Raw genomic sequence first — 115,343 nt, 5'->3', positions numbered from 1 at the left:
CGCAAGGAACGGATTGGATTTCGGTTTAGTTGTAGCATTTTTTACAAGATTTTCGTTTTATGTTTAAAATCTAAACAAAATGAAAAATCATTTGCTTATCCTGATTATGCTATTCACATTTACTGCTGGTTGCAAAAAACCATCTAAAGATGCAATAATCAGTAATGGAAATTATTCTGGCATATTTAAAGTTAACGTTCCTGATGTATCTACACCAAAAACCTACCTCATTTTTATATCTTTTGAAAATGGTAAATTTAACATCGTCCCCGATCTCACCAGAAAACCAATCGGAGGCTCTGGAACTTATTCTATAAATGGAAATATTGCCAGTTTTGTCGATAAAAATTTCTGGACCGCTGACTTTGACTGGAATTTAATTCTATCTGGCGAATATACCATAGAAATAAATGGAGATAATTTAACATTAACCAAAAGGTTTGAACCAGATTTAGACCCCAAAGCTTCACAATCATTATATACAAGCAATAGTTATCAATATACCCTCCAAAGAGACAACTGAAATTTGCCACCTAAAATGATTCTCAACAAAAAACCTCTTCAAGTCTAAACTAGAAGAGGTTTTCGTATTTTCAAGTCCCCGTTAGGGGATTTAGGGATTAAGCATCAATCTTAGCATATTTTGCATTGCGTTCGATAAACTCTCTGCGTGGGGCAACTTCATCTCCCATCAACATAGAGAAAGTGTGATCGCACTCCGCAGCACTTTCAATGGTAGCTTGCAATAAAGTACGTGTGGCAGGATTTAAAGTAGTATCCCAAAGTTGTTCAGCGTTCATTTCACCTAAACCTTTATAACGTTGAATATGCACACTATCTTCTTTACCGGCACCTTTCAAACGTTGTACAGCAGCATCGCGTTGTACATCATTCCAGCAATATTCAAATTCTTTACCTTTTTTAACCTGGTAAAGCGGTGGCGATGCAATATAAACATAACCAGCCTCGATTAATGCCCTCATGTAACGGTAGAAAAATGTTAAAATCAAAGTGGTAATGTGCGAACCGTCGATATCAGCATCCGTCATGATTACGATTTTGTGATAACGCAATTTAGTTAAGTTCAAGGCCTTATCATCTTCTGGCGTACCAATGCTCACACCAATAGCCGTGAACATATTTTTAATCTCATCATTCTCGTAGATTTTGTGCTCCATCGCCTTTTCCACATTCAGAATCTTACCTTTTAAAGGTAAAATAGCTTGAATATTTCTATCGCGACCTTGTTTAGCGGTACCACCCGCCGAGTCACCCTCTACTAAGTAAATTTCACATCTTTCAGGATCGCTGTCAGAACAATCGGCAAGTTTACCTGGCAAACCAGAACCACCCATTACACTCTTACGTTGAACCATTTCGCGGGCTTTACGAGCCGCAGCACGAGCCGTGGCCGCTAAGATTACCTTGTTGATGATCATCTTAGCTTCTCTTGGATTTTCCTCGAGGTAAATACCTAAAGCTTCTCCTACTGCTACATCAACAGCACCCATTACCTCACTGTTACCCAGTTTGGTTTTTGTTTGTCCCTCAAATTGCGGCTCCTGTACTTTTACCGAAACAACTGCTGTTAAACCTTCTCTAAAGTCATCACCAGTGATTTCCATTTTAAGATTTTTCAACAAGCCTGATTTATCAGCATAAGCTTTTAAAGTACGTGTTAAACCTCTACGGAAACCAGCTATGTGTGTACCACCTTCATGGGTGTTAATGTTGTTTACGTATGAGTGAACGTTTTCCGAATAACTGTCGTTATACTGGAAAGCCAACTCAACAGGAATACCATTTTTGATGCCTTCAATATAAACTGGCTCAGGCAGGAAAGATGCTCTTGTTCCATCTAAAAACTTAACAAACTCTCTTAAACCTCCTTCAGAGTGGAACACTTCTGATAAGAATGAACCATCTTCTAAGGTTTCACGCTCATCAGTCAATGTTAAAGTAATCCCTTTATTCAGGAAAGCCAATTCGCGTAAACGACCAGCTAAAGTATCGTATTTGTATTCAGTTGTTTGTGTAAAAATTGTCGCATCAGGACTAAAAGTTACAATCGTACCACGTTTATCAGTTTCGCCAACTTCTTTAACATCGTACAAAGGTTTACCGATATTGTATTCCTGTATCCATATTTTACCTTCACGATGCACCTCAGCTTTTAAATGAGTAGATAATGCGTTAACACAACTTACCCCAACCCCGTGTAAACCACCAGAAACCTTATAGGTATCTTTATCGAATTTACCACCGGCGTGCAGAACCGTCATTACGATTTCAAGCGCCGATTTATTTTCTTTTTTATTAATCCCGGTCGGAATACCACGACCGTTATCTTCTACCCTAATCGAGTTTCCTTCTAAAATTCTAACGTCGATTGTATCAGCGTGACCTGCTAAAGCCTCATCTATGGAGTTATCTACAACCTCGTAAACCAAGTGGTGTAAACCTTTTACACCCGTATCACCTATATACATTGAAGGGCGCTTACGCACCGCTTCTAAACCTTCTAAAACCTGTATATTATCTGCCGAATAATTTGACTTTAAATCCTGTTCTTCGCTCATATTTTAATTAAAACAATAAGTATCAAAAATACGGAAATTTTGGCACTTAAACTAATATGTGGATAAGTTTTAGGTTGTTAAAAGATCAGTGATAAAACGCTTTCCTGCTAGTTTAAATAAGGATTTGAAAAGTAATTCTGCATTTATATTCGGTGTCAATTATGCTTTTATTGCAGATTTTAAAATCTTTTCATTTCTGCCGCATATAAATATCAATGATCAACAACTATTAACGCCTATAATCATCAACCTTTCCTATGGAACGTTACCGCCAAATTTACATTTTGGCTACCCAGGAAACGTCCTTACAGGACGTTTGATTTTCCATAAAACCATAAATTCAATGGCTACCCCAGGAAACGTCTTTACAGTTTGATTTTCCATAAAACCATAAAATTCAATGGCTACCCCAGGAAACGTCCTTACAGGACGGTTGATTTTCCATAAAACCATAAATTCAATGGCTACCCAGGAAACGTCCTTACAGACGGTTGATTTTCCATAAAACCTAAATTCAATGGCTACCCAGGAAACGTCCTTACAGGACGGTTGATTTTCCATAAAACCATAAATTCAATGGCTACCCAGGAAACGTACTTACAGCGTTTGATTTTCCATAAAACCATAAAATTCAATGGCTTTCTATCGGAGAACGATAAATAAAATCATCCAAACCACGCCTAAATCATTCTAAGCCACACCTTATCCTAACTATTGTACAAAAATTTTTCAGGTCGAGTTTTGTCGTTGTTTCCACCCAATGTCATTACTGGCGATAAAATCACCAATTTAATGTATCCTCGTTACAAACGAGGACGATAGATAAAATCATCCAAACCACGCCTAAATCATTCTAAGCCACACCTTATCTAACCTATTGTACAAAAATTTTTCAGGTCGAGTTTTGTTGCTGTTTCCACCCAATGTCATTACCGGCGATAAAATCACCAATTTAATGTATCTTCGTTACAAACGATGAAGATAGATAAAATCATCTAAATCATTCCAAGCCACACCTTATCCTAACCTATGTACAAAAATTTCTCAGGTCGAGTTGTGGTTGTTTCCGCCCAATGTCATTACTGGCGATAAAATCGCCAATTTCATGTATCCTCGTTACAAACGAGGACGATATGGATCAAAAGAAAAACCTTAACATCCATCTGTTAAAAACCAGGAAAAATCATTCCAAATCACGTCCCATCGGGACGTTTCCTGGGTAGAAAAAAGATGTTTTTCGTAACGTTCCGTAGGAACGTTTGATGTAATTTGCACCCTGCAACCGTAAATTTTAAGACAAGCCGAGCCACCTAAACCCGATAAAAGCGAACACGTAGCGGCAGCCCTTGTGGCTGATGAGCGAAGTAAAGCGATTAGCGGGAACAAACACAAAAATGAAATGCTGCAATTGCTTTCCAATCATTTCAATAGCAATCCATATTCATTAACTCGCTGTATGAACAACTCTTAATTGCATATAAAAACTAATTTATATAAGTTTGCTAAAATTTATTAAACAATAATGGAAAGAAGAACCTTTAAAACCTTTGGTTTATTTGCAACAGCTGCACTAATCACGGCTTTTTCTGCATGTCAAAACAAAGAAGCTAAAACAACTGAAACTAAAAAAACAGACAGCACTACAGCAGCAGTAGCTCCGAGTGAGAAAATTGTATATGTTAACTCTGATTCGTTACTAACAAAATACGAGTACTTCAAAGATCTTAAAGTTAAATTTGAAGGTAAAACCAAAAATGCTCAGGCTGATATGCAGGCTAAAGGCCAGGCTTTCCAAAGAGAATTGGCACAGTACCAACAAGCAGCACAAACACTATCTGCCGATCAACGTAAAACGACTGAAGAACGTTTACAACGCAAACAACAGGAGTTACAAGCCTATCAGCAAAATGCTGGCGCTGCTTTGCAAAATGAACAAGCTACTGAAAATGAAAAGCTGTATGATAAGGTGGCCAACTACTTAAAAGGCTATGCTAAAGAAAAAGGTTATAAAATGGTTTTAACTTATTCTAAAGGTAATAGTGCAATCTTATTTGCTGACGAGAGCTTAGATGTAACTTCAGAGGTAATTAAAGGATTAAACGCTGAATACAGCAAAAAATAATTTAATACAACAAAATAAATAAGAGATGCCTCGAGTAATCGGGGCATTTTTTTTGCTTGATTTTTATAAATGGATAATAACGAACAACATAAAGATTTTATGCGAATGGCCATTGAGCTATCTGTACAGAATGTTACCGAAAGCATTGGCGGGCCATTTGGTGCTGTAATTGTTAAAGATGGCAAACTCATTGCTAAATCGGCGAACAAGGTTACTTCAACCAACGATCCAACGGCACATGCTGAGGTTTCTGCGATTCGACTGGCTTGTCAGGAATTGAACACCTTCGATTTGAGTGGTTGTGTGGTTTATACCAGCTGCGAACCTTGCCCGATGTGTTTAGGTGCAATTTATTGGTCGCGTATTGAAACCATTTATTACGCCAACACAAAAGCAGATGCAGAGCATATAGGTTTTAGCGATAAGTTTATTTATGATGAGTTGGATAAACCTATGGATAAAAGAACGCTGCCCGTAGTTCAATTGATGAGAGATGAGGCCCTGGAAGCTTTTAAACTATGGGAAAAATCGGCCATGAGGATAGATTATTAACTGCTGATGAAACAAATCATGGCAAGTAAGCGTCTGAATACTAAATACGGCTTATGACTTACGAACAGAAAATTAAGAGCGAAATGGATTTTTGGAGGTTTAAGATCTTACAAAAACCATCGCTTTTGAGCAAAATGACGGATAAGGTTCAAAAGAAAATCAACAGCTATATTCCAGATAAAGTTCACAATGCTATTACGGTTGCTATTAAACAAATGGTTAAGGGCGTACTATTTGGTTCAACTTTTACCACATCGAAACCAGTTATCGATTTAACTTTAATGCATCGTGAAGCATTAATAAAGCAGAAGATAACGAATTATAAAAAAACTGGTGCCGCAGAAGGTGGAATAACTGGTGCTGGGGGATTTTTAATGAGTCTGGCCGATTTTCCATTATTACTGGGCATCAAAATGAAAATGCTTTTTGACATCGCAGCTGTTTATGGTTATGATGTCAAGGATTATCGGGAACGTTTATTTATTCTGCACATCTTCCAACTGGCTTTTTCCAGTAAAGAAGAAAGTAAAAATGTTTATTTGAAAATGCAGGATTGGGATAACAAAGCACATCAGCTTCCAACCAATATCGATGAATTTGACTGGCTTACTTTCCAGCAGCAATATCGGGATTATATTGACTTAGCCAAACTTGCTCAAATGCTGCCATTTGTTGGGGCAGCGGTTGGCGCAGTAGCAAATTACAAACTCATTGAAAAACTAGGAAAAACAGCCATGATGAGTTATCGGATGAGGTATTTTAGTCCTCAGTCCATAGTCTTGAGTCATGAGTCGACCAGCGATTTCCGATTGGAGAAAGGGAATTGATTTTTTTAGTCTCAATACTTTGTCATGAGTCGAACAGACTATAGACTTTGGGCTCAAAACTTAGGGCTAGCTACTCTTCATCATCAAACATTCCACTGATTAAATCATCAGTTTCTCTCCTGTCCTTTTTGGTAGGCCTGCCTGTACCCCGATCACGCTTTAAACTTGGCGCATGGAATACTGATTTAAAGGCATGTGTTTCTTCAACGGGTGTTAAATCTTTGTATTTGGTAAGTGCAGTTGGGGAATCTGTTCGGTTATAAGAAAACTCCACCACTTCAATAGTTTTCTTTTCAATACCTTTTGATACTTGATAAACATCGCCAATTTTTACAATTGCCGAAGGCTTAATGTTTTGACCATTCAGTTTCACACGGCCTGCCTTACAGGCGTCGGTAGCCAGACTTCGGGTTTTAAACAACCTGATAGCCCATAGGTATTTATCAATTCTGAGTTTTTCTGCTTCTGCCATAAAGTTCAAAAATAAGCAATTTGGTTAATTGTAACTACTGGTAACTACTGTTTAATTGTTTCAATTGGTTAATCGGTTAACTGTATGATGGTTCCAACTACGCAAAATCGTTTAATTGTTTCAACTGGTTAATCGGTTAACCGTACAATTAACCAGTTTAAACGATTTAAACAGTTAACCTTCTGCAAAAACGATTAACCTTCTCCATAAGCGATTTAAACAATTAACCCACTTCATACAAATTTTAAACAATTAACCCATTAATAAGCAAAAATTGATTTATTTTGCGTAAAATTTAAAAACATCATGTATTCAGATTTAAAGAAATTAATTGAAGCCGCTTGGGAAGACAGGACCCTTTTACAATACAGCAACTACTGCGAAGCCATTGAAACCGTTATTTTAGGATTAGATAAAGGAGAAATTCGTGTTGCTGAACCAGTTTTAAACTCTTGGGGCATTAATGAGTGGGTAAAGAAAGCCGTTATTTTATATTTCCCGATTCGCGATATGAAGGAAATTAAGAGTGGGCCGTTTGTTTATCACGATAAAATGGATTTAAAAACAGATTACAAAGCAACCGGTGTTCGTGTGGTACCAATGGCCAGTGCCCGCTACGGCTCATTCTTAGCTAAAGGGGTGATCATGATGCCATCTTATGTAAACATTGGCGCTTACGTTGATGAAGGTACCATGGTTGATACCTGGGCTACCGTAGGTTCTTGCGCACAAATCGGAAAACGTGTGCACTTAAGTGGTGGTGTTGGTATTGGAGGCGTTTTGGAACCCGTACAAGCTGCACCTGTAATCATTGAAGATGATGCATTTTTAGGTTCAAGAGCAATTGTTGTTGAAGGTGTTAAAGTTGAAAGAGAAGCTGTTCTTGGTGCTAATGTTGTATTAACGGCATCTACTAAAATTATCGATGTTACTGGTCCAACTCCTGTAGAATATAAAGGTGTTGTTCCTGCCCGTTCAGTAGTAATTCCTGGTAGTTATACCAAAAAATTCCCTGCTGGCGAATATCAGGTTCCGTGTGCTTTAATCATCGGTAAACGTAAAGAAAGTACAGATAAAAAAACTTCACTTAACGATGCGTTGAGAGAAAATAATGTAGCAGTATAATATGGCTTAAGGTATAAGGTTTAGGGTGTAAGGCAACATCCAAGCCTTAAACCTTTTACCTTAATTACACCACTATGAATATTGGATACGATGGCAAACGTGCAGCAAACAACTTAACTGGCTTAGGAAATTATAGCCGGTTTTTGATTGGGCATTTGGCTGATCAGTTCCCAGAAAATCAATATCTGGTTTATTCTCCGAAAATTAAATCGGCAAGACAGATTGATACTTTTTTTGAAAAGAAAAACATTGAGTTAAAACTGCCGCGAAACGGTAATTTTTTATGGCGGACTTTAAATATTCTTAAAGATTTAGCCCAGGATAATGTTCAGATTTTCCATGGTTTAAGCCATGAAATTCCTTTTGCCATTCAGCATACCCGAATAAAATCAATTGTAACCATTCATGATTTAATTTTTCTTCGTTTCCCTCAATATTATAAGTTTATTGACCGAAAATTATACGAATGGAAAAGTAAATCGGCTTGTAAAAGGGCAGATAAAATTATTGCCATTAGCGAAAAAACCAGGCAAGATATTATTGAACTTTATGGCGTAAATCCTGATAAAGTTGAAGTGATTTACCAAAGTTGCGATGATAGTTTTAAAACTCCACTGCCTGCAACAGCTTTAAAAAGAATCAGCCTTACTTATAAACTTCCTGAAAAATATATTTTGAATGTTGGAACAATTGAGGAACGTAAAAACCTCAAACTAATCGTTCAGGCACTTAAAAATGTAGATGAGGAATACAAATTGGTTGTGATTGGCAAACAAACATCGTATTTTAAGGAAGTTGAAAAAGAGATGGAGAAATTGGGATTAAGAAATCGTGTGATTTTCCTGAAAAACATTCCATTTGCTGATTTGCCAGGTATTTATCAAATGGCAAATTTATTTGTATACCCATCCTTTTATGAGGGTTTTGGCATTCCAGTTATCGAAGCTTTATATTGTAGAGTCCCAGTTATTGCCGCCACAGGTTCTTGCTTAGAGGAAGCTGGCGGAGCTAATAGTTTTTATATATCGCCTAATGATGCAAATGGCTTAGCTACAGCTATAAATAAAATTTTGTCTGATTCTTCTTTGCAAAAAGAGATGAAAGAAAAAGGGCTGGAATTTGTTCAAAAATTCAACAGCCCTTTAGTTACACAGCAATTAATGAATTGCTATCTGAATATTTTAAGTTAGCTATCTTGACGCAGTAACATTTGGAGGATATTGAGCCAGGATTTCTCTTACACCAGTATATAAACGTTCTTCCCGTTTGTTTAGGTTATCAAGATTAAAACCTGACCCTCTGCCATGCCAGAACAATATCTTTTTAGCAGGATCTAAGAAATCAATAATGATGGTACCTTCAATGTACTGGTTAACATAGCCTGGACCGCCACCCCAAAAAGGTGAACCCCAGCCGCCACGCCATCCCCAGCCAGCGCCCCAGCCCCAACCCCATCCACCATAGTAAGCGGGACCGTAAACATCAGTTTTTTCTCTGGCCACTACAACCAGGTTAACCAATAAATCGGGTTTATCAGATTTGGTAAAACCCTTGGCATTCATTTCAGCTTCAACGGCAGCCATGAGCCTTCGTTTATCTAAATTATTCAACCTTACCCTTGCGATACCTTTATCGTAAAAGTTATACGTTTTGTACCCGCTAAAATCTACGTTTTTATCGTAGTCGGATGCGGTCCGAAGACTCGAACATCCTGATAATGCTAATATTATCGTACATAGCATTAATAATGTTTTTACTGTTTTCATTTGTGTCGTTGTTTTTTATTTAAATAACCTGAAATAAATATAATGATTTTGTGCGTTAAAATATATCTTATGAATCAATTTTTACAATTGAATTGTTTAAATGAAAAACGAATCAGAAATGATTTAGTTTTGCCTTATAGCGCTTTGTTTTAGGATATTATGAAAATTTAACATTTCAGAGAAAAAACTAACTTTGCAATATGCTTAGAGATGAAATTAATAAGGCTTTGGAAGTAGTTAAAAGTGGTGGTGTAATCCTATATCCAACCGATACGATTTGGGGTTTAGGTTGTGATGCAACCAATGCCGATGCGGTAGAAAAATTGTTGAAAATAAAAAATCGCCCAGCTGAAAAAAGCCTTATTGTGTTGTTAGATGTGGATAGCAAACTTCAAAGTTATGTTAAAGAGATTCCTGAAGTAGCTTACGATTTAATTGAATATGCGGAGAATCCGCTGACGATCATTTTTTCAGATGCAAAAAACCTTGCCAGCAATGTAATCAATAGAGATGGAAGCGTAGGCATAAGAATAGTTAAACATGATTTCTGTACACCACTCATACAGCGTTTCAGAAAACCGATTGTTTCCACATCAGCCAACCTGAGTGGAAAACCATCTCCTAAATATTTTGATGATATTGATCCTGAAATACTTGACGGTGTAGACTATATTGTGGATTTTGAACAAGAAAATCGCAGCACAAAAAAGCCATCAACCATCATGAAACTCTCTCCAGGCGGTCAATTTGAATTTATTCGCAAGTAATTTTATTACTTTTGTAATTCCTGCTGTCATCCTGAGGCACGAAGGATCTGTTTCATAAGAGGCGGATGCTTCCTTCATCAGCATAATGGCTATAATAAAATCCATGCAACAACATCTACAAAATCCGATATTTAAAACCTTATCAACTATTGCCGATAAGAATAAGACCGAAGCCTATGTTATTGGCGGCTTTGTGAGGGATTTATTTCTGAATCGCCCATCAAAAGATATTGATGTGGTGGTGGTTGGTAGCGGAATCAACTATGCAGAAGCAGTAGGCAGAAAGCTGAATACCAGAGTAGCAATTTTCAAAAACTTTGGCACCGCTAATATCAAATACCAGGATTTAGAGGTAGAATTTGTGGGCGCCAGAAGAGAATCTTACCGTTCAGATTCCCGTAAACCCATTGTAGAAGATGGAACATTAGAAGACGATCAGCTACGCAGAGATTTTACCATTAATGCGCTGGCGATAAACTTAACAGCTAATCATTTTGGAGAGCTTTTAGATCCATTTGACGGAGTTAGGGATTTAGAAAATAAACTGATCCGTACGCCATTAGATCCCGAAATCACATTTTCTGACGATCCTTTACGAATGATGAGGGCAATACGTTTCGCTTCTCAATTGGATTTCAATATTGATCAGGCAGCAATAAAGGCAATAAAGACACAAAAGAAACGCATCAGCATTGTTTCTAAAGAAAGAATTACTGATGAAATGAACAAAATCATTTTGTCTCCAAAGCCTTCTGTTGGCTTTAAACATCTTTTTGATACAGGTTTATTAGAGATTATTTTCCCTCAAATGGCTCAGCTTTATGGTGTAGAAATCATTAAAGGGAAAGGCCATAAAGACAATTTCTATCATACACTTGAGGTTTTAGATAATATTTCTGCAGTTACTGATGATTTATGGTTACGGTGGGCTGCTATTTTACATGATATAGCTAAACCTGCCACGAAGCGTTTTGAAGAAGGGCACGGATGGACCTTTCATGGGCACGAAGATCGTGGTGCCCGGATGGTTCCAAAAATTTTTGCTCAACTGAAATTACCGCTCAATGAGAAAATGAAGTTTGTTCAAAAACTGGTGCAACTTCACTTACGCCCCATTGTTTTAGCTCAGGAAACCGTAACAGATTCGGCGGTACGCAGGCTTCTTTTTGATGCAGGCGAAGAAATTGAAAGCTTAATGTTGCTTTGCAATGCTGATGTAACCACCAAAAATGAATACAAAAAAACCAGGTATAGAAGAAATTTCGAGCTCGTAAAACAAAAGTTGAAAGATGTTGAAGAGCGTGATAAAATTCGCAACTGGCAACCACCAATTACCGGGAACGATATCATGGAGACTTTTGGTTTGGAAGCAGGCCGGGAAGTAGGCTTGATCAAAAATGCAATTCGTGAAGCTATACTTGAAGGAGAAATTAAGAACGATTACGATGAAGCCTATCATTTTATGCTAAATCAGGCAAAACAAATGGGATTAAATCCTGTTAATAAATAATTTAATTGCCAAATCAATCAAATAAAGCCAACCTTTTCTGGTATTTGATGTTTGTGGTAATATAAATTAACTTTATTTTTACGGTTCCAAAATACAATAATGGCTATTTATAAATTTAGAATTACTTTCGAAGATTTTGATGATGTTGTGAGAGAGATCGACATTAAATCAAACCAAACATTTGGAGACCTGCACAAGGCCATTCATAAATCTACTGGTTACAATGCCGAAAAATCTTCATCATTCTATGTAAGTACAGATAATTGGTTAAAAGGCGATGAAATTGCTTATTTGCCAAGTGAGCGGAAGAAAGACCGTGTGGTTTTGATGGAAAATTCTAAATTGAGTGGTTTTATTGAAGATCCGCATCAAAAATTTTATTACACTTACAATTTCGATCGTCCTTACGATTTTCATGTTGAACTGGTAAAAATTATTTTAGATGCCGATCCAAATATTGAATATCCATTCCTGGCAAAAAGTACAGGTGAAGCACCAAAAATCATGGAACAGAACAGTCCAACTGCTGTAGATCCCCGCGGTGCTATTGCCTCTGATAGTGAATTTGATTTCTTAAATGAAATGAATTTCGTACCGGAAGATACAGATGAGTTGGAAGCTATGGGCGAAATGGGCATTAATGAAGAAGAAAGAGATGAAGATGAGGAAAACGAAGATGAATTTGGCGATGAATTTTCTGATAGCGATGCCTATGATGATGACAGTCAAAAAGACGATTACTAATCACATCATTATCCAATGATAAACAGAATAAGAGCTGTCAAATATTTAAATTTGACAGCTCTTATTTTATAAATGAACTATGCCTGATAAAAAAATACTGATATCCATCGTAGGTCCTACTGCAATTGGCAAAACTGCTTTGGCTATTCAAGTGGCTCAACATTTTAATACAGAAATTATTTCTGCTGATTCACGGCAATTTTTCAGAGAAATGGAGATTGGAACCGCAAAGCCAAACACAAATGAACTCGCTGCTGCCAAACACCATTTCATAAATTCACATTCCATTACCCAATTATTTAGTACTGGCGATTTTGAAGTGCAAGGTTTGCAGAAATTGGCAGAGATTTTTGAAAATCATGATTTAGCGGTCATGGTAGGTGGTTCCGGCTTATATGTTAATGCTTTAATTAATGGCTTGGATGAAATGCCGGAAATTGATCTGGCAATCAGAGAAAAATTAAATAAACAATTCGAAACAGAGGGTATATCCAGTATTCAAAAGGATTTATCAGTTTTAGATCCGGAATATTTTGCAAAGGTTGATCAAAATAACCCTCAAAGAATGATCAGGGGGCTTGAAGTTGTATTATCTACAGGACAAAAACTCTCGTCAATGCTTTCTGCCACTAAAAAAGTCAGGCCATTCAAAATCATCAAAATCGGTTTAAACACCAATCGGGCAATATTGTACGACCGTATCAATAAAAGAGTTGATCAAATGGTTGCCGACGGGCTTTTAGAAGAGGTTAAATCTCTTCAGGAATATAAAAATTACAATGCTTTAAACACCGTTGGATACAGTGAAATATTTGACTTTTTGGATGATAAAACCACTTTCGTTGAAGCCATTTCATCTATAAAACAAAATACCCGTCGTTTTGCCAAAAGACAATTGACCTGGTTCAGGAGAGATGAAGAAATAGTATGGTTTGAGCCCGATCAAACAGAAGAAGTTATCCGTTATATTGAAAATAACTTATCTTAAAAAAAGGGTTCAAAAATGATGAGTTTACTTTTTGAACCCTCCGTTCTATTCTGAATATTATTTGTCAGGGAACTTTACGCCTCTGTATTGTGTAATATCTATAGTTGGTATTGTAGAACCGTACTTGCTATTAATGGCATCGATAAACACATTGGCAATTACTGCATTTCCCCGAGGTGTTAAGTGAACACCATCTAATGAGAATGCACCACCGGTAATAAAAGCAGAATTGATGTTGATTCCTTGAATGGCGATGCCCGTTTTAACTGTATTCAAATAGGTATAGGTATCTGCTACCGCCAACCCTTTACTACTTGCTAAAGATTTAATTGTACTGTTGTAACTATTCACATAATCCTTAACTCTTATAATTTCATCTTTATCCAATACCCAATTGTTTGCTATTGGATTTCTAGGATCCAAACCATAAGGGATTGTTCCCGTACCAAATAAACCAGCAGATTGGAAAGGCAAACGAATTAAATCCTCACTGGTTGCCGCCCTGACAGTACCAGATCCTGTTTGAATAAAAACTGCAACTGCCGCAGGATTAATCGCTTTTGCAGCAGCCAGAAGAGCAGAAACAGTTACGGTGTTAAAATAAGGTACAGCCGTTACATCCGGAATAGTTCCAACCACCCCTTTTTGTCCGTTGGCGGTTAATGCATTAACTAAATTGGAGTATAACAGAGAAAATGTAGATTTATCAGTTAATACGTTGGTTGCATCAGTGGTTACTCCACCGTTTGTTGCATAACCCAATGCATCATTATTTCCTAACCAAAGAGAAAAAAATGTATGATTTCTACCTTGAATAAACTGGAAATAGGTAGTTGTACCAACCTGGGCATCGGTTAATAATCGCTCCATATACATATTTGCGGCTCCATAAGGTGCGGCAAATGCTAAATCAACACGCATACCCGGAATACCTAAATTCTGAACTTCGCCTGTATATTTTGTTAAATGCGTTGCATCGCGATAAGCTAAATTATTTGTAGCGTTAGTTAATGTTGGCGCTCCGTTTACTAAAGCCGATAAAGTTAAATATCCTGATCCGTTAGCTTGTGCATCGGTAAAAAATGGGGACGTAAAACTCCCACCTCCTACTGTTGCCATTTTAGAAGCAATTAAATTCGGATAAGCCACTTTTTGGCCCTCCAGATATAATCCACCATCAGCAAAACCAGCTGTTAATGAATTTCCTACTGAAATGTATTTGCTAAAATTTGCCTGCCCAGCAGTTGTACCTGCAGGAGTTTCAATCTCCGGCTTACAAGAGGCTGCAAATAAAATGATGGCAGCGAAAACACAATTTAATATATATTTTTTCATTATAATTTCTCCTACCATTTATAAGTTAACGAAATCCCAGGTGCATAAACAAGTGTTTTAAATGTACCGTCTAAACCTGTTTCAATATTTTTTTGTTTACGCGATTTAACATCTTCGAAAAAGAACGATGCATTAACCTCAAAGCGGCTGGTAGGTGCATAACCAATTCCGGCACTTAATATATAACGATCTGCATCAGGTGCCTCCGGGGTAACGTATCCATCCTGAACTGGTGAAAATGCATAACCGATACCAGCCCTAAGTGCTAATTTTTCAGATGCCTGGTGGTTCACTCCTAATTTAAACGATGAACCATCACGATAATTGCGGGCTGATCTCGTATCTGCCAATACAGGGGTATTTATGGCATAATCAAATGCCAGTTCTTCATAAACCCTCCATTGAACCCAATTTGCATCAAAAGCTAAGCTTGTACTTTTCGATAAAGGTATACCAATGCCTAAGGTTGTGGTTGAAGGTAGCGGTAATTCTGCATTGAATGTATTACCGGCAGGAAATGATGATCTTAAGGATTCAGGAACATCAAACGTTGCTGATCCATCGTTAAGCTTGGTAACAACTTTTGATTTATGAACAATTGCAAATGTAATGTTGCTCAATGTTTTAACGTATAAACCTGCATTCCAACCGTAACCGCTTCCCGTTCCTTCTAAAGTAGCATGTCCAGATCTTCCGTCAGGATAATTCACTGGAAGTGCTCGCTGAAGATTCACATCGCCATGATTATAAACAAATCCGGCACCGATACCAATGCCATCGGTAATTTTCACACTCAGTGTTGGTTGGAAATAAATTGCCTTTAGGTTTAAAGAAGTTAAAGCGTATCTGCCCGACCACTCATCTCCCCAATCAACCAAACCACCAAAAGGAGTATACACACCTAAACCTAACTTCCATTTATTAGATTTTGGCCCCCAAACAGCGTATGCTTCAAATGGGGGAGCAATTTTATTTTTTACATGCTCTGTTATATTTGAACCGTTTTGTTTAAAAGCCGATTTAAAAAGTAGTGGATTAACTCCTGCAGAAATAGAGTTTTTCTCTAAAAAAGATACTGCACCAGGATTAAAAAACACCGATGCTTCATCTAAAGCCAGAGCTGAACCAGCACCCGCCATTCCAATTTGTTTTTGTCCTTGTAAATTAACCTGGAAACCTTGCCCAAATACCCAAAAAGGTGCAGAAAGTAGTACGCAAAATAAAAGTTTTTTCATCATTATATATGGTTATAGCACAAAATGCATACTATGCTAACATAGCAAACAAATATTTGTTTGTAAGATTATGATTGAAATTTAAAAATTAAGCCTGAGCAGTAGGCCCACCAAAACCCATTGGGAAAGGCGGTTCATCCTGAGTTTTTATCCGGCCGTTTACATTCTCAAATTTCTGAATATTATCATCCAGGGCTGTTAATAACCGCTTAGCATGTTCAGGAGTTAAAATGATTCGTGATTTCACTTTTGCCTTTGGAATTCCTGGCATTACACGAATAAAATCTAATACGAATTCCGTATTGGAGTGAGTTATAATTGCAAGGTTAGAAAAAATTCCTTCAGCAATTTCTTCTGACAGCTCTATATTTAATTGGTTTTCGTTTTGTTGTTCTTCCATAATGTGGTAAAAATTATTGCGCTGTTCTTAAATAGAGCTGTTAAAGGTAATATTTTATCAGGAAGAGTTGAAAAAATATTTAAACAAAAAGGGCTGCACCAATTAATGGAGCAGCCCTTTTTAAAAATATGATGGTTATTATGCCTCTACTTCTTCTTGTTTCGAAGCCAATAATTTATCGTACTCTTCTTGCGAACCAACAATGATTCTTTCGTAACCACGTACACCAGTACCTGAAGGAATTAAGTGACCAACGATCACATTTTCTTTCAAGCCTAACATATTATCGCGTTTACCTGCAATAGCAGCTTCGTTTAATACTTTCGTTGTTTCCTGGAATGAAGCCGCAGAAATGAACGATTTAGTACCTAACGATGCACGGGTAATACCCTGTAAGATAGAACTTGCAGTTGCTGGTCTTGCATCTCTTACCGTGATCTGTTTTAAATCTTTACGTTTCAATTGAGAGTTTTCATCTCTTAATCTACGTAATGAAACAATTTGACCTGGTTTGAATTCAGTTGAGTCACCTGCATCTTCAACAACCTTCTTGTCGTACATGGCATCGTTCTCTTCTGCAAAATCCCAACGATCTACAGCATTATTTTCTAAGAAAATAGTATCTCCCGGATCCTCGATATGAACTTTCTGCATCATCTGGTGTACAATTACTTCGAAATGTTTATCGTTAATTTTCACACCTTGCAAACGGTAAACCTCTTGAATACCATTTACCAGGTATTCCTGAACCGCTGCTGGTCCTTTAATTGATAAAATATCTGCCGGAGAAATTGAACCATCTGATAAAGGCATACCTGCTTTCACAAAGTCATTATCCTGTACAAGGATGTGTTTAGACAATGGAACAAGGTACTTTTTAACTTCACCATCTTTAGATTCGATTGTGATCTCACGATTACCACGTTTAACACCACCTAAAGTTACCACACCATCAATCTCAGTTACTACTGCCGGATTAGATGGATTACGAGCCTCAAATAACTCAGTTACGCGAGGTAAACCACCTGTAATATCTCGGGTTTTACCAGTTGCACGAGGAATTTTAGCGATAATCTGACCAGTCTGGATCGTTTCACCTTCATCAACTGAAACGTGAGCACCTACCGGAATGTTATAACCTTTGATCATTTCGCCTTTTTTATCAACGATTTGAACAGAAGGGTTTTTAGTTTTATCACGGGTATCGATAATTACTTTTTCACGGTGACCAGTTTGCTCATCTGATTCTTCACGGAAGGTTACCCCCTCAATAATGGCATCAAATTGTGCTTTACCGGCAAATTCTGAAAGAATAACCGCGTTGTATGGATCCCACGAACAGATTTTATCACCTTTTGATAACTTATCTCCTTCTTTAACGAATAAAAATGCTCCATAAGGAATATTGTTCGTAACGATCACTCTGCCAGTTCCTGGTTCAACAATTTTGAACTCCCCAGAACGGCCCAATACCACTTGTATAGTACCATCTTCTGTTTGAGTATCAACAGTACGGATATTTTCGAATTCGATAACACCATCAAATTTAGCTACGATGTTTGATTCTGCAGCAATGTTTGATGCAGTACCACCCACGTGGAAAGTACGAAGTGTTAACTGTGTACCCGGCTCTCCGATGGATTGTGCTGCGATTACACCAACAGCCTCACCTCTTTGAACGCGTTTACCAGATGCTAAGTTACGACCATAACATAATGCACAAACACCACGTTTAGATTCGCAGGTCAACACTGAACGAATTTCAATTCCTTCAAGAGGAGATTCTTCAATCGCTTTAGCAATATCTTCGTTAATATCTTCGCCTGCACCTACTAATAATGTATTATCTAAAGGATTATATACATCATGTAATGAAGTACGGCCTAAAATTCTGTCATATAATGGTTCAACAATATCCTCGTTATCTTTCAATGCTGTTGTGTACATACCTCTTAAAGTACCACAATCATCATCGTTAACGATCATATCCTGAGCAACATCATGTAAACGACGGGTTAAGTAACCCGCATCCGCTGTTTTCAACGCCGTATCCGCCAAACCTTTACGGGCACCGTGAGTAGAGATAAAATACTCTAATACCGATAAACCTTCTTTAAAGTTTGATAAGATCGGGTTTTCGATGATATCACCACCAGAACCTGATTTTTGAGGTTTCGCCATCAAACCACGCATACCGCAAAGCTGACGAATCTGCTCTTTAGATCCACGTGCACCTGAATCAAGCATCATGTAAACTGAGTTAAAACCTTGGTTATCTGATGATAACTGAGTCATAACGAAGGTAGTTAACCTGTTGTTGATACGGGTCCAGATATCGATAATCTGGTTGTAACGTTCGTTGTTGGTAATGAAACCCATGTTATAGTTGTTTCTTACCTCTTCTACCTCAGCTGCTGCTTGTTCTAATAAAGTATGTTTCTCTACCGGAATGTTTACGTCTTGTAAGTTGAACGATAAACCGCCCTGGAATGCCATTTTGAAACCTAATTCTTTGATATCATCCAAGAATTGAGAAGCACGGGCCATACCTGTCATTTTAACTACCTCACCGATAATATCTCTTAACGATTTTTTAGTTAACAATTCATTGATATAACCAACTTCTTCAGGAACCAACTGGTTGAATAATACTCTACCAACAGTAGTTTCAGTTAATTTATTAACGATAGAACCATCAGCTTGCTTAACATTTACCCTTACTTTGATAAATGCATGTAAGTCTAATTCTTTCTCGTTATAAGCAATAATAACCTCTTCAGGAGAATAAAAAGCAGAATCCTGTCCTTTTACAACCCTGGTTTCATCAGTTCTACGGCCTTTAGTAATATAATAAAGACCCAAAACCATATCCTGAGATGGTACTGTAATTGGCGTACCGTTTGCAGGGTTTAAGATGTTGTGTGCAGCAAGCATTAATACCTGAGCTTCCAAAATTGCTGCGTTACCTAATGGTAAGTGGACAGCCATCTGGTCACCGTCGAAATCGGCGTTGAATGCAGTACAAACCAATGGGTGTAACTGGATTGCCTTTCCTTCAATTAATTTTGGCTGGAAAGCCTGAATACCTAATCTGTGTAGTGTAGGTGCACGGTTTAATAATACCGGGTGACCTTTTAATACATTTTCTAAGATATCCCAAACCAATGGATCTTTTCTATCGACGATTTTCTTCGCAGATTTAACTGTTTTTACTACACCACGCTCAATCATCTTACGAATAATGAATGGTTTGTAAAGCTCAGCAGCCATATCTTTAGGAATACCGCACTCGTGTAATTTAAGGCTAGGCCCTACAACAATTACCGAACGAGCTGAATAATCCACACGTTTACCTAATAAGTTCTGACGGAAACGACCTTGTTTACCTTTCAAAATATCTGAAAGTGATTTCAAAGCACGGTTACCCTCAGTTTTTACCGCGTTAACTTTACGTGAGTTATCGAATAACGAATCTACAGCTTCCTGCAACATACGTTTCTCGTTACGTAAAATCACCTCTGGTGCTTTAATCTCGATCAAACGTTTTAAACGGTTGTTACGGATGATCACACGACGGTATAAATCATTTAAATCGGAAGTAGCAAAACGACCGCCTTCTAATGGAACTAAAGGACGTAATTCTGGTGGAATAACCGGAACGATTTTAACAATCATCCACTCAGGGCGATTCTCAATACGTGTATTAGCACCACGGAAAGCTTCAACAACCTGAAGACGTTTTAACGCCTCATTTTTACGTTGCTGAGAAGTTTCGTTAGCAGCCTGGTGACGTAAATCATAAGATAAAGTATCTAAATCAATACGTTTTAATAAATCTTCTAATGCTTCAGCACCCATTTTGGCGATGAATTTATTAGGATCTTTATCATCCAAATATTGATTTTCTTTAGGTAATTTATCTAAGATATCTAAATATTCTTCTTCGGTTAAGAAGTCCATATAGTTGATACCTTCCTCAGCCATTAAGCCTGATTGGATCACTACGTAACGCTCGTAATAGATGATTAAATCTAATTTTTTAGTAGGTAAACCTAATAAATAACCGATTTTGTTTGGTAAAGAGCGGAAGTACCAGATGTGTGCAACAGGAACCACTAAAGCGATGTGTCCCATACGCTCACGACGTACTTTCTTTTCTGTTACTTCAACACCACAACGATCACAAACAATACCTTTATAACGGATACGTTTGTATTTACCGCAATGACATTCATAATCTTTTACCGGGCCAAAAATACGCTCGCAGAACAAACCATCACGTTCAGGCTTGTAAGTACGGTAGTTAATGGTTTCCGGTTTCAACACCTCACCGCTTGAACGTTCCAAAATAATTTCCGGAGACGATAAGCTAATCGTGATTGATGTGAAATTGCTTTTTAATTTATTATCCTTTTTGTAAGACATACTTATGTAAGGTTAAAGGTGGAGGGTGGAAAGGCGGAAGGTTTGGGCGTCTAAACCCTCAACCTTCTACCTTTATACCTTCTACCTTAATTAATCTAATGTAATATCTAAACCTAAACCGCGTAACTCATGTACCAATACGTTGAACGATTCTGGCACACCTGGAGTTGGTAGGTTTTCACCTTTAACAATGGCTTCGTAAGTTTTAGCTCTTCCGATTACATCATCCGACTTAACGGTTAAGATCTCCTGAAGAATATTAGCAGCACCGAATGCCTCTAATGCCCAAACCTCCATCTCACCAAAACGCTGACCACCAAACTGAGCTTTACCACCCAATGGTTGTTGTGTAATCAATGAGTATGGTCCGATTGAACGGGCGTGCATCTTATCATCAACCATGTGACCTAATTTCAACATATAGATAATACCTACAGTTGTAGTCTGATCGAAACGCTCACCTGTTAAACCATTGTATAAGTAGGTTTTTCCTGAAGCAGGAACTCCTGCTTTAGCAATCCACTCTTCCACCTCATCATGTGTAGCGCCATCAAAAATCGGAGTTGCAAATTTAACACCCAATTCTTTACCTGCCCACGCCAATACGGTTTCGTAGATCTGACCAAGGTTCATACGTGAAGGTACACCCAGTGGGTTCAACACGATATCAACTGGTGTACCATCAGCTAAGAAAGGCATATCTTCATCACGTACAATACGTGCAACAATACCTTTGTTACCGTGGCGACCCGCCATTTTATCACCTACTTTTAACTTACGTTTTTTAGCAACATAAACTTTTGCCATTTGTACAATTCCCGATGGAAGCTCATCACCTACACTGATCGCAAATTTATCGCGTTTGTAGGCTCCAAGTTCTTCGTTAACACGGATACCGTAGTTATGAAGCAACATTTTAATCATCTCATTCTTATCATCATCAGTAGTCCATTTATTAGGGCTAATGTGATTATAATCAAGTTCTGCTAAAATTTTCTGAGTGAATTTAGCGCCTTTAGCCACCAATAATTCTTTGTAAATGTTAAATACACCTTGTGATGTTTTTCCATTTACGATAGTGAACAATTTGTCAACTAATTCTGCTTTTAACTTCTCAGTTATGTTGTTATAGCTTTTATCTAACTTCTCAATAGCCGATTTTTCTTCAGCTTTTGTAGTTTTCTTAGCACGGCTGAATAATTTGGTATCAATTACCACACCCTGGATGGAAGGAGGAGTTTTTAAAGATGCATCTTTAACATCACCTGCTTTATCACCAAAGATTGCACGTAGTAATTTCTCTTCTGGTGAAGGATCAGATTCTCCTTTTGGAGTGATCTTACCAATTAAAATATCACCTTCTTTTACATCAGCACCGATACGGATAATACCGTTTTCATCCAGGTCTTTAGTAGCCTCTTCAGAAACGTTCGGGATATCTGGTGTTAATTCCTCTTCTCCACGTTTAGTATCACGTACTTCTAATTCAAACTCTTCAATATGCAATGAAGTGAAAACGTCATCACGAACAATACGTTCGTTGATTACAATCGCATCCTCAAAGTTGAAACCTTGCCAAGGCATGAATGCCACTTTCAGGTTTCTACCTAATGCCAGCTCTCCGTTTTCAGTTGCATAACCTTCGCAAAGCACTTGTCCTTTAGTTACTTTCTGACCTTTCTTAACGATTGGTTTTAAGTTGATACAAGTATTCTGGTTGGTTTTTTTGAACTTAATTAAACGGTAAGTTTTGCTATCGCCTTCAAATGAAACTAAACGATCATCTTCGTTACGCTCATATTTAATAGTGATTTCGTTAGCATCTACATATTCAACAACACCATCACCTTCTGCATTGATCAAAGTTCTTGAGTCACGGGCAACGCGACCTTCCAAACCTGTACCAACGATTGGTGCTTCAGGACGTAACAATGGTACGGCCTGGCGTTGCATGTTCGATCCCATCAAAGCCCTGTTCGCATCATCATGTTCCAAGAACGGAATTAACGAAGCAGCGATTGAAGTAATCTGGTTAGGTGCAACATCCATTAAGTCTAATTTCTCAGGCTCAATAATCGGGAAGTCACCTTCATAACGTGCTTTAACGCGTGGTGTAATGAAATTACCCTGATCGTCATACTCTGCATTTGCCTGAGCAATGGTTTTACCATCCTCATCTTCTGCAGATAAGTAAATAACGTCTGAATCAACTACTACCTTACCATCTTCAACACGTTTGTACGGTGTTTCGATGAAACCTAAATTGTTGATTTTCGCATGCACACAAAGTGACGAAATCAAACCAATGTTTGGTCCCTCAGGCGTTTCAATAGTACATAAACGACCGTAGTGGGTATAGTGAACGTCACGTACCTCGAAACCAGCTCTTTCACGTGATAAACCACCCGGACCTAAAGCTGATAAACGGCGTTTGTGTGTGATCTCTGCTAATGGATTGGTTTGATCCATGAACTGAGATAACTGGTTAGTACCAAAGAAAGAATTGATCACTGATGATAACGTACGGGCATTAATCAAATCAGTTGGTGTAAACACCTCGTTATCGCGAATGTTCATACGCTCACGGATGGTTCTGGCCATACGGGCTAAACCAACACCGAATTGTGCGTACAATTGCTCACCTACCGTACGTACACGACGGTTTGATAAGTGATCGATATCATCCACTTCTTCTTTTGAATTGATCAGTTTGATCAAATATTTAACAATAGCAATAATATCTGCTTTTGTTAAAACTTTTACATCATCAGGAGTATCCATTTTCAATTTACGGTTGATGCGGTAACGACCAACATCTCCTAAATCGTAACGTTTATCTGAAAAGAATAAACGATCAATGATACCACGGGCAGTTTCCTCATCAGGTGGTTCTGCGTTACGCAAAGCACGATAGATGTTTTCAACAGCCTCTTTCTCTGAGTTTGATGTATCTTTTTGTAATGTATTATAAATAATGGTATAATCTGCCTGGCTTGCACCGTCTTCTTTAGAAAGAATGATGGTTTTAACACCAGCTTCGATAACCATATCAATGTGTTCGTCTTCTAAAACGGTTTCTCTTTCAAGAATCACTTCATTACGGTCGATGGAAACTACCTCACCTGTATCTTCATCTACAAAATCTTCAACCCATTTCTTTAAAACTCTTGCAGCCAGTTTACGACCGATGTATTTCTTTAAACCAGATTTACTAACTTTTACTTCGTCAGCAAGATCAAAAAGTTCTAAGATGTCTTTATCAGAATCGTAACCGATTGCACGTAATAAGGTGGTAACCGGGAATTTTTTCTTACGATCGATATAAGCATACATCACGTTATTAACGTCAGTAGCAAACTCGATCCATGAACCTTTGAAAGGAATAACACGTGCAGAATACAATTTGGTTCCGTTAGTGTGACGGCTTTGGCCGAAGAACACGCCCGGAGAACGGTGTAATTGCGAAACGATAACACGTTCAGCACCGTTGATAACAAATGTACCTTTTGGTGTCATATACGGGATTGTACCTAAGTACACATCCTGAATAATGGTTTCAAAATCTTCATGCTCAACATCATTACAAGAAAGCTTAAGCTTTGCTTTTAATGGAACATTGTAGGTTAATCCACGCTCAATACACTCGTGTATATCGTAACGTGGCGGATCAACAAAATAATCAAGAAACTCCAATACGAAGATATTTCTTGAATCTGTTATTGGAAAGTTTTCAGCAAACACTTTAAACAAACCCTCGCTTGAGCGGTCGTCTGATGTGGTATCTATCTGGAAAAATTCTCTGAATGATTGCAATTGCACATCCAGAAAATCCGGATAGTCTATAATGTGCTTACTAGTTGCAAAATTTACTCTTTGTTCGACTGTCTTTGCCAATGGACTAAAAGATTTTAGTTTAAGAATAAACTATTTGTTTGGTTCGGGTTTCAAACATGCTCATTAACCAAACAAAATGAGATGTTTATAAACAGGTAAAGACACCGACATTTTCAGTCGGTGTCTGATACATTTTTAGCTTAGCTAAATTAAGTGATTACTTAATTTCAACTACTGCTCCAGCTTCTTCTAATTGTTTTTTAAGAGCTTCTGCTTCGTCTTTAGCAACACCAGCTTTTAATTCTTTTGGTGCACCGTCAACTAAGTCTTTAGCTTCTTTCAAACCTAAACCAGTTAAGTCTTTAACAAGTTTTACAACTGCTAATTTCTGACCACCAGCTTCTTTTAAGATTACATCAAAAGATGTTTTTTCTGCAGCAGCAGCAGGTGCATCACCACCAGCAGCAGGACCAGCAACTACAGCAGCAGCTGCAGGCTCAATACCATACTCATCTTTTAAGATTTGAGCTAATTCATTAACTTCTTTTACTGTTAAGTTTACTAATTGCTCAGCAAACGCTTTTAAATCTGCCATTTTATTAAGATTTTAAAAATTTACGTGTAATAATTTTGTTTAATTTGCGAACTTAAGGTGTTCGTTAACCTTCTCTTTCTTGTAGAGTTTTAACAATTCCTGCAATTTTGCTACCGCCTGATTGAAGCGCAGATAGAACATTTTTAGCTGGTGATTGTAATAATCCAATGATATCGCCAATAAGCTCTTCTCTTGATTTTAAGCTTACTAAGTTATTCAATTGGTCATCGCCAACGTATACTGATGAATCTATGTATGCTGCTTTAAGCACAGGTTTATCAGATGATTTTCTCAAAGTTTTGATCAACTTAGCCGGAGCATTAGCTGTTTTTGAGAATAATAATGATGATGAACCTTTAAGGGCATCGTATATCTCAGAAGCATCGCCATCCAAACCTTCAATCGCTTTGCGGATTAAAGTGTTTTTAGCAACCTTCATTACGATATCACTTTCAAAACATTTGCGACGGATGTTATTAATCTGCTCAACAGAAAGGCTAGAAGTATCAGCAATATAGAAATTGCCAAACTCTTGCATTTGTTCTTGTAGTTCTAAAACTACTTCGTTTTTTTCTTCTCTGTTCATGATTAGATCCCCGCTACTGATTTTGTTTCAATTGCAATTCCAGGACTCATTGTAGAAGACACGTGAATGCTTTTAAAATAAGTTCCTTTTGCAGCAGATGGTTTTAATTTTGAAATTACTTGAATAATCTCAAGTGCGTTCTCATAAATTTTATCTGCTGGGAATGATACTTTTCCTATCGAGGCGTGTATGATACCCGTTTTGTCTACTTTAAAATCAATCTTACCTGCTTTAACCTCTGTTACAGCTTTACCAACTTCGTTGGTTACTGTACCAGATTTTGGGTTAGGCATTAAGTTCCTTGGACCTAAAACACGGCCCAATTTACCTACCTTAGCCATACAAGCTGGTGTAGTGATAATAATGTCTACATCGGTCCAACCACCTTCAATTTTAGCCACATATTCGTCTAAACCTACGAAGTCTGCGCCAGCTGCTTTTGCTTCTTCTTCCTTATCAGGAGTTACCAAAGCTAAAACACGTACAGTTTTACCTGTTCCGTGTGGTAAAGTAGCAATACCACGAACCATTTGATTGGCTTTACGTGGATCTACGCCTAAAGATACATCAATATCAACTGAAGCATCGAATTTAGTAGTAGTGATTTCTTTTACCAAAGCAGCAGCATCTTTCAAAGTATAAGCTTTGCCAGCTTCTATTTTAGCATGTGCCTTTTTTTGATTTTTAGTTAATTTCGCCACTGTTGTAAACTGTTTTTTAATTAATTTTTCCAGGGTGCGTCACCAGAAACGGTGATTCCCATACTGCGTGCTGTACCGGCAACCATACTCATTGCAGATTCGATTGTAAATGCATTTAAATCAGGCATTTTATCTTCAGCAATAACTTTAATCTGGTCCCAGGTCACCGATCCAACTTTCTTACGGTTAGGTTCAGCAGAACCACTCTGTAATTTAGTAGCATCTTTTAACTGGATAGCTACCGGAGGGGTTTTGATGATGAAATCGAATGACTTATCAGCATAAACAGTAATTACAACTGGCAATACTTTACCTGCTTTATCTTGGGTACGAGCGTTGTACTGTTTGCAAAACTCCATGATGTTCACCCCTTTAGCACCTAATGCAGGCCCTACCGGTGGCGATGGATTTGCCGCTCCGCCTTTGATCTGTAATTTGATCATTGCACTGACTTCTTTTGCCATTTTCTGTTTTTATTTATTTAAAACTCAATGTTAAATATTGGAAGCATGTAACATTTAATTCCTCTTAATTCCTATAAAAGTAAAAGGACTGCAAAGATATGGATAATCTTGCAGATGTACAATAGATTGAGAAATATATTTTTATAAAGGAAAGCGAATCTGATCACCAGTATAAAACTTTCTTAGTAACGCAAAATGAATCTGGTTATATTTTATCATTCTTATCAGCAAGAAAGTGTAGCGGCGTAGCAAATGCTAAGCTTATTGGTAAAAAATAAAAAAGATAATAAACATTTTTCCAATATGGGTAGATCCATACATTCATGAAAGTACCACACAAACAAAAAACGACGATAAGAACCAGTTCAAAATATAAAATCTTACTCCAAATTCTTTTTACATTCAGCCATAAAATAATTGAATTGTATGGAGTCAAGATGAAAATGAGAAATAAGGTTGGCAAAATAAATACTAGCATTAAAATGTTCGATTTAACATATTCAATAAATGTGCCTGCATATTTTGCCTGGTCATGCTGTAAATCTATTTGAATATAATCCCTAATCATGATTATGAAAGGGAGAATCATATAGGCCAAAATAATGTTAAGAAGGATACGTCTTTTCATTCTATTCGATTTCTAAAATAACAGGTGGGCACTTTTTTGACAGTGTGCTTAATGGTTTTTTACCATCTAAAACATCCTTAACAACATCCCAATTTGGTCTATATTTCTCTGGGGATACTATGTTAGAGTATCCCTCGTGTGTATTTACAAATTGCATAATACTATTTTGAAAGGAAGTCCAAAGACCGTCCGCCGAATTAAACGGGATATTACCCAAAAGCCGCATTAAGTCTCCATCCCATGTAGTCAACCTATCTACCCCTCTTGTATAAAAAGTATAAGATCCATTACCATTTTCTGTAAATCCAAAATCTCTGTTCCCACTAACAGGATGATCTCCGTACATGGGTTCATGAATGGTGGTAAATGTCCACCCAGATGATGAAGATTTCGATGTTATTACAGATGCATCATCAGGCCCTGCGATATCCAATGCTAATATTGAACCTATTGGATTAGTTGAGTTCCACTTTGCCCTATCGTCTACACCATAGTTGTTATACGCATTAAATGTTTTTGTACCATCAGTAAAACTATTCATATTTACCCTGATATAATGCATAAATTGTTCTGGAGAAAGCCTTTGTCCATTTACAATGGGCAATGTATTAACTTTTACCGAAAAATAATCCATGTTAACAACTGTACTGTAGGCATTATTAATATTTTGAATGTAGGCAATATCTTTATACAAGTCATTATTATAGGGGATATAATTTACAAGTGTATTAAGTTTATTAATAATTGACTGATCCGGAGTAAACTTTGCTGTTTCAAGCATTTTCTTATAATGTCGCATGGTACACCCTGTAAAAAGGCAAAAGGATTATTTTTTATTGCATCCTGAACCTGTTGCTGGGAAGGTGCATTATTTGAGCCCCCAGTTGTTCCTCCCCCGCTATGAGGGATATAAACGGGGCCTGCATTGCCTCCGCTGCCACCACTACATATCAAAACATCAAATGAACCAACATTTACCCAATTGCATGTTGTTGTGCCATTTACAGCCAATAATCTATCTTTCAGATTGCCTGTGGTAGCATTGGTTGTAGGATTTGCAGCAATGGTACTGCAAAACTCCTGATAGATGTCGAAGATCAAAACCACACAATTGTTATTGTTTGGCGCATTCATCAGCTTGTCCATTCCTTTGTTGCCTATTACCGGCTTCAGATCTCTCACGTCGTTTCACATCCCTTCAGGGGCAGGGCTTAAACCCTTTTTCACTGTTCCATTTTCCAGAACATATCCATTGTTAAACTCGTTTTGTAATGAATAATACATGATGGAACCACTGAAGTCATCAAAATCGTTATAGTGTAATTCGTTCAAAGGTTTATTTGCTGTTCCGTCACGTAACATCCGTAGGCCATGCCGTCTTTCCCTTTGAATAAAAGCAGTTTAATGTACGTTTTTTCTTCCTCGCTATCAAATGTGGTTTGAACGCTGTTCAGCTGATTGATGATGCTGTTGGGTTTGTCCACTTCAACCTCTAACACCACCGTTCCATTAATTTCAGTTTGATGGGTGCTTTGCCATTTTGGATTTAAAGAGGCGAACATTCCTGTAACACCATCGCCAAATCGTTTGTTTTCAAACCAATTTTCAAAGTTGTTTTGTGGTCCTCTTCAATGGGATTGTTTCTATCTTTTTTGCAAGAATGAACAATAAGTGATATTACGGTCAGTAAAGTTAAAGCCAAAGCGTACTGCTTCAACAGGGCATAAGTTTTCCTCATTTGTTAATTTAGATTTTAGATTTAATTCGGGATGAGATAAACAAATGTAAAAAACCAATAACGAAACCTAAACTTTATTACACAAAATTAGACTACAGTCTCAAAATCCATCCAAAAACATTTTATCCTTTCTTTTTTACACGAAGGTTAAATGAGTAGGGCTTAATTAGGCTTAGATATGTAAAACAAAAAGCCTCCGGAAATTAATCCGAAGGCTTGTATATTTTAACAATCGTAATCGTAAATCTAATTACTCTTTTTCTACCTGCATGTAGTTAAGCTCCAATGGGGTTTTACGACCGAAAATCTTAACCATTACTTTTAATTTTTTCTTCTCTTCGTTTACCTCTTCAATAATACCAGAGAAACCATTGAAAGGCCCATCCATAACTTTGATGCCTTCGCCTACATAATAAGGAACATTCATGGTTTCACCTTGTTCACTCATTTCATCAACCACCCCTAAAATGCGGTTAACTTCTGCCTGGCGCATTGGAATCGGATTGCCTGCTTTATCGCCTAAGAAACCAATAACACTATTAATTCCTTTGATGATATGCTCTAATTCACCATCCAATTGTGCTTCAATTAAAACATAACCAGGATAGAAATTACGTTCTTTAGCGATTTTTTTACCATCTTTCATTTGGTAATATTTTTCCATCGGAATTAAAACCTGCGGAACCAAATGAGAGAAACCCAAACGGCTGATCTCAGCATCAATGTACTGCTTTACCTTCTTTTCTTTACCGCTAACCGCCCTTACAACATACCACTTTAGATCGCTCATTAGTAAATATTAATTAGAAAGTGATTTATAAAAAGTATCTAACACAAATGTAGATCCTTTATCCATTGCAAAAATAACCAATGCAATAATTAAAGAAGCTACCAACACAAGAATCGCAGAGTTTTGCAACTCGCCCCAGGTAGGCCATGTAACCTTCTGGGTCATTTCATCGTATGATTCTTTTATAAACTCAACTACTTTAGCCATATTTATTATAATGATTAAATGATTGAGTTAGTGAGTGAGAGAATGTAAGCACATTCAATCATTAAAAACATTCACTAATTCAATCATTATTTTTAGCACGGGAACAAGGATTCGAACCCTGATCAAAGGTTTTGGAGACCTCTATTCTACCGTTGAACTATTCCCGTATTTTAAAAAGAGCTAGCCTAAACCAGCTCTTTTATATTATTATAGCTTAAAAATTAAGCTAAGATTTCAGTTACCTGACCAGCACCTACTGTTCTACCACCTTCACGGATAGCGAAACGTAGACCTTTTTCCATTGCAATCGCGTTAATTAATTTAACAGTGATTGTAACGTTATCACCTGGCATTACCATTTCAGTTCCTTCAGCTAGTGAGATCTCACCAGTTACGTCTGTAGTACGGAAATAGAATTGAGGACGATATTTGTTGAAGAATGGAGTGTGACGACCACCTTCTGCTTTTGATAATACATAGATCTCAGCTTTGAAATCAGTGTGAGGAGTTACTGAACCTGGTTTACAGATTACCATACCACGACGGATATCAGTTTTCTCAATACCACGTAACAATAAACCTACGTTATCACCAGCTTCACCGTAATCTAAAATTTTACGGAACATCTCAACACCAGTTACTGTAGATTTTAAGTTCTCAGCACCCATACCTAAGATCTCAACCGGATCTCCAGAGTTGATTACACCACGCTCAATACGACCAGTAGCAACAGTACCACGACCAGTGATTGAGAATACGTCTTCAACAGGCATTAAGAAAGGAAGATCAGTTAAACGTGGAGGAATTGGAATGTAGCTATCTACAGCATCCATTAATTCCATGATTTTACCAACCCATTTAGGGTCACCGTTTAATCCACCTAATGCAGAACCTTGGATTACTGGAATATCATCACCTGGGAATTCGTAGAATGATAATAATTCACGAACTTCCATTTCAACTAGTTCTAATAATTCTGGATCATCAACCATATCCACTTTGTTCATGAATACAACTAATGAAGGTACACCAACCTGACGAGCCAATAAGATGTGCTCGCGAGTTTGTGGCATTGGACCATCAGTAGCAGCAACAACGATAATTGCACCGTCCATTTGAGCAGCACCAGTAACCATGTTTTTCACGTAATCCGCGTGACCTGGACAGTCAACGTGTGCATAGTGACGGTTAGCTGTTGAATACTCAACGTGAGCTGTATTGATTGTAATACCTCTTTCTTTTTCCTCTGGAGCAGAGTCAATTGAATCGAATGAACGTGCCTCAGTTAAACCAGCATCAGCCAAAACTTTTGTAATAGCTGCTGTTAAAGTTGTTTTACCGTGATCGACGTGACCGATTGTACCGATGTTTAAGTGCGGTTTACTGCGGTCAAATTTTTCTTTTGCCATTTTATTTATAACTAATTAGTAGGTTAACTTTTTATTAATTTATTTTTTGTTATTTCAACACAAAAAACCTTGTCTCTTCTGTATATTTAACAGATTTAACAAAGCTTTATTATACCTGAGCCAAAGATGGGACTTGAACCCACGACCTCTTCCTTACCAAGGAAGTGCTCTACCGCTGAGCTACTTCGGCTTTTTAGTTTTCAGCTTTCAGTATTCAGTTTTCAGTAAAAACTGACAACTGAGAACTGTTAACTGCTCACTTATTTTGAGCGGAAGACGAGGTTCGAACTCGCGACCTATAGCTTGGAAGGCTATCGCTCTACCAACTGAGCTACTTCCGCTTTTAACAAAATGATCGAAGGATTGATTTCGAATGATCGAATGTTTACACTCATTCATTTAAATATTCACTCATTCATTCATTAGATTGGTGGGGAGAGAAGGATTCGAACCTTCGAAGTCTTACGACAACAGAGTTACAGTCTGTCCCATTTGGCCGCTCTGGTATCTCCCCAACTTTATCTTAAAATGTTAACACCTTAAAATAAAAAGAGCCTCCTATCGGAATCGAACCAATGACCTACTGATTACAAGTCAGTTGCTCTACCAGCTGAGCTAAGGAGGCTTTTAATTTTGTGCAATGATACGAAAAATCTTCATTTTTCATACTATCAACGTGTTTTTTAAAAACTTTAAACTTTTAAAAGAACTAACCTTTTCTTCCAGGCGTAATGCCCTTTCCGAAAGGGAATGCAAATATACACACTTATATTTCACTTCAAAATAAATTTGAAAAAAAAATAGCGAACTTGTGGGTTCGCTATCACGGTATTTATGTTTTAAAATAATATTCACTTAATAATCAGACGCTTCGCTTTCGCTTAAAATTGCTTTATGTTCACTTAATTTTGCACGCGTTTTTTCTTTATGCTTTGTGATTTGTTTTCTCAGCGACTCAATTGCCAGGTCAGTCGCCTCTTCAAATGATTTACATTGTTCTTTAGCGAATAGAGTTCCGCCCGGCACGATGAGTTTTATCTCACTTATTTTGTTGGCCTCATCCTCTACATTCTCTAATTTTAAATACACTTCGCCGCTAATGATCTGGTCAAAAAACTGATCTAGCTTATTTGCCTTTTTCTGTATAAAGTCTAACAACTTACTGTCTGCACTGAAGTGGATTGATTGAACTCCGATTTTCATTTTTCCTCCTTTTTTTACGCCTTTGGATGGGCTTGTTTATAAATTGTTTTTAATCTTTCGATTGAATTGTGTGTGTAAACCTGGGTGGCAGCTAAGCTTGCATGACCCAAAAGTTCTTTGATGGCATTTAAATCTGCACCTGCATTCAACAGGGTAGTTGCATAACTATGCCGCAATACGTGGGGGCTTTTCTTGTCATTGGTCGATATATGGTTTAGGTATGAGGTTACAATACGGTATACTAATTTCGGATATGCCGCTGCACCTGTATTGGTAACGATTAAGTTAGGCAAATTGTTATCAAAATTCTGCAACTTTTTTAATTCGATATAACTATTAACCTGATTAACAAGTGGTTTATTTATTGGAATAATCCTTTCCTTGTTTCTTTTGCCCAAAACTTTAATTGTGCCTGAGTAGACATCAATATCGGTATCCTTTAATTGAATAAGCTCTGCCAAACGCATTCCGGTCCCAAAAAGAAGCTCTATCACTAAATGATCGCGAACAGATTCAAAGCTTTCATTAAAATGATGCCCGGAATCCAATAGTTGATCCATTTTTTGCGAATCAATAAATACAGGAAGACGTTTGGGTATTTTAGGCGCCTTAATTAAAATGGTGGGGTTTTGACTAACTTTTTCTTCCTTTAATAAGAACTTATATAAACTTCTTATGGCGGATATCTTTCTGTTGATGCTATTTTCTGATTTTTTCTCTTCCATTAAATTTACCATATAGCTTCTGATATGTGTATGTTTAATTTCAGGAAAATTTAAATGGAAAGTATTCTTGATATACTCTTCAAACTGATCCAAATCCGTTTGATAAGACGTAATGGTATGCGGAGAATAGCGCTTCTCGTGGGTTAAATATGTGATAAAGCTTTTTAGCAACATTCAATATTTCCTGCTAGGTATTAATATGAAGTTACAAATAGTTTTGATATAAAGAAATCATTAATTAATTGTTTAATGTAAAGATTTAGATGGGGCCCTGAAAACAAAAAAGCCTTTAGCGAAAAACTAAAGGCTTTTAATGTATTTATATCGTGAACAACTAAGAAGTTGTGTCTTGATTCATATTCTGAATGTAAACAGCATGTTTAATTTCAGTACGACGGGCAACGGATTTTTTCTCGTATGCCTGGCGACTACGTAGTTCTCTCAATACACCAGTTTTTTCAAACTTTTTCTTGAAACGTTTAAGGGCTTTATCTAATGATTCGCCGTCTTTAATGTTGATAATGATCATAACGCTGAAATACCTCCTCTCGTGGTTTTTAAATTTCCCTTATTATAGGGGCTGCAAATGTAAGTAAATTATTGAAAATCAGAAAGAATTTTTCAAACAATTTTATCTTATTTCTATTGTACCTTTATTATTATCTTTCCATACATTTAAATCATTAATATATCAGCTCATGACGACAGGAAAAAAAGCTATTTCAATCACGGCCATTTTAGTGCTCCTGATTTTGGCAATAATTTGTTATTACCGTTATTTCTTTGTTTTTGGAGAAGGCGTTAAGGCTGGAGAACTTAACTATGTGGTTAAAAAAGGCTATGTTTTTAAAACTTATGAAGGAAAGCTCATTCAAAGTGGCATAAGATCAAAACAAACCGGAACTGTTCAAAGTAACGAATTTGAATTTTCCATTGCTAAAAAAGAAATTGCAGAAAAAATGATGGCAAATAGCGGCAAGTTTTATGAGCTGCACTATAAGGAATATAAAAATCCCTTGCCCTGGAGAGGATTCAGTGTTTATGTTGTAGATAGTATTTTGACTACTAAGGATGTTCAATAAGCTAAAAGTTTACCGGTCAGGGCAAAAACTAATTTCTATTATAGATATTTAAACTTTAAACCCTATCCCCTACCTAAACCTTAAACCCTACCCCCTAAACTTTATTGCTTCTTCTTCGGCACCTTTGCTCCTTCTTTTCTTGCTTCAGATAATCCTATAGCAATGGCTTGTTTTTTAGAGGTCACTTTTTTGCCTGAACCGCTTTTAAGTTTTCCTTCTTTCATTTCGTGCATGGTTTTTTCAACCTTTTCTCCTGCTTTTTCTGAATATTTTGCCATGTTTTTAAATTTTTAGTTCATTAGTTCATTAGTCATTAGTCATTAGTCATTAGTCATTAGTCATTAGTCATTAGTCATTAGTCATTAGTCAAAACATTGCCTGATAAAGATTGGTTTTAAAAAATTTAGCTAAAAAAAATCCGGAGGTAATTATACCGTCCGGATTACTCATAATATATTTGGTTTGTTTTTTCTTGCTTGCCCAGCTTCCTGTTTTGGTCTTTAAGCTTTCGGCTTAATTTAATACTTCTCTGGCAATTACGATCTTTTGTATTTCAGAAGTTCCCTCCCCTATGGTACATAATTTACTGTCGCGATAAAATTTTTCTGCCGGGAAGTCTTTGGTATAGCCATAACCTCCAAATATTTGCACAGCTTCTGTTGCTACTCTTACTGAAACTTCTGATGCAAAATATTTCGCCATTGCAGATTCCTTGGTCATTGGCAAATGTCTGTTCTTTAAATCAGCGGCCTGACGGATCAGCAATTCTGCAGCTTCAATTTCAGTCGCCATATCAGCCAACTTAAAGCTGATTGCCTGGAAGCTGGAAATAGGCTGTCCAAATTGCTGGCGTTGTTTTGAATAAGCAACCGCAGCATCAAAAGCACCTTTAGCTATCCCTAAAGCTAGCGCAGCTATTGAAATTCTACCACCATCTAAAACTTTCATAGCTTGTTTAAAGCCCTCGCCAACATTACCTAACAAATTGGCTTTTGGTACACGGCAGTTATCAAAAATCATTTCAGTGGTTTCTGATGCCCGCATACCTAATTTATTTTCTTTTTTGCCCGCTGAAAAACCGGGTGTTCCCCGTTCAACAACAATGGCAGAAATTCCTTTTGAACTCCCTTGCGCTCCTGTTCTTACCATTACAACCGCAATATCTCCGCTTTTGCCGTGTGTAATCCAGTTTTTAGCTCCATTTATAATGTAATCATCACCATCTTCAACAGCAGTGGTCATCATTCTTAATGCATCAGAACCAGTATTGGCCTCAGTTAAACCCCATGCGCCGATCCATTCTGCAGTTGCCAGTTTTGGCAACCATCTTTGTTTCTGCTCTTCATTTGCAAAAGCCAGAATATGACCGGTACAAAGTGAATTATGTGCTGCTAACGATAAACCGATTGAACCACAAACTCGCGCTACCTCAACAATTACATCAACATACTCCTGATATCCTAATCCCGAGCCACCATATTCTTCAGGAACCAAAACACCCATTAAACCTAAATCGCCCAATTGCTTAAATAATTCAATCGGGAAATGCTGTGCCTCATCCCACTCCATTATATTTGGACGAATGTTTCGCTCTGCAAAATCACGGACCATGGTTTTCACACTCTGCTGAGTTTCTGTTTCAGAAAAATTAAAGCTTAGGCTCATTATTTATTTTATAGTTAGTTGCGGCAATTATAAACAATTATTTCATAGTTACTTACCATTAAATATTTATGCAATTGCAGAATGAAATGGTATTTGGTTCAATTAGTGATTTGGCTATTTTGAAACATTGAAATTACTGAAGAAAGTTTTTTTATTTTTTTTATAAATTTTAATTGACAAATAATCCACTAATTTATAGAGTTGACAACTTTTAATAACAAACCGGAAAGAAAGTTGTCAACTCTACTAATAGATTGTGACTTCCAACGACATATTATTTAAGAGTTGACAACTTTTAATAACATACCGGAAAGAAAGTTGTCAACTCTACTAAAAGATTGTGACTTCAACGACATATTATTTAAGAGTTGACAACTTATAATAGCAAACTGAAAAGAAAGTTGTCAACTCTACTAAAAGATTGTGACTTCAACGACATATTATTTAAGAGTTGACAACTTTTAATAGCAAACTGAAAAGAAAGTTGTCAACTCTACTAAAAGATTGTGACTTCCAACGACATATCATTTAAGAGTTGACAACTTTTAATAACATACGGAAATAAAGTTGTCAACTCTACTAATAGATTGTGACTTCAACGACATATTATTTAAGAGTTGACAACTTTTAATAACAAACCGGAAAGAAAGTTGTCAACTCTACTAATAGATTGCGCCTTCAAACGACATATTATTTAAGAGTTGACAACTTTTAATAACAAACCGGAAAGAAAGTTGTCAACTCTATTAAAAGATTGTGACTTCCAGCGTCATATTATTTAAGAGTTGACAACTTTTAATAGCAAACTGGAAAGAAAGTTGTCAACTCTACTAAAAGATTGTGGCTTCCAACGACATATTATTTAAGCATTGACAACTTTTAATAGCAAACCGGAAAGAAAGTTGTCAACTCTACTAATAGATTGCGCCTTCCAATGTCATATCATCATTTAAGAGTTGACAACTTTTAATAGCAAACTGGAAAGAAAGTTGTCAACTCTACTAAAAGATTGTGGCTTCCAACGACATATTATTTAAGCATTGACAACTTTTAATAACAAACCGGAAAGAAAGTTGTCAACTCTATTAAAAGGAGATATAAGGTGTTATTTGATCAATGACCTGCTGATTCAGAATTACAATTTTCTTTAAATCGGCAGGACTTGAATAATTTCCATGCTGTTTCCTATATTGGATAATCGCATTGATCTGCTTGTAAGATAAATAGGGATTTGTTTTCAGATCATTGAATTCTGCTGTATTAACATTAATGATTTTTAAATTGGCCACACTTATCGAAACCTGATCCTTGATCTCATTATACTTCGCAGAATCCAGACCATAAACTTCCAAAAGCTGTTCTTTCTTATAAAAACCACCTAATCGTTCTCTGTATTTTAAAATTCGGTTGGCAAAAGTGCCGCCAATTCCTTTTATTTCATCCAATTGAGCTGAATCAGCTTTATTAATATCGATAATTACAGCTGCCCTTTTAATATATTCTTTCTTTTCATAAACATATTCTTTCTTAGGGTAATTGCCCGATTGATTTTCTATCCTTACATAAGGCGAAAGTTCCCTGTACATCTCCGGAGAAATGGTGTACATTTTTTGAAGATCTTCTGTTTTGTAAAACCTGCCGCCTTTGCTAGTATAATTTACTATGGATTGTGCTTGTTTTGGAGATAAACCTAAAGTTTGCCAACCCCCTGCATCTAAGCTATTGGGATCGAAATTAAATAGTTTTGCTGTTTTTTTATGGTTTGAATTTTCAATTATATCTCTGGTAGAATAAAAACTCTTCTCATCAGTTATTTCTACTTTTTTAATTTGAGCCAGTAAATTTGGATCATCCTTTTCAACCGGCTTATAATAATCATATAAAAATGGGATTGCCTTTAACAAAATAATAATGAATATAAGCACTAGCAATCCATTGAATTCGCCCTTATTAAAACCGAAATGCTTGTTGAGCCAAATTCTCATATATGATATGACATGTGTATTATAAATATAAATCTTATTTTTGGGATTGCAAAACCTGCACGTTTTGCCTATCAACAACCTAACAATTATTTATATGAAGATCATAACTACCTCTGAGTTTGCTAAAGCGACGAAGATAGATAAGCTTGGTGTGCCGGGTTTAGCAGGCTTATTGATGGAGATCATGAAACTGAATGATATCAACAATGTTTTTGCTCAAAACCAACACTTTAAAGGCCTGGAGTTTGTAGATAAGATATTGGAAACAATTGGTGTTTCCATCGAATTTGATGAGGATGATTTAAACAGCATTCCAAAAACAGGTCCTTTCATTGCAATTGCAAACCATCCTTATGGAGGTGTAGAAGGCCTGGCTTTAGTTAAGCTTTTGTGTACGGTTAGGCCTGACGCCAAAGTTATGGTTAACTTCATTCTGAAAAAGATTCCTAACCTTGATGAATTTTTCGTAGCCGTTAATCCTTTTGAAAATGTTCAGCATTCATCGAGCATCAGTGGTTTAAAAACCACCTTTGATTTATTAAGGAATGGCACGCCAATCGGAATTTTCCCTGCCGGCGAGGTTTCTACCTTTAAATTGGATGCCCAACAGGTTACCGATAGAATGTGGCACCCTGTAGTGGGCAAATTAATTGCGAAGGCAAAAGTTCCGGTTGTTCCAATTTATTTCCATGGCAACAATGGCGTTTTATTTAACATTTTAAGTTTTATACACCCTACGTTACGCACTGCCAAGTTACCATCAGAATTTCTGAATAAACAAGGCTTGACCATTAAAGTACGCATTGGTAAACCCATAGCACCATCCGAAGTTTCACATATGAACAGCAGTAATAAGTTGATGGACTTTTTACGTGCCCGTACCTATGCGCTTGGTGTTGGTTTAGATCAGGAAAAGAAACTTTTTAATCCGCTGAATTTATTTAAAATAAAGAAAAAACCTGTTGAAGTTATTGAAGAAACATCTAGACAACTCATTAAAGGTGAAGTAGCAACTTTAGATGATTTTAGGGTTTGGACAGAGAAAAACTACGAGGTTTATATTGTTCCCACACTAAAAATTCCAAATATTTTAAGAGAAATTGGCCGTTTACGTGAAATTACTTTCCGTGAGGTAGGCGAAGGAACAAATAAAAAGATCGACCTGGATAATTATGACATCTACTATAACCACTTATTCATCTGGGATAAGGATTTAGAAAATATTGTAGGTGCTTATCGCATAGGCAAGGGCGATGAGATTTTAGAGAGCATGGGCCGCAGGGGTTTTTACCTTTCTGAACTTTTTAAAATGAAAGATCAGTTCTACCCAATGCTGAGACAAGGAATTGAGTTAGGCAGATCGTGGATTAGAAAAGAGTATCAGGGCAAACCGCTTCCTTTATTTTTATTGTGGAAAGGAATTTTGAAATACCTGATTGATAATCCTCAATATCGTTATATGTTTGGTCCGGTAAGCATTAGCAACAGCTTTTCGAAATTTAGCAAGGCTTTAATTGTTGATTACATCACTAAAAACCATTTCGATTATGAAATGGCAAAATATGTAAAACCACGTAATAAATTCAAAGCCGATTTATTGCCAATTGCAACTGATACTTTGGTTGAGAGCAGTGAATCTTTTAAAGATTTGGATAGCATTATCGGAGATATAGAAAACTCGCACATTAAAATTCCTGTTTTACTAAGGCAGTATATGAACTTAAATGCGAAAATTATTTCATTCAATATCGATCCGAAATTTTCTGATTGCCTGGATGGTTTCTTGGTTGTTGATACACATAACATCCCACCAGAAATGCTGGAGAAACTTGGCAAAAACCTTTAGATTTAAAATAAATTTTCAGTAAAAACAGCAATATCTTCACGAAAAAACAATAAAAATCCCCGAAACGTCTTTCGATCGGGGATTACTTTTTTAAAAAGACCTTTTTAGATACCTATATTTCTCAAATCACAAACGAAGTTACCTGACAAATCATTCCATCCTTAAAATTCCAAACGTCGCAATAGGAACTTTTTTTTGACTCGCCGTTTTTTTCGAATACGATTTGACCAAGCTCAACTACGAAATCTTTTTCTTGGATGTTATTTTCTGTTGTGAATGTTATTCCATCATAAGCTGAGCTTATATAGCTAAGGAGTTCGGACTTTCCATTGAAGGTGCTTCCACCAACGTTTTCCCATTTGATACCTTCGGCACAGTAAGTGATAAATTCCACATAATTTCCTTCTGCCAAAGCTTTGTTCGCCTTTATAAAAACATCTTGATTGCTCATGTCTGATCTTTATTAATACTGTTTAATTGCCGATCTGTACACCGACCTTACCATAAAAATCTTTATCACTGTCTCTAAATTCAAGCAGGCTATGCGCCTTACCTATTTCCGACAATGGGAATACTTTGTTTAATACAGGTTTTAGTTTTCCGGACTCTATCAATTTTGTGAGTTCGTCCAATTTGTTTCTGCTCTGTCTGGTAAATACAAAATGGTAAGTGGCATTTTTTCCCCATGCGTGAATCAGATTCTGTGGTTTTTCAATATCCACTAATGTTACGACCTGTCCCATTTGATTTAAAATCTTACCGCTGTCCGAAAGTGTGGTGCCACCTATTGTATCGATTACAACGTCCACGCCTTTGTTATTGTTCAGTTCTAAAATTGCATCGATATAATTTTCCTTTTCATAATCAATGGTATAATCCGCTCCCAATCCTTTGAGAAACTCGTGGTGTATGGTTCTCGCTGTTGTATAAACGGTTGCACCCATCGCTTTTGCCAATTGAATAGTGGGTATTCCCACACCACCTGCACCACCGTGTATTAAAATCGTTTGATTGATCTTAAGTTGTGCCCGGGTATAAAGCATTTCCCAGGCAGTACCTGCTGCTAAAGGAAATGTCGCGGCTTCTAAATGGCTTACATTTTTCGGTTTGATGCCGATGATGGATTCCTTGGCAACATGATATTCTGCGTAGCTTCCATATCCATTAAAAATTTCCGGAGTGTAATATACCTCATCACCTACTTTAAAGTTTTTGATACCTGTTCCAATCTCTACAATCACACCAGACACATCATGCCCTGTGATGACCGGAAGCTGTAACTCATTTTTATAATCCCCTCTGCGAACTTGAAAATCCAGTGGATTCACTGATGTTGCCATTACTTTTACCAATACTTCGTCAACTCCCGGTTTTGGAGTTGGAACATCTAGTATTTCAAATTTTTCTACCGAGCCGAACTCGTTCAACACTGCTGCTTTCATAATGATTTTATTTATTTATGCATTTACCTAAATAGGTAAATCCTGAATTGATTTTTGTTCCTTTTATAACACGCTCATAGAATCTTTCTGGCTGCAATCACAATATTATTGATAACATGGTTGGTTCATGGTTGTTCAGAATCAAGATACTGTCCTTTTGTACGAAGTAAGTTTTGAAGACTTGTTATTGACAATTTCCGCATCTCTTTTGATTTTGTTTATTCAAAAATAAATCAACTTCTAAGAAATAAACGTAGACAAATGTCTATATGTTAAATTAACAAATGGTCTGTGGATGAGATGTTTAAATTCAGCAAACTTTTACAGCTCTCGTTTGCAAAAGTATTTTTGTTCTAATTATATCCAAAAGGCAATAAGATGAATATGACTTTAACTGATTTTTAAAGTTATGCCTTAAAAATTTCAGAAGTATAAAAGACATTATCATCAATTTCAAAAATTCTACAGAGCCGAATTTATTTAATATCGTTCATTCTATATCATTTAGATATTTAGGTAAATAACTAAATATTAGCATAAAAATTTTAAAGTTCTTCTTTTATAAGTCTTGCTAATTCCTGAATTGATTTTTCATTTCTTTTATAATATGTCCACTGCCCCTTTCTTGTACCGATAAGGATTTGAGCGGCCGACATTGTTTTTAAATAATCAGAAACAGTAGGAACCAACATTCCAGCTTTCTGTGCAATGTCAGATACACAGACACCTAATTCAGGCGTATAATTGTTTAATTCTTAGGAAAATGAGCAAAAGGATCTTTTAGCCATATAAGAATATTTAGACGCGTTTCGTTTGATAATGATTTAATTACTTCTAATAATTTCATTTGATAAAATGAGGTATTTCCCTAAATCCCTACAAGCTAATCTTAAAAATTTTAACGTTTGTAATCAAAAGGTCTGTAAATGAACGATTAATGGCAAATAATTTATCAAGTCAACTGTATCCTTATTATTGATTTTTGCCGTTTCCATTCCCCATTGGGAAATGAATTGGAGTAAAGGGATTAAGGTCTTGCCAAAATCGGTCAGCTGATAATCCACTTTCAACGGAGGTTTACTCATATGGACGGTTCGTGTGATCAAGCCGGTTGCCTCCATCTTTTCCATTGCAGGCTCAAAGTTCGTTCTGCTATAGAAAGACATCCTTTTCTCAATGTACTGTATCGCTTTTTAATCAAATGAATTAGGATTACCACTTTCCATTTACCGCACTTTTTTACTAGAAAAAAACATCATAGAAGATCTAAAAATCTTCTATGATGTTTTGGAAGTTGCTGTTTTAATCAAATTATTTTACAACCGTAGCTTCCAATTCAACTTTTAATGTTTCAAATAAAACGTTAACTTCCATGGCAGTCAGAGCCTGTTTAATATTGTGTCTGGCTATCCATTCCTGAAGAATAGGGAAATGCGGCCAAAGTTCCTCCATAGATGTAGTATAAACATTTAACCGTACAATACCTTCACATTCATAACCTGCCGAAGTGATTACTTCTTCTAAATTAGAAATTGACTGCTGAAGTTGTGATTTCATGTCCTCATTGCTTGATATACCATTGGAATCAATAGCTGCCTGACCGGAACAGTATAATGTACCCGTGTTATTTTTCACTTCAACTGCCTGAACATAACTGCGTTCGTCTTGCCATTTCCAAGGACTAAAAGTTTTTTTTTCCATTGTAAAAGTTTTTTAAGATGTTAAAACAAATTTTATTATTACAAAAGTAGGCTTCGCTTTCTAGTCCTTCTGTTGATGTAGATCACAATTATAGAGTGATGTATATCACACTTGGTTTTCGTTTACTGTCAGGCATTTAAAGGTATGATTGGTAAAATAATCTTTCTTTACAAGAATGAGGTTCTGGACAATCGGAAGATATATTATTACTTTTTATTAAATTTAGCGTGATAGTCTACTTAATGTTTCTCTTGAAACGCCTAAATAGGCTGCTAATTGGGATTTTGGAACCCTTTGTACTAAAGCTGGATATCGCTCAATCAGTTGGTAATAACGCTCTTTCGTATTGGAGGTAAGGGTTGAAAGAATCCGCTTTTGTGCGGCAATAAATCCAAAATAAGCTTTTTCCAGAAAAAAATGTTCTATTTTGGGCAAAGTGCCGCATAGTTTCTTATAATTTTCAAGGGTAATATATAATACATCGGTGTTTTCCAGGCATATTAGGGACATCGATGTTTTCTGTTGTGTATAAAACGCCTCAAAATCACTTTCCCACCAATCTTCCATTGCAAAACCAACAATATGTTCGCGTGCGTCCGAATCGGTATACACTAATTTTAATAATCCTTTACAGATAAAGTAATGTCTGGATAAGTGTTCTCCTTCCTGAAAAAGAAATTGCCCCTTTTTATAGGACTTTGCTGTAAACAAAGAAGCTACAAATCCAAATTCCTGATCTGTCAGAGGAACAATTTTTCCGATATGATTTTTTAGTATTTCAAGCATCTTAATGGAACGGTTTAATTATGAAAACAAGCTGAGAAACGCTTTAAGCACCGGCGATGATAAATTATCTTTTCGATAGATCAGAACAGTCTTTACGGTACCGATCTCTTTGGGCAGAGAAAATGTGCTAACTTTCCTTCCGCTGTAAAAGGTTGATACGATTTCGGCAGGCAGAAAACTAAAACCTATTCCTGATTCGATAAAGTTAACAACTCCTTCAATTGAATTTATTACCGTTTTGTGATAGTTCATAATGTTATTGCTAATCAGCCAGGCTTCCAGTCGTGCTCTGAAAAAACAGCCCTGGTCAAAAACAATAGCCTTAACTTGATGTTGTGCCAATACATCATCCAGGCTTTCGAAGCCTAAAGGTGTTACAGCGACAATACGTTCATCCAAGATATGTATCTGTTCCAATTCTTCATTATATAACGGTGCGGGGATAAATGCAACGTCCAATTTGTAATTCATAACATCATTAATTAGCACATCACGCATAGCAGAAGTTAAATCAAGATCTACCAACGGAAATTTCTCCGCCATTTCATTGACAATTCCAGGACCTTTAAGAGCCATAGTCGTTTCCAGAAATCCTATTTTTACCTGACCCCTAACCATGTCGTTTTTTCCGACAGATAATTTTGCTTCTTCAATCAGATTATTGATTTGTTTGGAGTAATGCAACAGCGTTTTTCCTGCTGATGTCAGCTCCACCTTTCTGGAAGTTCTTAAAAATAATGTCTCACTGAATTCTTCTTCCAGACTTTTAATTCTTGCTGTTACATTCGATTGTACTGTAAACATAGCTTCTGCTGCTTTGGTAAAGTTACCATGAAAAGCCACTGCCTCAAATAATTTCAGATCATTAATATTCATAAATCATAAATAATGATAGTTTTAATTAAAATAAATCGTTTTTAATAATTAAATATAACGCATAAATTTGTTCTATGAAGAATTATATCAAATAAAAATCATATTACCCGTTGCAATTATTGTATCGGCTTTGCTACCAACTTCTTATATTATGGCACAATCTAAAAACAAATCAGTAAGTCAAGCGGAAAACACCGCCAGTAAAGTTTATTACCGCAAAATAAATGCGGGTGGACACAATATTTTTTATCGTGAATCAGGATCTCAGGATGCTCCTGTAATTTTGCTTCTACATGGTTATCCAACTTCATCGCACATGTTTCGCAATCTTATTCCGATATTGAATGAAAAGTATCATGTGATTGCTCCTGACCTTCCCGGATTTGGCTATTCAGATGCACCCTGCAGAGATAAATTCGATTACACATTTGATAATCTTGCTAAAGTAATGCAAGCATTTATTGATGAACTGAAACTAAAAAGATTTGCCGTTTATGTGTTTGATTACGGTGCACCTACAGGGTACCGCCTTATGCTGACAAATCCTGAAAAGATCACTGGGTTTATCTCGCAGAATGGTAATGCCTACACAGAAGGGCTCGGCTCAGCCTGGGATGGTGTTAAAAAATATTGGGAAAACAATTCGGATGAGGATAGAGATGCCTTAAGAGGGTTTGTTAAGGAGGAAGAGCTTAGATTTCAATATTTTACGGGTGTTGGAGACCCCGAACTTGTTGCTCCTGAAACATATACTCTCGACCAATATTTCCTTGATCGTCCGGAATCGGATGAAAAACAACTCGATTTAATTGGGGATTATAAGAATAATGTAAGCCTATATCCGAAGTTTCACGAATATTTTAGAAAGTATCAGCCTAAAGCTCTTATTATCTGGGGAAATAAAGATCCGTATTTCTTGCCTGCAGGTGCTGAAGCCTATAAAAGAGATATTCCAAATGCAACGATCAAGTTTTATGATACGGGACATTTTGCACTGGAAACCCATGCAGAGGAAATCGGTAATGATATTTTAAATTTTATGGAAACACTGCCTGATTAATAAAATCAGAATATACACAGCTTAAATACAATCAAGTACAAAATTTCAAGCTACGGGTACAATTGATGCTTCCACAAAGTTTGCTAGCAATGATATCAGAACCCGTTTGCCTCAGTTTTCAGAAAAAAATCGAAAAAAGAATCAAGCTGTCTTTTCATTATTTTCTAAGTTTGCAATAACAAAAGAAGTGACTCCTGCGCAACTGTCTTTTGCTTGGATGATCAACAAGAACCTGGATCTTGTACCAATCCCAGGAACGACTAAACTTTCTCGGTTGGAAGAAAATATCAATGCTGTCCAGATTAAACTATCACAGGAAGATATCAATGAAATTGAGAAAATAGTGCGAGTTGAAAACGAATTAATTTAGATCAGTAACCCAATTTCTTAAGAACCGGGTTTGTCAGGTTGAGTAGAATTCTGAGTAGCAATTTAAGAATAAACATCAAAAATATATGAAATGAAAACGCTATTAAAATTAGAAGAAATTGCAATGTTTCTATTCTGCATTTTCTTATTTAGCAAATTAAATTTTGCCTGGTGGTGGTTTCCTGCATTATTGTTATTGCCTGATATTGGTATGATTGGGTATGTTGTAAATCAAAAAGTTGGAGCATTCACGTACAACTTTACACATCACCGTTTGATAGCGACAATAATCGCTTTCTATGCTATTACTTATGGTTACGATGGTTGGAAACTTATTGCTATTATACTTTTTGCACATATTTCTTTTGACAGAATGCTAGGGTATGGCTTAAAATATAATGACCATTTTCAGAATACGCATTTAGGTACTATTGAAAAAAAAGAGCAATAAATAGGTATCATACTATGAATGACAGATTGCGGTTTAGTTTTCAGTAATCTGCTTTCTATGATTCAATCCCCAATCGGCTATGGTAAGGGTAAGATGTTTCAGCGTTTCGCCATATTCCGTAAGTTGATATTGCACCGTGATGGGCTGCGTATTTAATACCTCCCGGATAATGAGCTGATTCAGTTCAAGTTCTTTAAGCTCACGACTAAGCATTTTTCCGGAAATCCCCTCTACTTCTCTCAATAGTTCCGAGTAACGCATGGGCTGAAACGTTAAGCAGGAAATAATAGATATTTTCCATCTGCCACCAATGACATCCAAAGCATCATGTATGGCCCTAATATTATGTTTACACACTTTATTCACTCCTTTTGTTGTTATATTTTTCTTTTCCATGTGTTGAATTTATTAATGGTTACCCAAATGTCACTATTACTTTTTGTCACAAAGGTACAAATTGTCACTTGCGTGATATAACTTTGCAGCATAAAATTTTTAAGAAATGGATTTAATACAAGATTTAAACTGGAGATATGCTACAAAAAGCTATAGCAACAAAAAAATAAGTAAAGAAAAATTAGACTTTATTTTAGAAGCTACTAATCTATCAGCTTCTTCTGTTGGATTGCAGCCATACCGCATATTCGCTATTGATAATGCAGGACTGAAGACCAAACTGGGAGCTAATTCTTTTAACAAACAAATAGCTCAATCATCCCACCTTCTGGTATTTGCAACCTATAACAAAGTAACAACCCAACACGTGCGAGACCTTGTGAATTTAACGGCAGAAAAACAAGGTGTTACTGTAGAATCATTGAACGAGCTATTCACTGCTGCAAATACATATTTTACTGGTAGAAGTGATGAAGAGAATAAGCTTTGGGCAGAAAGACAAACCTATATTGCATTGGGTACAGCATTAATAGCTGCAGCAAATGCCAAAGTTGATGCCACACCAATGGAAGGCTTTGATGCGCAGTTGTTTGATGAATTATTAGGACTGAAGGAAAAAGATTTGCACAGTGTTGTAATACTTTCTTTAGGATATCGCGATGAAATTAATGATTACTTAGCCAATCTTCCTAAAGTAAGAATATCTGTGGGGGAAATGGTAACAAAGATCAGTTAAACTTACCGATAGCAGAACCTTCCCAAAAAGCTTCTGCTATCTATATAGTACCCTTAAAACATATTAATATGATAATAGATAATGATTGAGATATGTTAAGTTGGTAAGACCTTATCAAGAGAAGAAAATAAAAAACATTACCTTTGAACATCTCATTTAGTTTTATATGCATCCGCTTTTCAACTATATTAATGAATACGCTATAATCTCTGAAGAAGATTTTAAGGTTTTCTTAAGCCATTTTACTCAGAAAAAGATAACAAAAAAACAATATCTGTTAAAAGAAGGAGAAATATGTAAACATATGGCCTTTATCATAAAAGGTTCTATGCGTAAATATTATATAGATGAAAAAGGCATTGAGCATATTGTTAATTTATATATGGAAAATTGGTGGGCAGGCGACCGTGAAAGCTTTGTCAGGTCTACTCCCAGTGTGTATAATATAGAAGCCTGTGGAAACTGTGAACTACTTCTTATTTCAAGAGAAAATACATTAAAATTGCGTGATCAGTGTCGTCCTTTCAATGAATTGTTATTGAAACTTGACGAACAAAATACTATTGCTACACAAAAAAGAATTACTTCTACTATCAGTTACACAGCTGAAAAACGCTATGCAGACTTTGTTGAATGTTACCCTCACTTTATCCAACGCTTTCCTCAACACCTTATCGCTTCTTACCTTGGTATTACAAAAGACACATTAAGCCGGGTGCGTAAGAAAATGCTGGGAAAGTAGTTGCTTTTTCAGTTGATCTTATATTCTTAGATATTAGTCTACGTTATCTTCTCTGCATTTGATATAGTTTTGTTTTATCAAATCAAAAAATTCACATTGGATATCAGTTCATTCATATGCATCCACTATTTCATTATATTAACAAATATGCTATAATTTCCGAAGAAGATTTTAAAGTTTTCTTAAGTCATTTTACGCACAAAAAGATAAGAAAAAAGCAATTTCTGTTAGAGGAAGGAGAAATCTCTAAACACATGGCCTTTATTATGAAAGGAGCTATGCGCCAATACTATATAGATGAAAAAGGTGTTGAACATATAGTTAATTTATATATTGAAAATTGGTGGGCTGGTGATCGGGAGAGCTTTGTTATGTGTACCCCCAGTATTTATACCATAGATGCTTGGGAAGATTGTGAAGTACTTCTCGTTTCGAAAGAAAACACATTAAAACTGCGTAATCAATGTCGTGCCTTTAATGAATTGTTATTGAAACTTGATGAACTAAATACCATTGCCACACAAAAAAGAATTACCTATTCAATTAGTTTTACAGCAGAAATCCACTACAAATACTTTGTTGACAATTACCCCTATTTTGTTGATCGTTTTCCACAACATATTATAGCGTCTTATCTTGGAATTACAAAAGACACATTAAGCCGGGTACGCAAAAAAATGCTTAAACAGTAAGTGCGTTATTTACAGAAACGTGTATATGTATAAATGTTGTTATTAATTATGTTAGTCTTTTATCTTTTCTTATAACAGATGAATCAACGGAATGATCCCGATGAAATATCGAATTCATTGTAATAAATCTCATAACTAGATTTATTAAAAATGTAGCATAGTCCTTTGAAAAAACATGCTACTTTTTGTTGCAATTCCATTTAATAAATGTCAACATTTTTCGTTTGTCATTTCTCATCTTTTTAATCGTATTTCTTACTATACTTTATGCAAATAGGTTAAAGAACTTCTATACTCCGCTTTTTTATAGACATTTGTCTACTTTTTTTTCTTTCCATTTAGTGCAATTTAGAGTTATTAACTTTTAAATCAAAAACAATGGAAAAATCTCCTAAAATTGGTCTTCAAGGTCTACTTCGTCCGGAAGATAGTATCGTAGTGCTAATCGATCATCAACCTTTTCAAGTTGCCAATCTGCATAGCCATGAACCTACATTGATTATTAACAATACAGTAGGGCTTGCTAAAGCTACAAAAGTATTTAATGTGCCAACTATTCTTACAACCGTTACCGAAGAACGAGGAGGCCTTATCATCAAAGGTATTCAAGACGTATTCCCAGAACAAAAGCCTATTAACAGAACATTTATCAATACTTGGGAGGATCCTGCAGTTACTGATATCGTAAAGGAAAGCGGTCGTAAGCAATTGATTTTAGCCGGGCTGTGGACAGAGGTTTGTGTTGCAATGCCTGCAATTCAAGCTTTGGGAGAAGGTTATGATGTATTTGTAGTTACAGATGCATGCGGTAGTGTAAGCCCTGAAGCACATGATATGGCTGTCCGTAGAATGGTTCAGGTAGGTATCGTACCAATCAATTGGCTGGCTGTAGTTTCAGAGTGGCAACGCGATTGGGCTCGTTTAGATACTGCATCTCAATTAGGTCCTATTTTGTTTGATCACGGTGGAGGAAGCGGAGTTGCTTTAGCCTGGGAATTGCAGTTACTTGCTACAACACCTCCGCAACAATAATAAATAGTATTAAAACAAAGACTGTCATATTTTGACAGTCTCTGATTTATCTATCAAGTAATTTGTAATATAAAAGTATACTTATGAGTAACGATTTAGCTCTTCTTATGGAAGAAAATTTGGCTAAAGTATGGAGTCAAAGAGATTCTTCCATCAGAATGAAGTCCATTCAAACTATCTATACTGTTGATAGCAGTTTATATCATGTGGAGCATCAAACAACAGGACATGAGGCTATCAATGAAAGTGTGAGTAATGTAGTGGCTAATATGCCTCCAACGTTCGCTTTTTTTAAACTTAAACCAGTTGTTATCAATAATAATATGGGTAGGCTAATTTGGGGAACGGGGCCAAATATAGAATCACTTGTTGCTACAGGTATGGATATCGCTGTTTTTGAAGATGGAAAAATCAAATCATTGTATGTATTTCTTGATTAATTAAAAAATTTAAAAGATGAAACCATCATGATTTTTCAAACCACACGGTGGTATGAATAAATCTGATAGCTTCATCACAATTAAAAACAAATTTATACGGATGAAAAAGGAAACCAGTTTTTCTACAAAAGGGCAAAGGGCTGATATAGGAGATTTAACAATTTATCGATTATTAGCGAATAGATATACTGATGCTGTTGGGCCATTTGTGTTTCTAGACCATATCGTTCCGAAAGTTCATTCGTCCGCTATGAATAGCGGGACTGGTGGACATCCCCACCGGGGCATAGCGACATTAAGCTACATTATAGATGGAGAAGATGAGCATTTTGATAGTGCCGGAAATTATGCGAAAGTCTACTCTGGAGGCGTGCAATGGATGAAAGCCGGAAACGGAATTATCCACGATGAAACATTGAATGTAGATTCTCAAACCGGAACCAATCGTACACATGCTTTTCAGTTCTGGATTAATCTCCCTTCAAAAAATAAAGCAGAGAAACCAGAGTATCTGGCAATTCAAAGTGATGAGGTTCCACAAAAAAAATTACCTAATGATAGTGGCTGGATAAAAGTAATCGTCGGGAGTTACGAAGATTTAAATTCTAAAATCCCCAACTATTCGGAGCAGTTTTTATATCATATCCATATTGAAGCAGGTAAAACTTTTACAATATCCTTTGAAGAAAAGATTGAAGTCGCAGTATTTCTGCCAATTGTGAATGCCACCCTTAATGATGCCGAATTTCAAGCAGGAGATTTTATAGAGTTTGACAGAAATGCCGGCGAGATAATAATTGAAAATAAACTTCAGGAAGCAGCAGATATTATTTTGTTTGGAGGTGAAGCTTATACAGAACCTATTGTGGCAGAGGGGCCGTTTATTATGAACAGCCGATCTGAGATAGCAGATGCTTACCGTGATTTTTATAATGGTGAATATGGAGAAATCAACAATCAAAAAGGGCGGGTATAAATTAAATGAACATGAAAAACATAGGCGTCATAGGAACAGGAAAGGTCGGATTAGGTCTTATAAAACACTTAGCCAATATAAATCATCACATACTGATAGCTAATGAGGGTCATCCAGCATTATTAAGTGAAACCGCCTCATCATTTGGTGGTTCGGTGACGGCTGTAAGTCAGGATGATATAATCAGTCGGGCAGAAATAATTTTTCTTGCTGTACCATGGGTTGCCATCAATCAAATTGCAGAAAAAGCATCCTCGGCCAGTGGCAAGCTTATTATCGATGCGACCAACAATATTATATCGCTACAGCCTTTTAAAACCGAAAATTTAGGCGAGGTCTCTACCGGAGAACATGTACAGCAATTATTTCATACACATCACGTTGTCAAAGCATTTAATACACTTACCGCAGAAACGCTTCAAAATCCGACACCAAACGATCTAGGAAAGACTGTCATTTTTTTAAGTGGGGAGAATGATTCGGCAAAAAGTAAAGCCTCGGATATTATTTCTTTAATGGGTTTTGAACCTGTTGATTTAGGTTCATTTAAAGATGCTGCAAATTTACAGGAAATTGGTCGTCCGCTTTCTGGTATCGAATTCATAAAAGTTAAAGGTTCAAAAGTTGCCCATAAGCAATAATGTTTCATCATCAATTTTGGCAAAAAATTGAAACGAAAACGGAAGGGATAAAAGAGAAATCGCATACTCCTATCTTTTATATCGCAGAGATAAAGGCAACCCTAATATAAAAAATTAACAGAATGAGAACGATAAAAGCAATACTTATGATTTTAGCAATGTCTTTTGCGACTGATAATGTTGCCGCACAAAGTAACGTAACCTCTTTTGGAAGAGAAGAATACATCACGGTAGAAAAAAATATCAAATTGCACGTTACAGATTTGGGCCAGGGAAAACCTGTGGTTTTGATTCACGGATGGCCGTTGAGTGATGCGATGTATGAGTATCAGTATCAATTTTTAGTAGATAAAGGTTACAGGGTAATAGGGATTACACTGCGTGGTTTCGGAAAATCTGACAAGCCTTATGGTGCTTATAATTACGATGTGTATGCCCAAGACATCAAAGCGGTGTTGGATCAATTGGATATTAAAGATGCAACATTGGGCGGCTTCTCGATGGGTGGTGCCATATCCATACATTACTTAGCAAAATACAATAGTGCCAGGGTAAGTAAACTTGCATTATTTGGTGCAGCAGCACCGGTCTGGACCAAACGAAATGATTATAATTTTGGCTTTACCAAAGAAGCTGTAAATGATCTGATCGCATTAAGCAAGGTTAACAGGCCGCAGCTTCTAGAAAATTTTGGCAAAATATTCGGTGCAAGTGAAACTGCTTTGCCTACAGGCATTGCCAACTGGCTGGGAGGCATTAATATAGAAGCTTCCCCTTATGCCACTACACAGAGTTTGATTGCTTTGCGAGATACAGATTTAAGAAGTGAACTTTCAAAAATAAATACCCCAACTGCCATCTTCCACGGAACTAAAGATATTATCTGTGAATTCGCATTGGCAGAACAAATACAAAAAGGGATTAAGAACTCTTACATAGTGAAATTTGAAAATAGTGGGCACGGCCTGTTTTTCGAAGAATTGGAAAAATTCAACACGGAATTATTAGCCTTCCTGCAAAAGTAAACATACTGTATATCAGCACCTAATTTGACATTATGCAACTGAATATACAGCTAAACCAATCAATAAAAAACAACAACGTATAAATTTAAGATTAAGACAAAATGGGAAATAAAGAAATCGTATTGAAAGCAATGAATGAATTGTTTCACGAAAAAGACAGTACAGCCATCGAACGGTATTGGCATGAATCCTATCAACAGCACAACCCATCGATGATTAATGGCCATGAGGGACTTAGAAATCTTTTACCTGTTCTGGATTCAAACTTTAATTGGCAGCCCGGTATAATTGTGGAAGAGAATGATATCGTTATCACGCACAGCCTGGTACATGGTTGGGGGCCGGTACCGGTTGTAGTGGTAGATATTTTCCGCCTTGAAGATGGAAAAATAGCCGAACACTGGGATGTCGTACAAGAAGAAACTCCTGCCTCAAAATCAGCTAATGGAAATGCAATGACGTCCTTTCACAATACCCCGTTAAGAAATAAGACGAGTTCATGACTTTCAATAATATAAGTTCAAAAAAATGCTCAAAAATTAATTAACTATGGTATTACAAAGCTCATGGAAATGAAAAAAAGCAGGATCATTTTAATTCTTCTCTTAACTTTTAACATCTATTCTTATGCTCAACAAAAGCCTTTTATGGACTATGTACTTAGCTGGGATGGTCATTCCTCTAAATTAGAGGTCGAACTCACGTATTCTGCCGCTCAAAAAGACAGTACCGTCTTTATATTCGGGGACCCGAATTTTGGCGGACAGACAGATATATTTAAAGTTGTCAAAAATATCCGCAGCAACGCACCGGAGGAAGTCAAGATAGACGAAGCGAACAGGCGGATCACCATATACCACAAGGGAGCAAAAAAACACAGGCTCACTTATGAAATAGACGGCTCGCTTCCCGTTGATAAACCAACCACGGCTTCTCAAACAGAACTGTTCAGGCCTGTTATTACCAAAGGAATATTGACGCTGGTAAATCAGTTGTTTGCCTTGGACATAATCGACGGGAGTAATCCTTTGGTATCCTTCAGCTGGCGTAGCTATCCTGAAAATTTCAGCTATTTCAATTCCGTCCAGCCTTCTCAAACAGATCCATCTGAAAAAATTTCAGATTATTACAACGAGCTTTCGGAATTGGTGTATTTTGTTATGGGAGATAACATTGAGGTAAAGGAATACAGCGTTATGGGTATCGCGCATTATTGCGTAACCACGAAAGAAGATAAGTATGGAAATGACCTGCAGGAAAATCTCAGCCCTTTTTTTGAAAGCTATTTCCCGAGCATTCACAGGTTCTGGAACGATAACGATTTTCCTTTCTATTTTTTAGTCATCACGGCACTGCAAAACAACCAAAAAGAATTAGGAGGAGGTGGTTTTGGGATAAAGAATGGCTTTGTAATGAAGTTGGGTAGAAAATTCGGAACACGGGAGAAGTATGTTACGGCACATGAAACTGCTCACTCTTGGACAGGAGTGAAAATCATGTTAGGTGAAGATAGTTTCGATCATCAATGGTTCGGTGAAGGGTTTAACGATTATACCACAATCATTAATCTGGCAAAAAGCAAAATTTACAATGAGGAGGAGTTTCTACATTACCTGAATGAAGAGACCTTGAAACCACATTACACAAGTAAAATCAAAGCTGTGCACAATGACTCTATTGCCGCAAATTACTGGACGGATTATACCAATTATGGAGTTCTTCCATACAGAAGGGGACTCATCTACGCTTTTTACCTCGATAACCAGATCAGGTTAGCGTCAAACGGAAAATTTACGCTCAGGAATATGTTGCTTGACCTGTACGCACTTAGAAAGGCAAAAAAGAATGATGATATTTTATCGGTTGATGATTTTATTAATGCAGGTGCAACATATTTGGACAAAAAAGAGTTGGCCGAGCAGATAGAGCATCATATGATAGAGGGACAACCCATTGATTTTAATAAGGTAAAACTTATTGCCGAATTTAACATCGACATCAACAACAATATACCGAAGGTAAACTTAACAGAGGGTGCCGATCTGTCAAAAATATATCAGTGGTAATGAATAGTACAGCACTTTCACCGCTTAAAATTAACTTAACCATTGTTTTAAATAGATTTAAAAATGAAAAACAAATTAACAGGTAATAGATATAAAATGGATTTAGATGTTCTGAAAACAGAACTCTATTTCGAAACCGATGAATCCATGGTTTTTACTGTGATAGAAGGTGGCTCTTTAACCGAAAAGGATTATTCGGAAAGAGTAGAAACCACCATCGCTGAAATTCGTCCACAGGTATATATGGTTGCATGGAAAGAAATTTCAGGTGCTACGGTAACGCATGTCGAAGACCATGAAAATGGAATTATTTATAGCAATGCAACGTTGCCTGATGGAAGCTTTTATACAATGAAGGGCACGATAAGCCCTGTTCAAGATTAAAAAGAATAAGGACAACAATAATTCTGGGAAATTATGATACAATCCAACGAAACAACAAATGCACCAATCCGCATTGGTTATAGTCTTTCACTTTCCGGTCCGGTGGCTGAGAATACAAAAGCGGTTATGCTCGCACACAGCATTTGGGAAGAAGACATCAATAGTAAAGGAGGTCTTCTCGGTCGTAAAGTAGAACTTGTCTGCTACAATGACAACGGAGATCCGTCACAAGTATCCCTCATCTATACAAAGCTTTTGGATGAGGATAAAGTAGATTTGGTTATCGGAGGTTATGGAACGAACACTATTGCAGCCTCTATGCCTGTAATTATAGCGCGCAAACGATTTTTGGTCGGACTGATGGGGTTAGGCGTCAATCTAAATCTTAAATATCCGAATTATTTTGCGATGATTCCTACAGGCCCTAAACCTAATTCTACGCTTACAGAAGGTTTTTTTGCGCTTGCAGCTTCCCAAAGTCCCAAACCGTTAACTGTTGCTATACTTTCCGCTGATGCAGAATTTTCAAAGAACCCTGTTATAGGTGCCAGAGAAAATGCAGAGAAATATGGTTTTCAGATTGTTTATGAGGAAACCTATCCGCTTTCAACAGAAGATTTCACACCAATAATCGATCAGGTAAAAGTGACCAATGCGGACTTATTTTTCATTTGTTCCTATTTAAACGATTCAATAGGTCTGGTTCGTGCGATTCATAAAAGTGACTATCGACCAAAAATGGTGGGTGGCGCCATGATTGGTCCACAGAGTGCTTCTGTAAAGAAAGAGTTGGGTCCGCTTTTAAATGGCTTTGTCAATTATGAATATTGGGTACCGGTACCAAAGATGAACTTTCCGGGAGTTGCTGATATGTTGGCTAAATATCAAGCAAAGGCACTTGAAAAAAATGTAGATGCACTAGGCTATTATATGGCTCCATTGGCGTATGCACAAATGCAAATACTTGAACAGGCGGTTCTGGCAACTGCAAGTCTGGATGATGCGGCTCTTTCAGCATATTGTCGAGCTAATGCCTTTGAAACGGTAATGGGTAACATACGTTTTGGTAAAGGTGGTGAGTGGGCTGAGCCACGTGTGGTACAAGTACAATTTCAAAACATAGACAACAATGAGATTGAGACCTTTAGGGATAGCCGTGTACAAGTGGTTGTCGAGCCCTCAGCCTACGCATCCGGACCATTAATATATCCATACGCCCCTAAATTAAAGATTTGATGAGGGCGCTATATGAACATTATTAAAAACAGAGAATCAATTTCAAGAAACAATTATGGAAGCACATGAATATCCAAACGGAGAAATTACCATTCTTTGGAAACCAAAATTATGCATTCACGCAGCAGTTTGTGTAAAGACTTTACCAAAAGTCTATAATCCAAAGGCACGCCCTTGGATAAAAACAGAGAATTCGACCACGCAGGAACTCATTGAACAGGTTGCAAAATGCCCATCCGGCGCATTGAGTATAAAAAAAAGAACTTAATAATTTTGAATAATGGAAAACACAAAAGTAGTTTTTAAAGAAGACCATATTTATGGTGAAGTCCAGCTGTTTTCAGATAACAGGAAAGCCGGTAAAATGGATATTTCCGTTGCAGACGGAAAGTTACGAGTATACCATACAGAAGTGGATGCCGAGTATGAAGGAAAAGGTTTTGCAAAGTTATTACTTAATGAATTAATAAGTTATGCTAAAGAAAATAGTCTGAGGATTATACCGCTTTGTCCATACGTTCTTGCGCAATTCAAACGCCATCCGGAAGAATATGCAGCTGTATGGTTGAAGAAAATGACATAAAATTAGGCAATGTAATGAAGTATATATTAGAAAAACCGATAAAAGGAATTATAGGAAGCCAAAAATACAAAACGACTATCCATTGGAGAAATGGTGTATTGATTACCGATGAACCTGAAAAAATAGGAGGTAAAGATTTGGGGCCTGATCCTCACACTTTATTGCTGTCATCATTGGTAGGGTGTACATTGGCGACACTCAGGATGTACATTGACCATAAAGGTTTATCGATTTCCCAAATAGAAGTAGAAGCCAATTTATTCCATAGAATAGAGAATCAGGAAATGATAACACTGGTAGAGCGAAAGATAACTTTTAAAGATGAGCCAGATGCGGAACTGCAAACACGATTGTTAAGGGTAGCTGAGCAATGTCCAATATCCAGAATCTTAAAGGGAAATATCAAAATATCTACAGAATTGATAAAATGATCATCCAAATCTCGTGAATAGGAAAAAATGAATTGCTTCTAATTTAAGCATTAATAAAACTTCATCAAATATATATATAAATGGCGCACTTACCCGAACTGATACAAGATATGGCACTGATCCTTTTGGCAGGTGCATTTGTTACCATTCTATTTAAACGAATTAAACAGCCTTTGGTTTTGGGATACATCATTGCCGGATTCTTGGTGGGCCCGCATTTCAGCTTTCTGCCCACCATCGTGGATCACGAAAACATAAAGACTCTTTCTGAGATTGGTGTCATCATGTTGCTATTCAGCCTAGGTTTGGAATTCAGTTTTAAAAAGCTGGTGAAAGTAGGCGGTTCGGCATCCATTACGGCAGTTGTCGAAATTTTATTTGTGGGTCTGGGTGGGTATCTTACAGGATATTTACTGGGTTGGAATCAAATGGACAGCCTTTTTCTTGCAGGAATGTTGGCAAGCTCTTCCACTACAATTATTCTAAAAGCGTTTGATGAACTGGGTTTAAAATCCAAACAATTTGCTAAAGTGGTTTTTGGTGTTTTGGTGGTAGAGGATATTATCGTTATCCTATTAATGGTACTCCTGTCTACTGTCGCCATAACACAACAATTTCAAGGTTCCGAAATTCTGTTTACCGTACTCAAACTCGGCTTTTTTATGGTATTATGGTTTTTGGTAGGGATATATTTGCTTCCCGTATTTATAAAAAAGACCAAAAAATGGATGGACGATGAAACGGTGCTCATCCTTTCGATAGGACTTTGTTTCGGCATGGTGTTATTGGCCACACAGGTTGGTTTTTCTGCCGAATTAGGAGCTTTTGTCATGGGGTCTTTAATAGCAGAAACCGTCTTGGCAGAGAAAATTGAACATCTCACGCTGCCTGTTAAACAACTTTTCGGTACCATATTCTTTGTTTCTGTAGGAATGATGATCGATCCACAGGCAATGTACACCCATGCAGTTCCCATATTTGCCATCACACTACTCACAATAGTAGGGAAATTTTTCTTTAGCGGATTAGGAGCTTTGATTTCCGGACAACCGCTAAAGCAAGCGGTACAAATTGGGTCCAGTATGGCTCAGATCGGCGAATTTGCTTTTATCGTTGCGGCTCTGGGATTGTCGCTTGGCGTCATTTCAGAATTTCTGTTTCCTATTGCCGTAGGCGTTTCGGCAATTACAACATTTACTACGCCATACTTCATAAAACTTTCAGAACCACTGTATAATGTTATTGTAAAAATACTTCCCGACAAATGGATAGTACGTTTGGAGGCATATACCGCCGAAACGCAGAAGAATAAAGACAATCCGTTTTGGCAGAAGATATTGCAAGAATACAACAGAATACTTGTAATTAATAGCATTATACTTGTTGCCATTGCGCTGCTGTTTAAATATATATTCATTCCGTTTTTGAATATACAGATAGAAAGCTCACTCTGGCGAAATGTGGTACTGATAAGTGCGGCAACCTTGCTGGCATCGCCTTTTTTATGGGCTATCCTTAATAAAAAGATCACGATTAAAAAAGGCAACGAAACCATTAATTCATATTACCTGAATTATTCATTAACGGGTATTTCTCTCCATGCCATCAGGTTTCTTGTAGGTATTTTTCTCATCGGCTTTTTCATTGACCAAATCACAACAACCAGATATGCCTTAGTAATCGCAGTTCCGGTAATTGCGGCAATGCTTTGGCTTTTCTCTAGTAAGATTCAGAAAATTCATCAACGGATCGAACAACAGTTTATATCGAATCTTAACGAAAGGGAGCAACTTGAATTTATCCGGAATAAAGGAACCATCGAACTGCAACAAAAAAATAAGGAAGCAAATAAACATTTTGAGGAATGGGATGCGTATGTCACGGAATTAGAAGCCGGTAATGCGATTTCTTTTGCCGGTATGTCTTTATACGAACTTAACTGGAAAGAGAAATTAGGGATCAATATTGTGTATATACGTAGGAACGACAGAACCATTCATCTGCCCAATGGAAACCAACGGATATTACCCAAAGACAAAGTAGGTGTTTTGGGGACGGATGAACAGATTTCTCAGTTAAAACTTGTTTTTGAACAAACAGATCCTTTATCAGATAATGAAGAAGATATTGACATCAATGATATTCAGTTAACTAAAATTCAACTTACCGAAGCCAATCCGTATTGCAATAAAACAATAAAAAGCTCCGGTATCCAAAAAGATTTGCATAGCCATGTGGTAGGTATTGAAAGAAACGAAAGTCGAATCCTAAATCCAGGTTCGTCAGAAAAAATATTAGTTAATGATATTATATGGCTCGTAGGAGATACACATAAAATAAAAGCGTGTTTAAAAAATCATCAAGAGAACTTTATGGAAGTATAGTTCAAAACGGTTTTAAAATGATAAGCTAGCCTATTAACTTTAATATAGTAACCTTAAAAAATCATTATTATGCTTGATATTATTATAGAAGCCAGACAAGCTGAGCTCTCCGCAGGTTTCACAGTTAAACGTATCCTTCCTTACAGGCTTAAAAGAATGATAGGCCCCTTCATTTTCATGGATCATGGTGGGCCTGTAAATATACCGATGACAACTGCCAACAATCTTGATGTATTGCCACATCCGCATATTGGCCTGTCTACAGTCAGTTATTTGTTTAGTGGGAATGTAACCCATAGGGATAGTCTTGGAGTAGAGCAGATAATAAAACCGGGCGAGGTAAACTGGATGACTGCTGGCAAAGGTATTGCACATAGCGAACGTTTCGAAGATCCGGCAATGTTGGCCGGTGGCGAACTAGAAATGATACAAACATGGGTGGCGCTTCCTGAAAAGGACGAAGAAAGTGATCCGTCTTTTGAGAACTATAAGCCGGAACAGCTACCTATTTTTACAGATACAGGTGTATGGATGCGCTTGATTGCTGGAGAAGCCTATGGATTGAAAAGCAATGTCAAGACACATTCTCCTTTATTCTATGTTCATGTTGTTTTGGAGCAAGGCGTACATTTTGGGTTGCCTGTCGGGCATAGCGAAAGAGGTGCCTACATTGTTAAAGGCAGTGTTGAAGTAAATGGTTTTATTTATAACCCTGGACAGCTGATGGTGTTTACAAAAGGAGTGGATCCATTGATTATTGCAAAAGAACCGACCACTTTGATGTTGCTTGGCGGTGAACACCTGGGAGATCGATATATCTGGTGGAACTTCGTTTCCAGTAGAAAAGACAGGATTGAACAAGCCAAGGAAGACTGGAAGCAAGGCCGTATTATTTTGCCTCCAATGGATAATGAAGAATTTGTCCCCCTGCCTGAAGATAAAAGCAGGCCTGCAGGAGGTCCTCCACCCAACGCTCTTTCTTGACAATGCAGGGTCTGTAAAAACAATATCAAGTTAAATCAAAAAAAATTCAATCGATACGGCTTTTTCCCGAAAACTTTAAAATAAAAATACCCAGACATCCATCTGGGTATTTTTGTTATCAACTAACCTAAACTTTATAAATACTAACCAAATATTTATGGCACAAATATGAAGGTTTAATATTAAGTACAGATTAATTAATTATTATAGAATTTTTATTCAAAAGCTTTCTTTTATTGTTATTTGGAACTCATTTGAAGAAGATGAAATGTATGAGCGGATCAACTTTTGAGCATAAAAAAAGGTTACAACAATCGCTGTTGTAACCTTTATCTAAATTAACGCTCTCAATCTTTATGATTGTGATGCAAGGCTCTCACCCCTTGCATTGCAAATGTATAATTTTAATTTTAATTAACAGCAAAAAAAAATAAATTATTATAATTTTTTTCTGAGAAAAATCTCGTGTTAAATTCCTGTTAAGCACCATCGCTAATCTTCACATAAACAAATTATTGATTTTATGTTAATTATAGGTAAATTTAATGTGAACAACTTTTAGCCAATTGAAAAAGAATCGCAACATATATTTATTAAAGATCTTTGTTTTTGCTACGCTGATTATGCATTCAGGCATATCTGGTGCGCAAAAACACGTTTTTGAATTTTATGATGGTACATTCAATTTCGAGGTAAGCCCTTCATTTGTTTTACCGGTAGCTCAAATTCCTGCTTCGGTAGAGGTTTCAAAATTTTACGATGAAATATCATTAAGTGATTATCATGATCTTATTTCCTCTTTAAAAGCTTATCAGGAAAAACATCATCTTAATGATTGGATTTATTATCAATTGATCAGAAGAACGGCGGAAGAAATAAGCCCGAAAGTACAGAACTATTTTAGGTATACCCTTTACAAGTGGTTTTTGTTGAGTAAATGCGGCTATGATGCCAGAATTGCAATTGGCAATGAACAGATTATTTTTTACGTTAGAAATGATGAAGACATCAGCGATATTCCATTTTTTATGATTGATGACCAGAAATACATGTGCTTAAATTATCATGATTATGGAAAACTTTTCAAACAAAACATCTATATCCCGATTAAAATCAGAATGCCTGAGGCAAAAAAATCTTTCTCTTATAAGGTAACAAGAATGCCTGAATTTAAACCAGAAAGTTATGAGAGCAAAGAAGTTGAGTTTAGCTACAAACAGAAAGTTTATCATTTTAAGCTAAAAGTTAACGAAGAGGTGCAAACCATATTCAAAAATTACCCCGTAGTTGATTACGAAAGCTATTTTAATATTCCGCTAAGCCGGGAAACTTACAGTTCTTTAATTCCGATTTTAAAGGAAAATGTAAAACGAATGGATCAGAAAAAAGGTGTTGATTATTTGATGCGGTTTACCCGTTATGCTTTTCTTTATGAAGATGACGGACAGAATTTCGGTAAGGAGAAACGACTGTCTCCGGAACAAACCTTATTGAACGAATATAGTGATTGCGACGATCGCGCCGCCTTGTTTTTTTATCTTGTAAAAGAAATATATAACCTGCCCATGATCGCCTTGCTTTACCCCACTCATTTAACAATGGCTGTTCAGTTTGATAAACCTGTGGGCAATTTCATTCTTTACCAGGGTAAAAAATATTCGTTTTGTGAGCCTACCCCTCAAATACAGGATTTAAAAATCGGACAGATTTCCAATAACCTCAAAAATATTAAGTATGAAATTGTTTATGCTTATGAACCTTTAAAGAAATAAACTGGACATTTTATAATCAAAAACACATTAATTTAATGTTAACAAAACGTTATGTTATTGCTAACTTCCGAAAACTATTAGGCTTTTCAAGTATTTTAGTTCTTTATACAATAATTAGAAACTTAAAATTAATCCTATGTCGGCTGTTATATATACTATTTTGAAAGAGTTCTTTGTAGAAATTCACGGCCATTCGGTTAAAGCGAGAATAATGTCGCCAATTAATAATGAGAATAGCTTTAAATTTCAAATTAGCCTGTATTTCAAAAACAAGAGCGATGCAGATCCAAATGAGCCTGCTTCAACTTTTACCTCTTATGCTAATGCAGAAAGGCATCTGCTCAGTTACCTGGAAGCTTTTCAAAACACTTTGGATTTAGGAGGCGAAGTGGCCGAAGGAAGTAAATTTTAAATATTTTCTTTGTCGTCTTTTTCAGGCGAAAGTTCAGAATCGATTACTTCTTGTTCAAACTTCTTTTTATCCTTTTGGTTTTTTATGATGAGAAAAGCGATAAGAAGAACAACCAAAACGGCAACAGCAATTAAAATTGGATAATTCATATCGATTAGATTTTACAATAAGCCTTTGTTGTTAACTAATTTACGCTAAATATTTTATATGTTAATTCGTTAGTTGTAAGTTAACATAATCATAATATTAATTTAACTTAACGATATTTTATCTTTGGATAATCCAAAACAAGTTAAATGAAAAAGCATAAATCCAGGTCGAAAGATACTTCGGCAAATAAGAAAGCACGTAAAGAATTAGAATCAAAATTAACAATTGCATTTAACGAAGTGCTCGCCCAATTTGGCAAAGCAAAAAAAACAGAGAAAGTGATAGAGAAATTCGCGAAACAGCTTTCGAAGAAAATTTCATTAAATCCAAAAGATGATTCTATAACTTCATTTATTAAAGAAGAGGAAATTTCTGCACCTTCGAAAGAGGCTACTGATATTTTGTCAGAGAAAAAAACAACATCAAGAACAAAAAAAGTAGTTAAAGCTTAAGCAAAAACTAATAATTAAAACCTTGCTCCTACCCCAAGCACAGTTTTTGTTTTAATGGAAATACAGACAATAATTGGCCCTAACAATGCGTCATCAGTGGTGTAAAACATTACCTCTGCAACTTCTTCATTATCTTTCGTCGAATAAGTAATTGGTGCTTCTTTCCAATTAATTCTTACTGAAGATTTGGATTGATCATTTAAATAATTCCAGGCCAGGGTTCTATATTTAAGCTCGAGGGTTTGTGTATCTTCCTCTTTTTTACAACCAGTAAAGGTTAATGTTAAAAAAGATAAGAAGATTAAGCAATAGGAGATTTTGTTCAAGGTTATTTTATTTTTCATCACTTGTTTTTTATAGCTTATACGTTAATTAATCAGCAAACGCTACAAAGCATTAAAAAAAGCCATCCTGCAATAAAACAGAATGGCTTTTTATATAGGCCTTTCGATTTCTTATATACTCTATGTAAATTAATTTGACGTATAATAAAACATTTGACTATAATCAAATCTACCAGGGTCGTCATCTGCTATTATTTTGATCTGCAGCTGTGGAAAAGTATTTGTAACAAAACTTGCTAAACCGATTGGAGCGATTAATGCATTACCATTATTTGGAATATTACTGGCAATGGTAGCTTTAAAAATTCCGTATTGATAAAGCTGTAGGGTAACCGTGGATGTGGCAAGCATCGCATTATTCCATTGTAAGTTAAAAGAATAATTATCGGGATCGATATAGTTAACAAAATCACCAATAATACAACTATCATAAGGGCCAGGAGGATAAAGCGTTTGTGCTGCTATTACATCATAAGTGGAAAATGAACTCCAATTTGGCACTACCGAATTATAGCTCCCACTATTCATTACTGAATTAGGATCAGAAGTTGGTGTTCCTGGAATTTGTATTGTCCCAAATGAATCATTACCAGGATTATCTGTGTGTCTAAAACCAAGGCAATGCCCTATCTCATGTGTTAAAATATAAATTTTTTGAGAATCAGATAAACTATTATACAGATTTCCATTAATTCTTATTCGAAATCCAGCGTTATCGTTAGTTGGGAATTCAGATATAGCATAATAGCCATTAAGTTCTGGATCAGTAGTTGCATCCGTAAAAGTTATTGTATTTGGTTCGACATTTGTTACAGATAAAGTCCAATCAGTATAAAAGCCCACTTGACAAGAGGGTATCGAAGACCAATTACGAAGTGCATTCCATATACCCACAACCCAACTATTTTGAACGGAAGAAGTAAGTATTTTTATATTTTCGACGTTAAAAGAAGAAATTAAGGAACTAGTCTGCCATTGTGCTATTTTGTTACCACGTATAGAAGATATTTTACCTTTACTAACAATTTGCTCTTGTAATAGAGTTTGTTTCGAATTTTCATTTCCAAAATAAGCACTCACTTTTTTCAAATCTGTCTTATTTTTCTTAAATAATAAATCTCCTTCAACAAGATAATATTCTTTAAGTTCAACTATATTTTTTGCTTTTATACCGCTTTCCAATAAAGCATTATAAAGTTCTTTATCGGCTTTCTGAATAGATAGTTCTGAAAGTTTAACATTTTCTTTCTTACAACTATTAAAAGTTGTCGCTAATAAAACTGCAACTATTGCGACTTTAAGAGCATTAATATTTATTGTTTTCATTAATCAATTATACAATGTGTATGTTCAATTTAAATTAACCATACATTAAATAATACTCATAAAAACTTTATCATATATAAGCGTACATAACCAACAAGCAAAACCATTAAAATACCTTAAACGTAAAAATGCCAGATATTTCTACCTGGCATTTTCTATATTTATGAATTATATTAATTATTTAACTGTACCAGGGGTTGTATATTCCAATTTTTGTGCATCAACCTCAGCCCAACCTGCTGCCCAGTTTTCAGTACCGAAAGCACCTTTGTAATCAACTTTATCAAAGAATGAACCTGAAACTTTAGCGTTTGTAAATGAAGCTCCAGTTGCTGCTGCTGACGTAGTTGAAAGCGTAAAATCTGCTTTTCCAGCCGCTCCACTTAATGCAAAATCTGTTCCATAAGTATATGGGTTGTTAAAAAGCGACCCGGCAAAAAGAGTTGAAGCAAAAGTATTATCAGCACGTAATTTAGTTTCGATAGCTGCCGCAACTGCTGTATTACTTACACTTACTTCTGTGGTTTTAGTACCATAAATTAAATTATTAGCAATAACCATGCTACCACTAGTAAAGTTTGCTGCAGTAGCACCTGGAGTTTCTACTTTAGTATCATCAATATAAATTCCAATAGGAAAGCCTGAAATTACAGAGTTTAACAGGCTCATAGAAGAATTACGACGGATTTGAGCACCATGAAAAAAGTTAGCATTATAAGCACCACCTGCGGCTCTAATTGGGCCTAAGATAGTTACATTAGAGAAAACGGCTGAGGTTTTAGGCGTTTGATTTGTACCTGTGCCGTTATTATCAGATTCGAAGCCATTTGATTGTGATTGATCTGCAACTGTAGCAACACGTTGTGCTAATGCAAATTGAACATTACCTGAATAACCAAAATCGGTATCAAAATCATCATCCCAAGTACCAATTGCTAATAAATGTTTAGCATTTACAGTTCCACCAAACCATTCAAAAGCATCATCACCAGAACGATAAACCTGAATATAATCCAATTGTGTACCATTACCAACCCCACCCATGGTCAATCCATTAATCTCATTATCTACAGAGTAAGCAATACCTGCAAATTCAATACGTACATATTTCATTATACCGGAATTATCAGAAGCATCTGTACCGCCATAGAAGATATACGCTTTTTCATCTTTTCCTGCAGGCTGTACTAAACCGCCTTCAATTTTAACATCATTGCCTTGGTTTACCGGAGCTTTACCTAATAAAATAACCCCACCCCAATCTCCTTGTGAACGTGCGCCGGCTGCTAAAGCCGATGTAAATACAATTGGCTTATCAACTGTACCTGTTGCATTAATTTTGGAACCACGAGTAATAATTAAAGTACCTTTCGAGGCCTTATCACCTTTAATAATAGTTCCAGGCTCTATCGTTAATGTTGCACCATTACTAACGTAGACAAAACCTTTTAATAAGTATATTTTACTCGCTGACCAAGTTGTATTTGCTGAAATTTCACCAGAAATTTCTACAACATTTGTTGCCTCTACAGGGATTTCTGTTGATGGGCCTTCAACGATTACATTCTTCTTGCAAGAAGTTGAAAATAAAACTACTGATAAAGCAAGTAGTAGGAATTGGTTTTTCATTTTTTTTGTTTTAAATATTTTTACAAATAGACACTTTTAGTTTTTCTTCAAGATTAATATCCTATTAACATATTGTAAAGACTAGAAAGAATAATTGAAGGACAATGACACATTTGTTCCTGTTCTATAAGAAGAAAAGGTTTCATCCCCACCATTGCCAATGCTACCATTGTATTTTTTATCATTATTATAATCGAAATAGATGATACTTCGCTGGTTTAAAATATCTCCAATATTCAATTTAACCTCACCCCTTGATTTTATTACTTTATAGCTAGCTTGAAAATCAATAACATCTCTCGGATTTTCCCATGTGCTAGGGAAACGAATTCCACCAGCTTGAATGATTCTTCTTCCAATTTTATTATATAAGATGTTAAAGTTTAATTTATTGTCTAATGCGCTGTGTTGTAACCCTGCATTTATTACATAAGGAGATTGACCAACCATTGGGCGAGTCTTATCTATAAAATCCTGATCTGTGGGATTAGTAACCTTAGATTTAATTAGTGATAGGTTAAAATAAGCTATGGTATTTTTAAAAAAACCACTTTCGTTAATAAAGTTCAGATTCTTTCTAGCCTCCAATTCTAACCCATATGTATAAGCCTTGGGAGTATTGAAGAACGATACATCAGGTGTTGATAATACGTCATAACGATAAGATTCAATGGCATTTGTAAAATGTTTGTAGAATGCAGAGATAGAAAATAGTTGCCCTGCCTCAGGATAAATTTCATATCTTAAATCTGCATTGTCTATTAATGATCTTTTTAAGTTTGGATTACCTGTAATATTCCCTAAAAGTTCATAATCATAGAATGATGATAAAGAAAGCTCTCTAAACTCAGGTCTGGCTAACGTACGATAATATGAAGCCCGTAAATTTGCTTTTTTAGTTAAGCTATAAGTTAAGTTTACTGACGGCAGAACGTCAAGTTGGTTATCATCAACATATGTTTGGAGTGAGTTTAATACTTTAACGTTATAATTCTCTACTCTTGCACCGTACACAGCTCTAAAGTTTTCTCCAAATTTTTGATCGAGCATTACATAACCATAATTAGTGAATGAATTGGCTTTGTAGCTATCAAGCGGCCCACCAACTTCTGCAAGCCTATATACACCTGATTCGAATAGTGAATGAGAGAAAATTTCCGTAACAGGTAAAGCTCTGATCCTGGTTTGCATATCTGCATCATTTGTAACCAGTTCAGCACCAATAAAGCGAGCATCAAAAGCACGATCGCGGTATTGAGAACCTAAGCCTATTTTCATTGTTGTAGATGCATCAAACAATTTAAAAGGAGTGCTATAATTTATGTCACCAGCATAAATATCTTCATTCAAATCTGAAAATAATCTTGTATTATCTTTACCTAAAGAAGTAATATTTGCCTGGTACAATACAGAAGGATCATTCTGAGCCGCGAGTGGCTTAGTATAATTAATTTTCAACTGATTAGGTTGATTGTTACCAATATTGCTATAAGAGGCAGTCCATTTCAATTTATTATTGCCTTTACCAATTTGATGATCTCCTTCAAAAGTAGTTTTAAACAACGATTTTTGCATCACATCGTAAGCATAAAATTGGTTGAGTGAGTTTCCATCTTTTATACCTGCACGAACGGCATAATTATCATCATAATTTTTATTGTAGATGTTTTTAAAACTGATTTTATTTTTACCAAAACTGTATGCAAAGTTTGCTAATGCACCTAAATTGGTAGAGAATTTATACTGATCATCAATATAATCGTAAACATAAAAGTTACGCTCAACATCCTGATTAATTGTTTGAGCGTTTCTATAAGTTGCCGAAATCATAGCTCCAAACTTGTTTCCACTCTCAAAGTTTTTAACCCTTCCTAAATTAAACTGATAATTTTGAGTTGGTAATGCTTTAGTATTCTTTATGCTATAATCATTCGGCAATGATTTCAATGCGGCAATGTTTTTTGAGCTTGGTAAGGTTCCTTTCGCAATCAAATCACTGCTTGGAAAATTTTCTGCCAGCTGTTTCGAACCATCTTCATATCCTAAATAGTTCAACGCATTCTTTTTTGTCGCGGAAAAATCTTTGAAAGTAGATTGACTATTATAACCATATCCGATGCCAAAAGATAGAAAATTTTGATCTGGAATATCTTTGGTAACAATCTGAACTGCTCCGCCCGCGAAATCTGCTGGTAAATCGGGAGTAGCGGTTTTACTAATAGTAATTTTATCAACTAAGTTTGATGGTACTATATCAAAAGAAAAGGCCTTTTTATTCGCTTCGGTGCTTGGCAATGTTGAATTATCAAGGGTTGCTGTATTGTAACGATCACTTAATCCACGAACAATTACAAACTTATTGTCTTGTATTGTTGCACCACTTACTCTTTTTAATACATCAGAAGTATTTCGATCGGGTGATTTTTTAATTTGCTCACTGGAAATACCATCAGAAATTAAAGCACTATTTTTTTGTTGGGCATACAAGGTGTTGATAGATTCTTGTTTATAACTAGCTTTTACAACAACTTCTTGTAAATTTTGCCCGCCGGTTTCATTAAGAACAACATTTAAATTGGTAATGGAAGGAGACTTGACTTCTACATCCGAAACTTCTTTGGTTTGATACCCAACATAAGAAAATTCAAGTATGTAATTCCCGTTGGCCATTGCCTGAAGCGTATAATGACCATCTACATCAGTTGAAACACCTTTATTTGTTCCTTTTATTTTAACTGATACACCAATTAAGGTTTCCCCTGTTTTTTTATCGGTTACCGTTCCGGAAATTTTACCAGTTTGTGCATAAGCCGTTACGCTCAGAAATGAAATCAGCATGACTAATGCCGATTTTTTAAAAATTGTGATTAAGTCCAATTTGCCTGTGTTTAATTTTAGGCAAAGCTATTACCACAATGTTAGCTATATGTTAGATGTTAATTAAGCTTTGTTTAGATAAGTGTTAATTTAATGTTATCAGCTTTTGGATTAGTACTTAATGCCTGCTTTTTTGCAAATGAAGTGCAATAACCAAATCGGTCCGATTAACAGAAACTTAACATCATCGAGAAACGATGGCTTCTTTCCTTCAATTTTATGACCAATGAATTGACCGATCCAGGCCGCTACAAATATCGCAGCATAAATAGTATATGCAGTTCCACTACCTAAACCAACAGCTTGCTCAATTTTCACAATGATGTAGCTCATTAAACCCACTACCCAAATCATAAGGAAAAATAGTGTGGGCGACAATGTAAAATAATAATACAAACTAAAAGCCAAAAGAAAAGAGGCCCAATTGAAATAACCGTTATAACGACCCAGAAATCCCAGATATGGAAAAGGGATTTGCCAAACCAAGCCCAATAAACTAAACACAATTAATGGAACGCAAATCCAATGCACCAATTTATTGGTTGGATTTTGATGACTTTCGGCATACTTATCAAAAAGTACATCAACAGGACGCTTTGGTTCGATTTGTATAGTCTGCTTGCTCATTATGTAAAAATAAAAAAAATATTCTAGTGAGCGATGATTATTAGCCGTTTTAAGTAATAGCTGATGAATTAAAAAGATGAACTTTTGTTTGGTACTGATGGTTTATATCCATATGCGAATCATTTACTTAAATTGTCCTCGTTTGTAACAAGGACAAAAGAGAAACACATTTTTAATGTGAATTGACTATTTAAGCGATAAAATCGCCAATTTCATACATCCTCGTTACAAACGAGAACGATAGGCGATAAGCATAATTATGGCAATAAAAAAGCGATGGAAAAACTCCATCGCTTTATGTTTTAGTCATGCTGAATTTATCTTAGCATTCTATCGTACGCACTCTGAAATAAATTTACTCGTAGCTTTCCGTTTCGCTACAGGTCAGAGTGACGGCGCATTTATTACTTCGCAAATGCTACCGAACGTGTTTCACGGATAACGGTAACCTTGATCTGCCCAGGATAAGTCATCTCCGTTTGAATCCGGGTTGAAATATCAGCTGCCAGTAATTCGGCCTGTGCATCAGTAATTCTTTCACTTTCTACAATTACACGTAATTCTCTACCTGCTTGAATTGCAAAAGTTTTCTCCACACCCGGATAAGACAAAGCCAATTCCTCTAAATCTTTCAAGCGTTTAATATAACTTTCCACAACTTCTCTACGTGCCCCCGGACGAGCGCCTGAAATCGCATCACAAGCTTGTACAATTGGAGAAATCATCGACGTCATCTCAATTTCATCGTGGTGAGCACCAATAGCATTACAAATTTCCGGGTGTTCTTTATATTTTTCGGCTAACTGCATACCCAAAATTGCGTGAGGCAATTCAGGATTATCATCAGGCACTTTACCGATATCGTGTAATAAACCAGCGCGTTTAGCCATCTTCGCATTTAAGCCTAATTCTGCAGCCATCGTTGCACAAAAATTAGCCACCTCGCGTGAGTGATGTAAAAGGTTTTGTCCATAAGATGAACGGTAACGCATACGGCCAACCATTCTAATGAGCTCAGGGTGTAAACCGTGAATGCCCAAATCAATAACCGTACGCTCGCCAATTTCTACAATCTCATCTTCAATTTGCTTTTTGGTTTTGGCAACAATCTCTTCAATACGAGCCGGGTGAATACGACCATCCGTTACCAAACGGTGTAGAGCCAAACGGGCAATCTCTCTTCTTACGGGATCAAAACCAGATAGAATGATCGCTTCAGGGGTATCATCAACAATAATTTCAATGCCGGTAGCGGCTTCCAAAGCGCGGATGTTTCTACCTTCTCTACCAATTACGCGGCCTTTAATTTCATCACTTTCAATATGGAAAATGGAAACTGAATTTTCAATTGCCGCTTCAGTTGCAGTACGTTGAATAGTTTGTATAACTACTTTTTTAGCTTCCTTACTTGCGGTTAATTTTGCCTCATCAACAATATCTTTAACCTGCATCATGGCCTGTGTACGGGCTTCCTGTTTCAGGTTTTCTACCAATTGCTCTTTAGCTTCCTCAGCAGAAAGGCCAGCAATGGTTTCTAACTGCTTAAGGTGCTGATTTTTTAACACTTCAACTTCTTCTTGTTTTTTAACAGCCAGTTCAGTTTGTTTCTCAAGATTGCTCTTTTGTTTATCTAACTCCTGTTCTTTTTTATTGAAGTTTTCCATGCGCTGATTTACCGATTGCTCTTTCTGCTTAATGGTATTTTCGCGTTGGTTAATGGTGTTGTTTTTAGCATTAACTTCTTGTTCATGCTCAGCTTTCATTTGCAAAAATTTCTCTTTTGCTTCTAAAAGTTTATTCTTTTTTAAGATTTCTGCATTATTTTCTGCATCCTTTAAAATCTTCTTTACCTTGTTTTGAGCTGCGACTTCCTGCTGTTTAAGCAAGTTGCGTAGTAAGTATCTCCCTACCACTATACCGATACCTAAGCCTGCTATTAGGGCAAATATGTATCCTAGAATTTCCGTTATCTCCATTTTGTTTTTTAAGTAAAAAAAAACCGCAACTAATTTTTTAAAGTCTCATACATTTTAAACCTCAACTAAGCATAATTGGGATTTAAGCCATTTTCAGGTGCCATAGCAGATGAAATACGCCCTCTTAACCCCATAGATATTGAAGTGTTAAGTTTTATAAAATTTGAAACTCAAAAACTAGCTGCGGCTATATTTTTGTGCTAATATATTTCAAGTCATTGTCATGCTGAATTTAGTTCAGCATCTTATGTATCAGATCTGGCCTGCGCCAGAATGACAATCACTCTAAAGAACGAACCTTTATTTTGTAAAGAAACTGTTGAGTAAAACATCCAATTCTTCAACTTTATCGGCAACAGCAGTATCCTGACTTTGTACTTTATTTTCCGTTCTCAATACGGCGGTTGCATAGTGCAAAACTGCCATAGAAAGAAGATCCTGCTTATCTCTAACCGCATAATTATCCTGATAATCTTTTATGCGCTCATTGATCATTTTAGCTGCCCGTCTCACAATTTCTTCCTCTTCTGTATTTACCTTTAAGGGATAAATACGGTCGGAAATGGTTATTTTAATCGAGATTTCTCCCATTTGTTAGCTTAGTTTCTGATTTCTTCGCATTATTTATTTTTTTAACAATGCGATACTTTTATCAATCTCCCGCACAAAATCGTTAATTTTTTGTTTAATATCAAGCGATTTTTCACTTGTGCCTTCAATGCTCTTAGCCAATTTTGTAACCCTTAATTTTTCTTCAAGATCTACATTTTTACCTTTAGCAGTATCAAGCGCAACTTTTAACGACTGATTTTCAAGCTTTAATAAATCATTTTCTTCCTGCAAAGCATTACACAACTCTATTAACCGAGCCGTTTTTTGTACTACTTTATCTAATTGATCTGCAACAGAAGCCATGAATTTATTTCTAAAAATACGAATTTATATTTTATTTCCTAATTTCTGCCCCTGCTTGCTGAGTTAAATTTGCGATTAACTTTTGCATTGTGCTTTCAATTTGCTTATCTGTTAAGGTTTGTTCCTCATCTTGCAAAATGAAGTTTAAAGCATAAGATTTTTTGCCAGCTGGTAATTTATCGCCAACATAAACATCAAAAACCCCAACTTCTTTAATCAGTTTTTTATCCGTTTTAAATGCAATTCCTTTTAAGGTATCGAAAGTTACGGCCTGATCAATCAGCAAAGATAAATCTCTGCGCACTGCCGGATATTTTGATACTTCTTTGTTGACAATTTTATTTTTCTTCACGATATCCAGCAAGCCCGCCCAATCAAAATCAGCATAGAAAACCTCTGCATTTACATCGGCAACTTTACGATCTGCTTTACTCACAGCACCAAAACTCACCAGGGTTTTATCACCACGGAAATATTTAATTCCATAAGCAAAGTTCTCATCATTTAAAGTATCAGTTTGATAGCTCGAAATTCCTAAACGGGAAATCACGGCATCAACAGCAGATTTTAAATTATAAAAAGTGGCTGGTTTGGCATTTTGATTCCATTGTTCACTTTGTTTTGCTCCGGAGATTAACAACAACAATCTTGGGCGCTCCACATACTTCTCATTAATTAAATGATAGGTTTTACCGAACTCGTAAAACTTAACATCAGCATTTTTACGGTTTTGGTTGTACGCCACGCTCTCTAAAGCCGGCATCAATAAGTTTTGGCGCATCACATTCAAATCACTGCTTAGAGGATTCAAAATGAACACCGCCTCGTCCAGATTTTTCGAATAAGCAGATTTTGTTAATGAGTTACACATAATCTCTGCATAGCCATTTGCCGTAAGCATATCAGCGATTACATTATGCGTATTTTCTTTTTCAGGCTTTGTGCTGTATGAAAGTGATGCGTTTACCTTTGATGGAATTTCGATATTATTATAACCATAAATACGTAAAACTTCCTCAGTAATATCACATTCGCGGGTTACATCAACCTTAAAAGATGGCACCCTCAAGGCCAGCGTATCATCTGAAGTATTGGTTGCAGAAATACCCAACGCTGTAATAATGTGCTTAATCTCTGCCGATGGAATATTTGCCCCGATTAACTTATTGATGTTGGTGTAACTCACTTCAAACTCAAACGGCTTAATGTGTTCCGGATAAATATCAGAAACTGATGATGAAATTTCGCCACCTGCCAGTTCTTTAATTAAAAGGGCAGCATATTTTAAAGCAGTGACTGTGATTTCCGGATCAGTTCCACGCTCGAAACGGAAAGATGCATCGGTTTTTAAACCATGTCTCTTTGCTGTTTTCCGTACAGAAACCGAATTGAAGTAAGCGCTTTCTAAAAAGATATTTTTAGTTGCGGTATCAACTCCTGAAGTTTTTCCACCGAAAACACCGGCGATACACATTGGCGCATCAGCATTGCAAATCATTAAATCATCTGCACTTAGCTTCCGCTCCACGTCATCAAGCGTTACAAAAGGTGTTCCCTCAGCAACTTTTTTCACTATCACTTTTCTACCGGCAATTTTATCGGCATCAAAAGCATGTAACGGCTGGCCTAAGCCATGTAAAACATAGTTTGTAATATCAACCACGTTATTAATCGGGCGAAGCCCGATAACCTTCAATTTATCTTTTAACCAATCTGGAGATTCTGTTACTGTTACACCTGAAATAGTGACACTGCTATAACGCGGACAAGCATCTAAATCTTCAACTTCAACGGGGATAATCAAGTTTTCATTATCTGTTTTGAAAGCTGAAAGATCAGGCATTTCATATTCACTTCTGAAATAAGCAGCCAGATCGCGGGCCACACCTAAATGAGATGCTGCATCGGCACGGTTTGGTGTTAATCCGATTTCGAAGACAAAATCATCATCCATTTTGAAATGATCTTTTGCACGGATTCCAATTTCAGTATCATCAGCTAAAATCATAATTCCATCATGAGATTTGCCTAAACCAATTTCGTCTTCAGCGCAAATCATCCCTTGCGAAACTTCTCCTCTGATTTTTGATTCCTTGATTTTAAAAGGTTCTCCTTCTAATGGATAAACGGTTGTACCTACGGTGGCAACAACTACTTTTTGCCCGGCACCAACGTTAGGTGCGCCACATACAATTTGAAGATTTTCTTTTCCGCCAACATTTACAGTAGTTACACGCAAACGATCGGCATTGGGATGTTGTACACAAGTTAAAACCTCGCCAATAACTAAACCCTCTAAGCCACCCACAACTGGCTGAACTTTATCTACGCTTTCAACCTCTAAACCAATATTGGTTAGGATTAAAGAAAGCTCCTGAGGAGTTTGATCTATTTGTACGAATTGTTTTAACCAGTTATATGATATTTTCATTTAGTTAATTTTGTTTTTATCTGTAATGAAGTGATCATGATTTTAATTATTTACCAAAAACTGGCAAAATCATGACGGCTTCATTTTTGAAAAATCGGATAGTGAGTATCAGGTATTAAGACAAATCTCAACTAATACTCTATTTCATAAAACGCAAAGATATTATTTAAAGGTCAAAGCAGAAAGCTAAACAACAAGGAAAATCAAACCAGCCGTTATTATACGCACCCTTCGAATGCGGGGAAGGCTCTTAGCTAATAAGGCAGCCTGACTTTTACGTGTAAACCCTGCGTTCAACCCAAAGCAAAATCATTAAGCGTTGTTTTTGCCATATAAAAATATAGCTGAGGTGTTCTTAAATGTCTCAGGTGGGGTTTATTTTCTTAGGCCAGAGTATGCGTAACAAGGATATGAGGAAACACCCCTCCTTGTTTTAAGGAGGGGATGTGACGGGTTGTGCGTTGGGAGGGGTAATTGTCCCTTACCTCATACGGGGAGGAACGACAAAGCAATTTGTTTTGCGACAATCTTAACGCTGTAATTCTCTCTTTAAAACACCACCCAAACAGTAATTTCCCGAAGGAGATTGCCACAGTCAATAAAGAATTGGCTGCTCAATGACGGCTCCATTCCGCAGTCGATACCGATGAAAGATCGGAGAACTCCTTCGCAACGACGATTTTACTAACCCGTCATCTCAAAAAAACAATCCTTAAAACCAAAGTCTGGCGAAAACCGGCAAGTGATCAGAAAAATATCTTTTATCCTTACTATCGGTCAATACAGCAAACTTTTGTACTTTAAACCCCTTATTAACAAAAATATAATCTATTCTATTTTTCAAATCACTGTTAAAATCAAAAGCATTAAATGTTCCATTCGGACCATACGGAGGCTCCTGGCTTATTTCTTTTGCATCGATTAGAAAAGATTTTATTGTAGCAATTGCCTCTGTTTCTGGTGTTACATTTAAATCACCAGTAAAAACAACAGGCAAAGTTGGGGCAATTTGCTGAATTTTCTGCTTCAATAATTTAGCAGATTCTATTCTGGCATTCACGCCAATATGATCATAATGCGTATTGAAAACCAGAAATTCCTTTTTATTTAACTTATCGTACAACCTAACCCAGCTACAAACCCTGTTTAGCGCTGCATCCCAACCTTTTGACGGCACATCCGGCGTTTCTGAAAGCCAAAAAGTTCCGCCATCTTTCTTCGTAAAACGATCCTTATCAAAGTAAACAGCAGAAAATTCACCTTTACGTTTACCATCATCGCGACCAACACCCACCACATCAAAATTTGAATTTTCAAGCAGTGCATCAAATTGCTCTGGCAGCGCCTCCTGAACGCAAAGAATATCTGCATCGTGAAACTTCACTAAAGCCTTAACGTTATCCTTTCGGTTTGGCCAGGAATTTACGCCATCAGAAGAAACATTTAAACGTATATTATAAGTAATGATATTGATTGGTGCTCCTTTTTTCTGAGCCAGCGCCATTGTTGAAATAAGTAAAAAGGAAAGGATTATTCTAAAAGTTCTCATCTGTTAATTTTATAGTTTCTATTTGCCAATATTACTAATTTAGTGTTAATTGAGTTTTAAATTTTGAAATTATCTAAATCAGGAAATAAAATTCATGAACTTAAAATCTGATCATCTTAAAAATCCTGGCTCAAATCAAATCCTCATCTTTATAACTATAATAATTATTGCTGGCAAATATCAAATGATCAACTACATAAAGCCCCAGCATCATTCCCGATGCCACTAAATCTCTGGTCAATTTATTATCGCTTTCACTGGGTTTTAAATTCCCGGAAGGATGATTATGCGCTAAAACAATATTGGCAGCATTATTCTCAAGGGCTACTTTAAAGATAACCTTAGGATCAGCAACGGTTCCTGCCTGACCACCCTTGCTGATAAGATGTTTACCAATGATATGGTTAGATCGGTTGAGCAAGAGAATCCAGAATTCTTCGTGATTCAGATCTGCAAAAGTATGTTGAAAATATTTATGAACATCGCTGGATGCTGTGATCTGATTAAGTTGCTCTTCCTGCGTTTCCTTTCTACGCAAACCTAACTCTAACGCCGCAATTACAGATATTGCCTTGGCCTCTCCAATCCCTTTGAATTTAGAAAGATCTTGTATCGAAGCTTTGCCTATTTTCGTGAGGTTATTATCATAGAATGCTAAAATTCTTTTGCTTAAATCAACAGCAGTTTCGTTTCTGTTTCCGGAACCAATCAAAATAGCAATTAATTCTGCATCGGTTAAGTGCCTGCGGCCATGTTGTAATAATTTCTCTCTTGGCCGGTCTTCCTCCGCCCAAAGTTTAATGCCCAGTTTTTGTTCGTAATCTCCCATAATTTTTTACACAAAAAAAAGGCATCCCAACTTTTGGTTGGGATGCCTTCACTAATATCGTAAAAAAAGTGGATTATGCTAAACCGTTAACGAATTTCGTTAATTTTGATTTATTGTTTGCCGCTTTATTTTTGTGAATAATGTTCTTTTTAGCTAAACGATCTAACATAGAGATTACTTTAGGCAATAAATCTGATGCAGATTTTTTATCTTCTGCAGCACGCAATCTTTTAATGAAAGTACGTGTGGTTTTTGCCTGATATCTGTTGCGTAAACGTTTTGTTGCGTTTGCTCTAATTCTTTTTAATGAAGATTTATGATTTGCCATTTCTATTTAGCCTTTTATTTTTCTTTAATCGTTTCCTATAATTCGGGTTGCAAATATAGAGTTTATGTTTTTAAATTACAAAAGAATTTAACTTTTTTATTCGTTTAAACTTAACCTCATTTCGATGGTGCAAAAATACATTAAATTTATTCATTTATAACGCTTTAACTTTGGAACAAAAATTGATAAGAATTAAGAAAACAAGCTTAAAAACACTATTTTTGAAGAAAACGATTTTCGAGTGAAAAAACGAATAGCCATCTTTGCTTCCGGTTCTGGCTCCAATGCCCAAAAACTAATGGAGCATTTTAAACGCAGTAATGACATTGAAATTTCTTTGGTGCTGACCAACAATGCTGATGCGTATGTACTTCAGAGAGCAGACAATTTTGAAATACCAACCCATATTTTCGATAAACACGAATTTTATAAAACTGACGAAGTGATCGATTTACTCAAAAACCTGGATATTGATTTCATTGTTCTCGCAGGTTTTTTATGGCTGATTCCTCAAAATTTAATTGCCGCTTATCCGGGTAGAATCGTTAATATCCATCCTGCAATTTTACCAAAGTTTGGCGGAAAGGGCATGTATGGCGACCATGTACACCATGCCGTAATGACAGCAGGCGAAACTGAGGGCGGAATTACCATTCATTATATTGATGAAAATTACGATGAAGGCGAATACATTTACCAGGCCCGTTATAAAATTGACAAGGACGACAATTTAGAAATGATAAAATTTAAGGGACAACAGCTGGAGCATCAACATTATCCCCGCATTGTTGAAAGCCTGGTAAAGAAGATAAAGAAATAGTTATAATTATACATGTATTATTAACCTTTTTGTTCACCACAAAATGTTCACAACTGGTTAATATGGTGTGATTGCATTTATTCCACTACAACCGTTATTCAGGGATACAAGAAGTACTTTCTTTTTAATCCCAGACTATTCGAGGTCAATGTATATTGCTATCAAAGCCCAGTCCTATCCCATGATGGTTGCATTTTATTGCATGTTTAAAATCTGAATACCCTCCGGATTAAGTGCTATTCATTCCCTCTCCGCTTGTTACCTATCGTATGATCCTCAGATTCAAGAAAATTACGCAGACTATTTTTTATCTGCGTAATCAGCGACATCTGCGGGAAAATACCTGAAGAATCTAAACGTTATTATATTGATTGTTATGACCACGAAGTAGCTGCGAAGCAAAATAAATCATCCCTATCATTGACGTGTTTTTGTAATTTATTGTTAATCAGGATTTAATTAAAGTTTTTAAAGAAATAATATCCCGCAGATTTAAGAAAATTACGCGGACTATTTTTTATCTGCGTAATCAGCGACATCTGCGGGAAAATACCTGAAGAATCTAAACGTTATTATTGTTTTACGCAAAGAGCATGGTACACTGCTGTCATTTCCGCGCAGGAGGAATCCTTAAAGCTTTCGCTGTTAAGGTAATGAAGAGCATTTCAACAATGTTTTATCTTACTTCAAATTTGTGTCCCGCCTACTGTTATCATGAGGCGGCACGACGAAGCAATCTGTTTTGTCATTATAACCCCAATTGCATCGTTGGAAAGATTGCCTCACTCCAACGCACATGCCTTTTCTTCAGTTCGCAATGACGGGAATCTCAACAAAATTTATCTCAGACCTTCAGTTCTCGTTCGCAGAATAAGTCATTTATATTGATTGTTATGAAATAATCATCCCTGAGAATGACAAACCCTTTAACCACTATCATTCTGAACGCAGTGGAGAATAAGATGATTTTTTACTCAAAGACATAATAAAAAAACAATCCTGTTTTACTACCTTTGCGGCTCAAAATGTCGAGTAGAATGAGTCAACCCATTAAAATCAAAAACGCTTTAATTTCAGTATATTATAAAGATGGTTTAGCCCCATTGGTAAAATTATTAGCCGCACAAGGTGTACAGTTATTTTCTACCGGTGGAACAGAGCAATTCATCAAAGATTTAAATTTACCAGTTACGGCTGTTGAAGATTTAACCGGTTATCCATCAATTTTAGGTGGCCGTGTTAAAACCTTACACCCTAAAGTTTTTGGTGGAATTTTAAACCGCAGAGCCTTAGCGGGCGATCAGGAGCAAATTGCAGCATACGAAATCCCTGAAATTGACCTGGTTATTGTTGATTTATACCCTTTTGAAGAAACTGTAAAAGCTGGCGGAACACCTGAAGAAATCATTGAGAAAATCGATATCGGTGGAATTTCGTTGATTCGTGCCGCTGCGAAAAACTTTAACGATGTGGTAATCATCGCTTCTAAAAACGACTACCCTACTTTACAGGCTCAATTAGAAGAACAAAATGGCGAAACTACTTTGGCACAGCGTAAAACCTATGCTAAAAAAGCTTTCCACACCTCTTCTCACTATGATACGGCAATCTTCAATTATTTTAACGAAGAAGAACCACTTGATGTTTTTAAACAGAGTGTTGCTGATGCTAAAACTTTACGTTACGGCGAAAACCCGCATCAAGGTGCTGTATTTTATGGCGACTTAGATGCCATGTTCACCAAACTGAACGGAAAAGAACTTTCTTACAATAACCTGGTTGATGTGGATGCGGCCGTTGCATTGATTGACGAATTTGAAGATCCTACTTTTGCGATCTTAAAACATACAAATGCCTGCGGCATTGCTTCTCGTCCTACTGTTAAACAAGCCTGGATCGATGCATTAGCCTGTGATCCGGTTTCAGCTTTTGGTGGTGTTTTAATCACAAACGCTGAGGTTGATTTAGCCACTGCTGAAGAAATCAACAATTTGTTTTTTGAGGTTCTAATTGCACCATCTTACCAACCGGAGGCGGTTGAATTATTCAGCAAAAAGAAAAACCGTGTGATCTTAAAACGCAATGAAGTTGAATTGAGCAAAAAGCAATTCAAAACTTTGTTGAATGGTGTAATTGAGCAGGATAAAGATTTGATTATTGAAGGACCGGAGCAAATGACTACCGTTACCGATAAAGTACCAACGGCACAAGAATTAAAAGATTTATACTTTGCAAATAAAATTGTTAAGCACACAAAATCTAATACCATTGTTTTGGTTAAGGATGATGTGTTAATTGCCAGCGGTGTCGGTCAGACTTCCCGTGTTGATGCGTTAAAGCAAGCCATTGAAAAAGCAGCATCTTTCGGTTTCAGTATTAAAGGAAGTGTAATGGCATCTGATGCTTTCTTCCCATTTCCTGATTGCGTGGAAATTGCTGCTGATGCTGGAATCACAGCCGTTTTACAACCAGGCGGATCTATTAAAGATGCAGATTCTGTTGCAAAAGCTAACGAAAAAGGAATTGCAATGGTAACCACGGGCGTAAGACATTTTAAACACTAGGCTAAAGGACTGAAGGCAAAGGGTTTAAAGACAGAAGGTTTAACCCCTTGCCGTCATTGCAAGGTACTAAGCAATCTTATAACAAAGGTTTTATCACATTAAGATTGCTTCGTACCTCGCAATAACGATAGCCTTATAATAAAAGTGCCTGCAAAAATATTAAAACAAATAGCAGGACTGATTTAACCTAAGAATTACAGTTTTTATTTTCTAATCATTTTAATTGTCTTAAAAACAATTTTAGGAACAAAGAAAATAAAACTTAAAACAATAAAAAAGCTATTTTTACATTAGGAATAGTATAGATTTGATAAAATAAAGAAAACTTACCTTATACATGGGATTATTTAACTGGTTTACGCAAGAAGTGGCCATCGATTTAGGCACTGCGAATACCCTGATTATACATAACGACAAAGTGGTTGTAGATGAACCATCTATCGTTGCTTTTGATCGTACTACAAACAAAGTTATCGCTATAGGTCGTCAGGCGATGCAAATGGAGGGTAAAACCCATGATAATATTAAAACCGTTCGCCCTTTAAAAGATGGTGTGATTGCCGATTTCAATGCTGCTGAAGCAATGATTAAAGGGATGATCCGTATGCTTAATGGTGGTAAAGGCTGGATGTTTCCATCTTTACGGATGGTGATTTGTATTCCATCGGGTATTACTGAGGTAGAGAAACGTGCAGTACGCGATTCAGCGGAAATTGCCGGAGCAAAGGAAGTTTACCTAATTCACGAACCAATGGCTGCTGCTGTAGGTATTGGAATTGATGTAGAAGAACCAATGGGTAATATGATTATCGATATCGGTGGTGGTACCACTGAAATTGCGGTTATCGCATTATCAGGTATTGTTTGTGATCAATCTATCCGTGTTGCGGGAGATAATTTCGACTCTGATATCGTGAACTACATCCGCCGCCAGCACAACATTATGATTGGAGACAGAACTGCTGAGAAAATTAAAATTGAAGTTGGCGCTGCTTTACCTGAGTTACAGGATGCGCCTGCTGATTTCGCTGTTCAAGGCCGTGATTTAATGACCGGAGTTCCAAAACAGATCACGGTTTCCTATACTGAAATTGCACACTGTTTAGATAAATCGATTTCGAAAATAGAAGAGGCAATTTTAAAAGCATTAGAGATTACACCTCCGGAGCTCTCTGCAGATATTTACCAAACGGGTATTTATTTAACTGGCGGTGGTGCGTTATTAAGAGGTTTAGATAAGCGTGTTGCGGCCAAAACTAAATTACCTGTTCACGTGGCTGAAGATCCACTTCGTGCGGTAGTTCGTGGAACTGGTATCGCCCTTAAAAATATTGGCGGTTATAAATTCTTAATGCAATAACATCAGTTTACAGTTAACAATTTTCAGTTTGGGGCGAACTCACCGAAAACTGAAAATTGTTAACTGATTAACTCCCAACTCAATACTCAAATGCGTAACCTTTGGATTTTCATCAGCAGATACAACGCATTTTTCTTGTTTATTATCTTTTTTACGATCGGGATTTATCTGACTGTGAAAAACAATGCCTATCAACGTAGCGTAACCTTAAATTCATCAAATGAAATTGTAGGCACTGCTTATGAAAGGCTGAATGTGCTTAAAAGATATTTGAACCTGGGAATGGTAAATGATAGTCTGGCCGCTGAGAATGCAAAGTTAAAAACACAATTACTGGGCTTAACCACAGCCGATACTTCAAAAGATGTTAAGGTAATTGATACTTTTACCAATCAACAATACACCTATCTGGCCGCTAAAGTGGTTAAAAATTCAATCACGCTACGCAATAACGTCATGACAATTAACAAGGGTAGCCTGGATGGAATCAAAAACGGTATGGCAGTAATTGCTCCGCAACGGGGTGTTGTTGGTTTTATCCGCGATGTTTCTGAACATTTGGCAACCATACAGTCGCTTTTACATAAAGACACCAGAATCAGCGTTACACTAAAGAAAAATAATGCTTTAGGCTCTTTAGTTTGGGGAGATGGTAATTTCGATATCAAAAAAGCCCTTATTAAGGAAGTACCCAACCATATTAAAATGTATGTTGGTGATACAGTGGTTACCTCGGGTTTTGGCTCTTTCCCAGCTGGCATTTTGGTAGGCAAAATCATCAAGCCTAATGTGGCTACCAATGATAATTTTCTATCAGGAGAATTGAATTTATTTACCGATTTTGGTACGTTGCAATATGTTTACGTGGTAAAAGATAAAACAGCTGATGAGCAAAAAGCTTTAGAAAGCCTAATTAAGCCAAATGAATAGTAGAATAGTAATTGTAAATGTGATCAGGTGGTTTTTACTGCTTTTTGTTCAGGTATTCCTGCTCAAAAACATGGGCTTTTATGATCTTTCCACTCCCTTCATTTATGTGCTTTTTCTCTTATTGCTTCCTTTTGGCATTCCAAATATTTTGTTGTACGCATTGGCATTTGGAACCGGTTTAACCCTTGATGCATTTTACGATACCATGGGCGTTCATGCCACAGCCTGTGTAGTTTTAGCGTTTGTTAGAATATCTTTTATTTCCATAAGTTTAAACCGCGACGCAATTGATGACCCTGAACCTTCGTTAAGCTATATGGGTTTCCAATGGTTTTCTCTTTATGCTTTTCTTTGCGTGATTGCACATCATTTGGTGCTGTTCTTTTTAGAAACATTCAGGTTAACTGAAATTGGTTATACCTTAATGAGATGCGGCTTAAGTTGTATCTTTACACTGCTTATTATTTTATTGGTAGAGTTTATATTCTATAGAAGAACATCCCGCTAATGGATCAATTATTTAACCGAAAATATATCGTTCAAGGATTATTCATTGTAATTGCCCTTATTTTACTGGGGAAGTTATTTTATATCCAGATTATTAGTGATGCTGCTTTCGTTTCGGCAGAAAGTAATGTTTTGCGCAAGATTTATAAATATCCGGCACGCGGTGCTATTTTAGATCGCCACATGAAGGTTATTGTGCAAAATGAACCTGTTTATGATTTAATGGTAACGCCAAATGAGGTTAAACCATTTGACACTTTGGCACTGGCAAAAGCTTTGGATATCACGGTAGATGAGGTTAGGAAAAACCTAAAGAAAGCACGGGGAAAATCCACTTATCAATCTACACCTTTTCTTAAGCAAATCTCCGTTCAAAGTTATGCCCGTTTGCAGGAAATGCTTTATCGCTTTCCGGGTTTCAGAACGCAGGATAGAACCATCAGGCATTATCCTGACAGCGTTGGCGGGCAATTATTTGGATATGTTAAAGAGGTGGATAGTGCAGACATCGCAAAATCAGAAGGTTTTTACAGACCCGGCGACTACAAAGGCAAAAGTGGTATTGAAAGATCTTATGAAGAGATTCTACGGGGAGAAAAAGGGGTTATAAACACCGTATATGATGCGCATAATACGCCTCAGGGAAGTTATGCTGATGGGAAATACGATATTAATGCTGTTTCAGGAGAGCGGTTAATCTCTGGGATTGACATGCGAATTCAGAAACTTGGTGAGGAGTTAATGAACAACAAGGTGGGAGCCATTGTTGCAATCGAACCATCAAGTGGTGAGGTATTGGCTTTCGTGAGCAGCCCCGGTTATGATCCGAATTTACTGGTGGGCAGAAGCCAGGGGAATAATTACATGAGCTTAATCGGTAATCCATACAAACCCTCAATGGTTCGTCCAATTCAAGGCAGGTATCCTCCGGGATCGTCATTTAAACCTATTGATGCGCTGCTTGGTTTACAGGAAGGGGTAATCGATGTAAACACCACTTTTAACTGCCCTGGCTATTACATGGCAGGAAACCATAAAGTAAAATGTGAGCACGTTGATGGAAACATTAGCATGCGCCGAGGCATTGCCAGATCGTGCAACACTTATTTCTGTTATGTTTTTCAAAAACTGATCACCAGAAACGGCATGAAGAATCAACGTCAAACTTATCAGGACTGGCGTGATAAAATTGCAAAATTTGGATTCGGGCAAACATTGGATATTGATTTACCTTTTGAAAAGGCCGGGTATTTCTATAACTCTGATCACTACGATAAAATTTACAATAAACGTTGGGGCTACACCACTGTGATTTCTCAGGCAATTGGCCAGGGAGAGATCACTGCTACCCCATTGCAAATTGCAAATGCCATGGCTGTTATTGCTAATCGCGGTTATTACATAAAGCCTCATTTAATCAGAGCGATGGGCGATAAGATTAAAAAGGAATACGTAGAGAAAAACTATGTTGGTGTTGATGCAAAATATTTTGAGCCTGTAATTGATGGCATGCAGGATTGTGTAAACACAAGCTGGGGAACAGCCATTTTATCCCGGATTCCAGATGTTGTGCTTTGCGGAAAAACCGGAACAGTACAAAATCCTCATGGCAAAAATCACTCTGTATTTATCGGTTTCGCCCCACGCGATAATCCAAAAATCGCTATAGCCGTTATCGTTGAAAATGCTGGCTACGGAAGTACGTATGCTGCACCAATTGCCAGTTACATGATCGAAAAATATTTAAAAGGAAACATAAGTGGTGCGAGAGCCTCGCAGGTAGAATGGATGAAAAATCAAAACCTTCTACCAGTGCTCAAAGATAAAACCAAAGGAATAAAATTAACTAAAACAGATAGTTTATCGATTAAAAAAATTGATTCTGCCAAGCGGGCAAAAGATAGTTTGAGAATAAAATCGGCAACGATTAAACAAACCGTTGCGATCAAACCGAGAGAATTTAAAGCCATAATTGATGATAAACCTGTAAGCAATAAATAAAATGCAGCAGCAACAGGGAAACCGTTTCTTTTTTAATGTGGATTGGATTACTGTTTTAATCTACATTGCCCTTTGTGCCATTGGTTTTACCAATATCTATGCATCCATTTATAATCCTGATAAAGCAGGTGTATTCGATTTTACCAGTAGTTACGGGAAGCAACTGATCTATATTATTACGGGATTAATTTTAGGCTTATCCATTCTGTTATTTGATGGAAGGCTTTTCAATGTCTTCTCTCCTTTTATTTATGGGGGCACATTGGTGCTGTTGCTGGCCGTGCTCGTCATTGGGAATAAGGTAGCCGGAAATCAGGCATGGATTTCCATAGGATCTTTTAAATTGCAACCCGCCGAATTTGCCAAGTTTGGCACAGCACTTTTACTGGCCAGATACGTTGGTACATTCAATCCGAAATTTAGAGATCTTAAATCGATTCTGATTGCAGCATTGATTGTTGGAGCACCGTTGGTACTAATTATGCTGCAACCAGATACCGGTTCGGCATTAGTATTTTTGTCATTTATGTTTCCATTATACCGGGAAGGATTGTCAGGTTACTTTCTCCTGATATTTCTAGGAATGATTGTTTTATTTGTGGCCGATTTTTTAGTACCAACCTATATACTGATTATCATTATCGTCTCCATTGCTGCGTTGTTCATTTACACAAACAGGAGGAAACAAAAGATTATTTTCTCCACGATTTTGGTTACGGCATTTGCTATTGGTTATCTTTTTTTAATTAAGGTTGCCTATGAAAAAGTCTTAGCACCGCATCAGCGCAGTAGAATTGAGCTAATGCTTGGCCTTAAAACAGATAATCGGGGTGCGGGTTACAATGTAATTCAATCGCAGATTGCTATAGGTTCAGGACAAGCAACCGGACGGGGATTTTTAGAAGGAACGCAAACCAAATATGGTTATGTGCCTGAACAAAGCACCGATTTCATCTTCTCTACCATTGGCGAAGAGTGGGGCTTTTTAGGCTGTTCAGTTGTAATTGGTTTGTATATTTTTCTATTGCTCAGGTTAATCAACTTAGCAGAAAGACAGCGATCTACCTTCTCCAGGGTTTACGGTTACTGTGTGGCTTGTATCCTTTTCTTCCACGTATTCATTAATATCGGGATGACCATCGGAATTATTCCTGTGATCGGAATCCCATTACCATTGATCAGCTACGGTGGTTCATCACTGTGGAGCTTTACCATTCTTCTTTTCATCTTTTTGAAATTGGATTCGAATAGAATGGGATTCTTTTAGAAGCCAGCGTTCATACATGGTGTTTTATTATGCATCGTGCCTAACCATTTCGTCTTGCTGAACTTGTTTCAGCATCTTTCCTGCTATGTGTTCATGCCGTTAAGGTCCTAAAACAAGTTCAGGATGACGACCGTTCTATGTATGGTATTATGCATCATGTCTAATCATCACATCTTGCAGAACCTGATTCAGCATCTTTCATGCTATGTGTTCATGCTATTAAGGTCCTGAAACAAGTTCAGGATGACGACCGTTCTTGTACGGTGTGTTATTATGCATCGTGCCTAACCATCACGTCATGCTGAACTTGATTCAGCATCTTTCATGCTATGTGTTCATGCTATTAAGGTCCTGAAACAAGTTCAGAATGACGACCGTTCATGTATGGTGTTTTATTATGCATGGTGCCTAACCATCACTTCATGCTGAACTTGATTCAGCATCTTTCATGCTATGTGTTCATGCTATTAAGGTACTGAAACAAGTTCAGGATGACGACCGTTCTTGTACGGTGTTTGTTATACATCATGCTTAACGGTTCATATATGGTGTTTAAATATTATGCCTGGCCATTTCATCCTGCTTGACCTTACGTTAGTCGGGATTTGCAATCTCGACTACGTCACTGTGGATTTGAAATCCACCACTCAAAATCAATAATTATTTGCTAAATCTTCTGTTCAGCAATTCGTAAAACTGATCTACCGTTGCCTGTTTACTTGCCCAATCATTTTTAACAGCATAATTGCTTTGCAAAAAGCTATCGGCTGCTTCAAAGCTGTTCATTTTATTTACAATATCAATTGCTTCAGAATATGCCAGATTGTATCCTTTGAAAAGATCTTTGATGAAAAGTAGTTTTTCATTCAAGCTAATGCCTTGTTTTAAATCAGCAATTGGTGCTTTTACCGGTTCATCAGTTTTGGCATGAGTTTTTGCCAGTAAATCATTTAAACTCGGAGCAGGTTTTGAAGATATAGGTTGAACAGGAGGTTTTACAGGAATGGCCTCGGGGATAAAAACAGGCTTTTCTTCAATTACCGGAGGAGAGATAATCGGCTCATCCATCTCTACATCTCTTAATGCTTCGATTGGTTTTGCCGGGGCAGGTGCTTCTAACGAAATTTCTTCTGCTTTTGGTTGAATATTTTTTGCCTCTTCTTCTTTTGAGATCAAAAACGGCTCCGGACCAATCTCATCTTCTTCAGCCAACACTGGTTCATCTTCGGCAGGTAATTCATCTTGCTCTTGAATCCTTTTCTTTTGCGCTAATATTTCCTCCTCATCCTTGCTTAAAGGTCTGTCGAAAATTTCCTCCACAGGTTTAGCTTCATAATCAAACTGATCATCGGCACTGTGATTACCCAACACAAACTCGAAAGTATGATCATCATGATCTGGCTTGAAAAAATCTTTATTCAGAATTTTCTCAGCAGTTTCTTCATGAATCTTTTCATCATCCAATACTTCCTGCTGCTGTTTTACATCCACTCGTTCTTCTTCCTCCTCTGCTGCTGCCACTTCAGCAAGCTCCTCCGGATCAAAATATTCTTCCTCTTCTTTGTAGCTTTTTGCAACATTTAATTCATCAGCAATGTTTACAGGTTCATTCTGAACGGATACATCAGGTTTTGGAAGTTCTTTTTGCGTAATGCTTGCATTCAGTTTTTGTACAATCCGCACATGATCTGCAAGAAAATCTGCATTGGCCAGAAAAAGTTCCAGTTCCAAATCATTTAACTGTTGTGGATTTTGAGCAAGAAACTGATACTGCTCATTTAATTCTGTTAAAATATTGCCTACTTTTTTGAAGATATCTTGTTGGTTCATCATGAAGTTATAACGATTTTTTGATCGATTTATGTTGGTAACTATGTGTTCAAAAATAACACATAATTATGATATTTGTTCGGTTAAAAATTATAGACAACACATCAGGGCATAAACAATCGGGCATGTTATTTAGTGAACAAAATTTTAGAAGAAGGGGCGAATTTTCAGGAAGTATTGAAGTGGTATGTGGTTCCATGTTTTCGGGCAAAACGGAAGAACTGATCCGCAGACTGAAAAGAGCTCAGATTGCTAAGTTAAATGTAGAGATTTTTAAACCCCGAACCGATACCCGTTACCATGAAACTGCCGTTGTTTCTCATGATTTAAACTCCATTAATTCCACACCAGTTGACAGCGCTTCGGCAATTTTGCTTTTAGGCGCCAATACCCAGGTGGTAGGCATTGATGAAGCGCAGTTTTTTGATGATGAGCTTCCTGATGTTTGCAACAAACTTGCTTTGAAAGGCATCCGTGTGATTGTGGCAGGCTTGGATATGGATTTTACAGGTAAACCATTCGGGCCGATGCCTGCTTTGATGGCCATTGCCGAACATGTTACCAAAGTGAATGCGGTTTGCGTTTGTTGCGGAAATCCTGCACTTTACAGCTATAGAACCGTTGCCGATGAAAACACGGTTTTACTTGGCGAAAAGGAAAGCTATGAACCGCGTTGCAGAGCTTGCTACAATGTTGGAAAGGGATGATTTATTGGTTCATTGGTCATTAGTTCGTTAGCGTATGGCTTCATCTCTTGAAATTAAAACAGTATCCATTTTAGGTTGCGGTTGGTTTGGATTTGCTTTTGCAAAGAAGCTAATTGAACTTGGCTATGAAGTTAAAGGCTCAACCACAACACCAGAAAAATTAACCCTGCTTGCTGAAGAAAAGATAAAACCATTCTTGGTTAATTTTACAGCTGATGAAATTGCTGCTGATCCGGTTTTTTTTGAAACGGATGTACTTTTTATCTGTATCCCTCCTAAAAGAAATTCAGCTGAATTAAACCATTATCACAATAAGATAAAGGCGATTTTAACTGCTGCCAAAAAATCTGGCAAAATTGTTTTAATCAGCTCAACCAGTGTTTACAATGATGGAAATACAGTGGTTAATGAAGATAGTGAAACGCATCCTGATACCGATTCGGGCAAAGTGATATTGAATGCTGAGTTGCTTTTAAAAGATTATTTTCCGTCCGATTACACCATCATCCGTTTCGCGGGATTGATTGGTCCAAACCGAAACCCCGGAAGATTTTTTGCTGGTAAAACTGATGTTCCGAATGGTCTGGCACCAGTAAATTTAATTCATCAAACAGATGCCGTTGGCATTGCTTGCAAGCTTTTGGAGAAAAAAGCCTTCGGTAGGATTTACAATGCTTGTTCGCCTAATCATCCGGCAAGAAAAAATTTATATACCGCAGCCGCGAAAGCATCTGGCCTGGATGAACCTGTTTTTATTGAGGAGAAAAAAGAATGGAAAGTTATAGAGAGTTTAAATGTACCGGCTTTTTTGGGTTATGCGTTTCAGGTTGGGATTTGATTATAACCTGAATGAGGTTGACATACCTTCATAGGTCTTGTATTAGAGTAGAATTTTGATATACAGCTGGTCGAGATTTATAATCTCGTCCTTAAGTACTGTGGATTTGAAATCCACCATACAAGTAAAATCATCATTGCGAAGGAGTTCTCCTATCCCTCATCGGTAACGACTGCGGCAATCTCCTTCATGATAATAAATCCATAAGGAGGTTACGGCATAAAAGTAAGATTGCTTCGTCGGCTGAAGGGCCTACTTGCAATAACGATCGTTTTAGTTTTCCCCATCTCATTACTGTGTGATATTTTATGTTGGTTAACTCAACAATCCCAGCAATTCTTTTTTGTTCAAACCCTTAAAAAACCCACCATCAGTTTGGATTAAATTTTTAACCAAATCTTTTTTTGTGGCTTGCAGCTTCATAATTTTCTCTTCTATCGTATCAGGACAAATTAATCTGACCGCCATTACATTTTTATGCTGCCCAATCCGATAGGCACGATCAATGGCCTGATTTTCCACTGCTGGATTCCACCAGGGATCAACCAGATAAACATAATCAGCTTGTGTTAAATTCAGCCCTGTTCCGCCTGCTTTCAAACTGATCAGAAAAACAGGAATATCATCATTCTCTTGAAATGACTGAACCGTTTCTGCCCTGTTTTTAGTTTGACCGGTTAAATACGCATACCTGATCCCGCGTTTTTCAAGCTGTTTTTTAATAAGATCGAGCATGGTTACAAACTGAGAAAAAACCAGAATCTTGTGTTTAGGCGCTTTACTTTCTATCTGCTCCAGCAATACTTCAATTTTTGATGAAGCCTGGAGATACGATTTTCCATCAGCCAGTAAAGCCGCCGAATTGCAGATCTGTCTTAATTGAGTGATGCTTTTTAAAACATGCATCGAACTTTTCGGAAGTTCATCCTCTGTTTTATTTAAAATAAAATCCTGAATCTCTTTTTTATTGGCCTCGTAAACTTCACGTTGCTCCTCTCCCATTTCACAATAAAGAATAATCTCCGTTTTATCCGGAAGTTCTTTAGCCACCTGCTCTTTGGTTCTGCGCAGAATAAATGGTCTGATTTTTCGCTGAAGTTCTTCACTTCTTTTTCGATCTTTAAATTGATCAATCGGTGTTGAATACAAATCGGCAAATTGTTGTTTGCTTCCAAACAAACCCGGACAGGCGAAAGACAATTGTCCGTATAAATCAAAAGTATTATTCTCAATCGGCGTTCCGGTCATTACCACTTTGTTTCTGGATTGCAACATCCGAACAGCTTTATATCGCTGCGATTCCGGGTTTTTGATGTGTTGCGATTCATCCAGAAAAATATAATTGAAACGATAATCTTTCAGGAAGCGGATATCAGAAAGCAGCGTTCCGTAAGAGGTTAAAATGATCTCGTAATCATCAAAGCTATCCGTTGTCTTAACTCTTTCATTACCATAAATCGTTTTTACCTTTATGGATGGAGCAAATTTCGCTACTTCAGCTTTCCAATTAAAAATCAGCGATGCCGGAACCACAACAAGATTGGTACGATGTGAAACTTTTTCTCTTTGTGATAAAATAAAAGCCAGAATCTGAATGGTTTTACCAAGCCCCATGTCATCTGCCAGGCAGGAGCCAAAGTTAAAATCATCTAAAAAATTAAGCCAGTTTAAGCCATCTTTCTGGTAATGCCGCAAAGTTGCCCGCAACGTTTTCGGTACTTCAACTTCCCGGATAGAATTTGTTCCTTCAAATTTCTGCTTATATAACGTTAACTCATTTTTAACTTCGCCATCCAACACGGCATCCTCGTAAAGCTCATTAATGGTGGCAAACTTAATTTTTGGAGTTAAAATAGCATCTTCAGTAACCTCTCCCGCATTAAAGTAGTCAGCAAATTTTTCAATCCATTCATGAGGTAAAATGCCTTGTGTGCCATCATCAAGTGTAACAAATTTACTCTTGTTTCTGATTGATTTATGAAGATGCTTTAGTGCTACCCGCTGCTTGCCAAACTTTACTTCAACCTTTGTTTCAAACCAATCTGTGCCACTCAACACCTCAATATTAATGTGCGCTTTGTACTCACTAAGCTTATTGTTTTTCAGCTGGTTGAAACCTAAAATATGAATGCCTTTGTTTCGCCAGGTTTCAAATGCATCTAAAAACCAGGCTTCTTCTAAAAATCTTTTGCGATGGAGGTAATATGAATCATTGGTTTCCTGTTCATAAAAAAAGGGATGCTGTTTTAACACATTTCCAATAAACTGTAATTCGGCTTTTTCATCACGATAAACGGTAAATATATTCTCTAATTTGTCCTGTGCCTGAATTTGTTTTTTGGACAGCACCGGAATCTCTAAATTGCCATACCGCATTACCGGAGTAATTAATATATAATCTTCTGATTCTGAAAGGTAAATCAATTGCTCGTTTTCCAGGTCGAAACCTTTTTCTTCAATCTGACTTTTCGTAGCGGGTTTCAGGTAAGAATAATCAACATGAATGCTACCTTCCAATGGGATCAGTATGGTTTTCTGAAATTCGGGATATTTTGATTGATGCAGAATTAACCGGTTACTTTGCTTCTTGAAAAAACCAATGACCCGCAGCAAATCCAAACGGGTTATGAGATAAAGTTGATCTTTAAGCTGAATGAAATATTGATGAACAAGCAACAATTGGTCAAGCTCATAAGATTTTCCTTCGATGATTAATCGACCGGTAATTTCATAGAATTCATCCTTCTGGTTTACTGTTAAGCGCAAATCGACATCTAATGTTTGAACATCTACCGCAGTAATAGTTGATGCTTGAATGGAAGAAGACTGCCTGATATCTTGCAAATAAACCGGAATGCCCAAAGGATTTTTAACAATTGCTTTTAATGCATCAATTTCGGTTTCAGTTGGCTCAGTATTGTAATTTTGATGAAAGGCAGCCACACCGCTGTAGAATTTTAACACTTCACTTTCTTCAGCTTTAAAAATCAACTCAGCAGAATTTATACCTTTTAAAGGATTTTTAACCTTTCCGCTTTTGGTTTTTTCGGCCTCAAAAAGTTCTATCGTTAAATTATTATAATATCGATGCTGGCCTAAAACCAAAATCAGTTTACTAACATCATTTTTAAAATTTTTATTGGTTTTTGCAGGCAATAAAATCTGCTGCAACTGCTGCTGCGCTTCTTTATTAAATGGCTGGAGGGCATCTATTTTAGGCTTAATTTCTATAGCTCCTTTTACATAAACCAAATTGAAAAGTAAATCAAGGTTTGGTTCTTTTTCTAAACCATAATCTAAAGCTATTTTGGAAAGTCGCTGTTTTCGAAGGTTTTCATCAAAAAAGATCAACAAATCCTGTCGCTGCAAAACATTGTATAAAACCTGAGCCTGATGTTCACAAAGTTTGTTTTTAGGAGTGGTACATCTGCAAGAAAGTTTCACTGAATTTTCATTCTGCTGAATCTGAACAATGGGAAAAGGCATATCAGATTCATGATGACTAAAAGCTCCAAAATCTATTTCAATCTGCTCAGGAAAAACATTGAAAAAACCTTTACTTTCAGTATGAATTTGCTGATTTAAATGTTTAAGAATAAAAATGGCATTCAGATTTTTCAGGTTAAAATCCTCTAAAATATAATCGTATGGATTTAATTCTGACAACTGATTATTTTTATTTTTTTCACTCATTTACGCGTATAAAAATACATTTCAATACGGATATAGATTAATGAAATTTTATGATTTTACTAACACCTTCAGAGCCCTTAAAGTTAAATTAATATAAACACATTGAAAGGTAATTTAACTAAATATAATTTTGAATCATCTAATTTTAAATTATGTTTGTTTAACAGTTAATGAATTAACCTCAAAACCAGATATTTTTTCTATGAAAAACATTACCGACAGACACGAATTTATACTCAAGAAATTAAAAGAAGATGGAAAAGTGAGCATATTGGAACTGACCGATTTAATGGAGGTTTCGGGTGTTACGATTAGAAAGGACTTAAAACTTTTAGAAGACAAAAACCTTTTGTTCAGAACCCGTGGCGGAGGTTCCATTAATAATCCTTATGCCAATGAGCGCACCATAAACGAAAAGGCATTCATTAATTCGGATGAAAAACAAAAGATTGCAAAAGCTGCGCTCTCTTTAATAGAAAAAAATGATTCGATTAGTATTGGTTCGGGCACAACTGTATTTGAATTGGCCAGATGTTTATATCCTAACCAACATTTAACAGTGATTACGCCTGCGCTTAAGGTTGGCCTGGAATTAAGTTCACGCCCAAACATTGAGGTATTGCAGTTAGGCGGCTTAATTCGCTCAAATTCATCTTCAGTTGCAGGTTCTTATGCAGAACGTGTGTTAAGTGAAATATCTTGTGGAGTATTGTTTCTTGGTGTTGATGGAATTGATTTAGACTTTGGCTTTTCAATTACCAATTTATCTGAAGCTACATTAAATCAAAAAATGATTGAAACCGCTCAAACTGTAGTCATTATGGCCGATAGCACTAAGTTTGATAAACGTGGCTTAGGAAAAATTTGTGGCTTTGAGCAGGTTCACTACATCATTACCGATAGCGGAGTTTCAGAATCTGTTATTAATCAAATAGAAGAAAAAGGCGTTAAAGTAATCGTTGCTGTTTAGCTTAAATAAGGCTAATGTCGGTACTTACAAAGTAATGATCGCTTGGATAAATTCCATTGATTTGATCTTTAATGATGTTTGCTGATTGAACCTGAATTTGACCGCGGGTAAAAATAAAGTCTATTTTTCCTGTGGCATTTGTTTTGATATACTCGTTCCCTAAAAAGTTATGAAAAGTAGCTCCGGGTTCTTGGTTACCGTGAACGGTTAAATAACTTTCATTCCAACCGCCATCAGTAATAATTTTGAAAACCGGGTTTTTAGCATCAACGTTGAAATCTCCAATTAGCAACTGAGGAAAATCTTTTTGATATTGGCTGCTTTCTTTTATAATCATTTCACCTTGTTTATTTCTGGCTTCCTGCGATTTATGATCCAGATGTGTAGCCATGACCCTAAATTCCTTACCTGATTTTTTATCCAGTAACCGTACCCAATTCACATGTCTTGCACGGGCGGTATCCCAGGCTAAACTTCCACCTATTTCGGGCGTTTCCGACAACCAATAACAACCAGCTGAAACCATTGCATACCGTTTCTTTGAAAAAACAACCAGGTTTTTAGCAATTCCGTTGTATGTTTCTTTGTTTACATCCATTTCAGGTCCATCAAAACCGAAAGAGAAATAATCGGGCATGGCTTTTTGAATATCTTCTGCCTGTACCCTCAAAACTTCCTGCAAACCGATTATATCGGGTTTTTGTGCTTTTATAATTTTGATACAAATATCCTTTCTCGCTTTCCAGCCACGGCCTAACGCATCATCTTCAGGCAGAGCCACACGAATATTGCAGCCTAAAATCCGATGATTATTTTCAAACCTTTGCGTTTCTGAAAACCGCGAAATGGCCTGAGTCTGCGTTCCCAATATTGTTGTAGAAAATACCAGCCCAAGGCTTTTGACAAAATTTCTTCTTGAAAATTCAGACATATTTTTATGATTGAGCCAGTTCCAGTGAATTTAAATATGCGCCTTTTTCAATTAGCTCTTTACGTAAAAGATTTACATCCAATTGAGAAGGTAAAACATTGTTTCGAACAGATAATTTTGCTGCTCTGCCAGCGGCCTCACCCATGGCCATACAAGGCGCCATCACTCTAATGGCCGACATGGCCTCATGTGTTGTAGAGATACATCTTCCGGCAACAATCAGGTTTTCAATCTGCTCAGGGATAAGTGAGCGATACGGAATATCGTAACAATCGCCACACCATTCCAAAGTACAGCCACCACCCTGCGGATGATGAAGATCTAAAGGGTAACTTGCCACGGCAACTGCATCATCAAATCTTCCACAACTTAAAATATCTTGTGCCGTCATTACATATTTACCCACAATTCGCCTGGTTTCCCTAATTCCGATAAAAGGTGCCATTTTAGCGAAATATGCGTTTTCAAACCCTGGAACATAGTTAATCAGGTATTTTTCAATATCATGAATTTGCCTGCGTCCTTCAGCTTCACCAAAAGAAAGACTGGCCGGATCTGTTCCATCTACACCGTTAACCCTGGTCATATTTACCCAAACTTCTCCTGTTCTCAAACCAGTGATTACAATGGTCCGCTCTGTGGGTAATTTTAACCCGTCTTCTTGCGCTTTCTGAATTAATGAGCGTAATCCAACCACAATGAATTGGTTGTTTTGACCAAAATATTCGTTAGGAATAAAATCGGTAAGATACGTTCTTGGCTCTTCTGAAATGCTCAAACGCAATTTTTCAGTATCAACGCCAGCCAAACAAAACATTAGCGTTGGTGGCTGAACTCCACCTTGTTCGTTTCCTTGCTCGCATTCTACGCCGGCCCTAAAAGCCACATCTGCATCTCCGGTACAATCGATAATGGTTTTGGCCAAAATCACTTCACGTCCAGATTTACTTTCTATAATAATTCCTTTGAGATGATTTTCTTCTCTAATCACCCCCACACAAAAAGCATAAAGCAAAACTTCCACTCCACTTTCTAAAAGCATTTCCAAGCCAACATTTTTTACAGCCTCTGGTTCAACCAGTGTAAGGCTCATGTGCAAAGGGCATGGCCGATGCTCGCTTGAAGCATTTTTTTCTTTTAATTTATCAATAAATTTTTGAGGAAGGCCTTTAATAATCTGATTACCTTTTTGACCTAAAAAGCCGAGTATTGGCAGTCCGATCGTCATATTACCGCCCACAAAGCTTCTGCTTTCTATCAGCATCACTTTTAAGCCATCATCAGCTGCTGCTTGTGCTGCAATAAGTCCTGAAGGTCCACCGCCCACCACTAAAACATCTACGCTTGCCCGAACCAGGAGTTCTTTTGCAGGTTCAGTAACTGTTAAAATCTTATTATCCATATTTAAATTATCAGATCAATTTTCCAATATCATTTTTGGCTTCTCAGTCCGGATCATTGTCCATAAAACGATCACACCAATAGGATGTAGAAATGCCATCACTATAAAAATTCGCTCAGCATCTATTTTCCCCATTAACTGGCCAACAAAATAATTGAACAATACCGCACCACAAGCCCCAAAACCACCGGCAATGCCCAAAACGCTTGCTACATTTCTGGTTGGAAAAGCTTCGGCAACCACAACACTGATGGTAAACAACCAGCTTAAACAGGCAATTGCCACGGTACTGAAAATCAACAGCGTTGAAAATGCACCCGGCAAATAAGGTGTCAGGATGCAAAATGGAGCCAGAATAGCTACGCAGCTCAACATGATTTTTCTTGCTTTTAATGGTTTTTTACCCTTTCTAACCATATAATCAGACCAGGCTGAAGTTCCAATGGCGCCCAAATCTGCAACCAGAAATGGAATCCATCCGTAAAACCCCATTTCTTTTAATGTTAATCCTGATTGTTCCTGAAGATAACCTGGGAGCCAAAACAAACAGAAATACCAAACCGGATCTGTTACAAAACGGATTAATAAAACGCCCCATAAACTTTTTGTAGTCCACAACTGCGACCATTTAAAACCTGCATCCTCTTTAATGGAAGAGCTTCCGGTTGATTCGGCTAAAATGTGAGCTGGTGGTTCGCGATAAACGAAAAACCAAAGTCCTGCAATGATCAGACCCACCATACCGGCAACTATAAAAACAGTATGCCAGTTATAAGTTAAAGCCAGCCAGGCCACCAGTGGTGGAGCAATAATAGCTCCGATGGAGCTTCCGGCAACACAAAGACTATTAGCGGTTGCTCTTAATTTTCCCGGAAACCAAATGGTAACCACTCTTAATTGAGCGGGAAAATTGGTTGGTTCTGCCATGCCTAACATGCCACGGAAAAAAGTAAACTGGCCAACAGTACGCGAAATACCGCCACCGATACAGGCAACTGACCAGCCAATGATCCCAAAAAACATAGTCAGTTTGGCGCCAAAACGATCAACCAGCCATCCCGTTACCGGATACATCAGTGCATAACAGATGGTAAAGATATTCAGAATAAAAGCATAGCCATCATCACCCAATTGAAACTCTTTTTTAATAACGGGCTTTAATATCGATACAATCTGCCGATCGAAATAATTAAAAACAATGGCTAAGAATATCACCGAAATGATAAACCAACGCCTACTTTCAGGTTTGATTGATCTTGATGCCATGCTTTGATTATAATCTGCTATTTTGTTTTGGCGAGATTTAGCTTACCTATAAATTTTGCTTTTGGATTATTTTTAGGAATAAGAGATTTTATGGCGGTGGCAACTTCAATTGGTAAATCAGATTCTAAAATATCTGCACCTTGTTCAAATGTTTCTCTGTAATTTTTGGCTCTTTCCTCAGCTTCCGGAAGTTGATCGTAAGTAGGTGCAGCAGAAATCATGCACATCACACCACGGGCATGGAGCATATCATAAAGTACTTTGTTTTCCGGTTTGTTTGTCGGGCCAATATAGGCGATCATGCTTTTCCATGGAATACCTGCAGCCTCGTACTCCAATAATGCTTTTTTGGTTTTCACAAAAGCCGAGAACATACGATCCGGATTTTTATCGTAATAAAACTTAGCGTGTTTAGCATCGTGAACAGTAATCATAATTACCTTATTTGGATTTTCACTTAATATTTTCTCCTGCATTTCCAGGGGCACGTCTTTACGATCTAAATTAACCACGGTTTTCCCTGCGCTCCAATCAATCACTTCTTTTAAGGTTGGGATTTTATATGCGGTCACATTTCCTTCAGGATCTTTTAACCTGAATTGCTGAAGTTCGGCATAGGTATAATCAGATACCTTTCCGGTTCCATTGGTCGTTCGTTCAAGCGTTGCATCATGCATTAAAACCACCACACTATCTTTTGTCAATCTGGGATCGATCTCAAAAAATGCTGGTGTATATTTCAAGGTATTTTCGAAAGTAGCGATGCAATTTTCAGGAAAACCTTTCACTGTTCCACCCCTATGCCCACTGATAATGGGTGTGTTTTTCCCTGTATATTTAAAAAATTCTCTTAATTGGTTTACATCTTTAATTTTAAGGGTATTTATACTGGTTTGACCAAATGCGACTACACAACAAGCCAAAAAAAACTGGCTAAGGATGATTGCTTTTAAAGTGATTTTCATAAGAATATTAAATTTTACTGTTCAAAAGTTTTAAAGTCATCACGCCATTCTCATCAAATTCAATTTCTGTTAATGAGGAGTTTTGCTGGGCAAGCTGACGGTAATTTTTGAGCGGCATCCCTAATTTGCTTGCCATAAAAATCCTGTTAATGCCATTGTGACCAACAACCATTATGGTTTGATTTTCATGCCTGGTTATCATCTCATCGAAAAAGCTACTCACTCTTGCCACAATTTCGGTTGCCGATTCACCCGTTCCGCCCGCCCTGTTATTTTCAGGTGCATTCATCCAGTTGTCCCACAGGGAAGCATTTTCTACGACAAATTCTTCTTTTGTTTTGCCTTCCCAATCACCAAAATCAACCTCAATCAAACGCTCATCCACCATTACTTCTTTTTCACCAGAAGCTATTTCGGCAGTTCTTTTTGCCCTCAACAATGGCGATGAGTACACCGCATCGATTTTGGCATTGCGAAGCTGTTCAAATACAAACTTTGCCTGGCGCAAGCCTTTTGCTGTTAATTCTATGTCAGTTCTGCCGCAATAACGGTTCCCATCGGCATTGTAGGCAGTTTCTCCGTGTCTTAATAAATATACCCTAAGCATAAATTTCTTCCTGTTTGATAAAATCTTTTTTCACTAATTCTTCCATAAATTCACGATAGTGAATATCGTATTGATCTGCCAGCCATGCTTCAGGTAAAAACTTTTTTTCTACAATGGTAAGTTTTTTTACGGCTTCAATAATATCATCAAAATATACCGCCGATGCTGCTAAAATTGCGGCTCCAACAGCTCCGGATACGTATTTCATTTTGATTATCGGACAACGCATTACATTTGCTCTGATTTTTAACCAAACATCACTTTTACTTCCCCCACCAGCGGTATAAACTGTGTTAATTTTTTCTCCCGAAAGATGACTGATCAGTTCAAAAGCGTACCGCTCGAGATAAGCCACGCCTTCCATGCTTGCCGCAAATTTTTCTTCGGTTGATAAATTTTCATCTTCAAAACCATAGGCATTTGGCGCCATGATTGGAAAACGCTCGCCCTTTTGCATCAATGGATAAGATATTTTTCCGGTTGGAATAAGTTCTGCAGCAGCTTCATTTAAATGCTTTAAATCATTTTCAAATTTGGCAGAAACCCAATCTGCACCGGTATTACTTGCACCGCCCGGCATCCAATAACCTGCGGGATGACGGTGGCTATAAATTCTTCCTTGCTGATCGACAATTTCGTTTTTGGTTACACCTTTAATAACCATAGTAGTGCCAATGGTTGTATTCCAATCTCCCGGCCGCATAGCTCCGGATGCAATTTGCGATGCACAACCATCAGTTATTCCTGCAGTTATAGCTGTTTTTTCTGACAAACCCAATTCATAAGCCAGCTGAACGTTGAGCTTACCAATCACAGTTCCTGATGGCACTACTCTTGCGAGCCACTCTTTTTTGATCCCTAACTTTGTAGAAATATAATCCGGCCAGTAATCATCACCAACATCATAACCTGATTTAAATGCATTTGTATAATCTGTTACACCAAATTCATTACTTAATTTACCTGTGATGTAATCTGCCGCATGGACCCATTTAGCAATTTTTTCGGCCTTTTCAGGATAATTTTGAATAAACCAAAGCATTTTTGCCAAACCACTTGATGAATTAAAAGTGGTGTATCCTTTATTATGAAATTTTAAAGCCGCAGCTGTACAGATTTCTCCCTGAGGGGCAGATCTTTTATCACTATACATTATAGCGTTGTGCAAAGGCTGATTATTTCCATCCAACGGAATAACGGTTCCGGATGTAGAAGTGACGGATATAGCTAAAATTTTATTTTTATCAATTGTGTTTTCGGCCAGAAGCTTTTTTAAAGAGGCCAGACAAGAATGCCACCATGCCTCTGGAGATTGCTCTTCTCTTGATGAATCGCTGATGGGGAATACTTCTTCCACCTCACTGATCAAATTGCCCTGATTGGAAAGTAAAACCACTCTGGCTCCCTGTGTACCGATATCGATTCCTAAAAAATACGCTTCCATTAGTTACTTAACAAATCTCTGAAAGATGAACGGGTCTTTTTCCACTCTGCAAAATTTACTTCATCATGAGTTGATTTTTCCGGGTAAATGGTTTCCATGATTTCTCTTTGAGGCTGTGTTTTTCCTAAGGCATCATTGCAAATGAAAACACCACCAACCACCGAAGACTGGCGATAGCTATCGCAAATAATAATTTTCTTTCCTAAAAGATTAGCGATGAATTGCCTCAGGGTTTTACTCTGTACACCGCCTCCACAAGCCCAAATGTAATCGTACTGATGTGCACTCACTTCACAAAGGCTGTCGTAATTGCCTTTTATACTACAGGCAATATCCCAAAGCGTTGCCCATACAAAACTACCACGGGTTAGCTGATGCGAAACCGGAGCATCAAATAAAAATCCACCACGGGTAAGCGGCGTTTTTTCATCCGCTAATAACGATCCCAGTGATGCAACGCATTGATAACACTCCAATGCATTCAACTCCTCTTCAATTACATCGTAGTCTTCATTTGGATAAAAAACTTCTTTTAAACGCTGATAATTCAAGCCCGTTACCCCCGCGTTCGCCTCGAGCATAAAGCTATCCTCGTCTATATGTCTTCCTGTCCAGGTTCGTTGCTGATCATCCAGTTCATATTCTTTGGTAACCTTTATAATTGGTGTCGTTGTTCCTGATACGATTACTACATCATCTTCTGCAGGTTGTGTACTTCTAACGGCCAGTTGCGTATCTGCACCACCAACAATAACCACAGCCTGATCGGAGATATTGAAAAACGCTGCAACATCATTTTTGATTTTACCAAGCACCGTTCCTGAATCCATAAGCGTTGGTAAACTTTCCGGCTTCAAATCGAATATTGAACACAATGATAATGACCATTTTTTTGCTGCTACATCATAAAGTAATGTTTCTGATGCCTGAGAGTGTTCATAATGTAATATGCCTGAAAACATAAATTCAACCCAATCGCTAATGCTCATGAAAGTTTTATATTCATTCCAAATTTCTGCTCTCTTATTTTTAATGCCTATAACTTTTAGTGCAGAAAACAGCGAAGTTGGATAACGACCGGTTAAATCATAAACTGCTGATTTATCTTTAATCATATTTTCCCATTCCCGTCCCCGATGATCGATGTTAGGAAGCCCGATCAATGCTTTTCCTGCCTGATCGACCAGAACAATTCCCTCACGCTGACTGGTTGCTGTGATCGCGACTACCTCATATCTTTCTTGGTTTGATAAAATCTTTTGAGCTAACCGATGAACCTGTTCCCAAAGTACATTGGGTTCAAAATACAATGCCTCAGGGTAGTGATTATCTTTGTGGTAAATTAAGTTTTCTCTTTCGATACTGATAATTTCGCCAGTTGGTTTGGCGAGGGCAACGCGAACGTTGCCTGTGCCAATATCAACAACCAAATAAACTTCTTCTTTTACAGCCATCAGATTTAACTTTTAACCTTATTATCTACTAATTTACCTTCCTTCAACCAACTTAATAATTTGGCGTTAAGGATGTTTACATGATGATCTTCTACTTCATGCGTTGCTCCCGCAGTATGAGGAGTGGCCAAAACTTTCGGCGAATGAATCAGCTGATAATCCTTTTCATCAGGTGGTTCATGATCAAAAACATCAAGCACAGCCCCTCTTATCTTATCATTTTGAATGGCATATAGCAAAGCATCACGATCTACCACACTTGCTCTCGCCGTGTTTACAAAAATAGCCTCTGGTTTCATTCTGGATATTAAATTACTGTTAATCATTCCAACTGTATGGCTATTTACAGGTAAATGTATTGATACAATGTCGCTGGTTTCGAAAATATCCTCGAGGGTAGTTTTATGATAATTTGGGTCATACTCATCTAAAAATGGATCGTAGAACTGAATATTACAAGGAAAACATTTTAAAATCTCGGCTATGCGTTGTCCAACAGCACCAAAACCAACCATCCCTATTGTTTTATTTGCCAACTCGTTGCCTTTAAATTGAAGGTAAGAGGTATGCGCCCCTGCTTCCCAGTTTTCGCCAGTAAGCCATTGCCAGCTTGGAATAGTCATTCGGAGAATATTAATCACATTGGCCACAAACATTTCAGCAACAGCCTGAGCGTTCCTTGCCGGAGTATGAAACACTGGTATTCCATGTTTTTCTGCAGTTTTAACAGCAACATTTGAGGGAGTACCCCTGCAAACACCAATAAATTGAAGATCAGGAAAGGTTTCAATCACTTTCTCCGTTACATGATCATGCTCTGTAATTAAAGCATCAGCACGGGTTTCAGCAAGTAAATTAATCAATTCTTCTTCATTAAAAGATCTGCCCTGATCTTTCCAGGTTTTGTAAATAACTTTTCCAAAATTTTTCTCCAGTATGTCTCTTCCCTGATCATTATACGGAGCGGTAACTAAAATCCTCATCTATATATCGTGTTATTATTTTATTAATTTACTGGTATGGCTTGTATTTCAGGTTCACTCACATGAGCTGTTTTGGCATTATCCGGCAGCGTAATAAATCTGGTCAACACAGCACTTAAAAAATATAATCCTGCCAAAATCCAAACCACACCCTCGTTTCCTATGGCGCCAATAAACATCCAAACAATGAGCGGACCAACAAAAACGGCTAATCCGGCACCCAGATTTAAGATAGCCATTGCTGCTCCTTTATCTTTTTTAACCAGTGATGGCACTAAAGCAGATAATGGTACATAGCCTGCTAAAAGCGCTCCCCATAATACGCCGCAAAGCATAATCGCCCAAAAGTTACTGCCGAAAATTACCGGGGAATAAAAGAATAATAGTGTAGTGATGGCGCAGCCAAAACCTCCGAACCACATAATGGTATTCCGCCATCCCAGTTTATCGCCAACAAAGCCAAAGATTAAGTTGAAAGCAATATTGGCGATAAAAATTGTTCCCCAGATTTGTACCCACTCTGTTGTGCTAAAACCATGAGTAGCCATATATGTTGGAAGAAAAACCGGAAATGCAAATTGCGCAGTTGTGTTAATGATCCTGACAATTCCGCCCAGCAGAACCTTTGGTTCTTCGACCACTACGGTTAGTCCCTTCATCAATTCTTCTGATTTATTGGTTTTCGTGGCATTTGAGTCTGATTTGAATTTATCTTTAATTAGCACCAGGGCAAAAAATGCACCAACCAGCACCCAAAATATAGAGCTCCAGAGCGTATTTAAATAGCCCAGATTTTGAATGGCCCAACTTGAATAGTAGGCTCCAAAAACATTTAAACCACCCGTAAAAACGAACCAGAACCAGCCTACAGCTGTGCCCAGTTTTTTCTGTGGACTTCTATATGTGATCCAAACCAAAAATGAATATGCAAAAAACGGATATCCAAATCCTCTGATGGCATAGGTAAATAACATGATGATATAATCCAATTGAGGAACACCATATCCTACGAATCCTGCTGTGCCCAAAATATAAAGGATTAAACCCATCAACATTGTTTTCTTCGGACCATAGCTTTCTACAAGCACACCCGAAAACCAGGACGAAATCGCAATGGTAACGCCATAAGCTGTAAATAGCGATGCGGATTGTTGGATGGTCATTCCGCGGCCTATCAAATAAGGACTTAACCAGCTTCCTTCCAACCCATCACCCATCATAAAAATTAGAATGCCGAGATAACCCCAGGCGAGATTTTTTGGTATTCCTACTCGATCAAGCAGTGAATTTTGCGAATTAATTTGTGTACTCATCATTTGGTTAGTAAAGGGTTACTTTAGTTAATACTTCGATATCAAGGCTAGCTTCAAAGAAGTTTAAATACAATCGGCTTGGTTTAAAAACCTTTTATCAAATTAAGCAAATTAAAGTTTATAAAACAAAATAAAAGTAAAAAAGAAATAATATGAAACAAAAATGTGATGAAGATACTTTATTTCGTTTGTAGGGACATCAACCGATAAGTAAATATTTTCGGACAAAGCCCGAATATACTTGTCATTCTGAGCATCGCGAAGACCTGCGAAGCAAGCATGAGTACAATTGAAAACAACGTTATTAATGAATAATCTCCAAGCGATAAAACACAAACTTTAATGCAGCACTGATCGCCTTAAAAACAAAGTCAGCAGTAAATCAAGTACAATGCCTGTTGCTCAAGGATTTACTTCGTAGCTGCTTCGCGGTCTTCACTGCGTTCAGAATGACAAAGCCCATTTAACCGCTGTCATTCTGAGCATCGCGAAGACCTGCGAAGCAAGCATGAGCACAATTGAAAACAACGTTATTAATGAATAATCTCCAAGCGATAAAACACAAACTTTAATGCAGCATTGATCGCCCTAAAACAAAGTCAGTGGTAAACCGAGTACAATGCCAGTAGGTTAGGGATTTACTTCGTAGCTGCTTCGCGGTCTTCACTGCGTTCAGAATGACAAAGCCCCCATTTCAGAATGACAATTCTTCTATCGGTTGGTATATTACCAATCGACAACATTTAAATTATAAAGATTTACGCAGGTTCAAATAGAAAGGGACTTCGATTTTTTCTGTCTTCCCGTTTAAAACAAATTCTGCGGCTTGGGTGCCCAATTGATGAAAATCAGTAGAGATTGTAGTTATTCCATCCAGAATGAAGCGTTTCAGTGGTGTTTCATTATAAGAAATCAACCCGACATCTTTTCCGATCTTAAGCTTTAAAACAATTAATCTTTCAATTAAAGCAACCAGATCATCTTCCATAAGATTAATGTAAACCTCGCCTGGATTGATTTGCTCCTCTTTAATATGATGAACAACCTTATGATTAAAGGCATATTGCTGACAAAAACGATAAAAACCTGTTAAAATTTCCTGGGGAAAATAACTGTTTTTAGGAAAAATGATTTTAATGGTGTTGTACTGCGAAAGTCGCTCTAAAGCCTGTTCCAATGCGGCATAAATATCCTGCGCAAAATTTTCGTAAGCCGCAGCAAAATCGCCGGTAATTCCGGGAAGTAACTTATCCAGAATGATCAACTTTTCTTTTGGGATGGTATTGAGGATCTCATGTGCATTTTCGCCACCTTCTAAAAAATGAGGAATGATCACAAAATGAGTATAATCATTAAGTTTAGCCGTGATCATTTTCTTAAAAAAGGCAAAGTCGTTGTTATAAATATAAAAATCTATTGCAGCACGCTCTCCAATTGCTTTGGTAAAGGAGTCGTAAATGATTTTTTTATGTGTGCTCAACTTATTAAACAGTAAGCAAACCTTTAATTTTCTGGAAAAATCAGTATTGATAATGAAGTAACCTTTACCGGGAACAGAATCAACTACACCTAATTTACGCAGGTTTCTATAGCCTTTTTCAGCGGTATCACGAGACATTTCAAGGCTGAAACTCAACTCGTTTATTGATGGCAGCAGGCTTCCTTTTTTCAATTTCCCAGATTCAATGCCGCTTAAAATAGCATTTGTAAGCTGTTTGTATTTCGGTGTTGATGAATACTCATCAATCTGAATATAGGAAATGACGTCTTCTGATTTCAAAATGATTTACCTCGGGGTTCGAATATAAGAAAATTCTCCATTACCAGTATAAATTTCAATTTCTTCCGGGACATTGGAAACATAAATGAGATTTTCTATGATTCGGAAATGAACCACCTTAGGCATTTAAGAACCCCTTAACTATCTGATTCATATTTTAAAAACCTAATCGTCAGGCGCTTACCTTAGGATTGAATACTGGACTTATGACTAAAAGCCATATTGCTTCGCTGGTTGAAGGAGATTGCCACAGCCAATGAAAAATCGGCTTCGCAATGACGACAAGAGAGGAACCTTACATTGTTCGTTGAATTGCTGAATAATATTTCAATTGAATCATATCTGTAGGTGCAGGATTTGGGTTCCACGCATCATTAATGGCCAATGCCGTTCCAATGGCGGTAGCTTGTGAAACCGAAGAAGCATAAACTTCCACATCAGGTATCGAAGTGGCGAGCAGATGCATGTAAATGGCATTTTTACCGAATCCTCCGTCAACAAAAACCCTCCTGACCCCCTCGTTTAAAACCAGCTTCAATGAATAAATCTGTTGTTTGATCAGATCAAAAATCAATTGATGGTAAGCCTCCTCAGCAGTTTGAAACATATTTAAATCTCTGGTGCCAAAAGCAGAAGTTGCCGAAAACACCGTTTGTTCTTTTTGATTTTCAGGTATTTTATTTACCAGCTTTAAAATTAAACCTGGATTAAACTTTAGGTGTTTGAACAGATATGCAGCACGGTCGAAATGCGCTGCAATGCGTTTTAACTGTACTTCATGCTCATAGCCAGCAAAGATCCGCGATGCCTTAATCGGCTTGCCTTTAAAATGCATGTAGCAGAGGCAATCTTGCTTCAGTTCTTCTTTGGTTAATGGCTCTTGATTAAATGGATTTAAACTGATGCACCAGGTTCCTGTTGAAATTAAAACGAAAGGTGCATTGAAATTAGCTAAATAAGGAATTAAAGCAGCTGAACTATCATGCAGACCAACACCTACCTGAAAATCAGTGCCTTCAAAACAGGTTTTTAAACTCGAGTCTGCTGGGGTAAATTCTCCAAATTTTTCATGAATTTTTTCTGAAGTGACCCAATGGTGATATTGGTTTTTATTGAAATCCCAAAGCTGAGTGTGGCAACCTATACTCGTAATATCAGCAATGGCTTTACCAGTAATGAGATAACTTAAATATTGAGGTAAATGTAGCGCCCATTTAACCTTATCAAAAATTTCCGGCTTTTCATTTTTAAGCCTGTAGAGCTGCATGCCTGAATTCAAACTCCCTAAAACCGGTGAAGCGGTTTCCAGTGAAATCTTTTCCTCGCCACCATATTTTGCATAAAATTCTTTTTTAAGATCTTCAGGATATTCTTTCAGATAATTATACAAGGGCGTTAATGGTTCGCCCTTTTCATCAAGATAAACAAAACTTGCACCATAGGTGGAGAAATTAACAGCCTTGATATCGAATTCTTTCATTTGCAATACCTGATGTAACGAATCATAAACCGAGGATTTCAGGCTTTCCAGATTTTCGCAAGGCTCTCCATCTTCATCAACAGTTTCTACGAAACGAGCTGATCGTTCATAAACAATCTGATAATTTTCATCAATGAGAAAAAGTTTTTTGTTCGTTTTCCCAACATCAAATATTGCAATAACCGGTTTTGGCATTTCTCTCACTCCCTAAATTACAAACCTGTAGCTACAGTATTTACACCACGACCATTAACCAGGTTTTTCCTGATGTCCAATTCACGGTATAACCCAATTGGCGATAATGCTGCCCCGGCTCTTAATCTTGCCTCAGCAACCAAAGCCCGCAAATCACTTCTGAAAGTATTCTGTAAAATCTCCTGTGCTTTTGCCACATCATTATTATCCTGAGCTGCATTTAAAGCTTTTCTGTCAACCAGCAAAGCCTGCGCATAAGCAATCATGATCGCTTCTACAGATTGCAATAAATCTTCCAGCGGATCTTTAACATTATGAGAGGCATCAATCATCCAACCTAAATCTTTTGCATGATTCATCCCTTTCGCATCCATTCCTTCAACCAGTTCATTAAAAATCAGGAACAATTGGTAAGGCTTGATACTTCCTGCAGTTAAATCATCATCGCCGTATTTGGAATCGTTGAAATGGAACCCACCTAATTTTCCCTCCATTAAAAGCAGCGCAACAATCTGCTCGATATTGGCATTTGGTAAATGATGGCCTAAATCGACTAATGTATAGGCTTTTTTGCCCAATTTACTTGCATAAAGTAATGATTGTCCCCAATCGCCGACTGTTGTTGAGTAGAAATTTGGCTCGAAAGCCTTATACTCCACAAACATTTTCCAATTATCTGGCAAGGCAGTGTAAATTTCCTGCAAACTCTCCAAAGTATTTTCGAAAGCTTTACGGAAGTTTAACTGGCCAGGAAAGCAGGAACCATCAGCCAACCAAACGGTTAAAGCATCAGAACCTAAGGCTATGCCATGTTTAATGACTTCGATATTATGTTCAACTGCTTGTTTGCGAACAGCCTTATTTACATGTTGTAATGAACCAAATTTGTAGCTGTGTGCAGCGCCAGCCTGATCTTGAAAAGTGTTGGAGTTCATGGCATCGAATTTTAAGCCGTAGCTGGAGGCCAGGCTTTTCAAGCTTTCTGCATTTTGTGGAATATCCCATGGAATGTGGAGGGAAATTGCGCCGCTGGCACCATTCAGGGCATGAAGTAAACCCACATCTTCAATTTTTTCTTCTATTGTACGGGGTTCACCACCAGTAATAGCGAAACGACCAAAACGAGTTCCTCCGGTACCTAAAGCCCAGGATGGTATGGCAATTTGAAAATCGACCAGTTTCTGGATTACACTTTCTAAATCAACGTGCGACCAATCTTCTTTTAAAAAATTAAGCCTTCGCTGATGTGTGGTTACAAGGGAGTCGTTATGTTTTTCAATTTGGTTCTGCTCGATATTCATAAGAATATTTGGTTTTATTAGGTTAATAATTGAGCGATAAAATCGCTTGTCTCTCCTGTCCTGATTACAAACGAGGACGATTGCATAAAGTCATTTTCAAGCCTGTAGCGAACCACAGACCGGGAGAACAACTTACTAAAACTAATTTAAATACTGAAGATATTTGCCCAAGGTTTGTATACTTACAAACTGTTTATATTTTGTCGCCTATGAAGTGATAAAAACGCTTGTTTTTCCCATTCCCGTCACAAACGGGACAGGTTTTTAAATCTTATCTTACAAACGCCATGGCCACTCCGCCATCAACATTTAGCACATTTCCGGTTGATTTTTGAAGTAAGCCGCCCACAAAAGCAAAACATGCATTGGCAATATCATCTGGTAAAATGATCTGATTTAACAAAGTTCGTTTTGCATAATATGCAGGCAGTTCTGCAACTGTAATGCCGTAAGCTTTCGCTCTGCCTTCAGCCCATCCGCCGGCCCAAATATTGCTGTCGCTAATTACAGCATCAGGATTTACAACGTTTACGCGGATGTTATCGGCGCCTAATTCAGCAGCATTCAACCTGCTTAAATGAAGTTGCGCTGCTTTTGCACTGCCATAACCGGCATTATTCGGACCACTTACCAATGCGTTCTTACTTACAATATTAATGATATCCCCACCAATATCTTGCTTTTGCATCGTTTTTGTTGCAGCTTGCGTGATGAAGAACTGGCCTTTCACTAAAACATCATATAACAAATCCCAATCCTTTTCGGTATGGTCGCCAATGGTTTTTGAGATCGATAAGCCAGCATTATTGACCACAATGTCTATCCCGCCAAAGGCCAATGCCGCAGCAGCAAAAGCACCATCAATATCTTCCTGATTAGTTACATTTAAAACAGCAGTACTATAAGAATCTTTACCAAATTGTTTTTCAAAATCTGCCCCTGCTTCAGCTAAGCGATCAGTATTCATATCGTTTAAAATGACCACGCCACCTTCGGCCACAAACTTTTTAGCAATTGCTTTACCAATGCCGCCAGCGCTACCGGTAATTAAAGCGATTTTTCCGGTAAGCGGTTTTGGCTTAGGCATCCGTTGCAATTTTGCTTCCTCTAAAAGCCAATATTCAATATTAAAAGCCTCCTGATGTGGTAATGAAGTATATTCAGAAATTGCTTCAGCACCTTTCATCACATTAATGGCATTGATGTAAAATTCTGAAGCAACCCTAGCGGTTTGTTTGTCTTTTGAGAAAGTAAACATGCCAATTCCAGGATATAAAATTACAACCGGGTTGGTATCACGGATTGCAGGACTATTTGGATGTTTACACTTTTCATAATATTCGGTATACATTGCCCTGTAAGCCTCAAAAGCAGGAATTAAACCTTCTTTGATCGCTTTGCTATCTGATAAATCAGCGTCGGTTTTCAAATCTAATACCAAAGGACTGATCTTCGTTCTTAAAAAGTGATCAGGGCAACTTGTTCCCATTGGCGCCAATCGGGAAAGATCGTTGGAGTTTATGAACTCTAAAACACGGGCATCATCAGTAAAATGCCCAATCATGTGTTGCTTTGAAGAACATAAACCACGTAAAATTGGTGCTAAAGCGGCAGCTTGTTTTTTACGTGTTTCCGCATCAGCACTTTCTATTTTTTGTCCGCCAAAAACCAAACCTTTTTTACCGTAATTTTGAGCAAGATATTCAGAACAGATTTCGATTACCTCAAGCGTGTTCACATAACTTTCGTAAGCTGTATTACCCCAGGTAAACAAGCCATGAGAGCCCAACATAATGCCGCGAATGCCTGGATTTTCATCTAAACATTGTTTTAATTGCAATCCCAATTCAAAACCTGGTTTTTTCCATTCAACCCAGCCAATTGTTCCATCAAAAAGCTCCTCGGTAATTTGCTTTCCATCTTTTGCGGCAGCGATTGCAATAGCCGCATCGGGATGTAAGTGATCAATGTGTTTGAATGGCAGAAAGCCATGTAAGGGAGTATCGATTGACGGTGCCTTGGAACTTAAATCAAAAATGCAATGATTAAACAATTCAACCATTTCATCTTCATGCTCCACACCACGATAAATATTTTTAAGACTACGCAAACGATCAACATAAAGTGCAGCCAAACCACTTTTCTTTAATGTACCTAAATCGCCGCCAGATCCTTTAACCCACATCACTTCAGTTTCAGCACCCGTAAGCGGATCCTTTTCCATCAGTTTGCATGAGGTATTTCCACCTCCATAGTTGGTTAGGCGCAAATCGGCACCCAATAAATTAGAACGGTAAATGAGTAATGCAACTTCATCGCCAGCAAGTTTTGCAGCTTCCTCTTCGTTCCACAAATAGCTTACATGCTTATACCTTTTCGTTTCGATCGACATTATTTATTTTATTTTTTTTATAATTTAACTTTTAATTGAATTACCGTAGCCTACAATCAGCACTGATGCGATAATGGTTAGAATGCCAACTAAAACGGTAATGAGTGTTTTTCTGGATACACCTTTCCATTCCTTTAAAACCAATCCCCAAACGTTAGCGATGAGAATGATGAATGCCATGTGTAATATCCATGAACTTGCACCATTACCCATTTTGCTCTCCCCCATTCCATAGAAAAAGAACTGCAAGAACCAGGTTGTACCCGCAAGTGCAGAAAAGATGTAGTTTTTTAAAAGCGGGGTGGCTTTGTTTGTATAATCACCAAATGTTTTATTTCTCGCATTTAAAACCATACACCAGATAAAGTTGGTTGTTAAACCACCCCAAAGCACAATGATGTAGGTAACATTGTTAGAGAACAGAAAATTCCCGGTTTCTGATGGATTTGCAGCCTTCCAGATCGCATTCGCTGCATCTGCCATTGGCTTACCAGCCTCAATCCCGAAATTAAAACAAGCGCTTAATACACCCGAAACAATCCCAACAAATAAGCCCAATCCAAACTTATATTCGGTTTTAACCTCTAAGCCATGAGGATCGGTTACATCGGTTTTGATTTCTCTTTCTTTCATCATTCCGGCTTTGCCACATATAATGATTCCAAGCACACAAACCAAAAGCCCCAGCATAACCATTCTTCCCCAATCGGTTTGGAGGAACATGGTAAAGGTATCTTTACCAGCTTGCGGAAAAATATCGAAATAGATAGATGGTAAGATCGAACCTAAAACCATACAAAGCCCCAGGATAATACTGCTTCCCAATGAAACGCCGAGATAACGAACACCCAGTCCATAGGTTAGTCCGCCAATGCCCCATAACACACCAAAGAAATAAGCTAATGTTAAGGTTTTTCCTTCCGTTGTAGCAATGATTTCAGTAAAATCTGGAATGGTTAAATAAGCTGCGAGCGGCGGAACAATCAAC

General features: G+C 37.1%; 108 protein-coding genes and 5 tRNA genes (2 of these 113 only partly in view). 46 read left to right on the top strand and 67 right to left on the bottom strand.

Going from position 1 to position 115,343, the window contains the following annotated elements; translation table 11 throughout:
* Positions 1-29, top strand: partial view of a tRNA pseudouridine synthase A gene (locus DU508_RS12885; protein ID WP_115403198.1) — the 3' portion only. The gene continues 772 nt to the left of window position 1, outside the view; only the last 29 of its 801 coding nucleotides appear in the window; the start codon falls outside the window, past its left edge; it ends in the stop codon at positions 27-29.
* Positions 30-79: 50 nt separating this feature from the next.
* Positions 80-523 (top strand): hypothetical protein, encoded by a 444-nt coding sequence (locus tag DU508_RS12880; protein ID WP_115403197.1) that lies wholly within the window; start codon positions 80-82, stop codon positions 521-523.
* A gap of 97 nt (positions 524-620) precedes the next feature.
* On the opposite strand, the gene gyrB is transcribed toward DU508_RS12880, so the two are convergent.
* Complete coding sequence (gyrB, locus tag DU508_RS12875; RefSeq protein ID WP_115403196.1) at positions 621-2,579, bottom strand: DNA topoisomerase (ATP-hydrolyzing) subunit B; 1,959 nt, start codon at positions 2,577-2,579, stop codon at positions 621-623.
* Between the two features lie 288 nt (positions 2,580-2,867).
* Complete coding sequence (locus tag DU508_RS12870) at positions 2,868-3,140, bottom strand: hypothetical protein (protein ID WP_115403195.1); 273 nt, start codon at positions 3,138-3,140, stop codon at positions 2,868-2,870.
* Positions 3,141-4,101: 961 nt separating this feature from the next.
* Here DU508_RS12870 and DU508_RS12865 point away from each other — a divergent pair.
* The 3 genes from DU508_RS12865 (at position 4,102) to DU508_RS12855 (ending at position 6,080) form a co-directional block, all read left to right on the top strand.
* Positions 4,102-4,701, top strand: a complete 600-nt coding sequence (locus DU508_RS12865) for an OmpH family outer membrane protein (RefSeq protein ID WP_115403194.1) — start codon at positions 4,102-4,104, stop codon at positions 4,699-4,701.
* Positions 4,702-4,770: 69 nt separating this feature from the next.
* Complete coding sequence (locus DU508_RS12860; RefSeq protein WP_115403193.1) at positions 4,771-5,253, top strand: nucleoside deaminase; 483 nt, start codon at positions 4,771-4,773, stop codon at positions 5,251-5,253.
* Positions 5,254-5,306: 53 nt separating this feature from the next.
* Complete coding sequence (locus DU508_RS12855; protein WP_115403192.1) at positions 5,307-6,080, top strand: EcsC family protein; 774 nt, start codon at positions 5,307-5,309, stop codon at positions 6,078-6,080.
* Between the two features lie 70 nt (positions 6,081-6,150).
* On the opposite strand, the gene DU508_RS12850 is transcribed toward DU508_RS12855, so the two are convergent.
* Positions 6,151-6,552 (bottom strand): RNA-binding S4 domain-containing protein, encoded by a 402-nt coding sequence (locus tag DU508_RS12850; RefSeq protein ID WP_115403191.1) that lies wholly within the window; start codon positions 6,550-6,552, stop codon positions 6,151-6,153.
* A gap of 306 nt (positions 6,553-6,858) precedes the next feature.
* Here DU508_RS12850 and DU508_RS12845 point away from each other — a divergent pair, with 306 nt between their 5' ends.
* The gene (locus DU508_RS12845) at positions 6,859-7,677 is read left to right on the top strand and encodes a 2,3,4,5-tetrahydropyridine-2,6-dicarboxylate N-succinyltransferase (RefSeq protein WP_199562703.1); all 819 of its coding nucleotides are present in this window, start codon (positions 6,859-6,861) and stop codon (positions 7,675-7,677) included.
* 74 nt (positions 7,678-7,751) lie between these two features.
* Positions 7,752-8,867 carry a glycosyltransferase family 4 protein gene (locus DU508_RS12840; RefSeq protein WP_115403189.1) on the top strand — a complete coding sequence of 372 codons (1,116 nt, stop codon included), beginning with the start codon at positions 7,752-7,754 and terminating at the stop codon, positions 8,865-8,867.
* Here DU508_RS12840 and DU508_RS12835 read toward each other — a convergent pair whose 3' ends face one another.
* Positions 8,868-9,443: a DUF4136 domain-containing protein gene (locus tag DU508_RS12835; RefSeq protein WP_115403188.1), complete on the bottom strand. Its 576-nt coding sequence runs from the start codon at positions 9,441-9,443 to the stop codon at positions 8,868-8,870.
* Between the two features lie 200 nt (positions 9,444-9,643).
* Between DU508_RS12835 and DU508_RS12830 the strand changes: the two genes are divergently transcribed.
* From DU508_RS12830 to miaA, 4 genes are all read left to right on the top strand, one after another.
* Positions 9,644-10,210, top strand: coding sequence for an L-threonylcarbamoyladenylate synthase (locus DU508_RS12830; RefSeq protein ID WP_115403187.1), 567 nt, complete (start codon positions 9,644-9,646; stop codon positions 10,208-10,210).
* Between the two features lie 103 nt (positions 10,211-10,313).
* Positions 10,314-11,720 carry a CCA tRNA nucleotidyltransferase gene (locus DU508_RS12825; RefSeq protein ID WP_115403351.1) on the top strand — a complete coding sequence of 469 codons (1,407 nt, stop codon included), beginning with the start codon at positions 10,314-10,316 and terminating at the stop codon, positions 11,718-11,720.
* 99 nt (positions 11,721-11,819) lie between these two features.
* Positions 11,820-12,464 carry an IS1096 element passenger TnpR family protein gene (locus DU508_RS12820; RefSeq protein ID WP_115403186.1) on the top strand — a complete coding sequence of 215 codons (645 nt, stop codon included), beginning with the start codon at positions 11,820-11,822 and terminating at the stop codon, positions 12,462-12,464.
* Positions 12,465-12,543: 79 nt separating this feature from the next.
* Positions 12,544-13,452, top strand: coding sequence for a tRNA (adenosine(37)-N6)-dimethylallyltransferase MiaA (gene miaA, locus DU508_RS12815; RefSeq protein ID WP_115403185.1), 909 nt, complete (start codon positions 12,544-12,546; stop codon positions 13,450-13,452).
* A 57-nt stretch (positions 13,453-13,509) separates the two neighbouring features.
* On the opposite strand, the gene DU508_RS12810 is transcribed toward miaA, so the two are convergent.
* From DU508_RS12810 to rpsU, 24 genes are all read right to left on the bottom strand, one after another.
* A complete protein-coding gene (locus tag DU508_RS12810) occupies positions 13,510-14,787 on the bottom strand; it encodes an SGNH/GDSL hydrolase family protein (RefSeq protein WP_115403350.1) in 1,278 nt (425 codons plus the stop codon).
* 11 nt (positions 14,788-14,798) lie between these two features.
* Positions 14,799-16,025: an OmpP1/FadL family transporter gene (locus DU508_RS12805; RefSeq protein WP_199562702.1), complete on the bottom strand. Its 1,227-nt coding sequence runs from the start codon at positions 16,023-16,025 to the stop codon at positions 14,799-14,801.
* 85 nt (positions 16,026-16,110) lie between these two features.
* Positions 16,111-16,422, bottom strand: a complete 312-nt coding sequence (locus DU508_RS12800) for a DUF3467 domain-containing protein (protein WP_115403183.1) — start codon at positions 16,420-16,422, stop codon at positions 16,111-16,113.
* A 138-nt stretch (positions 16,423-16,560) separates the two neighbouring features.
* Positions 16,561-20,847 carry a DNA-directed RNA polymerase subunit beta' gene (gene rpoC / locus DU508_RS12795; RefSeq protein ID WP_115403182.1) on the bottom strand — a complete coding sequence of 1,429 codons (4,287 nt, stop codon included), beginning with the start codon at positions 20,845-20,847 and terminating at the stop codon, positions 16,561-16,563.
* A 90-nt stretch (positions 20,848-20,937) separates the two neighbouring features.
* Positions 20,938-24,741, bottom strand: coding sequence for a DNA-directed RNA polymerase subunit beta (rpoB, locus tag DU508_RS12790; RefSeq protein WP_115403181.1), 3,804 nt, complete (start codon positions 24,739-24,741; stop codon positions 20,938-20,940).
* 157 nt (positions 24,742-24,898) lie between these two features.
* On the bottom strand, positions 24,899-25,276 hold the full coding sequence (gene rplL / locus DU508_RS12785; protein WP_010601097.1) for a 50S ribosomal protein L7/L12: 378 nt from the start codon (positions 25,274-25,276) through the stop codon (positions 24,899-24,901).
* A gap of 64 nt (positions 25,277-25,340) precedes the next feature.
* Entirely contained in the window at positions 25,341-25,862 is a 522-nt protein-coding gene (rplJ, locus tag DU508_RS12780; protein WP_115403180.1) for a 50S ribosomal protein L10, read from the bottom strand.
* Between the two features lie 2 nt (positions 25,863-25,864).
* Positions 25,865-26,563 carry a 50S ribosomal protein L1 gene (rplA, locus tag DU508_RS12775; RefSeq protein WP_025143259.1) on the bottom strand — a complete coding sequence of 233 codons (699 nt, stop codon included), beginning with the start codon at positions 26,561-26,563 and terminating at the stop codon, positions 25,865-25,867.
* Between the two features lie 20 nt (positions 26,564-26,583).
* Entirely contained in the window at positions 26,584-27,027 is a 444-nt protein-coding gene (gene rplK / locus DU508_RS12770) for a 50S ribosomal protein L11 (protein ID WP_039482030.1), read from the bottom strand.
* Between the two features lie 629 nt (positions 27,028-27,656).
* Positions 27,657-28,436, bottom strand: coding sequence for a hypothetical protein (locus DU508_RS12760; RefSeq protein ID WP_115403178.1), 780 nt, complete (start codon positions 28,434-28,436; stop codon positions 27,657-27,659).
* Positions 28,373-28,837 (bottom strand): hypothetical protein, encoded by a 465-nt coding sequence (locus tag DU508_RS12755; RefSeq protein WP_115403177.1) that lies wholly within the window; start codon positions 28,835-28,837, stop codon positions 28,373-28,375. Before DU508_RS12755 ends, DU508_RS12760 begins: the two co-directional genes overlap by 64 nt.
* 6 nt (positions 28,838-28,843) lie before the next feature.
* Positions 28,844-28,987, bottom strand: a complete 144-nt coding sequence (locus tag DU508_RS23830; RefSeq protein WP_158542168.1) for a hypothetical protein — start codon at positions 28,985-28,987, stop codon at positions 28,844-28,846.
* A complete protein-coding gene (locus DU508_RS12750; protein ID WP_115403176.1) occupies positions 28,984-29,217 on the bottom strand; it encodes a hypothetical protein in 234 nt (77 codons plus the stop codon). The genes DU508_RS23830 and DU508_RS12750 overlap by 4 nt, the downstream gene beginning before the upstream one ends.
* Before the next feature lie 426 nt (positions 29,218-29,643).
* The gene (nusG, locus tag DU508_RS12740; RefSeq protein WP_115403174.1) at positions 29,644-30,183 is read right to left on the bottom strand and encodes a transcription termination/antitermination protein NusG; all 540 of its coding nucleotides are present in this window, start codon (positions 30,181-30,183) and stop codon (positions 29,644-29,646) included.
* Positions 30,184-30,192: 9 nt separating this feature from the next.
* Positions 30,193-30,390, bottom strand: coding sequence for a preprotein translocase subunit SecE (gene secE, locus DU508_RS12735; RefSeq protein WP_115403173.1), 198 nt, complete (start codon positions 30,388-30,390; stop codon positions 30,193-30,195).
* Between the two features lie 96 nt (positions 30,391-30,486).
* Positions 30,487-30,557 (bottom strand) — tRNA-Trp (locus DU508_RS12730).
* 54 nt (positions 30,558-30,611) lie between these two features.
* The gene (tuf, locus tag DU508_RS12725) at positions 30,612-31,799 is read right to left on the bottom strand and encodes an elongation factor Tu (protein ID WP_115403172.1); all 1,188 of its coding nucleotides are present in this window, start codon (positions 31,797-31,799) and stop codon (positions 30,612-30,614) included.
* Positions 31,800-31,917: 118 nt separating this feature from the next.
* A tRNA-Thr gene (locus DU508_RS12720) sits at positions 31,918-31,989 on the bottom strand.
* A 78-nt stretch (positions 31,990-32,067) separates the two neighbouring features.
* A tRNA-Gly gene (locus DU508_RS12715) sits at positions 32,068-32,140 on the bottom strand.
* A gap of 87 nt (positions 32,141-32,227) precedes the next feature.
* A tRNA-Tyr gene (locus DU508_RS12710) sits at positions 32,228-32,313 on the bottom strand.
* Positions 32,314-32,351: 38 nt separating this feature from the next.
* A tRNA-Thr gene (locus tag DU508_RS12705) sits at positions 32,352-32,424 on the bottom strand.
* A gap of 230 nt (positions 32,425-32,654) precedes the next feature.
* Complete coding sequence (gene hpf, locus DU508_RS12700) at positions 32,655-33,002, bottom strand: ribosome hibernation-promoting factor, HPF/YfiA family (RefSeq protein ID WP_010601090.1); 348 nt, start codon at positions 33,000-33,002, stop codon at positions 32,655-32,657.
* A 14-nt stretch (positions 33,003-33,016) separates the two neighbouring features.
* Positions 33,017-33,901 (bottom strand): tyrosine-type recombinase/integrase, encoded by an 885-nt coding sequence (locus DU508_RS12695; protein ID WP_115403171.1) that lies wholly within the window; start codon positions 33,899-33,901, stop codon positions 33,017-33,019.
* A 160-nt stretch (positions 33,902-34,061) separates the two neighbouring features.
* A complete protein-coding gene (gene rpsU / locus DU508_RS12690; protein ID WP_010601088.1) occupies positions 34,062-34,256 on the bottom strand; it encodes a 30S ribosomal protein S21 in 195 nt (64 codons plus the stop codon).
* 169 nt (positions 34,257-34,425) lie between these two features.
* On the opposite strand from rpsU, the gene DU508_RS12685 reads away from it, so the two are divergent.
* Entirely contained in the window at positions 34,426-34,809 is a 384-nt protein-coding gene (locus tag DU508_RS12685; protein ID WP_115403170.1) for a hypothetical protein, read from the top strand.
* A gap of 101 nt (positions 34,810-34,910) precedes the next feature.
* Here DU508_RS12685 and DU508_RS23990 read toward each other — a convergent pair whose 3' ends face one another.
* The 3 genes from DU508_RS23990 to DU508_RS12675 form a co-directional block, all read right to left on the bottom strand.
* On the bottom strand, positions 34,911-35,087 hold the full coding sequence (locus tag DU508_RS23990) for a DUF6496 domain-containing protein (RefSeq protein ID WP_199562701.1): 177 nt from the start codon (positions 35,085-35,087) through the stop codon (positions 34,911-34,913).
* Between the two features lie 235 nt (positions 35,088-35,322).
* The gene (locus DU508_RS12680; RefSeq protein WP_115403169.1) at positions 35,323-36,474 is read right to left on the bottom strand and encodes an acyl-CoA dehydrogenase family protein; all 1,152 of its coding nucleotides are present in this window, start codon (positions 36,472-36,474) and stop codon (positions 35,323-35,325) included.
* Positions 36,475-37,559: 1,085 nt separating this feature from the next.
* Complete coding sequence (locus tag DU508_RS12675; protein WP_115403168.1) at positions 37,560-38,459, bottom strand: ComEA family DNA-binding protein; 900 nt, start codon at positions 38,457-38,459, stop codon at positions 37,560-37,562.
* A gap of 94 nt (positions 38,460-38,553) precedes the next feature.
* Here DU508_RS12675 and DU508_RS12670 point away from each other — a divergent pair, with 94 nt between their 5' ends.
* Positions 38,554-40,305, top strand: coding sequence for a lysophospholipid acyltransferase family protein (locus DU508_RS12670; RefSeq protein WP_115403167.1), 1,752 nt, complete (start codon positions 38,554-38,556; stop codon positions 40,303-40,305).
* Between the two features lie 121 nt (positions 40,306-40,426).
* Here DU508_RS12670 and DU508_RS12665 read toward each other — a convergent pair whose 3' ends face one another.
* The 6 genes from DU508_RS12665 to DU508_RS12635 all read right to left on the bottom strand — a co-directional run bounded on the left by DU508_RS12665 (position 40,427) and on the right by DU508_RS12635 (position 45,110).
* The gene (locus DU508_RS12665) at positions 40,427-40,756 is read right to left on the bottom strand and encodes a nuclear transport factor 2 family protein (RefSeq protein ID WP_115403166.1); all 330 of its coding nucleotides are present in this window, start codon (positions 40,754-40,756) and stop codon (positions 40,427-40,429) included.
* A gap of 22 nt (positions 40,757-40,778) precedes the next feature.
* Positions 40,779-41,747, bottom strand: coding sequence for a zinc-dependent alcohol dehydrogenase family protein (locus DU508_RS12660; protein WP_115403165.1), 969 nt, complete (start codon positions 41,745-41,747; stop codon positions 40,779-40,781).
* Positions 41,748-42,658: 911 nt separating this feature from the next.
* A complete protein-coding gene (locus DU508_RS12650) occupies positions 42,659-42,925 on the bottom strand; it encodes a winged helix-turn-helix transcriptional regulator (protein WP_233509550.1) in 267 nt (88 codons plus the stop codon).
* Positions 42,926-43,058: 133 nt separating this feature from the next.
* The gene (locus DU508_RS12645; RefSeq protein ID WP_115403164.1) at positions 43,059-43,448 is read right to left on the bottom strand and encodes a RidA family protein; all 390 of its coding nucleotides are present in this window, start codon (positions 43,446-43,448) and stop codon (positions 43,059-43,061) included.
* A 222-nt stretch (positions 43,449-43,670) separates the two neighbouring features.
* Positions 43,671-44,234, bottom strand: coding sequence for a Crp/Fnr family transcriptional regulator (locus DU508_RS12640; protein ID WP_115403163.1), 564 nt, complete (start codon positions 44,232-44,234; stop codon positions 43,671-43,673).
* Positions 44,235-44,252: 18 nt separating this feature from the next.
* Positions 44,253-45,110: a LysR family transcriptional regulator gene (locus DU508_RS12635; RefSeq protein WP_115403162.1), complete on the bottom strand. Its 858-nt coding sequence runs from the start codon at positions 45,108-45,110 to the stop codon at positions 44,253-44,255.
* Positions 45,111-45,261: 151 nt separating this feature from the next.
* Between DU508_RS12635 and DU508_RS12630 the strand changes: the two genes are divergently transcribed.
* From DU508_RS12630 to DU508_RS12620, 3 genes are all read left to right on the top strand, one after another.
* Positions 45,262-46,170: an alpha/beta fold hydrolase gene (locus DU508_RS12630; RefSeq protein WP_115403161.1), complete on the top strand. Its 909-nt coding sequence runs from the start codon at positions 45,262-45,264 to the stop codon at positions 46,168-46,170.
* A gap of 106 nt (positions 46,171-46,276) precedes the next feature.
* Positions 46,277-46,540 (top strand): aldo/keto reductase, encoded by a 264-nt coding sequence (locus tag DU508_RS12625; protein WP_158542167.1) that lies wholly within the window; start codon positions 46,277-46,279, stop codon positions 46,538-46,540.
* Positions 46,541-46,630: 90 nt separating this feature from the next.
* Positions 46,631-46,990 carry a DUF4260 domain-containing protein gene (locus DU508_RS12620; RefSeq protein WP_115403159.1) on the top strand — a complete coding sequence of 120 codons (360 nt, stop codon included), beginning with the start codon at positions 46,631-46,633 and terminating at the stop codon, positions 46,988-46,990.
* A 33-nt stretch (positions 46,991-47,023) separates the two neighbouring features.
* On the opposite strand, the gene DU508_RS12615 is transcribed toward DU508_RS12620, so the two are convergent.
* Positions 47,024-47,386, bottom strand: a complete 363-nt coding sequence (locus tag DU508_RS12615) for a winged helix-turn-helix transcriptional regulator (protein WP_115403158.1) — start codon at positions 47,384-47,386, stop codon at positions 47,024-47,026.
* A 106-nt stretch (positions 47,387-47,492) separates the two neighbouring features.
* Between DU508_RS12615 and DU508_RS12610 the strand changes: the two genes are divergently transcribed.
* From DU508_RS12610 to DU508_RS12520, 19 genes are all read left to right on the top strand, one after another.
* The gene (locus tag DU508_RS12610) at positions 47,493-48,122 is read left to right on the top strand and encodes an NAD(P)H-dependent oxidoreductase (RefSeq protein WP_115403157.1); all 630 of its coding nucleotides are present in this window, start codon (positions 47,493-47,495) and stop codon (positions 48,120-48,122) included.
* A 166-nt stretch (positions 48,123-48,288) separates the two neighbouring features.
* Positions 48,289-48,864, top strand: coding sequence for a Crp/Fnr family transcriptional regulator (locus tag DU508_RS12605; RefSeq protein WP_115403156.1), 576 nt, complete (start codon positions 48,289-48,291; stop codon positions 48,862-48,864).
* A gap of 116 nt (positions 48,865-48,980) precedes the next feature.
* Positions 48,981-49,556: a Crp/Fnr family transcriptional regulator gene (locus DU508_RS12600; protein WP_115403155.1), complete on the top strand. Its 576-nt coding sequence runs from the start codon at positions 48,981-48,983 to the stop codon at positions 49,554-49,556.
* A gap of 378 nt (positions 49,557-49,934) precedes the next feature.
* On the top strand, positions 49,935-50,588 hold the full coding sequence (locus DU508_RS12595; RefSeq protein WP_115403154.1) for a hydrolase: 654 nt from the start codon (positions 49,935-49,937) through the stop codon (positions 50,586-50,588).
* 83 nt (positions 50,589-50,671) lie between these two features.
* Positions 50,672-51,028: a nuclear transport factor 2 family protein gene (locus tag DU508_RS12590; protein WP_115403153.1), complete on the top strand. Its 357-nt coding sequence runs from the start codon at positions 50,672-50,674 to the stop codon at positions 51,026-51,028.
* A gap of 100 nt (positions 51,029-51,128) precedes the next feature.
* On the top strand, positions 51,129-52,004 hold the full coding sequence (locus DU508_RS12585; protein WP_115403349.1) for a pirin family protein: 876 nt from the start codon (positions 51,129-51,131) through the stop codon (positions 52,002-52,004).
* Between the two features lie 5 nt (positions 52,005-52,009).
* Positions 52,010-52,645 carry an NADPH-dependent F420 reductase gene (locus tag DU508_RS12580; RefSeq protein WP_115403152.1) on the top strand — a complete coding sequence of 212 codons (636 nt, stop codon included), beginning with the start codon at positions 52,010-52,012 and terminating at the stop codon, positions 52,643-52,645.
* 122 nt (positions 52,646-52,767) lie between these two features.
* A complete protein-coding gene (locus tag DU508_RS12575) occupies positions 52,768-53,670 on the top strand; it encodes an alpha/beta fold hydrolase (RefSeq protein ID WP_115403151.1) in 903 nt (300 codons plus the stop codon).
* A gap of 101 nt (positions 53,671-53,771) precedes the next feature.
* On the top strand, positions 53,772-54,173 hold the full coding sequence (locus DU508_RS12570; protein ID WP_115403150.1) for a nuclear transport factor 2 family protein: 402 nt from the start codon (positions 53,772-53,774) through the stop codon (positions 54,171-54,173).
* Between the two features lie 69 nt (positions 54,174-54,242).
* Entirely contained in the window at positions 54,243-55,736 is a 1,494-nt protein-coding gene (locus tag DU508_RS12565) for a gluzincin family metallopeptidase (RefSeq protein WP_147273628.1), read from the top strand.
* Positions 55,737-55,799: 63 nt separating this feature from the next.
* Entirely contained in the window at positions 55,800-56,120 is a 321-nt protein-coding gene (locus DU508_RS12560; RefSeq protein WP_115403148.1) for a MoaF-related domain-containing protein, read from the top strand.
* A gap of 33 nt (positions 56,121-56,153) precedes the next feature.
* Positions 56,154-57,356, top strand: a complete 1,203-nt coding sequence (locus tag DU508_RS12555) for an amino acid ABC transporter substrate-binding protein (RefSeq protein ID WP_115403147.1) — start codon at positions 56,154-56,156, stop codon at positions 57,354-57,356.
* Between the two features lie 55 nt (positions 57,357-57,411).
* Positions 57,412-57,624 carry a (4Fe-4S)-binding protein gene (locus tag DU508_RS12550; protein WP_115403146.1) on the top strand — a complete coding sequence of 71 codons (213 nt, stop codon included), beginning with the start codon at positions 57,412-57,414 and terminating at the stop codon, positions 57,622-57,624.
* Positions 57,625-57,636: 12 nt separating this feature from the next.
* Positions 57,637-57,939, top strand: coding sequence for a GNAT family N-acetyltransferase (locus tag DU508_RS12545; protein WP_115403145.1), 303 nt, complete (start codon positions 57,637-57,639; stop codon positions 57,937-57,939).
* A 14-nt stretch (positions 57,940-57,953) separates the two neighbouring features.
* Positions 57,954-58,370 carry an OsmC family protein gene (locus DU508_RS12540; RefSeq protein WP_158542166.1) on the top strand — a complete coding sequence of 139 codons (417 nt, stop codon included), beginning with the start codon at positions 57,954-57,956 and terminating at the stop codon, positions 58,368-58,370.
* 80 nt (positions 58,371-58,450) lie between these two features.
* Positions 58,451-60,754 (top strand): cation:proton antiporter domain-containing protein, encoded by a 2,304-nt coding sequence (locus tag DU508_RS12535; RefSeq protein WP_115403143.1) that lies wholly within the window; start codon positions 58,451-58,453, stop codon positions 60,752-60,754.
* 69 nt (positions 60,755-60,823) lie between these two features.
* Positions 60,824-61,738, top strand: a complete 915-nt coding sequence (locus DU508_RS12530) for a pirin family protein (protein WP_115403142.1) — start codon at positions 60,824-60,826, stop codon at positions 61,736-61,738.
* Positions 61,739-62,361: 623 nt separating this feature from the next.
* Positions 62,362-63,510 (top strand): hypothetical protein, encoded by a 1,149-nt coding sequence (locus DU508_RS12525; RefSeq protein WP_115403141.1) that lies wholly within the window; start codon positions 62,362-62,364, stop codon positions 63,508-63,510.
* Positions 63,511-63,646: 136 nt separating this feature from the next.
* Positions 63,647-63,922 carry a hypothetical protein gene (locus tag DU508_RS12520; RefSeq protein WP_115403140.1) on the top strand — a complete coding sequence of 92 codons (276 nt, stop codon included), beginning with the start codon at positions 63,647-63,649 and terminating at the stop codon, positions 63,920-63,922.
* On the opposite strand, the gene DU508_RS23825 is transcribed toward DU508_RS12520, so the two are convergent.
* Positions 63,919-64,071 (bottom strand): hypothetical protein, encoded by a 153-nt coding sequence (locus DU508_RS23825; RefSeq protein WP_158542165.1) that lies wholly within the window; start codon positions 64,069-64,071, stop codon positions 63,919-63,921. The genes DU508_RS12520 and DU508_RS23825 overlap by 4 nt on opposite strands.
* A 147-nt stretch (positions 64,072-64,218) precedes the next feature.
* On the opposite strand from DU508_RS23825, the gene DU508_RS12515 reads away from it, so the two are divergent.
* Complete coding sequence (locus DU508_RS12515; protein WP_115403139.1) at positions 64,219-64,524, top strand: hypothetical protein; 306 nt, start codon at positions 64,219-64,221, stop codon at positions 64,522-64,524.
* A gap of 14 nt (positions 64,525-64,538) precedes the next feature.
* Here the strand turns inward: DU508_RS12515 and DU508_RS12510 are convergent, their stop codons facing one another.
* The 12 genes from DU508_RS12510 to rpsT all read right to left on the bottom strand — a co-directional run bounded on the left by DU508_RS12510 (position 64,539) and on the right by rpsT (position 79,355).
* Entirely contained in the window at positions 64,539-64,868 is a 330-nt protein-coding gene (locus DU508_RS12510; RefSeq protein ID WP_115403138.1) for a hypothetical protein, read from the bottom strand.
* 129 nt (positions 64,869-64,997) lie between these two features.
* Positions 64,998-66,194 (bottom strand): M57 family metalloprotease, encoded by a 1,197-nt coding sequence (locus DU508_RS12505; protein ID WP_115403137.1) that lies wholly within the window; start codon positions 66,192-66,194, stop codon positions 64,998-65,000.
* Positions 66,195-66,371: 177 nt separating this feature from the next.
* Complete coding sequence (locus tag DU508_RS12500; RefSeq protein WP_115403136.1) at positions 66,372-67,823, bottom strand: hypothetical protein; 1,452 nt, start codon at positions 67,821-67,823, stop codon at positions 66,372-66,374.
* Between the two features lie 81 nt (positions 67,824-67,904).
* Entirely contained in the window at positions 67,905-70,661 is a 2,757-nt protein-coding gene (locus DU508_RS12495; RefSeq protein WP_115403348.1) for a TonB-dependent receptor, read from the bottom strand.
* Positions 70,662-70,811: 150 nt separating this feature from the next.
* Positions 70,812-71,327, bottom strand: a complete 516-nt coding sequence (locus DU508_RS12490; protein WP_115403135.1) for an Mpo1 family 2-hydroxy fatty acid dioxygenase — start codon at positions 71,325-71,327, stop codon at positions 70,812-70,814.
* Positions 71,328-71,731: 404 nt separating this feature from the next.
* Positions 71,732-73,303, bottom strand: coding sequence for a ribonuclease Y (gene rny, locus DU508_RS12485; protein WP_115403134.1), 1,572 nt, complete (start codon positions 73,301-73,303; stop codon positions 71,732-71,734).
* Between the two features lie 300 nt (positions 73,304-73,603).
* On the bottom strand, positions 73,604-73,894 hold the full coding sequence (locus tag DU508_RS12480; RefSeq protein WP_115403133.1) for a cell division protein ZapA: 291 nt from the start codon (positions 73,892-73,894) through the stop codon (positions 73,604-73,606).
* A gap of 33 nt (positions 73,895-73,927) precedes the next feature.
* Complete coding sequence (locus tag DU508_RS12475) at positions 73,928-74,218, bottom strand: hypothetical protein (protein WP_115403132.1); 291 nt, start codon at positions 74,216-74,218, stop codon at positions 73,928-73,930.
* Positions 74,219-74,249: 31 nt separating this feature from the next.
* Positions 74,250-76,649, bottom strand: coding sequence for a phenylalanine--tRNA ligase subunit beta (gene pheT / locus DU508_RS12470; RefSeq protein ID WP_115403131.1), 2,400 nt, complete (start codon positions 76,647-76,649; stop codon positions 74,250-74,252).
* Positions 76,650-77,361: 712 nt separating this feature from the next.
* On the bottom strand, positions 77,362-78,198 hold the full coding sequence (locus DU508_RS12465) for an endonuclease/exonuclease/phosphatase family protein (protein WP_115403130.1): 837 nt from the start codon (positions 78,196-78,198) through the stop codon (positions 77,362-77,364).
* A gap of 130 nt (positions 78,199-78,328) precedes the next feature.
* Positions 78,329-79,027 (bottom strand): RadC family protein, encoded by a 699-nt coding sequence (radC, locus tag DU508_RS12460; RefSeq protein ID WP_115403129.1) that lies wholly within the window; start codon positions 79,025-79,027, stop codon positions 78,329-78,331.
* A 73-nt stretch (positions 79,028-79,100) separates the two neighbouring features.
* On the bottom strand, positions 79,101-79,355 hold the full coding sequence (gene rpsT, locus DU508_RS12455) for a 30S ribosomal protein S20 (protein ID WP_010603296.1): 255 nt from the start codon (positions 79,353-79,355) through the stop codon (positions 79,101-79,103).
* A 241-nt stretch (positions 79,356-79,596) separates the two neighbouring features.
* Between rpsT and purN the strand changes: the two genes are divergently transcribed.
* From purN to rodA, 7 genes are all read left to right on the top strand, one after another.
* On the top strand, positions 79,597-80,175 hold the full coding sequence (gene purN / locus DU508_RS12450; RefSeq protein WP_115403128.1) for a phosphoribosylglycinamide formyltransferase: 579 nt from the start codon (positions 79,597-79,599) through the stop codon (positions 80,173-80,175).
* A gap of 1,037 nt (positions 80,176-81,212) precedes the next feature.
* Positions 81,213-82,739, top strand: coding sequence for a bifunctional phosphoribosylaminoimidazolecarboxamide formyltransferase/IMP cyclohydrolase (gene purH / locus DU508_RS12445; RefSeq protein ID WP_115403127.1), 1,527 nt, complete (start codon positions 81,213-81,215; stop codon positions 82,737-82,739).
* A gap of 337 nt (positions 82,740-83,076) precedes the next feature.
* Positions 83,077-84,099, top strand: a complete 1,023-nt coding sequence (locus DU508_RS12440) for a rod shape-determining protein (RefSeq protein ID WP_010601761.1) — start codon at positions 83,077-83,079, stop codon at positions 84,097-84,099.
* Between the two features lie 90 nt (positions 84,100-84,189).
* A complete protein-coding gene (gene mreC, locus DU508_RS12435) occupies positions 84,190-85,029 on the top strand; it encodes a rod shape-determining protein MreC (protein WP_115403126.1) in 840 nt (279 codons plus the stop codon).
* Complete coding sequence (locus DU508_RS12430) at positions 85,022-85,537, top strand: rod shape-determining protein MreD (protein ID WP_115403125.1); 516 nt, start codon at positions 85,022-85,024, stop codon at positions 85,535-85,537. The genes mreC and DU508_RS12430 overlap by 8 nt, the downstream gene beginning before the upstream one ends.
* A complete protein-coding gene (gene mrdA / locus DU508_RS12425; RefSeq protein WP_115403124.1) occupies positions 85,537-87,537 on the top strand; it encodes a penicillin-binding protein 2 in 2,001 nt (666 codons plus the stop codon). Before DU508_RS12430 ends, mrdA begins: the two co-directional genes overlap by 1 nt.
* Before the next feature lies 1 nt (position 87,538).
* Positions 87,539-88,804, top strand: a complete 1,266-nt coding sequence (gene rodA / locus DU508_RS12420; RefSeq protein ID WP_199562700.1) for a rod shape-determining protein RodA — start codon at positions 87,539-87,541, stop codon at positions 88,802-88,804.
* A gap of 660 nt (positions 88,805-89,464) precedes the next feature.
* On the opposite strand, the gene DU508_RS12415 is transcribed toward rodA, so the two are convergent.
* Positions 89,465-90,637 (bottom strand): hypothetical protein, encoded by a 1,173-nt coding sequence (locus DU508_RS12415; protein ID WP_115403122.1) that lies wholly within the window; start codon positions 90,635-90,637, stop codon positions 89,465-89,467.
* 122 nt (positions 90,638-90,759) lie between these two features.
* Here DU508_RS12415 and DU508_RS12410 point away from each other — a divergent pair, with 122 nt between their 5' ends.
* Entirely contained in the window at positions 90,760-91,341 is a 582-nt protein-coding gene (locus DU508_RS12410) for a thymidine kinase (RefSeq protein WP_115403347.1), read from the top strand.
* Positions 91,342-91,375: 34 nt separating this feature from the next.
* Positions 91,376-92,179 carry an SDR family oxidoreductase gene (locus DU508_RS12405; protein ID WP_115403121.1) on the top strand — a complete coding sequence of 268 codons (804 nt, stop codon included), beginning with the start codon at positions 91,376-91,378 and terminating at the stop codon, positions 92,177-92,179.
* A 315-nt stretch (positions 92,180-92,494) separates the two neighbouring features.
* On the opposite strand, the gene DU508_RS12400 is transcribed toward DU508_RS12405, so the two are convergent.
* The gene (locus tag DU508_RS12400; protein ID WP_115403120.1) at positions 92,495-95,872 is read right to left on the bottom strand and encodes a DEAD/DEAH box helicase; all 3,378 of its coding nucleotides are present in this window, start codon (positions 95,870-95,872) and stop codon (positions 92,495-92,497) included.
* 202 nt (positions 95,873-96,074) lie between these two features.
* Between DU508_RS12400 and DU508_RS12395 the strand changes: the two genes are divergently transcribed.
* Positions 96,075-96,842 (top strand): DeoR/GlpR family DNA-binding transcription regulator, encoded by a 768-nt coding sequence (locus DU508_RS12395; RefSeq protein WP_115403346.1) that lies wholly within the window; start codon positions 96,075-96,077, stop codon positions 96,840-96,842.
* A 1-nt stretch (position 96,843) separates the two neighbouring features.
* On the opposite strand, the gene DU508_RS12390 is transcribed toward DU508_RS12395, so the two are convergent.
* The 14 genes from DU508_RS12390 to rhaT form a co-directional block, all read right to left on the bottom strand.
* Complete coding sequence (locus tag DU508_RS12390; RefSeq protein WP_115403119.1) at positions 96,844-97,773, bottom strand: endonuclease/exonuclease/phosphatase family protein; 930 nt, start codon at positions 97,771-97,773, stop codon at positions 96,844-96,846.
* Between the two features lie 4 nt (positions 97,774-97,777).
* Positions 97,778-99,175 (bottom strand): FAD-dependent oxidoreductase, encoded by a 1,398-nt coding sequence (locus DU508_RS12385; protein ID WP_115403118.1) that lies wholly within the window; start codon positions 99,173-99,175, stop codon positions 97,778-97,780.
* Between the two features lie 15 nt (positions 99,176-99,190).
* A complete protein-coding gene (locus tag DU508_RS12380; RefSeq protein ID WP_115403117.1) occupies positions 99,191-100,441 on the bottom strand; it encodes an MFS transporter in 1,251 nt (416 codons plus the stop codon).
* 17 nt (positions 100,442-100,458) lie between these two features.
* On the bottom strand, positions 100,459-101,406 hold the full coding sequence (locus DU508_RS12375; protein WP_115403116.1) for a glycerophosphodiester phosphodiesterase family protein: 948 nt from the start codon (positions 101,404-101,406) through the stop codon (positions 100,459-100,461).
* A gap of 7 nt (positions 101,407-101,413) precedes the next feature.
* Positions 101,414-102,013, bottom strand: a complete 600-nt coding sequence (locus DU508_RS12370; RefSeq protein ID WP_115403115.1) for a histidine phosphatase family protein — start codon at positions 102,011-102,013, stop codon at positions 101,414-101,416.
* Positions 102,006-103,457 carry an FGGY-family carbohydrate kinase gene (locus DU508_RS12365; RefSeq protein ID WP_115403114.1) on the bottom strand — a complete coding sequence of 484 codons (1,452 nt, stop codon included), beginning with the start codon at positions 103,455-103,457 and terminating at the stop codon, positions 102,006-102,008. Before DU508_RS12365 ends, DU508_RS12370 begins: the two co-directional genes overlap by 8 nt.
* Positions 103,457-104,911, bottom strand: a complete 1,455-nt coding sequence (locus DU508_RS12360; RefSeq protein ID WP_115403113.1) for an FGGY-family carbohydrate kinase — start codon at positions 104,909-104,911, stop codon at positions 103,457-103,459. Before DU508_RS12360 ends, DU508_RS12365 begins: the two co-directional genes overlap by 1 nt.
* A gap of 5 nt (positions 104,912-104,916) precedes the next feature.
* Complete coding sequence (locus DU508_RS12355) at positions 104,917-105,894, bottom strand: 2-hydroxyacid dehydrogenase (protein ID WP_115403112.1); 978 nt, start codon at positions 105,892-105,894, stop codon at positions 104,917-104,919.
* A 23-nt stretch (positions 105,895-105,917) separates the two neighbouring features.
* Positions 105,918-107,210, bottom strand: coding sequence for an MFS transporter (locus DU508_RS12350; RefSeq protein ID WP_233509504.1), 1,293 nt, complete (start codon positions 107,208-107,210; stop codon positions 105,918-105,920).
* A 745-nt stretch (positions 107,211-107,955) separates the two neighbouring features.
* Positions 107,956-108,987 (bottom strand): GntR family transcriptional regulator, encoded by a 1,032-nt coding sequence (locus tag DU508_RS12345; protein WP_115403110.1) that lies wholly within the window; start codon positions 108,985-108,987, stop codon positions 107,956-107,958.
* 295 nt (positions 108,988-109,282) lie between these two features.
* Positions 109,283-110,662 carry an FGGY-family carbohydrate kinase gene (locus DU508_RS12340; protein WP_115403109.1) on the bottom strand — a complete coding sequence of 460 codons (1,380 nt, stop codon included), beginning with the start codon at positions 110,660-110,662 and terminating at the stop codon, positions 109,283-109,285.
* Between the two features lie 17 nt (positions 110,663-110,679).
* Complete coding sequence (locus DU508_RS12335; RefSeq protein ID WP_115403108.1) at positions 110,680-111,963, bottom strand: sugar isomerase; 1,284 nt, start codon at positions 111,961-111,963, stop codon at positions 110,680-110,682.
* Positions 111,964-112,234: 271 nt separating this feature from the next.
* Positions 112,235-114,355, bottom strand: a complete 2,121-nt coding sequence (locus tag DU508_RS12330) for a bifunctional aldolase/short-chain dehydrogenase (protein WP_115403107.1) — start codon at positions 114,353-114,355, stop codon at positions 112,235-112,237.
* A 24-nt stretch (positions 114,356-114,379) separates the two neighbouring features.
* Positions 114,380-115,343 carry the 3' portion of an L-rhamnose/proton symporter RhaT gene (gene rhaT / locus DU508_RS12325; RefSeq protein ID WP_115403106.1) on the bottom strand. 131 nt of this gene lie beyond the right edge of the window, so 964 of the gene's 1,095 nt are visible here — the last part of the coding sequence; its start codon lies off the right edge, out of view; the stop codon is at positions 114,380-114,382.

It is taken from the genome of Pedobacter chinensis (assembly GCF_003339865.1).
Classification (GTDB): Bacteria; Bacteroidota; Bacteroidia; order Sphingobacteriales; family Sphingobacteriaceae; genus Pedobacter; species Pedobacter chinensis.
This window is presented reverse-complemented; position numbering and strand designations above follow the sequence as displayed.

What these genes read in the sequence shown, in the direction of transcription:
- DU508_RS12760 (WP_115403178.1), bottom strand. Translation starts at nt 28,436, where the DNA reads ATGCTTGAAACAGCAAAGTTTACTCCGGATCAGTCAATTATTAATAAA.
- DU508_RS12870 (WP_115403195.1), bottom strand. Translation starts at nt 3,140, where the DNA reads ATGGAAAATCAACCGTCCTGTAAGGACGTTTCCTGGGTAGCCATTGAA.
- DU508_RS12630 (WP_115403161.1), top strand. Translation starts at nt 45,262, where the DNA reads ATGGCACAATCTAAAAACAAATCAGTAAGTCAAGCGGAAAACACCGCC.
- DU508_RS12495 (WP_115403348.1), bottom strand. Translation starts at nt 70,661, where the DNA reads ATGCTGATTTCATTTCTGAGCGTAACGGCTTATGCACAAACTGGTAAA.
- DU508_RS12560 (WP_115403148.1), top strand. Translation starts at nt 55,800, where the DNA reads ATGAAAAACAAATTAACAGGTAATAGATATAAAATGGATTTAGATGTT.
- nusG (WP_115403174.1), bottom strand. Translation starts at nt 30,183, where the DNA reads ATGAGCGATCTAAAGTGGTATGTTGTAAGGGCGGTTAGCGGTAAAGAA.
- DU508_RS12390 (WP_115403119.1), bottom strand. Translation starts at nt 97,773, where the DNA reads ATGTCTGAATTTTCAAGAAGAAATTTTGTCAAAAGCCTTGGGCTGGTA.
- miaA (WP_115403185.1), top strand. Translation starts at nt 12,544, where the DNA reads ATGCCTGATAAAAAAATACTGATATCCATCGTAGGTCCTACTGCAATT.
- DU508_RS12610 (WP_115403157.1), top strand. Translation starts at nt 47,493, where the DNA reads ATGGATTTAATACAAGATTTAAACTGGAGATATGCTACAAAAAGCTAT.
- DU508_RS12505 (WP_115403137.1), bottom strand. Translation starts at nt 66,194, where the DNA reads ATGAAAACAATAAATATTAATGCTCTTAAAGTCGCAATAGTTGCAGTT.
- DU508_RS12850 (WP_115403191.1), bottom strand. Translation starts at nt 6,552, where the DNA reads ATGGCAGAAGCAGAAAAACTCAGAATTGATAAATACCTATGGGCTATC.
- DU508_RS12525 (WP_115403141.1), top strand. Translation starts at nt 62,362, where the DNA reads ATGCATTCAGGCATATCTGGTGCGCAAAAACACGTTTTTGAATTTTAT.
- DU508_RS12680 (WP_115403169.1), bottom strand. Translation starts at nt 36,474, where the DNA reads ATGAGCCTAAGCTTTAATTTTTCTGAAACAGAAACTCAGCAGAGTGTG.
- gyrB (WP_115403196.1), bottom strand. Translation starts at nt 2,579, where the DNA reads ATGAGCGAAGAACAGGATTTAAAGTCAAATTATTCGGCAGATAATATA.
- DU508_RS12840 (WP_115403189.1), top strand. Translation starts at nt 7,752, where the DNA reads ATGAATATTGGATACGATGGCAAACGTGCAGCAAACAACTTAACTGGC.
- pheT (WP_115403131.1), bottom strand. Translation starts at nt 76,649, where the DNA reads ATGAAAATATCATATAACTGGTTAAAACAATTCGTACAAATAGATCAA.
- DU508_RS12530 (WP_115403142.1), top strand. Translation starts at nt 60,824, where the DNA reads ATGCTTGATATTATTATAGAAGCCAGACAAGCTGAGCTCTCCGCAGGT.
- DU508_RS12880 (WP_115403197.1), top strand. Translation starts at nt 80, where the DNA reads ATGAAAAATCATTTGCTTATCCTGATTATGCTATTCACATTTACTGCT.
- tuf (WP_115403172.1), bottom strand. Translation starts at nt 31,799, where the DNA reads ATGGCAAAAGAAAAATTTGACCGCAGTAAACCGCACTTAAACATCGGT.
- DU508_RS12335 (WP_115403108.1), bottom strand. Translation starts at nt 111,963, where the DNA reads ATGAATATCGAGCAGAACCAAATTGAAAAACATAACGACTCCCTTGTA.
- rpsU (WP_010601088.1), bottom strand. Translation starts at nt 34,256, where the DNA reads ATGATCATTATCAACATTAAAGACGGCGAATCATTAGATAAAGCCCTT.
- DU508_RS12370 (WP_115403115.1), bottom strand. Translation starts at nt 102,013, where the DNA reads ATGCTTAGGGTATATTTATTAAGACACGGAGAAACTGCCTACAATGCC.
- DU508_RS12675 (WP_115403168.1), bottom strand. Translation starts at nt 38,459, where the DNA reads ATGAGAATTTGGCTCAACAAGCATTTCGGTTTTAATAAGGGCGAATTC.
- DU508_RS12475 (WP_115403132.1), bottom strand. Translation starts at nt 74,218, where the DNA reads ATGGCTTCTGTTGCAGATCAATTAGATAAAGTAGTACAAAAAACGGCT.
- secE (WP_115403173.1), bottom strand. Translation starts at nt 30,390, where the DNA reads ATGGCTAAAGTAGTTGAGTTTATAAAAGAATCATACGATGAAATGACC.
- DU508_RS12565 (WP_147273628.1), top strand. Translation starts at nt 54,243, where the DNA reads ATGAAAAAAAGCAGGATCATTTTAATTCTTCTCTTAACTTTTAACATC.
- DU508_RS12430 (WP_115403125.1), top strand. Translation starts at nt 85,022, where the DNA reads ATGAATAGTAGAATAGTAATTGTAAATGTGATCAGGTGGTTTTTACTG.
- DU508_RS12515 (WP_115403139.1), top strand. Translation starts at nt 64,219, where the DNA reads ATGAAAAAGCATAAATCCAGGTCGAAAGATACTTCGGCAAATAAGAAA.
- mreC (WP_115403126.1), top strand. Translation starts at nt 84,190, where the DNA reads ATGCGTAACCTTTGGATTTTCATCAGCAGATACAACGCATTTTTCTTG.
- DU508_RS12670 (WP_115403167.1), top strand. Translation starts at nt 38,554, where the DNA reads ATGAAGATCATAACTACCTCTGAGTTTGCTAAAGCGACGAAGATAGAT.
- DU508_RS12845 (WP_199562703.1), top strand. Translation starts at nt 6,859, where the DNA reads ATGTATTCAGATTTAAAGAAATTAATTGAAGCCGCTTGGGAAGACAGG.
- DU508_RS12640 (WP_115403163.1), bottom strand. Translation starts at nt 44,234, where the DNA reads ATGCTTGAAATACTAAAAAATCATATCGGAAAAATTGTTCCTCTGACA.
- rodA (WP_199562700.1), top strand. Translation starts at nt 87,539, where the DNA reads ATGCAGCAGCAACAGGGAAACCGTTTCTTTTTTAATGTGGATTGGATT.
- DU508_RS12660 (WP_115403165.1), bottom strand. Translation starts at nt 41,747, where the DNA reads ATGAAAGCAGCAGTGTTGAACGAGTTCGGCTCGGTAGAAAAATTTGAA.
- DU508_RS12805 (WP_199562702.1), bottom strand. Translation starts at nt 16,025, where the DNA reads ATGATGAAAAAACTTTTATTTTGCGTACTACTTTCTGCACCTTTTTGG.
- rplK (WP_039482030.1), bottom strand. Translation starts at nt 27,027, where the DNA reads ATGGCAAAAGAAGTCAGTGCAATGATCAAATTACAGATCAAAGGCGGA.
- rpoC (WP_115403182.1), bottom strand. Translation starts at nt 20,847, where the DNA reads ATGTCTTACAAAAAGGATAATAAATTAAAAAGCAATTTCACATCAATC.
- DU508_RS12835 (WP_115403188.1), bottom strand. Translation starts at nt 9,443, where the DNA reads ATGAAAACAGTAAAAACATTATTAATGCTATGTACGATAATATTAGCA.
- DU508_RS12665 (WP_115403166.1), bottom strand. Translation starts at nt 40,756, where the DNA reads ATGAGCAATCAAGATGTTTTTATAAAGGCGAACAAAGCTTTGGCAGAA.
- DU508_RS12600 (WP_115403155.1), top strand. Translation starts at nt 48,981, where the DNA reads ATGCATCCACTATTTCATTATATTAACAAATATGCTATAATTTCCGAA.
- DU508_RS12865 (WP_115403194.1), top strand. Translation starts at nt 4,102, where the DNA reads ATGGAAAGAAGAACCTTTAAAACCTTTGGTTTATTTGCAACAGCTGCA.
- DU508_RS12550 (WP_115403146.1), top strand. Translation starts at nt 57,412, where the DNA reads ATGGAAGCACATGAATATCCAAACGGAGAAATTACCATTCTTTGGAAA.
- DU508_RS12540 (WP_158542166.1), top strand. Translation starts at nt 57,954, where the DNA reads ATGAAGTATATATTAGAAAAACCGATAAAAGGAATTATAGGAAGCCAA.
- DU508_RS12340 (WP_115403109.1), bottom strand. Translation starts at nt 110,662, where the DNA reads ATGCCAAAACCGGTTATTGCAATATTTGATGTTGGGAAAACGAACAAA.
- rpsT (WP_010603296.1), bottom strand. Translation starts at nt 79,355, where the DNA reads ATGGCAAATCATAAATCTTCATTAAAAAGAATTAGAGCAAACGCAACA.
- DU508_RS12830 (WP_115403187.1), top strand. Translation starts at nt 9,644, where the DNA reads ATGCTTAGAGATGAAATTAATAAGGCTTTGGAAGTAGTTAAAAGTGGT.
- DU508_RS12440 (WP_010601761.1), top strand. Translation starts at nt 83,077, where the DNA reads ATGGGATTATTTAACTGGTTTACGCAAGAAGTGGCCATCGATTTAGGC.
- radC (WP_115403129.1), bottom strand. Translation starts at nt 79,027, where the DNA reads ATGGGAGATTACGAACAAAAACTGGGCATTAAACTTTGGGCGGAGGAA.
- rplL (WP_010601097.1), bottom strand. Translation starts at nt 25,276, where the DNA reads ATGGCAGATTTAAAAGCGTTTGCTGAGCAATTAGTAAACTTAACAGTA.
- DU508_RS12520 (WP_115403140.1), top strand. Translation starts at nt 63,647, where the DNA reads ATGTCGGCTGTTATATATACTATTTTGAAAGAGTTCTTTGTAGAAATT.
- DU508_RS12750 (WP_115403176.1), bottom strand. Translation starts at nt 29,217, where the DNA reads ATGTTCGCCTCTTTAAATCCAAAATGGCAAAGCACCCATCAAACTGAA.
- DU508_RS12365 (WP_115403114.1), bottom strand. Translation starts at nt 103,457, where the DNA reads ATGGAAGCGTATTTTTTAGGAATCGATATCGGTACACAGGGAGCCAGA.
- DU508_RS12555 (WP_115403147.1), top strand. Translation starts at nt 56,154, where the DNA reads ATGATACAATCCAACGAAACAACAAATGCACCAATCCGCATTGGTTAT.
- DU508_RS12585 (WP_115403349.1), top strand. Translation starts at nt 51,129, where the DNA reads ATGAAAAAGGAAACCAGTTTTTCTACAAAAGGGCAAAGGGCTGATATA.
- DU508_RS12405 (WP_115403121.1), top strand. Translation starts at nt 91,376, where the DNA reads ATGGCTTCATCTCTTGAAATTAAAACAGTATCCATTTTAGGTTGCGGT.
- DU508_RS12575 (WP_115403151.1), top strand. Translation starts at nt 52,768, where the DNA reads ATGAGAACGATAAAAGCAATACTTATGATTTTAGCAATGTCTTTTGCG.
- DU508_RS12355 (WP_115403112.1), bottom strand. Translation starts at nt 105,894, where the DNA reads ATGAGGATTTTAGTTACCGCTCCGTATAATGATCAGGGAAGAGACATA.
- DU508_RS12545 (WP_115403145.1), top strand. Translation starts at nt 57,637, where the DNA reads ATGGAAAACACAAAAGTAGTTTTTAAAGAAGACCATATTTATGGTGAA.
- DU508_RS12620 (WP_115403159.1), top strand. Translation starts at nt 46,631, where the DNA reads ATGAAAACGCTATTAAAATTAGAAGAAATTGCAATGTTTCTATTCTGC.
- DU508_RS12465 (WP_115403130.1), bottom strand. Translation starts at nt 78,198, where the DNA reads ATGAGAACTTTTAGAATAATCCTTTCCTTTTTACTTATTTCAACAATG.
- rny (WP_115403134.1), bottom strand. Translation starts at nt 73,303, where the DNA reads ATGGAGATAACGGAAATTCTAGGATACATATTTGCCCTAATAGCAGGC.
- DU508_RS12825 (WP_115403351.1), top strand. Translation starts at nt 10,314, where the DNA reads ATGCAACAACATCTACAAAATCCGATATTTAAAACCTTATCAACTATT.
- DU508_RS12410 (WP_115403347.1), top strand. Translation starts at nt 90,760, where the DNA reads ATGTTATTTAGTGAACAAAATTTTAGAAGAAGGGGCGAATTTTCAGGA.
- DU508_RS12570 (WP_115403150.1), top strand. Translation starts at nt 53,772, where the DNA reads ATGGGAAATAAAGAAATCGTATTGAAAGCAATGAATGAATTGTTTCAC.
- DU508_RS12490 (WP_115403135.1), bottom strand. Translation starts at nt 71,327, where the DNA reads ATGAGCAAGCAGACTATACAAATCGAACCAAAGCGTCCTGTTGATGTA.
- DU508_RS12615 (WP_115403158.1), bottom strand. Translation starts at nt 47,386, where the DNA reads ATGGAAAAGAAAAATATAACAACAAAAGGAGTGAATAAAGTGTGTAAA.
- DU508_RS12855 (WP_115403192.1), top strand. Translation starts at nt 5,307, where the DNA reads ATGACTTACGAACAGAAAATTAAGAGCGAAATGGATTTTTGGAGGTTT.
- DU508_RS12635 (WP_115403162.1), bottom strand. Translation starts at nt 45,110, where the DNA reads ATGAATATTAATGATCTGAAATTATTTGAGGCAGTGGCTTTTCATGGT.
- DU508_RS12350 (WP_233509504.1), bottom strand. Translation starts at nt 107,210, where the DNA reads ATGATGAGTACACAAATTAATTCGCAAAATTCACTGCTTGATCGAGTA.
- DU508_RS23825 (WP_158542165.1), bottom strand. Translation starts at nt 64,071, where the DNA reads ATGAATTATCCAATTTTAATTGCTGTTGCCGTTTTGGTTGTTCTTCTT.
- mrdA (WP_115403124.1), top strand. Translation starts at nt 85,537, where the DNA reads ATGGATCAATTATTTAACCGAAAATATATCGTTCAAGGATTATTCATT.
- purH (WP_115403127.1), top strand. Translation starts at nt 81,213, where the DNA reads ATGAGTCAACCCATTAAAATCAAAAACGCTTTAATTTCAGTATATTAT.
- hpf (WP_010601090.1), bottom strand. Translation starts at nt 33,002, where the DNA reads ATGAAAATCGGAGTTCAATCAATCCACTTCAGTGCAGACAGTAAGTTG.
- DU508_RS12510 (WP_115403138.1), bottom strand. Translation starts at nt 64,868, where the DNA reads ATGAAAAATAAAATAACCTTGAACAAAATCTCCTATTGCTTAATCTTC.
- rplJ (WP_115403180.1), bottom strand. Translation starts at nt 25,862, where the DNA reads ATGAACAGAGAAGAAAAAAACGAAGTAGTTTTAGAACTACAAGAACAA.
- DU508_RS12800 (WP_115403183.1), bottom strand. Translation starts at nt 16,422, where the DNA reads ATGGAAGAACAACAAAACGAAAACCAATTAAATATAGAGCTGTCAGAA.
- DU508_RS12820 (WP_115403186.1), top strand. Translation starts at nt 11,820, where the DNA reads ATGGCTATTTATAAATTTAGAATTACTTTCGAAGATTTTGATGATGTT.
- DU508_RS12645 (WP_115403164.1), bottom strand. Translation starts at nt 43,448, where the DNA reads ATGGAAAAAAAAACTTTTAGTCCTTGGAAATGGCAAGACGAACGCAGT.
- DU508_RS12480 (WP_115403133.1), bottom strand. Translation starts at nt 73,894, where the DNA reads ATGGGAGAAATCTCGATTAAAATAACCATTTCCGACCGTATTTATCCC.
- DU508_RS12360 (WP_115403113.1), bottom strand. Translation starts at nt 104,911, where the DNA reads ATGGCTGTAAAAGAAGAAGTTTATTTGGTTGTTGATATTGGCACAGGC.
- DU508_RS12695 (WP_115403171.1), bottom strand. Translation starts at nt 33,901, where the DNA reads ATGTTGCTAAAAAGCTTTATCACATATTTAACCCACGAGAAGCGCTAT.
- DU508_RS12380 (WP_115403117.1), bottom strand. Translation starts at nt 100,441, where the DNA reads ATGGCATCAAGATCAATCAAACCTGAAAGTAGGCGTTGGTTTATCATT.
- DU508_RS12810 (WP_115403350.1), bottom strand. Translation starts at nt 14,787, where the DNA reads ATGAAAAAATATATATTAAATTGTGTTTTCGCTGCCATCATTTTATTT.
- DU508_RS12400 (WP_115403120.1), bottom strand. Translation starts at nt 95,872, where the DNA reads ATGAGTGAAAAAAATAAAAATAATCAGTTGTCAGAATTAAATCCATAC.
- DU508_RS12535 (WP_115403143.1), top strand. Translation starts at nt 58,451, where the DNA reads ATGGCGCACTTACCCGAACTGATACAAGATATGGCACTGATCCTTTTG.
- DU508_RS12590 (WP_115403153.1), top strand. Translation starts at nt 50,672, where the DNA reads ATGAGTAACGATTTAGCTCTTCTTATGGAAGAAAATTTGGCTAAAGTA.
- DU508_RS12580 (WP_115403152.1), top strand. Translation starts at nt 52,010, where the DNA reads ATGAACATGAAAAACATAGGCGTCATAGGAACAGGAAAGGTCGGATTA.
- DU508_RS12395 (WP_115403346.1), top strand. Translation starts at nt 96,075, where the DNA reads ATGAAAAACATTACCGACAGACACGAATTTATACTCAAGAAATTAAAA.
- DU508_RS12330 (WP_115403107.1), bottom strand. Translation starts at nt 114,355, where the DNA reads ATGTCGATCGAAACGAAAAGGTATAAGCATGTAAGCTATTTGTGGAAC.
- DU508_RS12375 (WP_115403116.1), bottom strand. Translation starts at nt 101,406, where the DNA reads ATGAAAATCACTTTAAAAGCAATCATCCTTAGCCAGTTTTTTTTGGCT.
- DU508_RS12500 (WP_115403136.1), bottom strand. Translation starts at nt 67,823, where the DNA reads ATGAAAAACCAATTCCTACTACTTGCTTTATCAGTAGTTTTATTTTCA.
- DU508_RS12415 (WP_115403122.1), bottom strand. Translation starts at nt 90,637, where the DNA reads ATGATGAACCAACAAGATATCTTCAAAAAAGTAGGCAATATTTTAACA.
- DU508_RS12605 (WP_115403156.1), top strand. Translation starts at nt 48,289, where the DNA reads ATGCATCCGCTTTTCAACTATATTAATGAATACGCTATAATCTCTGAA.
- DU508_RS12685 (WP_115403170.1), top strand. Translation starts at nt 34,426, where the DNA reads ATGACGACAGGAAAAAAAGCTATTTCAATCACGGCCATTTTAGTGCTC.
- DU508_RS23990 (WP_199562701.1), bottom strand. Translation starts at nt 35,087, where the DNA reads ATGGCAAAATATTCAGAAAAAGCAGGAGAAAAGGTTGAAAAAACCATG.
- DU508_RS12595 (WP_115403154.1), top strand. Translation starts at nt 49,935, where the DNA reads ATGGAAAAATCTCCTAAAATTGGTCTTCAAGGTCTACTTCGTCCGGAA.
- DU508_RS12385 (WP_115403118.1), bottom strand. Translation starts at nt 99,175, where the DNA reads ATGGATAATAAGATTTTAACAGTTACTGAACCTGCAAAAGAACTCCTG.
- DU508_RS12860 (WP_115403193.1), top strand. Translation starts at nt 4,771, where the DNA reads ATGGATAATAACGAACAACATAAAGATTTTATGCGAATGGCCATTGAG.